This window comes from Microbulbifer taiwanensis, assembly GCF_014904815.1.
Taxonomy (GTDB): Bacteria; Pseudomonadota; Gammaproteobacteria; order Pseudomonadales; family Cellvibrionaceae; genus Microbulbifer; species Microbulbifer taiwanensis.
Window position 1 is genome coordinate 1 of sequence record NZ_JACZFR010000007.1, and the last position, 114,216, is coordinate 114,216.

Annotated in this window: 105 protein-coding genes (1 of these 105 only partly in view); 51 read left to right on the plus strand and 54 right to left on the minus strand. The window is 61.2% G+C overall.

Annotation, left to right across the window (positions count from 1 at the left end):
* Positions 1-66: 66 nt before the first annotated feature.
* Entirely contained in the window at positions 67-1,665 is a 1,599-nt protein-coding gene (locus IG627_RS01935) for an AbgT family transporter (RefSeq protein ID WP_193189455.1), read from the minus strand.
* Between the two features lie 237 nt (positions 1,666-1,902).
* Here IG627_RS01935 and IG627_RS01940 point away from each other — a divergent pair, with 237 nt between their 5' ends.
* A complete protein-coding gene (locus IG627_RS01940) occupies positions 1,903-3,780 on the plus strand; it encodes an AMP-binding protein (protein WP_193189456.1) in 1,878 nt (625 codons plus the stop codon).
* A gap of 10 nt (positions 3,781-3,790) precedes the next feature.
* The gene (locus tag IG627_RS01945) at positions 3,791-4,804 is read left to right on the plus strand and encodes an alpha/beta hydrolase (protein WP_193189457.1); all 1,014 of its coding nucleotides are present in this window, start codon (positions 3,791-3,793) and stop codon (positions 4,802-4,804) included.
* A gap of 4 nt (positions 4,805-4,808) precedes the next feature.
* Here the strand turns inward: IG627_RS01945 and IG627_RS01950 are convergent, their stop codons facing one another.
* Positions 4,809-5,543 carry an OmpW/AlkL family protein gene (locus IG627_RS01950; protein ID WP_193189458.1) on the minus strand — a complete coding sequence of 245 codons (735 nt, stop codon included), beginning with the start codon at positions 5,541-5,543 and terminating at the stop codon, positions 4,809-4,811.
* Between the two features lie 189 nt (positions 5,544-5,732).
* Here IG627_RS01950 and IG627_RS01955 point away from each other — a divergent pair, with 189 nt between their 5' ends.
* On the plus strand, positions 5,733-6,434 hold the full coding sequence (locus IG627_RS01955; RefSeq protein WP_193189459.1) for a glutamine amidotransferase-related protein: 702 nt from the start codon (positions 5,733-5,735) through the stop codon (positions 6,432-6,434).
* 33 nt (positions 6,435-6,467) lie between these two features.
* Here IG627_RS01955 and IG627_RS01960 read toward each other — a convergent pair whose 3' ends face one another.
* A complete protein-coding gene (locus tag IG627_RS01960) occupies positions 6,468-7,016 on the minus strand; it encodes a thioredoxin family protein (RefSeq protein WP_193189460.1) in 549 nt (182 codons plus the stop codon).
* A 15-nt stretch (positions 7,017-7,031) separates the two neighbouring features.
* Entirely contained in the window at positions 7,032-8,006 is a 975-nt protein-coding gene (locus tag IG627_RS01965; RefSeq protein WP_193189461.1) for a questin oxidase family protein, read from the minus strand.
* A 186-nt stretch (positions 8,007-8,192) separates the two neighbouring features.
* On the opposite strand from IG627_RS01965, the gene IG627_RS01970 reads away from it, so the two are divergent.
* Positions 8,193-9,341 carry a methyltransferase gene (locus IG627_RS01970; protein ID WP_226864620.1) on the plus strand — a complete coding sequence of 383 codons (1,149 nt, stop codon included), beginning with the start codon at positions 8,193-8,195 and terminating at the stop codon, positions 9,339-9,341.
* Between the two features lie 8 nt (positions 9,342-9,349).
* Here the strand turns inward: IG627_RS01970 and IG627_RS01975 are convergent, their stop codons facing one another.
* Both IG627_RS01975 and ettA read right to left on the minus strand, forming a co-directional pair.
* Positions 9,350-10,159: an MOSC domain-containing protein gene (locus tag IG627_RS01975; RefSeq protein ID WP_193189463.1), complete on the minus strand. Its 810-nt coding sequence runs from the start codon at positions 10,157-10,159 to the stop codon at positions 9,350-9,352.
* A 127-nt stretch (positions 10,160-10,286) separates the two neighbouring features.
* Positions 10,287-11,951 (minus strand): energy-dependent translational throttle protein EttA, encoded by a 1,665-nt coding sequence (ettA, locus tag IG627_RS01980; protein WP_193189464.1) that lies wholly within the window; start codon positions 11,949-11,951, stop codon positions 10,287-10,289.
* A 187-nt stretch (positions 11,952-12,138) separates the two neighbouring features.
* Here ettA and IG627_RS01985 point away from each other — a divergent pair, with 187 nt between their 5' ends.
* The 14 genes from IG627_RS01985 (at position 12,139) to ribA (ending at position 23,873) form a co-directional block, all read left to right on the plus strand.
* A complete protein-coding gene (locus tag IG627_RS01985; protein WP_193189465.1) occupies positions 12,139-13,254 on the plus strand; it encodes an enoyl-CoA hydratase/isomerase family protein in 1,116 nt (371 codons plus the stop codon).
* A gap of 104 nt (positions 13,255-13,358) precedes the next feature.
* On the plus strand, positions 13,359-14,363 hold the full coding sequence (gene mmsB / locus IG627_RS01990; protein WP_193189466.1) for a 3-hydroxyisobutyrate dehydrogenase: 1,005 nt from the start codon (positions 13,359-13,361) through the stop codon (positions 14,361-14,363).
* Between the two features lie 163 nt (positions 14,364-14,526).
* Positions 14,527-15,015: an outer membrane beta-barrel protein gene (locus IG627_RS01995; protein ID WP_193189467.1), complete on the plus strand. Its 489-nt coding sequence runs from the start codon at positions 14,527-14,529 to the stop codon at positions 15,013-15,015.
* Positions 15,016-15,147: 132 nt separating this feature from the next.
* Entirely contained in the window at positions 15,148-16,413 is a 1,266-nt protein-coding gene (gene glyA / locus IG627_RS02000) for a serine hydroxymethyltransferase (RefSeq protein ID WP_193189468.1), read from the plus strand.
* A gap of 128 nt (positions 16,414-16,541) precedes the next feature.
* Positions 16,542-17,009, plus strand: coding sequence for a transcriptional regulator NrdR (gene nrdR, locus IG627_RS02005; RefSeq protein ID WP_193189469.1), 468 nt, complete (start codon positions 16,542-16,544; stop codon positions 17,007-17,009).
* Positions 17,006-18,133, plus strand: a complete 1,128-nt coding sequence (ribD, locus tag IG627_RS02010) for a bifunctional diaminohydroxyphosphoribosylaminopyrimidine deaminase/5-amino-6-(5-phosphoribosylamino)uracil reductase RibD (protein ID WP_193189470.1) — start codon at positions 17,006-17,008, stop codon at positions 18,131-18,133. The genes nrdR and ribD overlap by 4 nt, the downstream gene beginning before the upstream one ends.
* Complete coding sequence (locus tag IG627_RS02015; RefSeq protein WP_193189471.1) at positions 18,133-18,795, plus strand: riboflavin synthase; 663 nt, start codon at positions 18,133-18,135, stop codon at positions 18,793-18,795. The genes ribD and IG627_RS02015 overlap by 1 nt, the downstream gene beginning before the upstream one ends.
* A gap of 189 nt (positions 18,796-18,984) precedes the next feature.
* Entirely contained in the window at positions 18,985-20,100 is a 1,116-nt protein-coding gene (gene ribBA, locus IG627_RS02020) for a bifunctional 3,4-dihydroxy-2-butanone-4-phosphate synthase/GTP cyclohydrolase II (protein ID WP_193189472.1), read from the plus strand.
* A 13-nt stretch (positions 20,101-20,113) separates the two neighbouring features.
* Positions 20,114-20,584 (plus strand): 6,7-dimethyl-8-ribityllumazine synthase, encoded by a 471-nt coding sequence (gene ribH, locus IG627_RS02025; protein WP_193189473.1) that lies wholly within the window; start codon positions 20,114-20,116, stop codon positions 20,582-20,584.
* A gap of 124 nt (positions 20,585-20,708) precedes the next feature.
* Entirely contained in the window at positions 20,709-21,152 is a 444-nt protein-coding gene (gene nusB / locus IG627_RS02030) for a transcription antitermination factor NusB (protein WP_193189474.1), read from the plus strand.
* A gap of 1 nt (position 21,153) precedes the next feature.
* Positions 21,154-22,119, plus strand: a complete 966-nt coding sequence (gene thiL / locus IG627_RS02035; RefSeq protein ID WP_193189475.1) for a thiamine-phosphate kinase — start codon at positions 21,154-21,156, stop codon at positions 22,117-22,119.
* A gap of 7 nt (positions 22,120-22,126) precedes the next feature.
* Positions 22,127-22,606 (plus strand): phosphatidylglycerophosphatase A family protein, encoded by a 480-nt coding sequence (locus IG627_RS02040; protein WP_193189476.1) that lies wholly within the window; start codon positions 22,127-22,129, stop codon positions 22,604-22,606.
* A gap of 9 nt (positions 22,607-22,615) precedes the next feature.
* Positions 22,616-23,248, plus strand: a complete 633-nt coding sequence (locus tag IG627_RS02045; protein ID WP_193189477.1) for a retropepsin-like aspartic protease family protein — start codon at positions 22,616-22,618, stop codon at positions 23,246-23,248.
* A 16-nt stretch (positions 23,249-23,264) separates the two neighbouring features.
* Complete coding sequence (ribA, locus tag IG627_RS02050; protein ID WP_193189478.1) at positions 23,265-23,873, plus strand: GTP cyclohydrolase II; 609 nt, start codon at positions 23,265-23,267, stop codon at positions 23,871-23,873.
* A gap of 166 nt (positions 23,874-24,039) precedes the next feature.
* Here ribA and pulA read toward each other — a convergent pair whose 3' ends face one another.
* Positions 24,040-27,381, minus strand: a complete 3,342-nt coding sequence (gene pulA / locus IG627_RS02055) for a pullulanase-type alpha-1,6-glucosidase (RefSeq protein ID WP_193189479.1) — start codon at positions 27,379-27,381, stop codon at positions 24,040-24,042.
* Between the two features lie 552 nt (positions 27,382-27,933).
* Here pulA and rsgA point away from each other — a divergent pair.
* Positions 27,934-29,064, plus strand: a complete 1,131-nt coding sequence (rsgA, locus tag IG627_RS02060; RefSeq protein WP_226864621.1) for a ribosome small subunit-dependent GTPase A — start codon at positions 27,934-27,936, stop codon at positions 29,062-29,064.
* 97 nt (positions 29,065-29,161) lie between these two features.
* A complete protein-coding gene (locus IG627_RS02065) occupies positions 29,162-29,632 on the plus strand; it encodes a peroxiredoxin family protein (protein WP_193189480.1) in 471 nt (156 codons plus the stop codon).
* Between the two features lie 28 nt (positions 29,633-29,660).
* Here the strand turns inward: IG627_RS02065 and IG627_RS02070 are convergent, their stop codons facing one another.
* The 5 genes from IG627_RS02070 to IG627_RS02090 form a co-directional block, all read right to left on the minus strand.
* A complete protein-coding gene (locus IG627_RS02070; protein WP_193189481.1) occupies positions 29,661-31,514 on the minus strand; it encodes a DUF885 domain-containing protein in 1,854 nt (617 codons plus the stop codon).
* A gap of 56 nt (positions 31,515-31,570) precedes the next feature.
* Positions 31,571-33,499 (minus strand): 1-deoxy-D-xylulose-5-phosphate synthase, encoded by a 1,929-nt coding sequence (gene dxs / locus IG627_RS02075; protein ID WP_193189482.1) that lies wholly within the window; start codon positions 33,497-33,499, stop codon positions 31,571-31,573.
* Positions 33,500-33,768: 269 nt separating this feature from the next.
* Positions 33,769-34,662, minus strand: a complete 894-nt coding sequence (locus IG627_RS02080) for a polyprenyl synthetase family protein (RefSeq protein ID WP_377483193.1) — start codon at positions 34,660-34,662, stop codon at positions 33,769-33,771.
* An 18-nt stretch (positions 34,663-34,680) separates the two neighbouring features.
* A complete protein-coding gene (xseB, locus tag IG627_RS02085; RefSeq protein WP_193189483.1) occupies positions 34,681-34,932 on the minus strand; it encodes an exodeoxyribonuclease VII small subunit in 252 nt (83 codons plus the stop codon).
* Positions 34,933-35,008: 76 nt separating this feature from the next.
* Positions 35,009-36,496: a PQQ-dependent sugar dehydrogenase gene (locus IG627_RS02090; RefSeq protein WP_193189689.1), complete on the minus strand. Its 1,488-nt coding sequence runs from the start codon at positions 36,494-36,496 to the stop codon at positions 35,009-35,011.
* A 708-nt stretch (positions 36,497-37,204) separates the two neighbouring features.
* On the opposite strand from IG627_RS02090, the gene IG627_RS02095 reads away from it, so the two are divergent.
* Positions 37,205-37,780: an HNH endonuclease gene (locus IG627_RS02095; RefSeq protein WP_193189484.1), complete on the plus strand. Its 576-nt coding sequence runs from the start codon at positions 37,205-37,207 to the stop codon at positions 37,778-37,780.
* A 120-nt stretch (positions 37,781-37,900) separates the two neighbouring features.
* Here the strand turns inward: IG627_RS02095 and IG627_RS02100 are convergent, their stop codons facing one another.
* The 7 genes from IG627_RS02100 to IG627_RS02130 all read right to left on the minus strand — a co-directional run bounded on the left by IG627_RS02100 (position 37,901) and on the right by IG627_RS02130 (position 45,700).
* The gene (locus tag IG627_RS02100) at positions 37,901-38,902 is read right to left on the minus strand and encodes a D-alanine--D-alanine ligase (protein ID WP_193189485.1); all 1,002 of its coding nucleotides are present in this window, start codon (positions 38,900-38,902) and stop codon (positions 37,901-37,903) included.
* A 27-nt stretch (positions 38,903-38,929) separates the two neighbouring features.
* Positions 38,930-39,778 (minus strand): penicillin-insensitive murein endopeptidase, encoded by an 849-nt coding sequence (gene mepA / locus IG627_RS02105; protein ID WP_193189486.1) that lies wholly within the window; start codon positions 39,776-39,778, stop codon positions 38,930-38,932.
* Between the two features lie 111 nt (positions 39,779-39,889).
* On the minus strand, positions 39,890-40,966 hold the full coding sequence (hisC, locus tag IG627_RS02110; RefSeq protein ID WP_193189487.1) for a histidinol-phosphate transaminase: 1,077 nt from the start codon (positions 40,964-40,966) through the stop codon (positions 39,890-39,892).
* Positions 40,963-42,015: an FHA domain-containing protein gene (locus IG627_RS02115; protein ID WP_193189488.1), complete on the minus strand. Its 1,053-nt coding sequence runs from the start codon at positions 42,013-42,015 to the stop codon at positions 40,963-40,965. The genes hisC and IG627_RS02115 overlap by 4 nt, the downstream gene beginning before the upstream one ends.
* Positions 42,006-43,319, minus strand: coding sequence for a S1C family serine protease (locus IG627_RS02120; RefSeq protein ID WP_193189489.1), 1,314 nt, complete (start codon positions 43,317-43,319; stop codon positions 42,006-42,008). The genes IG627_RS02115 and IG627_RS02120 overlap by 10 nt, the downstream gene beginning before the upstream one ends.
* A 139-nt stretch (positions 43,320-43,458) precedes the next feature.
* Positions 43,459-45,240, minus strand: a complete 1,782-nt coding sequence (locus IG627_RS02125) for a trans-sulfuration enzyme family protein (protein ID WP_193189490.1) — start codon at positions 45,238-45,240, stop codon at positions 43,459-43,461.
* Between the two features lie 139 nt (positions 45,241-45,379).
* Positions 45,380-45,700 (minus strand): hypothetical protein, encoded by a 321-nt coding sequence (locus IG627_RS02130; RefSeq protein ID WP_193189491.1) that lies wholly within the window; start codon positions 45,698-45,700, stop codon positions 45,380-45,382.
* Positions 45,701-45,942: 242 nt separating this feature from the next.
* On the opposite strand from IG627_RS02130, the gene IG627_RS02135 reads away from it, so the two are divergent.
* The gene (locus IG627_RS02135; protein WP_193189492.1) at positions 45,943-46,176 is read left to right on the plus strand and encodes a hypothetical protein; all 234 of its coding nucleotides are present in this window, start codon (positions 45,943-45,945) and stop codon (positions 46,174-46,176) included.
* Between the two features lie 147 nt (positions 46,177-46,323).
* Here IG627_RS02135 and IG627_RS02140 read toward each other — a convergent pair whose 3' ends face one another.
* From IG627_RS02140 to IG627_RS02155, 4 genes are read right to left on the minus strand one after another with little or no spacing between them, the layout of a single operon-like run.
* Complete coding sequence (locus tag IG627_RS02140) at positions 46,324-46,593, minus strand: hypothetical protein (RefSeq protein ID WP_193189493.1); 270 nt, start codon at positions 46,591-46,593, stop codon at positions 46,324-46,326.
* Positions 46,594-46,635: 42 nt separating this feature from the next.
* Positions 46,636-46,947 (minus strand): hypothetical protein, encoded by a 312-nt coding sequence (locus IG627_RS02145; RefSeq protein WP_193189494.1) that lies wholly within the window; start codon positions 46,945-46,947, stop codon positions 46,636-46,638.
* A gap of 51 nt (positions 46,948-46,998) precedes the next feature.
* On the minus strand, positions 46,999-47,364 hold the full coding sequence (locus tag IG627_RS02150; RefSeq protein WP_193189495.1) for a hypothetical protein: 366 nt from the start codon (positions 47,362-47,364) through the stop codon (positions 46,999-47,001).
* Positions 47,365-47,366: 2 nt separating this feature from the next.
* A complete protein-coding gene (locus IG627_RS02155) occupies positions 47,367-49,058 on the minus strand; it encodes a hypothetical protein (RefSeq protein ID WP_193189496.1) in 1,692 nt (563 codons plus the stop codon).
* Between the two features lie 642 nt (positions 49,059-49,700).
* Between IG627_RS02155 and IG627_RS02160 the strand changes: the two genes are divergently transcribed.
* Positions 49,701-50,180, plus strand: coding sequence for a hypothetical protein (locus IG627_RS02160; RefSeq protein ID WP_193189497.1), 480 nt, complete (start codon positions 49,701-49,703; stop codon positions 50,178-50,180).
* Here IG627_RS02160 and IG627_RS02165 read toward each other — a convergent pair whose 3' ends face one another.
* The 5 genes from IG627_RS02165 to IG627_RS02180 all read right to left on the minus strand — a co-directional run bounded on the left by IG627_RS02165 (position 50,181) and on the right by IG627_RS02180 (position 57,596).
* Positions 50,181-52,736 carry a serine/threonine-protein kinase gene (locus tag IG627_RS02165; protein ID WP_193189498.1) on the minus strand — a complete coding sequence of 852 codons (2,556 nt, stop codon included), beginning with the start codon at positions 52,734-52,736 and terminating at the stop codon, positions 50,181-50,183.
* Positions 52,737-52,854: 118 nt separating this feature from the next.
* Positions 52,855-55,449 carry a serine/threonine-protein kinase gene (locus tag IG627_RS02170; RefSeq protein WP_193189499.1) on the minus strand — a complete coding sequence of 865 codons (2,595 nt, stop codon included), beginning with the start codon at positions 55,447-55,449 and terminating at the stop codon, positions 52,855-52,857.
* Positions 55,450-55,611: 162 nt separating this feature from the next.
* A complete protein-coding gene (locus IG627_RS20795) occupies positions 55,612-55,986 on the minus strand; it encodes a hypothetical protein (protein WP_226864622.1) in 375 nt (124 codons plus the stop codon).
* A 48-nt stretch (positions 55,987-56,034) separates the two neighbouring features.
* Positions 56,035-56,604 (minus strand): FHA domain-containing protein, encoded by a 570-nt coding sequence (locus IG627_RS20800; RefSeq protein ID WP_226864623.1) that lies wholly within the window; start codon positions 56,602-56,604, stop codon positions 56,035-56,037.
* A 479-nt stretch (positions 56,605-57,083) separates the two neighbouring features.
* Complete coding sequence (locus tag IG627_RS02180; RefSeq protein WP_193189691.1) at positions 57,084-57,596, minus strand: MarR family winged helix-turn-helix transcriptional regulator; 513 nt, start codon at positions 57,594-57,596, stop codon at positions 57,084-57,086.
* 348 nt (positions 57,597-57,944) lie between these two features.
* Between IG627_RS02180 and ectA the strand changes: the two genes are divergently transcribed.
* The 5 genes from ectA (at position 57,945) to IG627_RS02205 (ending at position 63,548) form a co-directional block, all read left to right on the plus strand.
* Entirely contained in the window at positions 57,945-58,565 is a 621-nt protein-coding gene (gene ectA, locus IG627_RS02185; RefSeq protein ID WP_226864624.1) for a diaminobutyrate acetyltransferase, read from the plus strand.
* Positions 58,566-58,621: 56 nt separating this feature from the next.
* Positions 58,622-59,959, plus strand: coding sequence for a diaminobutyrate--2-oxoglutarate transaminase (gene ectB, locus IG627_RS02190; RefSeq protein WP_193189501.1), 1,338 nt, complete (start codon positions 58,622-58,624; stop codon positions 59,957-59,959).
* A 133-nt stretch (positions 59,960-60,092) separates the two neighbouring features.
* Complete coding sequence (locus IG627_RS02195; RefSeq protein ID WP_193189502.1) at positions 60,093-60,494, plus strand: ectoine synthase; 402 nt, start codon at positions 60,093-60,095, stop codon at positions 60,492-60,494.
* Positions 60,495-60,578: 84 nt separating this feature from the next.
* Positions 60,579-62,024 carry an aspartate kinase gene (locus IG627_RS02200; protein ID WP_193189503.1) on the plus strand — a complete coding sequence of 482 codons (1,446 nt, stop codon included), beginning with the start codon at positions 60,579-60,581 and terminating at the stop codon, positions 62,022-62,024.
* Positions 62,025-62,129: 105 nt separating this feature from the next.
* The gene (locus tag IG627_RS02205) at positions 62,130-63,548 is read left to right on the plus strand and encodes a sodium/proline symporter (RefSeq protein ID WP_193189504.1); all 1,419 of its coding nucleotides are present in this window, start codon (positions 62,130-62,132) and stop codon (positions 63,546-63,548) included.
* Between the two features lie 226 nt (positions 63,549-63,774).
* On the opposite strand, the gene IG627_RS02210 is transcribed toward IG627_RS02205, so the two are convergent.
* The 3 genes from IG627_RS02210 to IG627_RS02220 all read right to left on the minus strand — a co-directional run bounded on the left by IG627_RS02210 (position 63,775) and on the right by IG627_RS02220 (position 65,788).
* Positions 63,775-64,341, minus strand: coding sequence for a YceI family protein (locus IG627_RS02210; protein WP_193189505.1), 567 nt, complete (start codon positions 64,339-64,341; stop codon positions 63,775-63,777).
* 12 nt (positions 64,342-64,353) lie between these two features.
* Complete coding sequence (locus tag IG627_RS02215) at positions 64,354-64,962, minus strand: cytochrome b (protein WP_193189506.1); 609 nt, start codon at positions 64,960-64,962, stop codon at positions 64,354-64,356.
* Positions 64,963-65,122: 160 nt separating this feature from the next.
* On the minus strand, positions 65,123-65,788 hold the full coding sequence (locus tag IG627_RS02220; RefSeq protein WP_193189507.1) for a hypothetical protein: 666 nt from the start codon (positions 65,786-65,788) through the stop codon (positions 65,123-65,125).
* A 136-nt stretch (positions 65,789-65,924) separates the two neighbouring features.
* Between IG627_RS02220 and IG627_RS02225 the strand changes: the two genes are divergently transcribed.
* On the plus strand, positions 65,925-67,436 hold the full coding sequence (locus IG627_RS02225) for a dipeptidase (RefSeq protein ID WP_319024475.1): 1,512 nt from the start codon (positions 65,925-65,927) through the stop codon (positions 67,434-67,436).
* 289 nt (positions 67,437-67,725) lie between these two features.
* On the opposite strand, the gene corA is transcribed toward IG627_RS02225, so the two are convergent.
* Complete coding sequence (gene corA, locus IG627_RS02230) at positions 67,726-68,679, minus strand: magnesium/cobalt transporter CorA (RefSeq protein ID WP_193189509.1); 954 nt, start codon at positions 68,677-68,679, stop codon at positions 67,726-67,728.
* Between the two features lie 111 nt (positions 68,680-68,790).
* A complete protein-coding gene (locus IG627_RS02235; RefSeq protein ID WP_193189510.1) occupies positions 68,791-69,228 on the minus strand; it encodes a host attachment protein in 438 nt (145 codons plus the stop codon).
* Positions 69,229-69,485: 257 nt separating this feature from the next.
* On the opposite strand from IG627_RS02235, the gene IG627_RS02240 reads away from it, so the two are divergent.
* Both IG627_RS02240 and IG627_RS02245 read left to right on the plus strand, forming a co-directional pair.
* Positions 69,486-69,908: an Hsp20/alpha crystallin family protein gene (locus IG627_RS02240; RefSeq protein ID WP_193189511.1), complete on the plus strand. Its 423-nt coding sequence runs from the start codon at positions 69,486-69,488 to the stop codon at positions 69,906-69,908.
* Positions 69,909-70,000: 92 nt separating this feature from the next.
* The gene (locus IG627_RS02245) at positions 70,001-70,417 is read left to right on the plus strand and encodes a CBS domain-containing protein (protein ID WP_193189512.1); all 417 of its coding nucleotides are present in this window, start codon (positions 70,001-70,003) and stop codon (positions 70,415-70,417) included.
* A 188-nt stretch (positions 70,418-70,605) separates the two neighbouring features.
* On the opposite strand, the gene IG627_RS02250 is transcribed toward IG627_RS02245, so the two are convergent.
* A complete protein-coding gene (locus tag IG627_RS02250; RefSeq protein WP_193189513.1) occupies positions 70,606-72,147 on the minus strand; it encodes a phospholipase D-like domain-containing protein in 1,542 nt (513 codons plus the stop codon).
* 245 nt (positions 72,148-72,392) lie between these two features.
* On the opposite strand from IG627_RS02250, the gene IG627_RS02255 reads away from it, so the two are divergent.
* From IG627_RS02255 to IG627_RS02265, 3 genes are all read left to right on the plus strand, one after another.
* Entirely contained in the window at positions 72,393-72,797 is a 405-nt protein-coding gene (locus tag IG627_RS02255; RefSeq protein ID WP_193189514.1) for a GFA family protein, read from the plus strand.
* 454 nt (positions 72,798-73,251) lie between these two features.
* A complete protein-coding gene (locus IG627_RS02260) occupies positions 73,252-73,884 on the plus strand; it encodes a LysE family translocator (protein WP_193189515.1) in 633 nt (210 codons plus the stop codon).
* An 80-nt stretch (positions 73,885-73,964) separates the two neighbouring features.
* A complete protein-coding gene (locus tag IG627_RS02265; protein WP_193189516.1) occupies positions 73,965-74,537 on the plus strand; it encodes a PhnA domain-containing protein in 573 nt (190 codons plus the stop codon).
* Between the two features lie 559 nt (positions 74,538-75,096).
* Here IG627_RS02265 and IG627_RS02270 read toward each other — a convergent pair.
* Entirely contained in the window at positions 75,097-76,341 is a 1,245-nt protein-coding gene (locus tag IG627_RS02270; RefSeq protein WP_193189517.1) for an aminotransferase class V-fold PLP-dependent enzyme, read from the minus strand.
* A gap of 70 nt (positions 76,342-76,411) precedes the next feature.
* On the opposite strand from IG627_RS02270, the gene IG627_RS02275 reads away from it, so the two are divergent.
* The 4 genes from IG627_RS02275 to IG627_RS02290 all read left to right on the plus strand — a co-directional run bounded on the left by IG627_RS02275 (position 76,412) and on the right by IG627_RS02290 (position 79,286).
* Complete coding sequence (locus tag IG627_RS02275; protein WP_226864625.1) at positions 76,412-77,083, plus strand: TetR/AcrR family transcriptional regulator; 672 nt, start codon at positions 76,412-76,414, stop codon at positions 77,081-77,083.
* Between the two features lie 414 nt (positions 77,084-77,497).
* Complete coding sequence (locus IG627_RS02280; protein WP_226864636.1) at positions 77,498-78,112, plus strand: Type 1 glutamine amidotransferase-like domain-containing protein; 615 nt, start codon at positions 77,498-77,500, stop codon at positions 78,110-78,112.
* Between the two features lie 123 nt (positions 78,113-78,235).
* A complete protein-coding gene (locus tag IG627_RS02285) occupies positions 78,236-78,751 on the plus strand; it encodes a hypothetical protein (RefSeq protein WP_193189520.1) in 516 nt (171 codons plus the stop codon).
* 91 nt (positions 78,752-78,842) lie between these two features.
* Positions 78,843-79,286, plus strand: a complete 444-nt coding sequence (locus tag IG627_RS02290; protein ID WP_193189521.1) for a GNAT family N-acetyltransferase — start codon at positions 78,843-78,845, stop codon at positions 79,284-79,286.
* 23 nt (positions 79,287-79,309) lie between these two features.
* Here IG627_RS02290 and IG627_RS02295 read toward each other — a convergent pair whose 3' ends face one another.
* On the minus strand, positions 79,310-79,726 hold the full coding sequence (locus IG627_RS02295; RefSeq protein ID WP_193189522.1) for a hypothetical protein: 417 nt from the start codon (positions 79,724-79,726) through the stop codon (positions 79,310-79,312).
* A 235-nt stretch (positions 79,727-79,961) separates the two neighbouring features.
* On the opposite strand from IG627_RS02295, the gene IG627_RS02300 reads away from it, so the two are divergent.
* The 3 genes from IG627_RS02300 (at position 79,962) to fghA (ending at position 83,084) form a co-directional block, all read left to right on the plus strand.
* Entirely contained in the window at positions 79,962-80,966 is a 1,005-nt protein-coding gene (locus tag IG627_RS02300) for an AraC family transcriptional regulator (protein WP_193189523.1), read from the plus strand.
* 119 nt (positions 80,967-81,085) lie between these two features.
* On the plus strand, positions 81,086-82,231 hold the full coding sequence (locus IG627_RS02305; protein ID WP_193189524.1) for an S-(hydroxymethyl)glutathione dehydrogenase/class III alcohol dehydrogenase: 1,146 nt from the start codon (positions 81,086-81,088) through the stop codon (positions 82,229-82,231).
* 4 nt (positions 82,232-82,235) lie between these two features.
* Positions 82,236-83,084 (plus strand): S-formylglutathione hydrolase, encoded by an 849-nt coding sequence (gene fghA, locus IG627_RS02310; RefSeq protein ID WP_455429752.1) that lies wholly within the window; start codon positions 82,236-82,238, stop codon positions 83,082-83,084.
* Positions 83,085-83,120: 36 nt separating this feature from the next.
* Here fghA and IG627_RS02315 read toward each other — a convergent pair whose 3' ends face one another.
* The 3 genes from IG627_RS02315 to IG627_RS02325 all read right to left on the minus strand — a co-directional run bounded on the left by IG627_RS02315 (position 83,121) and on the right by IG627_RS02325 (position 85,029).
* On the minus strand, positions 83,121-83,570 hold the full coding sequence (locus IG627_RS02315) for a hypothetical protein (protein ID WP_193189525.1): 450 nt from the start codon (positions 83,568-83,570) through the stop codon (positions 83,121-83,123).
* A 135-nt stretch (positions 83,571-83,705) separates the two neighbouring features.
* A complete protein-coding gene (locus tag IG627_RS02320; RefSeq protein WP_226864626.1) occupies positions 83,706-84,320 on the minus strand; it encodes a hypothetical protein in 615 nt (204 codons plus the stop codon).
* A gap of 43 nt (positions 84,321-84,363) precedes the next feature.
* Complete coding sequence (locus IG627_RS02325; RefSeq protein WP_193189526.1) at positions 84,364-85,029, minus strand: DsbA family oxidoreductase; 666 nt, start codon at positions 85,027-85,029, stop codon at positions 84,364-84,366.
* 438 nt (positions 85,030-85,467) lie between these two features.
* Here IG627_RS02325 and IG627_RS02330 point away from each other — a divergent pair, with 438 nt between their 5' ends.
* Positions 85,468-87,870 carry a TonB-dependent receptor gene (locus IG627_RS02330; protein ID WP_193189527.1) on the plus strand — a complete coding sequence of 801 codons (2,403 nt, stop codon included), beginning with the start codon at positions 85,468-85,470 and terminating at the stop codon, positions 87,868-87,870.
* Between the two features lie 213 nt (positions 87,871-88,083).
* On the plus strand, positions 88,084-90,084 hold the full coding sequence (locus IG627_RS02335) for a tetratricopeptide repeat-containing sulfotransferase family protein (RefSeq protein WP_193189528.1): 2,001 nt from the start codon (positions 88,084-88,086) through the stop codon (positions 90,082-90,084).
* Between the two features lie 36 nt (positions 90,085-90,120).
* Here the strand turns inward: IG627_RS02335 and IG627_RS02340 are convergent, their stop codons facing one another.
* Both IG627_RS02340 and IG627_RS02345 read right to left on the minus strand, forming a co-directional pair.
* Complete coding sequence (locus IG627_RS02340) at positions 90,121-90,864, minus strand: sulfite exporter TauE/SafE family protein (RefSeq protein WP_193189529.1); 744 nt, start codon at positions 90,862-90,864, stop codon at positions 90,121-90,123.
* The gene (locus IG627_RS02345) at positions 90,864-91,559 is read right to left on the minus strand and encodes a pirin family protein (RefSeq protein WP_193189530.1); all 696 of its coding nucleotides are present in this window, start codon (positions 91,557-91,559) and stop codon (positions 90,864-90,866) included. Before IG627_RS02345 ends, IG627_RS02340 begins: the two co-directional genes overlap by 1 nt.
* A gap of 183 nt (positions 91,560-91,742) precedes the next feature.
* Here IG627_RS02345 and IG627_RS02350 point away from each other — a divergent pair, with 183 nt between their 5' ends.
* Positions 91,743-93,941: a S9 family peptidase gene (locus IG627_RS02350; RefSeq protein ID WP_193189531.1), complete on the plus strand. Its 2,199-nt coding sequence runs from the start codon at positions 91,743-91,745 to the stop codon at positions 93,939-93,941.
* 187 nt (positions 93,942-94,128) lie between these two features.
* A complete protein-coding gene (pelA, locus tag IG627_RS02355) occupies positions 94,129-95,313 on the plus strand; it encodes a pectate lyase (protein ID WP_193189532.1) in 1,185 nt (394 codons plus the stop codon).
* Positions 95,314-95,441: 128 nt separating this feature from the next.
* On the opposite strand, the gene IG627_RS02360 is transcribed toward pelA, so the two are convergent.
* The 5 genes from IG627_RS02360 to IG627_RS02380 all read right to left on the minus strand — a co-directional run bounded on the left by IG627_RS02360 (position 95,442) and on the right by IG627_RS02380 (position 101,380).
* Positions 95,442-97,889 carry a DNRLRE domain-containing protein gene (locus IG627_RS02360; RefSeq protein ID WP_193189533.1) on the minus strand — a complete coding sequence of 816 codons (2,448 nt, stop codon included), beginning with the start codon at positions 97,887-97,889 and terminating at the stop codon, positions 95,442-95,444.
* A gap of 107 nt (positions 97,890-97,996) precedes the next feature.
* Positions 97,997-98,638: an Lcl C-terminal domain-containing protein gene (locus tag IG627_RS02365; RefSeq protein WP_193189534.1), complete on the minus strand. Its 642-nt coding sequence runs from the start codon at positions 98,636-98,638 to the stop codon at positions 97,997-97,999.
* A complete protein-coding gene (locus IG627_RS21155) occupies positions 98,635-100,206 on the minus strand; it encodes an ethylbenzene dehydrogenase-related protein (RefSeq protein ID WP_319024476.1) in 1,572 nt (523 codons plus the stop codon). Before IG627_RS21155 ends, IG627_RS02365 begins: the two co-directional genes overlap by 4 nt.
* 102 nt (positions 100,207-100,308) lie before the next feature.
* Entirely contained in the window at positions 100,309-100,911 is a 603-nt protein-coding gene (locus IG627_RS02375; protein WP_193189535.1) for a glutathione S-transferase family protein, read from the minus strand.
* A 217-nt stretch (positions 100,912-101,128) separates the two neighbouring features.
* On the minus strand, positions 101,129-101,380 hold the full coding sequence (locus IG627_RS02380; protein WP_193189536.1) for a YdcH family protein: 252 nt from the start codon (positions 101,378-101,380) through the stop codon (positions 101,129-101,131).
* Positions 101,381-101,608: 228 nt separating this feature from the next.
* On the opposite strand from IG627_RS02380, the gene IG627_RS02385 reads away from it, so the two are divergent.
* Together IG627_RS02385 and IG627_RS02390 are read left to right on the plus strand one after the other, a co-directional pair.
* Positions 101,609-101,788, plus strand: a complete 180-nt coding sequence (locus IG627_RS02385) for a TonB-dependent receptor (RefSeq protein ID WP_193189715.1) — start codon at positions 101,609-101,611, stop codon at positions 101,786-101,788.
* A gap of 189 nt (positions 101,789-101,977) precedes the next feature.
* Positions 101,978-103,102: a PepSY-associated TM helix domain-containing protein gene (locus IG627_RS02390; protein WP_193189537.1), complete on the plus strand. Its 1,125-nt coding sequence runs from the start codon at positions 101,978-101,980 to the stop codon at positions 103,100-103,102.
* A gap of 5 nt (positions 103,103-103,107) precedes the next feature.
* Here the strand turns inward: IG627_RS02390 and IG627_RS02395 are convergent, their stop codons facing one another.
* The 5 genes from IG627_RS02395 to IG627_RS02415 all read right to left on the minus strand — a co-directional run bounded on the left by IG627_RS02395 (position 103,108) and on the right by IG627_RS02415 (position 108,147).
* A complete protein-coding gene (locus IG627_RS02395) occupies positions 103,108-103,800 on the minus strand; it encodes a TetR/AcrR family transcriptional regulator (RefSeq protein WP_193189538.1) in 693 nt (230 codons plus the stop codon).
* Between the two features lie 279 nt (positions 103,801-104,079).
* Entirely contained in the window at positions 104,080-105,099 is a 1,020-nt protein-coding gene (locus IG627_RS02400; RefSeq protein WP_193189540.1) for a cytochrome d ubiquinol oxidase subunit II, read from the minus strand.
* On the minus strand, positions 105,096-106,493 hold the full coding sequence (locus IG627_RS02405; protein ID WP_193189542.1) for a cytochrome ubiquinol oxidase subunit I: 1,398 nt from the start codon (positions 106,491-106,493) through the stop codon (positions 105,096-105,098). The genes IG627_RS02400 and IG627_RS02405 overlap by 4 nt, the downstream gene beginning before the upstream one ends.
* Before the next feature lie 72 nt (positions 106,494-106,565).
* Positions 106,566-107,123 (minus strand): GbsR/MarR family transcriptional regulator, encoded by a 558-nt coding sequence (locus IG627_RS02410; protein ID WP_193189544.1) that lies wholly within the window; start codon positions 107,121-107,123, stop codon positions 106,566-106,568.
* A 121-nt stretch (positions 107,124-107,244) separates the two neighbouring features.
* Entirely contained in the window at positions 107,245-108,147 is a 903-nt protein-coding gene (locus tag IG627_RS02415) for a DUF1853 family protein (RefSeq protein WP_193189546.1), read from the minus strand.
* 113 nt (positions 108,148-108,260) lie between these two features.
* Between IG627_RS02415 and IG627_RS02420 the strand changes: the two genes are divergently transcribed.
* Positions 108,261-109,172, plus strand: a complete 912-nt coding sequence (locus IG627_RS02420; RefSeq protein WP_193189549.1) for a bile acid:sodium symporter family protein — start codon at positions 108,261-108,263, stop codon at positions 109,170-109,172.
* A 34-nt stretch (positions 109,173-109,206) separates the two neighbouring features.
* Here the strand turns inward: IG627_RS02420 and IG627_RS02425 are convergent, their stop codons facing one another.
* Positions 109,207-109,899, minus strand: a complete 693-nt coding sequence (locus IG627_RS02425) for a Crp/Fnr family transcriptional regulator (RefSeq protein WP_193189551.1) — start codon at positions 109,897-109,899, stop codon at positions 109,207-109,209.
* An 85-nt stretch (positions 109,900-109,984) separates the two neighbouring features.
* Here IG627_RS02425 and IG627_RS02430 point away from each other — a divergent pair, with 85 nt between their 5' ends.
* The 3 genes from IG627_RS02430 (at position 109,985) to IG627_RS02440 (ending at position 112,571) form a co-directional block, all read left to right on the plus strand.
* Complete coding sequence (locus IG627_RS02430) at positions 109,985-110,758, plus strand: class II aldolase/adducin family protein (protein WP_226864627.1); 774 nt, start codon at positions 109,985-109,987, stop codon at positions 110,756-110,758.
* An 11-nt stretch (positions 110,759-110,769) separates the two neighbouring features.
* Complete coding sequence (locus IG627_RS02435) at positions 110,770-111,360, plus strand: HD domain-containing protein (protein ID WP_193189553.1); 591 nt, start codon at positions 110,770-110,772, stop codon at positions 111,358-111,360.
* A 314-nt stretch (positions 111,361-111,674) separates the two neighbouring features.
* Complete coding sequence (locus tag IG627_RS02440) at positions 111,675-112,571, plus strand: glycosyltransferase family 2 protein (protein ID WP_193189555.1); 897 nt, start codon at positions 111,675-111,677, stop codon at positions 112,569-112,571.
* Here IG627_RS02440 and IG627_RS02445 read toward each other — a convergent pair.
* Together IG627_RS02445 and IG627_RS02450 are read right to left on the minus strand one after the other, a co-directional pair.
* Positions 112,560-113,870 carry an MFS transporter gene (locus IG627_RS02445; protein ID WP_319024477.1) on the minus strand — a complete coding sequence of 437 codons (1,311 nt, stop codon included), beginning with the start codon at positions 113,868-113,870 and terminating at the stop codon, positions 112,560-112,562. The two genes, IG627_RS02440 and IG627_RS02445, sit on opposite strands and share 12 nt — an antisense overlap.
* A protein-coding gene (locus IG627_RS02450) for an HvfC/BufC N-terminal domain-containing protein (RefSeq protein WP_193189557.1) crosses the window boundary here: on the minus strand, positions 113,851-114,216 show its final stretch. The gene runs 420 nt beyond the window's last position; the window shows 366 of its 786 coding nt (coding positions 421-786); the start codon falls outside the window, past its right edge; it ends in the stop codon at positions 113,851-113,853. Before IG627_RS02450 ends, IG627_RS02445 begins: the two co-directional genes overlap by 20 nt.

The following is a 114,216-nucleotide window of genomic DNA, read 5'->3' on the forward strand; positions in this document are numbered from 1 at the left end:
GTCGTCCCGGCGCGCGTCCACCTCGCGAGTGGGCGCCCGCCTTGGGGGGGGCGGGGGTGCTTCCCATCAACTGCTGTAGTAGGTCGCCGCCCCCGGGCCCACAGGCAGTCCCAGGGCGAATACCCAGATAAAGAAGAGTGCCGTCCAGCAAATAAAGAAAAAGATGGAATAGGGGATCATGGTGGAGATCAGCGTGCCCATGCCCAGGTCTTTCTTGTAGCGGGTGGCGAAGGAAACGATCAGTCCGAAGTAACTCATCATCGGCGTGATGATATTGGTCACCGAGTCGCCGATGCGGTAAGCGGCCTGGATGACTTCCGGCGCATAGCCTAGCAGCATCAGCATGGGCACGAAGATTGGCGCGGTCACCGCCCACTGGGCCGAGGCGCTGCCCAGCATCAGGTTCACGAAGCCGCACATCACAATAAAGAACAGGAACAGCAGCGGGCCGGTGAGGCCGATACTCTGCAGCGCGTCCGCACCCAGCACCGCGAAGATGGTGCCCAGGTTGGTCACCTTGAAGAAGGCCACGAACTGCGCGGCGAAAAACACCAGCACGATATACATGCCCATGGTGCCCATGCTCTTGGACATCGCATTGATAACGTCGCGATCGTTGCGCATGGTACCGGTCACACGGCCGTAGACGAAGCCGGGAACCGCGAAGAAGACCACGATCAGCGTAACTATGCCCTTCAGGAAGGGGGAGCCGGCCACGGCGCCTGTTTCCGGATCCCGCAGCACACCCCACTCGGGAACGATGGACAGCGCCAGCAGCGCGCAGACTCCGACTACCGCCAGGCCGGCGAATTTCAGGCCGCGTTTCTCCTCCGCAGTCAGGGCTCCCATCTTGTCCTGGGACAGGTCGACGGCAGCCTCTTTCGGATCGTATTTGCCCAGTTTTGGCTCGACGATGGCGATGGTCACCCAGCTGCCGACGATGGTGATCAGGAAGGTGCTGGCGATCATAAAGAACCAGTTCACCTCCGGGCCCACGGTGTAGGTGGGATCGATCATATGGGCGGCGGATTCGGTGATGCCGGACAACAGCGGATCTACGGTGCCGATCAGCAGGTTGGCGCTGTAGCCGCCGGAGACACCGGCAAAGGCCGCCGCCAGGCCGGCCAGTGGATGGCGGCCGAGGGAGTGGAAGATCATGGCCGCCAGCGGAATCAGCACCACATAGCCCAGCTCAGACGCGGTATTGGACAGGATGCCGGCGAAGACCACGATAACGGTTACGGTGCGCTTTGACGCCTGCATTACCAGGCCGCGCACGGCGGCGCTGAGCAGCCCCGAGTGCTCGGCCACGCCGACACCCAGCAGCGCCACCAGCACTGTACCCAGCGGCGCGAAGCCGGTGAAATTGGTCACCAGGCTGGTGACGATGATCCGCAGCCCCTCGCCGCTGAAGAGGTTGAACACCTCGATGATGCCGTCGGGCGCGCGGCCTGCGGCGCCCACCGGGCGCGGGTCGGCGACGGCCAGGCCGAAGTAGGAGGCGATGCCGCTGATCACCACCACGCCGATGGCAAACAGCGCGAACAGGGTGATCGGGTGGGGCAGCAGGTTGCCCAGCCACTCCACGGTGTCGAGGAAGCGGGTGAAAGCGGTCCTGTTGGCGGGTGGAGCCTGCCGCTCGCTGGAGGATGTGGTTGTGGTCATCTTCTCTCCTCGATGTTCTCGTCCGTTCGCCAGCTCAATGTGGAATTGGCTGAAAAATGTGCTAAAAGCGGACGATCATACACAAAAGTCCGGTATTTCAGAATGGTTTTACGAGAATACGCCGCTTACTGCGGTCATTCATCCCGGGTCGGCTGACCGCTACCTCACAGGTAATGGCGTTGGGTCCGGCGCTGGGACATCGTCGTCGTATCAGGAAACACAATACCGGGAGCGATGATGAACGAGCTGCCGCCGCTCACACTGGAGGCCATCCGCCAGTACGAACAGCTGCCCCAGCAGGAGCGCTTCCCGCTGGACACCATTCCCGCGCTGCTGGCGCGGGCCGCGGAGCGCTTCGCCGGCGACACGGCCATAGAGATGTTGATGACCGGCGAGCGCGGCGAGAAGCCGCAGTCACTCAGCTACGGCGCCCTTTTTCGCGAAGTCCTGAAGGCCCGCCAGCTGTTGCTGCAGCAGGGCTTCCGCCGCGGCCAGGTGCTGTCACTGCTGTTGCCGACGCTGCCGGAGGCACAGATACTCGCCTTTGCCGCCCAGTGCGGCGGCATCGTCAACCCCCTGAATCCGCTGCTGGAGGTGGAGCATCTGGCGGGTATTCTGAATGCCACCGGCAGCCGCGTCCTGGCAGTGTGTGCGGCGACGCTGGCGCCGGAGATCTGGGTGGGGGTGCCGGCGCTGCTCGAGCGGTGCCCGGGGGTGGAGCAGCTGCTGGTGATAGGCCCGTCGGGGCGCTGCGTCGATATTCCCGAGCGAGTCCAGGTCCTGGACTACCGTGCGCGCATGGATGCCTGCCTGCCGGAAGCCTTGGTTGAACTGCCCGCGGCGGACGACGTCGCCGCCTACTTCCACACCGGTGGCACCACCGGCAGGCCCAAGATCGCCAAACTCACCCAGCGCAACTTCGCCTTTGTCGCCGAGCAGATGAGCGGTATCACCGGGCTGCCCAGGCACAGGCTGTTCAACGGCCTGCCGCTCTTCCATATCTACGGTGCCATGGTGGCCGGGCTGGCCAGCCTGGCGAACGGCAACTGCGTGCTGCACCTGACCCCCAGGGGCTTCCGCAACCCGCTGGTGCTGGAGAATTTCTGGCACCTGGTCGCCGCGCACCGCGCCAATACGGTGCCATTGGTACCGACCCTGTTCAACCTGCTGCTGGATGCCGATATCGACGGACTCGACCTGTCCTGCCTGGTTGAAATCGGCAGCGGTGCCGCGCCCCTGCCGGCGGGGCTGAAACGGCGCTTTGAGCGGCGCTTCGGCCTGCGTATCGTCGAGGGTTACGGCATGACCGAGAGCTGCTGCCTGATCTCCCGCTGCCCCGGTTCGTCGGCACCGGAATCGCATACCGCGCCGGTGGGCAGCGTCGGCCTGCGCCTGCCCTACACCGACCTGCAGGTGGCCAGCCTGGTGGATGGCGGCGTGTTTACGTCGCCGAATGGCGAGGTGGGCAGCATCCTGATCCGCGGACCCAATGTCTTTGCCGGCTATCTCGACGAAGCGGACAACCGCGGTGCCTGGCACACTGACGATAAGGGGCATCGCTGGTTCGATACCGGCGACTGCGGTTACCTGGACAGTGACGGCCGGCTCACTATCACCGGGCGCGCCAAGGACCTGATAATCCGCGGCGGCCACAATATCGACCCACAGTTGATCGAGGAACCATTGCGCCGTCACCGGGATATCGCCGAAGTGGTGGCGGTGGGTATGCCGGATGTGCGCGCCGGTGAGTTGCCGGTGGTGTTCGTGCAACCGCGCCCCGGCGCGGAGCCGGATGCCGAGGCGTTGCTGCAGTTCGCGGCGGAGGTTATCGGCGAACGCGCCGCCGTACCCAAGCGGGTCTTCCTGCTGGAGCAGATGCCGCTCACCGCGGTGGGCAAGATTTTCAAGCCGGAGCTGCGCCGCCTGGCGCTGCAGGCTGCCGCGCGCGAACGGCTGCGGGGTGCGCAGCTGGATGCCTGTGTCACTGCGATCGTGGAGGCGGGGCAGCTGCGACTGGAGGTGAAGGTCGACAGCTACTGGGCGGCGGAAGTCGAGACATTGCTGGGCCAGTTTGCGGTGTGCCTGAAAATGATTGAACAGACAGAAAATACCTGAGGAGAGTCCTATGTTGCGATGGCTGGTGCTTGCGGCCCTGGTGACCGCTATACCCGCGCTGGCGGCAGAGGGCGGACAGTCGCCAAAGACTTATCTGTCGGCGCAGTATCCGGTGGAGGTGCAGCGGGATCTGGTCTACGGAGAGGGGCTTGTGGAGGCCAGCGGCGCGGCGCGGCTTCGCGCGCTGCGCATGGATTACTACCACCCCGGCGGCAGCGCCGCACCGGCAAAACGCCCTGCACTGGTGCTGGCCTTCGGCGGCTCCTGGCACCGCGGCGGCAGGAATGCGCAAGCCATGCGGGACGCCGAGGGCAACCGCAATACCCCCATGTCCGGCTACTGTCGCGCCTTTGCCGCGCGCGGCTACAGCTGCTTTTCCATCGACTACCGCCTGACCCAGGAGGACCCGGGCCTCGCCGGCGTCGCTGACAAGAAACAGCTGATGGATGTGGCCCTGGCCCTGAAGCCGGAGTACACGGCACATATCGACAGGGTGCGCGCGGAGATGGGGCTGGCGCCGCTGACCGAAAAGACCCGTATGCATTTCTGGCGCAGTATTCTCGGTGCCACCGAGGATATGGGGCTGGCGGTGGAACATGTTCGCACCAATGCATCGAAGTACGGCGTGGACCCGGAGCGCCTCGCCATCGGCGGCTGGTCCGCCGGCGCCTTTACCGCCAACAATCTGGGGTTCGGCGCCGGCGCGCCGGTAAAGGCAGTGGTGTCCCTGTCCGGGGGCTTCTGGGGCTACGACCTCTACCGCACCCTGCAGGGCGGCGACCATCCGGCAACGCTGTTGGTGGTGGGTGAAAACGATTTCCCCGGCATACTCGCCACGGCGCCGCCGATACTGCAGGCCTTCCACCGCGCCGCGGTGGATGCCGAGCTGGCCTGGATGCCGGGGCGCGGTCACTTCTACTCCATGGAGGATCCCAGTCTCGCCGGCGACGGCAGCAAAAAGCCGCTGGAGCAGCGGCTGGCGGAATTTCTGTATCGGGGGCTCCAGCTGCAGGAGTTGCGATAACAGGTCAGAAGCGGTAGCCGATGCCAATCGAGTAGACGAAGGGATCTATATCCACATCTGTCTTGATCACGCTGGTTCCGCTCGCGGTCGGAAAGCGGATCTTCGCCTCGCTGTCCATATCCAGGTACCAGACGGCGGCGTTGATCAGCCACTGGCTATTGCGGCCCAGGGCTATGTCTATACCCAGCTCGCCGGCCAGCCCCCAGGAATCGTCCAGCTCCAGGTCGGCATCGGCCTGGGCGCCCAGTACCATCATGAAATAGTCGTTGGCGCTGCTGTTGATGTTCTCGTCCATAAAAGTGGTGTAGTTGATGCCTAGGCCGACATAGGGCTGCACCCAGGAATCCGTGCATACCGGGAACCACTGCACCGTCAGCGTCGGCGGCAGCTGTTCGACATCGCCCAGATTGACCTTGCCCAGCGGCGGCCCACCGGTTGGGTCCGGCAGCCCGGAGATTTTCAGATCGTGTTCGAAGGGGAAGGCCGCCAGCAGGCCCAGCCCCCAGTGATCGGCAAACAGCCAGGTGCCGGTAATGGTGGCGCTCTCGCCAGTATCCAGATAGAGGCGGCTCTCCGGTAGCTGGGTGCCGTCCAGCCGCAGCCAGTTGGAGTCGTCGTCAGGGTCCACCCAGCCGGCGCCGATCCGCAGGATGACGCTGCCCTGTTCGTAATCGGCCAGGGCCTGGCCGGCCCCGAGTGCCAGCGCCAGGGCGATGGCCAGAAGATTGGCGGCTTTCATGTGAGATGGCTCCGTGAAGGGCAAGGGACTTCCATTTGTCAGTTTAGACACAGGTTCACTTCGGCGACGCGCGACGGTGGATACAGGCGCCATCGGCGCGATGGCCACCGGGGCCAACTCGGCCGCGCGAATATGCCATAATCCGCACTCTCAACGACAACCGATAGCAGTCAAATCAGCGGTGAAATAATGAAAATTGGAGTTTTGAAAACCGACGACGTGCGCAAGGAGCTGGTGGGTGAATTCGGAGAGTACCCGGAGATGTTCGCCGAGCTGCTGCGCAGCCAGGATCCCAAGCTGGAATTCGTTACCTACGAGGTGCAGCGCGGCCACTACCCGGCGGATATCGACGAGGTGGACGCCTACCTGATTACCGGCAGCAAGACCGGCGTCTACGAGGACAAGGAGTGGATTCCGCCGCTGATGGAATTCGTACAGAAACTGCACGATGCCAGGAAGCCCACCATCGGCATCTGCTTCGGCCACCAGCTGATCGCCCACGCCCTCGGCGGCAAGACGCGCAAGTCTGGCAAGGGCTGGGGCATAGGTGTGCACAGCTATGAAATGCAGGAGACCCCGGCCTGGATGTCCGAGCCGATGCAGCAATTCAGCCTGCTGGTCAGCCACCAGGATCAGGTGGAGGAGCTGCCGCCGGGCGCCAAGGTGCTGGCCTCCAGCGACTTCTGCCCCATGGCCATGGTGCAGGTGGACGACCATATGCTCACCTTCCAGGCCCACCCGGAATTCACCAAGACCTATTCCAGGAGCCTGATGGAGTTGCGCAAGGAAGCCTTCGGTGAGGAAACGGTGGCGAAGGGCCAGGCCTCACTGCAGAATGATATCCACGAGAGCACTGTCGCCAGGTGGATGGTGGAGTTTTTGCGCAAGTAATTTCTCTGCATCGAGGCGGGCGTCGTGCCCGCCTCACTTCCACTTGATATTGCAGCCTATCGAGGGCAGCTGCTCCCCACCGGGTTTCCCCCCCGCCAACACCGCATCCACCGCCGCGCGCAGATCGCGCCCGTTCACCGGTTCGTTGTTCCCCGGCCGGCTGCTGTCGAACTGCCCCCGATAGGCGAGTTTGCGATGCTCGTCGAACAAAAAGAAATCCGGCGTGCAGGCCGCGCCGAAGGCTCGCGCCACTTCCTGGGATTCATCCACCAGGTAGGGGAATATATAACCGCGCGCGGCTATTTCCTCCTGCATTTTTTCCGGGCTGTCTTCGGGGTAGTTTTCGAAGTCATTGCTGTTGATGGCGATGATGGTCAGTCCTGCCTCACCGTATTGCCGGGCGAATTCAGACAGGGCCGGAGCCATGTGTTTTACAAAGGGGCAGTGGTTGCAGATAAAGGCGATCAGGATCGGTTGTTCTGGAAGATCGTTGCTGTCATGTAGGTTTCCCGCCGGATCCGGCAGGGAAAAACTCGGCATGGGACTGCCGAGGGGAGCCATACTGGATGGAGTCAGGGCCATTATTTTCTCCTGGATTTATTTTTTATAGAGACCTGTTGCGGCCTGCTGATAATCAGGCCAGCCATAAAAACTGTACTCTTGTGAGCAGCTGTAGGCGAGTTTGATCACATGGTCGTCGTCACTGTCGCAGGCACTTTTTCTTATTTCCCTCCAGGTTGCCCCCGATCCGTTGATTTCAGTGGCGACAATACTTTTGGGTCCGGTACTTAAAAAAGCCACAGTGAGACCGGTCCAGAAATAGCGCAGCGCAATTTCGGGCTCAGGACAGTAGGGCAGTAGCAATCTAAGCGCATGGCAGCCGGTTACCCCGTGCAACAGTGTGAAATCCCCTGTTCCTCGATAGGCATTGATAGCCACCTTCGCAATATCCTCCAGCCCCAGCTGCTCCGGTTGAATCGGAGTATCCATCCATCCGCGCTGCTGTGTCACCGACTGCATATGATCGGCGATATTGCCCGGCGCCAGTGAGATCAACGGAAAGCGTTCCGCCAGTTGCGGCAGTATCTCCGACGCGTGCGCACTGGTGCGCTTCTCGCTGGCGGGCAGCGTGTGGTATTCCAGGTTCCAATACGCCAGGCCGCAGGCGACTTCCTGCTGGTGGCGGGCATCTATGCCGTAGGCGGTGCGGATCAGGGGGTGGAAGGCGGCGCTGGCGATGGCTGGTAACAGGGGCGGCAGTTCGCGGCGCAGGCATTCGGCTATACCGTGTTGCTTGATCTGGGTCTCGTAGTAGCGCAGGGCGCTGGGGAAGAGTTCCTCGCGATTGCGGCAGGCGGCGATGGAGATATTGGGATCCGGCGGCTGCAGCCGGGGTCTCTCCAGGTGGGGGATAGAGCGGTCGAAGGCGTGGCGCATCTGTTCGTGGCTGGCCCCCATCTTGTCCAGTGCGATCAGCACCATCGGCAGGTGGTTGGCGAGGCGGTCGCCGTAGCGCACATGGTAGCGGCTGGCGGCCTCGAGCAGTTCTGCACAGTAACGGGTGATGCTCATAAGTGTCTCTCTACTTTCCCGCCTCATCCGCCGGGATGATTGTCTGTTCAAAAGTTGCCCACTATGAATATAGAATGCGCGCCCGGTCAGATCGGTTTGAGTATGGAGTGATATTGGCGGATGGCGCAGACAGTTGAGTCGTTTCGGGCGGGCTTTCTCCCGCAGTGGTTCCGGGCGCTGGATTGCATGCTTGCGGCCAATCGCCACTGGTGGCAGTTCCAACCCTTCCATCACCGCCAGCTGTGCTGGCGGCGGAGTTGCCCGGCACTCTGTGCGGCCCTCGAGGCCCTGGGCGATGGCGAGCTAGAGCAGCTGGAGCGGGACGGCGCCGCTGCGACCGAGTGGTTGCTCCCTTGGATTGCGGACGGCCGGCGCCTGCAGGAACTGACCCTCCTGCCCCGCTTATTGCCCCGGGAACTCGCCTTCGACACCCGGCTCGACCACGGCATTCCCGGTCGCAAATGGCAGCAGATACTCGCGTTTGCGGGCTGTCTGCCGCGGAGCGGCGAGCCGCTGCTGGAGTGGTGCGCGGGCAAGGGCCACCTGGGGCGGCTGCTGTCGACCTGCGATCGGCGATCGGTCACCAGCCTGGAGTGGCGGCGGGACCTCTGTCGCGAAGGTGAGAGGCTGGCGGCGCGCAGCGACGCACAGATGCGTTTCGTGTGCTGCGATGCCTTTGCGCCGGAGGCTGGCGATTGGGTTGGGCCCGGTGAGGATGCGGTGGCGCTGCACGCCTGTGGTGACCTGCACACGACGTTGATGCGCCACTGGGTGCGCAATCGCAGCGGCAGGCTGAGCCTGTCGCCCTGCTGCTATCACCTGGTGCGGGGCGAGACATTCACTCCCATTTCCGAAGCCGCGGCCCGTGCACAGGTCAAACTGTCCCGGGAGGACCTGCGTCTGCCGCTGCAGGAAACTGTCACCGCCGGGGCCGGTGTACGCCGCCTGCGGCAGACGGAACTGCACTGGCGACTGGCTTTCGACGAGTTGCAGCGCGCGCTGCGCGGCGAGGACAGCTACCTGCCGGTGCCCAATGTGAAGAAGAGCCTTCTCTCGGGCAGCTTTGGCGAATTTGCCCGCTGGGCGGCGGAGCGCAAGCAGTTAACTCTGCCCGCTGCGATGGACGGGGAGGAATGGCTGGCGCGAGGGATGCGGCGCCTGGATTCTGTGCGGCGCATGGAACTGGTGGCCCACCTGTTCCGCCGGCCGCTGGAGATATGGCTGGTGCTGGATCGAGCGCTGTTTCTGCTGGAGCAGGGTGCCGAGGTGCAGATCGGGGAGTTCTGCCCACATGACCTGACACCGCGCAATATCCTGTTACAGGCGCACTGGTAAAGGCCCGTCTACTCCACTTCTACCCTGTCGCCCACCTGGATCGCGAAATTGCTCGGTTCTGCGAGACGCGGCGCCAGGTTCTGGCCGAAATAGATCTTCCCTTTCTCCCCGCGCCGGTATTGGGCCAGGGTGCGCAGCGGCTCCTTGCCCGGCTCGCCGGTCAAGGGATCCAGCCCCGGTATCGCGCAGCGGGCGCAGGTGTGAGTGCACTCCAGCTCCAGCGTGCCGGTGGCAGTGTGGATACGAACCAGTTTCCAGTTGTCCTCGGCGAAAGGTGCCGCGCCGTCGATTACCAGATTGGGACGAAAGCGCAGCATGGATACCGGTTCCTCCAGCCGCGCGTTGAGGTCGTCCAGGGAGGCCTGGCCGATCAGCAGCAGCGGTGCGCCATCGGCGAAGCCGACCTGGCGATTCTCCCGCGGTGCCGTCAACGGGCGGGAGAACTCCTCCCCCATGGCCACCAGGCGCACAGGGGTCTGTAACTGCTCACTCAGCCATCGCGCGACACCGTCTCCGGCGTCGCGGGCGGTGACGGTGTCTCCCCAGACGATGACCCGGCGCAGCCCGGCGGACTGGCCCGGTTGCGCTATCTCCACCTGCTCACCAGAAGCGCTCTCGATACGCACGCCGCCATCGATATTGGTGGCCTTCAAGCGCGCCATGGCGCGCAGTCGACGCTGGGTGACGAACTGATCGTCGCTGTCCACCAGCATCCAGCGGCGGTCGCCGGCGGCACCGAACCTGTCCAGGGACAGGGATTCGCAGCTGTGGCCCTGCAGGGACTTGACCGGGAAGTGATAGAGGGCGGAGATGTACATGGAGAATCCTTACGGCAGATACAAAAAAGCCCGCGTGTGCGGGCAATTTTCATTCGGGCCATCCATGGCCCTCACCCTTCGGGCAGCCTGCGGCTGTGCAAAACGGCGCTCCTGCCGTTCTGTTATATCAGGTCTTGAGCTTCTTGTAGTGCACCCGGTGCGGCGCCGCGTCCTCGCCTTTGCGCTGGACGAAGTCCTCGTGGTACTCGGCGTAGTTACCCTCGAAGAAGACCGTCTCGCTCTCCCCCTCGTAGGCGAGGATGTGAGTGGCGACGCGGTCCAGGAACCAGCGGTCGTGGGAGATCACCAGGGCGCAGCCGGGGAAGTTCAGCAGCGCCTCTTCCAGGGCGCGCAGTGTCTCGATATCCAGGTCGTTGGAGGGTTCGTCGAGCAGCAGCACATTGGCGCCCTGCTTGAGGGTATAGGCCAGGTGCAGGCGGCCGCGCTCGCCGCCGGACAGTTCGCCGACGCGCTTCTGCTGGTCGCTGCCCTTGAAGTTGAAGCGGCCGACGTAGTTGCGCGAGCCCACTTCGTAGTTGTTGATCTTGAGCATATCGTGGCCGTCGGAGATGGCCTCCCAGACGGTCTTGTTGTCGTCCAGGTTTTCGCGGCCCTGTTCGACGTAGGCGACGTGTACCGTCTCGCCGATCTTGATCTCGCCGGCATCCGGCTGCTCCTGGCCCGAGATCATGCGGAACAGGGTGGACTTGCCCGCGCCGTTGCCGCCGACGATACCGACGATGGCGCCCTTGGGTACGCGGAAGGACAGGTCGTCGATCAGCAATCGGTCGGTGAAGCCCTTGCGCACATTGACGAACTCGATCACGTTGTCGCCCAGGCGCTCACCCGGCGGAATATAGATCTCGTTGGTCTCGTTGCGGGCCTGGAATTCCTGCGACTGCATCTCCTCCAGGCGGGCCAGGCGGGCCTTGCTCTTGGACTGGCGGCCCTTGGGGTTCTGGCGCGCCCACTCGAGTTCCTTCTGCATGGACTTCATGCGCGCCTGTTCGGATTTCTGCTCCTGCTCCAGGCGTTTTTCTTTCTGCTCCAGCCAGGTGGTGTAGTTGCCCTCCCAGGGGATACCGTGGCCGCGGTCCAGTTCGAGGATCCAGCCGGCCACATTGTCGAGGAAGTAGCGGTCGTGGGTGATGGCCACGACTGTGCCGTCGAAGTCGTGCAGGAAGCGCTCCAGCCAGAAGACCGATTCGGCGTCCAGGTGGTTGGTGGGTTCGTCCAGCAGCAGCATGTCCGGGCGCGACAGCAGCAGGCGGCACAGGGCCACGCGGCGCTTCTCACCACCGGACAGCAGGTTCACGTCGGCGTCCCAGGGCGGCAGGCGCAGGGCATCGGCGGCCACTTCCAGGCGATGCTCCAGGTTGTGGGCGTCCCAGGCCTGGATAATGTCCTCGTACTGCTGCTGCTTCTTGGCCAGCGCGTCGAAATCCGCATCCGGTTCGGCATAGTCGGCGTAGACCTGCTCCAGGCCGGCCAGGGCGTCGATGGCCTCGCGCACACCGTCCTCGACGTTGCCGCGCACCGTCTTGGCCGAATCCAGCTGCGGCTCCTGGGGCAGGTAGCCCACCTTGATACCGGGCATGGCGCGGGCCTCGCCATTAAAATCCTGGTCCACGCCGGCCATGATGCGCAGCAGGGTGGACTTGCCGGCGCCGTTCAGGCCCAGCACGCCGATCTTGGCGCCGGGGAAGAAGGACAGGGAGATATCCTTGAGGATCTCGCGCTTGGGTGGCACTACCTTGCCCACCCGGTTCATGGTGTATACGTATTCGGCCATTTAGGGTTCCACTAACGGAGTTGGAATAGGTCAGAAATTGCGCGCAACTTATCAGTTTGATGGAAAAGTGCAACCGCGCACCCTGGAGCAAAAGCCCGCCAACAGGCAACCGCCGCCAGCGCGGCTGACGGAGGCGGCCAACTGTGGTTAACTGCGGCCAAAGTCGTACAGAAACATAAGAAGAGAGATGGATCAGCTAAAAATGGGTGAAGGCCCCCTCCTGTTTTCCCGCCGCGGCGCTCTCGCGACCGCCACCCTCAATCTGCCCAAGGCGCTGAACGCGCTCAACCTGGAGATGATCGAGCAACTGTCGCTGAAGCTCGACGAGTGGGCGGAGGACGACAGTGTGGCTGTCGTGTGGATAGACGGCAGCGGCGACAAGGCGCTCTGCGCCGGCGGCGATGTGGTGGCGCTCTACCGCGAATCCGCGGCCTATGGTGAGACGCCGGATTACGCGTTTACGACCGGCTTCTTCTCCCGCGAATACCGCCTCGATTACAAGATCCACACCTATAGAAAGCCCATCGTGGTCTGGGGCGGCGGCATCGTGATGGGCGGCGGTATCGGCATCATGGCCGGCGCCAGTCACCGCATAGTCACCGAGACAACGCGCTTGGCGATGCCGGAAGTGACCATCGGTCTCTTCCCGGATGTGGGGGGCAGCTGGTTCCTGAACCGCATGCCGGGCAGGCTGGGCCTGTTCCTGGGGCTCACCGGGGCCCAGTTCAATGGCGCCGACGCGCTGTTTGCGGGTATGGCGGACCGGATGCTGCCCGGGGATCGGCGCGAAACCGTACTGGTAGCCCTGTCCGGGCTGGAGTTCTTTGCCGATAGCGAGCGCAATCACCGCCAGGTCAGCGACTGCCTGAAGCGGCTGCAGCTGCCTCCGGAGGAACAGCCGCAGTCAAACCTGCGTGCGCACTATGACCAGATTCAGCAGCTGACCGACTTTGCGACCCTGCCGGAAGTCTGTCGCGCCATCACCGCCTATAAAGGTGAGGACAAATGGCTGCAGAAAGCCGCCGCCACCCTGGCTGGCGGATCGCCGCTGACGCCCTGGATCGTCTGGGAGCAGCTGCGGCGCGGCCGCCACCTGTCCCTGGCCGAGGTATTCCGGATGGAGCTGGCGCTGGCGGTCAATCTCTGCGCAAGTGGCCATTTCAGGGAAGGTGTGCGCGCGCTGCTGATCGACAAGGACCGGCAGCCGCAGTGGCAGCCGGCGACTCTGGAAGAGATCTCCACCGAGGCTGTGGATTGCTGTTTCGAGGCGCCCTGGGCGGAGAATCCGCTGTCCGATTTGTAGGGCCAAGCCGCGAGCGTACAAAGCGCAGCTTTGTTCTCGGCTTGGCGACCCGCCAGGGATGGCGGGGCCGGGGCCAGATCGAACGCTCTTTTGCCTCGCCACGGATGGCAACGCTAAGCCCGTTGCCTCCAAATTTTGCCTGCAAGTCGGTCGTGTCGCGCGGGTGGCGGCAGGGAACAAATAATAATCAACAAGGAGTGAGCAATATGGAAAAAATCGCTTTTATCGGCCTCGGCAATATGGGCGGACCCATGGCCGCCAATCTGGCCAGGGCCGGTTACGATGTGACCGCCTTCGACCTGTCCGAAACGGCGCTGGCGCAGGCAGTTGCCAATGGCTGCGCGCGCGGCGAGAGTGCCCAGCAGTCAGTGCAGGGCGTCGACGTGGTGATCTCGATGCTGCCGAGCGGCGACGCGGTCAAGGGGCTCTACCTGGGCGCGCGCGGCCTGCTGCAGGCGCTGTCAGAAAACGCCCTGGTGATCGACTGCTCGACGATTTCCGCGGTCGACGCGCGCCAGCTGATCGCCGCCGCCAGTGAGCGGGGTATTCGCGCCGTGGACGCGCCGGTTTCCGGTGGTACCGCCGCGGCCGCCGCCGGCACCCTGTCGTTTATGTGCGGCGGCGACGCCGGAGCGGTGGACGCGGCGCGGCCTTTTCTGCAGGCGATGGGTGCCAGTATCTTCCACGCCGGCCCGGCGGGCTCCGGCCAGGTGGCCAAGATCTGCAACAACATGCTGCTCGCCATCCATATGATCGGCACCGCCGAGGCGCTGCAGCTGGGGGTGGATAACGGCCTGGACCCGACGGTGCTGTCGGACATCATGAAGGCCAGTTCCGGCGGCAACTGGTCGCTGGAGAAATACAATCCCTACCCGGGGGTGATGGACGGTGTACCCGCATCCAGCGGCTATGCCGGCGGCTTTGCGGTGGCGCTGATGCTGAAGGACCTGGGGCTGGCGATGGACACCGCCGCCGGCAGCGCCTCCTCCACGCCGCTGGGGGCGCTGGCGAAAAACCTCTACCAGCTGCACGGCGGCAGCGACGAGAACCGGCGCCTGGATTTTTCCAGTATCCAGAACCTGTTCCGCCGTCCGGCGGGGGAGGGGTAGTGGTGAGCGGTTGGTGGCCGGTGGAACAAACGTACAATTATCGCTGTCACAGGGACCCCTGCGGCGTTTACCTTCCACTTCTGTGACCCGGTAACTGTTCGGCGGGTAATAAGGCGGATAGAATCCGCGCAATTATTAACCAACAACAAATTGGGGAATTCCTATGCGTAAGATTGCAAAAGGTGTAGCTGCACTGGCGCTGGTTTGTTCTTCCGCCGCCTCCGCGGAGGGCGGTTACTGGGGCGCGACCGTGGGCCTGATGGACATAGACCAGAGAAACGTCGACAGCCCGCTCAATGTCGGCCTGCGCGGCGGCTATACGCTGCCGTCCGGCTGGGGCTTCGAGGCCGAGTACACCAACTCGCTGATCAGCGGCGAGGCGGATGTATTCGACGGTGACGTGGACGTGGATATCCAGACCCTGGCTGGCTACGGCACCTACCGCTCCTACGGCGACCTCTATTTCAAGGGCCGTCTGGGCCTGCTGTACGAAGACGTCTCCGTGGGCCGCTTCAGCGAGGACGATACCGGCATTTCCCTTGGCGCCGGTGTGGGCTTCAACTACAGCCCCAATACCAATGTCGAGCTGGAATACACCATGATCGAGGAAGATGTCGGCTTTTGGTCCGGCACCGTGACCCTGAATTTCTAACTATCCTCTCTCCAGGCGCGGTCGTCTGACCGCGCCGTCGACTCTGCGCAGTGCCGATTTCCTTGGTGTACAATGCGCGCCTTTCTATAGTTTCACCACTCTGTACTCAGCCCGCATTACCGAGGGAACACCATGTTTGATTCATCCGTCACACTTGCCTCCTACGACCCGGATATCTGGGAAGCCATCCAGGAGGAGGACCGTCGCCAGGAAGAGCATATCGAGCTGATCGCCTCCGAGAACTACACCAGTCCGCAGGTGATGGCGGCCCAGGGCAGCAGCCTGACCAACAAGTACGCCGAGGGCTACCCGGGCAAGCGCTACTACGGCGGCTGTGAATATGTCGACAAGGTGGAGACCCTGGCCATAGAGCGGGCCAAAAAGCTGTTCGGTGCCGACTACGCCAATGTGCAGCCGCACTCCGGCTCCCAGGCCAACTCCGCTGTCTATCAGGCGCTGTGCGCCCCGGGTGACACTGTGCTGGGCATGAGCCTGGCCCACGGCGGCCACCTGACCCACGGCGCGCGGGTGAACTTCTCCGGCAAGATCTACAACGCGGTGCAGTACGGCCTCAACCCCGAGACCGGCGAGGTGGATTACGAGGAAGTGGAGCGCCTGGCCCTGGAGCACAAGCCGAAGATGATCGTGGCCGGCTTCTCCGCCTACAGCCGCATCATGGACTGGGGCAGGTTCCGCGAGATCGCCGACAAGGTGGGTGCCTACCTGTTCGTGGACATGGCCCATGTGGCCGGCCTGGTGGCCGCCGGTGAATACCCGTCGCCGATACCCCACGCTGACGTGGTGACCTCCACCACCCACAAGACCCTGCGCGGCCCGCGCGGCGGTATCATCCTGGCCAAGGCCAACGAGGAGATCGAGAAGAAGCTCAACTCCGCCGTATTCCCCGGCGGCCAGGGCGGTCCGCTGATGCACGTGATCGCGGCCAAGGCGGTTTCCTTCAAGGAGGCCATGAGCCCCGAGTACAAGGCCTACCAGAAGAAGGTGGTTGAGAACGCCCGCGCCATGGCTGAAACTTTCCTGGATCGCGGTATCAATATCGTCTCCGGCGGTACCGACGACCACCTGATGCTGGTGGACCTGATCGGCAAGGAGTATACGGGCAAGGATGCGGACGAGGCCCTGGGCAATGCCAATATCACCGTAAACAAGAACGCGGTACCCAACGACCCGCGCTCGCCGTTTATTACCAGCGGCCTGCGCGTCGGCACCCCGGCGATCACCACCCGCGGTTTCGGCGTCAAGGAGACCCAGCAGCTGACCCACTGGATCTGCGATGTGCTGGACGCCCTGGAGAAGGGCGACGCCGAGGCGACCATCACCGAGGTGAAGCAGAAGGTGCTGGATATCTGCGCGCAGTACCCGGTGTACAAGGGCTGATAGCTGCAATATCCGGATTGTTCGATAGCGGCCCTGCGGGGCCGCTTTTTCGTGTTGGGCCGGTAGCGGGATGCCGCGCGCGCGGCTGTGGTAAACTGCGGCCCATTTTCAATCAGGGCCTATCCCCCATGCACTGTCCTTTCTGCAGCGCAGAAGAAACCAAAGTTGTCGATTCCCGCCTGGTGGCCGAGGGCGACCAGGTGCGTCGCCGGCGCGAGTGCCTGGAGTGCCACGAGCGCTTCACCACCTTCGAGACCGCCGAACTGCTGTTGCCCAGGGTGATCAAGCAGAACGGCCAGCGCGAGCCCTTCAACGAGGACAAGCTGCGCGCGGGTATCCAGCGTGCGGTCGAGAAGCGCCCGGTCAGCACCGAGCGGGTGGAATCTGCGGTATCGCAGATCAAGCACGCCCTGCAGGCCACCGGCGAGCGCGAGCTGCCGGCGCTCGCCATCGGTGAGCTGGTGATGGAGCAGTTGCGTGAAATGGACCAGGTGGCCTATGTACGCTTCGCCTCCGTGTACCGCCGTTTCGAGGATGTCAGCGATTTCAGCGAGGAGATAGAGCGCCTGACCAGCAAGCCTGTGGTGAAAGAATGAGCCAGTGCGAACTGATGGCGCGCGCGATACAGCTGGCGGAGCGCGGCCTCTACACCACCATGCCCAACCCCCGCGTCGGCTGTGTGATCGCCGATGACGGTGGTGAGATAGTCGGCGAGGGCTGGCACCGGCGCGCCGGCCTGCCCCATGCAGAGGTCGAAGCGCTGGACGATGCGGGCGAGCGCGCCCGCGGCGCCACTGTCTATGTGACCCTGGAACCCTGCAGCCATACCGGCCGCACCGGCCCCTGCGCCGACGCGCTGGTCGAGGCCGGCGTGGCCAGGGTGGTCTACGGCATGCAGGACCCAAACCCTACGGTCAGCGGCGAGGGGCTGCAGAAACTCAGGGATGCCGGAATCGAGGTAGAGGGGCCGTTGCTGGAGGAGCAGTGCCGCGCCCTCAACCCTGGCTTTATCAAGCGCATGACCCTGGGCCTGCCGCTGGTGCGCAGCAAGTCCGCCATGAGCCTGGACGGCCGCACCGCCATGGCCAGCGGCGAGTCCAAGTGGGTCACCGGCCCGGCCGCGCGCGCCGATGTGCAGCGGCTGCGCGCGCGCAGCTGCGCCATAGTCACCGGTGTGGAGACGGTGCGCTTCGACAATCCCAACCTGAATGTGCGCGCCGACGAGATGGCGCTGGAGCTGCTCGCCGCCGAGCAGGCAGCGGAAGTACAGCCACTCAGGGTCATCGTCGACAGTAAACTGCGCACGTCGCCCAAGGCCTTTATTTTGCAGGGCGACGCCCCCACATTGGTGGTCACCACCGAGGCGGCGGACCCGTCGCGCCGCGAACGCCTGGAACAGGCCGGCGCCGAGGTGCTGGTGCTGCCGGCGGGCAGCGACGGTCGTGTGGACCTGCTGGCACTGTTGCAGGAACTGGCGCGGCGCCAGTGCAACGAAGTGTTGGTAGAGAGCGGCGCCACCCTGTCCGGCGAATTCCTCTACCGCGGCCATGTGGACGAACTGATCGTCTATGTGGCGCCGAAGCTGCTCGGCAGCACGGCCAGGCCGCTGTTCGAGCTGCCCATCGAACGAATGGGCTCGGTGCTGCCGATTACCATTACCGATATGCGCGCGGTCGGACACGACTGGCGCATCACTGCGACAACCGATATAGAGCGCTGATGTTTACCGGAATTATCGAAGCCGTAGGCGAGATCGCAGAGCTGCAGCCGAAAGGCGGCGACCTGCGGGTTCGCGTCAAGACCGGCAAGCTGGACCTGTCCGATGTACAGCTGGGTGACAGCATCGCCACCAACGGCGTCTGCCTGACAGTGGTGGACCTGCCCGGCGACGGCTACTGGGCCGACGTTTCGGCGGAGACACTGAATGTGGCCAGCGTCGGCGAGTGGAAACTCGGAGACAGGGTCAACCTGGAAAAGGCGCTGACCCCGCAGACCCGCCTCGGTGGCCATATCGTCAGCGGCCACGTGGACGGTATCGGCGAGGTGGTTTGGCGCAAGTCCGAGGCCCGCGCCGAGCGCTTCCGCCTGCGCGCGCCGGATGGCCTGGCCAGGTACATCGCCCACAAGGGCTCCATCACCGTCGACGGCACCAGCCTCACGGTCAACGCCGTTGATGGCGCCGAGTTCGAACTCACCATAGTGCCGCACACGCTGCAGGAAACGGTGATGGACACCTATCGCGCGGGAACCCGGGTCAACCTGGAAGTGGACCTGATCGCGCGCTACCTGGAGCGGCTGCTGCTCGGCGACAAGGCCGCCGAGCCGGACAGCGGCGGGCTGACGGTGGAGTTTCTGGCACAGCACGGTTTTTACAAGGCGTGATCCGGCTTCGGGGTGGCCCTGCTACCGGGTGGCCCCTTGCGGGACAAGGGCTAGGCGCCCCCCTAAATACATCCCTGTAGGCTTGTCGGCGAGGTCCCTCTCGCCAACAGTCCCACAAGGGGCCACCCGGCATCAGGGCCTTTGCATCTAGCTGTGGGCCTGCCGACCGGCAACCAAAAAGAGAGATTTATGGAACTCAATACGGTTGAAGAACTGATCGACGATATCCGCCAGGGCAAAATGGTAATCCTGATGGATGACGAGGATCGCGAAAACGAGGGCGACCTGGTGATGGCCGCGGAGCAGGTGCGCGCCGAGGACATCAACTTTATGGCCACCCATGCCCGCGGCCTTATCTGCATGCCCATGTCCCGGGAGCGCTGCGAGCAGCTGGACCTGCCGCTGATGTCGCGGGACAACGGGGCCCAGTTCAGCACCAACTTTACCGTATCCATCGAGGCTGCCGAGGGTGTTACCACCGGTATCTCCGCCGCCGACCGCGCGCGCACCGTGCGCGCCGCAGTGGCCCGCAATGCCAAGCCGTCCGATATAGTCCAGCCCGGCCATATCTTCCCGATCATGGCCCAGCCCGGCGGCGTCCTGAGCCGCGCCGGTCACACCGAGGCCGGCTGCGACCTGGCGCGCCTGGCCGGTTTCGAACAGGCTGCGGTGATCGTCGAGATCATGAACGAAGACGGCACCATGGCGCGCCGCCCCGACCTGGAAAAGTTCGCCAAGGCCCACAGCCTGAAGATCGGCACCATCGCCGACCTGATCAATTATCGGGCCCTGAACGAGAAAACCGTCGAGTGTACCAACGAGCGCAAGGTGCACACCGAGTTCGGCGAGTTCAAGCTGCGTACCTACCTGGACAAGGCCCGTCGCGAGCGCCACTTCGCCTTTATCAAGGGGGAGCCGACGCCGGAGGAACCGACCCTGGTGCGCGTGCACGTGGCCAACACTACGCGCGATCTTTTCACACTGCGCCGCGGCGATGAGAAATTTGCGCCCTGGACTTTACACCGGGCGATGAAGAAAGTTGCCGAGGAGGGCAAGGGCGTAGTGGTTGTGATCTGTCACAACGAGACCACCGAGGAAATTGAAGAGGGCATCGACTGGCTGATCAGTGGCAAGCAGCAGCGCCCCAGCCAGGATCTCGTCTACAAACAGGTAGGCACCGGCTCGCAGATACTGCGCGACCTGAAAGTGCGCAAGATGCGTCTGATGAGCGCGCCGTTTAAATTCAGCGCCATCTCCGGTTTCGATCTGGAAGTGGAAGAGTATTTGAACGCTGACCAGGAATAATCAAGGAAAAATCATGAGCAATATTCAAGTGATCGAAGGCGATTTCGTCAACAGCCAGGGCAAGTACGCGCTGCTGGTCAGCCGCTGGAACAGTTTCGTCGTCGAGAGCCTGAAAGACGGCGCCCTCGATACCCTGCGTCGCAAGGGCATCAAGGATGAGGATATCACCATCTACTATGCGCCGGGCGCCTTCGAGTTTCCGCTGGCTGCACAGAAGCTGGCAGAGAGCAAAAAATTTGATGCAATCATCGCCCTGGGTGCGGTGATTCGCGGAGGCACTCCGCACTTCGAATATGTCGCCGGCGAGTGCACCAAGGGCCTGGCCCAGGTGTCCCTGAACAGCGGTATCCCGGTGACCTTCGGCGTGCTGACCGTAGACTCCATCGAGCAGGCCATAGAGCGCTCCGGCACCAAAGCCGGCAACAAGGGCTGCGAAGCGGCAGAAACCGCGCTGGAAATGGTTTCGCTGTTGGGCAAAATTTAATTTTCGGGACTCGGGACTCGGGACTCGGGACTCGGGACTCGGGACTCGCGTAGGGTGCGCCGTGCGCACCGAGAATTCCATGGTGCGCGCGGCGCACCCTACGGAAAACATATCGGATCTGAGAATGACAGTTACCGCATCCGCGCGCCGCAAAGCGCGTCACTTCGCCATGCAGGCCCTTTACCAGTGGCAGATGGCCGGCGCCAGCCTGAACTCTATCGAGGCCGAGTTCCGCGCCGACAACGATATGAGCAAGACAGACGTGGAGTACTTCCGCGATCTGTTCTACGGCGTGGCGAAAAACCTCGACGAGGTGGAGGGCGCTTTCACCCCGCACCTGGATCGCAATGTCGACGACCTGGACCCGGTATCGCGTGCGCTGCTGCGCATGTCCACCTACGAGCTGAAAAACCGTATCGACGTACCCTACAAGGTGGTGATCAACGAAGCGGTGGCACTGGCGAAAAAGTTCGGTCCCACCGACGCCTTCAAGTTTATCAACGGCATTCTGGACAAGACCGCGGCAGACCTGCGCGCTGCGGAAGTGGCTGCAGACAAGAACAGCTGAGATGCAGGCCACTCCGGGCGAGTTTGAAATCATCCGCGACTACTTCGCCGGCGCCCCCCGCGGCGAGGGTGTGGTGCTGGGCATCGGCGACGACTGCGCGCTGTTGCAGCCGCCGGCGGACGGCCTGCTCGCCACTTCGGTGGACACCCTGGTTGCCGGCAGGCACTTCCCCGCGGATGCAGACCCGGCGGCCATCGCCGCCCGTGCACTGCGGGTCAACCTGAGCGACCTGGCGGCGATGAACGCGCGCCCCCTTTGGTTCACCCTGGCACTGACCCTGCCGCACAGCGATGCGGAATGGCTACGCGGATTTGCCGACGGCCTACTACAGACTGCGCAGGCCTACGGCGTATCCCTGGTCGGCGGCGACACCACAAAGGGACCCCTGTCGATCACAATCCAGGTCACCGGCGGCAGCACTGCGCCGCTGCGCCGCGATGGCGCCAGTGTCGGCGATGCCGTCTATGTCAGTGGCCCGCTGGGTGCTGCGGCCGCGGCCCTGCCGCTGGTGCTGGGGCAGAAGCTGGCTGGCGACAGCGAGCGAAAAGAAGCGCAGCGGGCCTACTACTTCCCGGAACCGCAGCTGGCGACTGCCGCGGCCATAGCGCCGCTGGCCAGCAGTGCCCTGGATATCTCCGACGGCCTGCTGGCCGATCTCGGGCATATCTGCGAGCAGAGTCGCGTAAGCGCGGATATCGATTTACACGCATTGCCGGTGGCGGCAATAGCGCGGCAGCTCGCCGGTGAGGGCGCACTGGAACTGGCCGCTTGCGGTGGCGATGACTACCAGCTGTGTTTTACTGTCCCTCAGGAGCGTATTCCCGAGCTGGAGCAGCTCGGCCTCGAGGCGGTGCGTATAGGCACAGTGATCGAGGGCGCCGGCCTGAGTGACAACGGGGAAAGGGTGCGCGCCTGGCTCGATGGCGAGCGCTGGTTCCCCGAGTCCGCCGGCTACCAACATTTTTGAACGGAATATGAAAAATCCCAGCTTTGGCCAACTGCTGCGCGACCCGACCATGCTGCTGGCCTTCGGTTTCGGCTCCGGCCTGTCGCCCAGGGCGCCGGGCACTTTCGGCACTCTGGCCGCGATACCCTTCTGGTGGCTGCTCGCCGATCTCTCGCCGGGCTGGTACCTGGGCCTGGTAATAGTCTCCGCGCTGGTGGGTTGCTACCTGTGCGGCGCCGCCGCAGAAAAGCTCGGCGTGCACGATCATGGCGGTATCGTCTGGGACGAGTTCGTGGGTTACTGGCTCACCATGTTTATGGCCCCCGCCGGCTGGGGGTGGGCTCTGTACGGTTTTGTGCTCTTCCGGATATTCGATATCGCCAAGCCGCCGCCGATCCGCTGGGCGGACCAGAAGGTGCACGGTGGTGTCGGAATTATGCTGGACGATATACTGGCAGGCATATTTGCGGCGCTGGTATTGCAGCTGACCGCCCTGTTCATTGTCTAGGGAAGAACGATGCGCAATCTCCTCTTCACGCTGTGCCTGATCTTGCCGATGGTCGCGACTGCGCAGCAGGTGCAGCTGAAGGGGCTGTTCGGCAGCAGCGCCATGCTGGAAATCGACGGTCGCCAGCGGCTGCTGAAAGCGGGGCAGAAATCCCCGGAGGGCGTGCAGCTGGTCGAGGCCACTACCCGCTACGCACGGGTGAAAATTGACGGTCGCGAGCAGAAACTGACTCTGGATGCGCCGGTGGCCGCCAGCTACGAGAAGGCCAGCCGCGCCGAGGTGCGCCTGAAGCCAGACAGCCGCGGCCACTACAGCACCGGTGCCTGGGTCAACGGCCGCAGCGTGTCGATGATGGTGGATACCGGGGCCACCAGCATCGCGTTCAACTATCCCACCGCGCGCCGCCTGGGTTTGAATCTGGAGCGGGCGCAGCCGATTCGGGTGTCGACCGCCAATGGCATAGCCCGCGCCTATAAACTGAGTCTCGACAGCGTCACCATTGGCGGCATCAAACTGCACAATGTGGACGCCACTGTGCACGCGGACGATTTTCCCCAGGTCACCCTGCTGGGCAACAGCTTCCTGAGTCGGGTGGATATGGAGCAGCAGGGCGGCGTATTGATACTGCGCGCCCGCAATTGATTGAAGAGGTATTAAGTTGACCATTCGCTATGTGGAATCCTCCAAACTGCCCACGTCCTGGGGCATGTTTGAGATGCACGGCTTCGAAGATGTGGAAGCCGGCAAGGAGCATGTGGTGCTCACCATGGGGGATATAGACACGGACGAGCCGCTCCTGGCCCGCATCCACTCCGAGTGCCTGACCGGCGACGCCCTCTTTTCCCTGCGCTGCGACTGCGGCGCCCAGCTGCAGCACGCCATGCATCGCATCGCCATGGAAGGGCGTGGGGCCGTCTTCTACCTGCGCCAGGAGGGCCGCGGTATCGGCCTGCTGAACAAGATCCGCGCCTACCACCTGCAGGATTGCGGTGCCGATACGGTAGAAGCCAACGAGCAGCTGGGCTTCGGCGCCGATATGCGCGACTACTCCATCCTGAAGGCGATGGTGGACCACCTGGGAATCCAGTCCATTCGCCTGATGACCAACAACCCGCGCAAGGTGAAGGCGCTGGAGGAGCTGGGCATCAATGTGGTCGAGCGCCTGCCGCACCAATCGGGGCGCAATCCGCACAATGTGAAATACCTGTCCACCAAAAAGGGCAAGCTGGGGCATCTGTTCGACGAGAACGGCGAAGAGCAGGAGTGATTCGACGAATTACCTAATCCAGGGCGAACATAAGGTTCGCCCGAAGAGTGTTCCTTCGTCATTCCGGCGCAGGCCGGAACCCGGGGGCCACAGAACTGGATACCGGCCTGCGCCGGTATGACGAGCCAACAAATGCTTGATCAGCAACAGGGTTGCTGCTGGTTTTTTATCTCCGTTTGTTTTTTCCTTTGCGCCTTTCCACAAATACCGCGGTGCTTCGTCCGGGTAGGGTGAAGGTGCCCGTGTCGCGATCGAATTCCGCCTCGCGCAAGCGCGGATCGGCGGAGTGGCGCTGCAGCGGGTGCGGTTTCAGGCGCAGGCCGCGCAGGCCGTCGTGGCCGAACTGTACCGCCTCATCGTCGCCGTTGAACAGCACCAGTATCCGCTCGTAGCGATGATCCACTTCTCCGTCCGCATCCTGCAGCTGCATCGCGATCAGGCCGGGAACCTGTTCGGGTCCTGTATTGAGGAAGCTCAGGTGCCTCTCCACCGCCTCGGCAGTGGGCAGGCGGAACAGCGGTGAGCTGTTGCGGATAGCCAGCTGCTCGCGGAACAGGGCGATACTCCACAGGCGGTGCTTTTTCCCTGGTGCCAGCTCCGGATTGGCCAGCAGCGGCTGCATGATCCACCAGCTCTCCTCGTTCTTATCGGCAATCGGCAGGCCTTTGCCCCAGTTGCCATTCTCAAAGCTGAAGTCCAGCGCATTGAACCAGTCGCCGGAGTTGTAGCTGTCCCTGTCCATGGACTTGGAGCGCAGGAATTCCTGCCCGGCGTGGATAAACGGAATCCCCTGGGCGAAGAGCACCAGCGAGTTGCTGAAGGATTGCATGCGCACCCGCTCCTCCAGCGAAGCGGTACTGTTGGCCTTGATCTGCACGCCGTCGAACAGTGTTTCATTGTCGTGGGCGGCGATATAGTTGATCGACTCCTGCGGATCGGCGGTGTAACCGGTGGGCTGGCCGTTGTAAATCAGCTGTGCTCCAGTAATCGCATTGCCGTGTGAGTCGATCAGCGGGTAGTCCGCCAGGTTGCCGGCCAGGGAAATACGCACCTTGTCCGCCAGCGTCAGCAGGGTGGCGCGCTCGTCATCGCCGCCAAACTTCCCGTTGCTGTCGGTAAACAGCCCGGTGCCGAATCCCTGCTCCCCGTAGCCGCCGAACGGGTTGCCGCCGCGCACGCTGTCCCGCAAGCGGTCGTTGAAGGTGCCCACACCGGTGCCGGCCATATTGCCCTGGCGCGCCTGTACGAAGCGCGCATCGTCGGCCACCTCGCCGAAATTCCAGCCCTCGCCGTAGAGGTAGATGCTACGGCCGTCGACACCGTCATTTTCCGGTGTCAGCGACTGCAGGGCCGCCTGGGCCTTGAGGATATTGTCGCGACTGTGGTGACCCATCAGGTCGAAGCGGAAGCCGTCCATCTTATAGGCCTTGGCCCAGGTCAGCAGTGAGTCGAGCATCAGCTTTTCCATCATCGCGTGCTCACTGGCGGTGTTGGCGCAGCAGCTGCTCATCTCCACACCGCCGTCGCCGTTGCGGCGGTGGTAATAGCCGGGGACGATTTTATCGAGGATGGATTTGTCGTACTGGCCGTAGGAACTGGTGTGGTTGTAGACCACATCCATCACCACCCGCAGGCCGGCGCGGGACAGGCCCTGCACCATCTGGCGGAACTCGCGGATGCGCGCCACACCGTCGGGGTCCGTGCTGTAGCTGCCCTCGGGCACCGTGTAGTGCAGCGGGTCATAGCCCCAGTTGAAACCGTCGCTGTCGCGCACCGCGTTGACTGCCGCCTGCTGCTCTTCGCTGTCCGGCGCATAGACGGAAAGGTCCGGCGTCTGCACCTGTTGCGCCCGGTCCTCGTTGACGGTGGCGAAATCGAAAGCGGGCAGCAGGTGCACATGGGTCAGGCCGGCGCGGGCCAGGCGGGCCAGGTGACGCATGCCGTCGCTGCCGCGTTCGGCAAATGCCTTGAAGGTGCCGCGCGCATTTCCCGGCACCGTTTCATCCTCGATACTGAAATCGCGCACATGCAGCTCGTACACGGAGATGTCCTCCGCTTCCTGCAGCCGCGGCTTGCGCAACCGCTCCCAGCCGCGGGGTTTCAGGTCGCGGTCGTCCAGGTTGATCAGCTGGCTCTTGCCGCTGTTGATGGACAGGCTCAGGGAATAGGGGTCGGTGACCAGGTTGGTTTCCACCCGGCGGCTGAAATAGGAGTAGACCTCCACTTCGTAGAGATAGAAGCTGCGGTCCCACTGCTTGTCCACGGCCGCGGACCAGACGCCGGTATTTTCGTCGCGGCTCATGGGCACCACCATATCGGCCGTTTCGCTGGCTGCGTCGCCAAACAGGTGCAGCTTTACGCTGCGCGCCGTCGGAGCCCACAGCTTGAGGGCGATGGAGGCGTCGCCGACGACAGCACCCAGTTCGCCGTCGTAGTAGAAGCGGTCGTCAAGGGCACCGGCCAGCTGTACGCCGGTGGCGTCGCGGACCTGGCCGTCACTGCCGTAGACTGCCAGTGCCAGCTGCTGTGTCACCAGCTCACCGATCGCCGGTCCTCCGGTAGGCAGCTGCAGCGCGGTGAAGTCGGACAGGTGCGGGAATTTCTGTTGCGCCGCATCGGAGAGGACGGCTCTTTTCAGTGCTATTTCGCCATCGCCGCTGACGCCGTCGCTCTCCAGTTCCAGGTCGGCGTCGGCGCTGTAGTGCAGCTTGACGGTGTCGCCATCCTGCAGGGCGAAATTCCAGGCGAAGGTATCGCCGTCGACCCAGTGCGCCCTGTCCAGGCTCAGGTCGCCGCGGGGAATACCGCTGCTGCTGACGGTGACCTGCTTTGTTGCGGCATCGAAGGCAAAGTAGATTGCGTCGTTGTCCTCGGCCACGGTGAAGGCGACGTTGTTGCCCTGGCTGCCGTAGCTCTCATCCCAACGCTCGTCGATGGCCACCTTGAACTCGTAGTCGCCGGCGGCGATATCCGCGCTAACAAAGGTGTAGATACCGTCGCCGTCGGCGTCCTGCATCCAGCTCTGCAAACAGTCCGGCTGCCAGTTGCCGGGGCAGCCCAGCTGGTGTTGGAAATTGCCGGCCACTGTGGCGATGGTGCTGTTGAGGCTGTCGGCAATCCAGTGGCTCTCGTGGTCGTAGATAAACTTGATCTCGCGCCCGGCGGACAGGTTGAGCGGAATATTGGCGCCGTTGCGCCATCCGCCCTGGCCGTAGTTCTCGTCCCAGCTGCCGTTCAGCGCTGCCTTGTACTCCCAGTTGCCGGTGGCAACGAAGAAGCTGCCCTGCCATTTGTCGTCGCTGGCATCGTAGTCCAGCATGCTTGCGGCGCACTCCGGCTGCCAGTCTCCCGGGCAACCGAGCTGGCTCTGGATGGTGCCGGGAATATTGACCGCCGAGGGCGGTGGTGTATCGGAAGCCTGCGTCGGCAGGCAGGTGGCGCAGAGCAGGCCACAGAGCAGGAATCGCGCGCCTGGTCGACTCCGGTGATAGGGTTTTATCGATCGCATAGGTTTTGTCCCGGTTATTCTTATTTCTCCCGTGGCCAGAGCAGACTCTGCCACGCTGCCATTGAATCGCGGGGACAATAGCCTGGCATCCTACCCCGGGGAGGCGGAGCCGCCGGGTGACGGGGGAAGGGCGGGAAACGGGCGCCACGTCACAAAACTTTTATAAAAGTGTCACGGTGCGGCAACCGGGCTGGGACATTCTTGACCGCGAGTAGAAAGCGCGGTGGAACTTTGTACAGCGTCTATACTCAAACAATCAGGTTGAGGCGAGTCGAGAAAGGTGATGCACTCGTCGCAATCGGATGCGAAGGCCGGCTATAAGCCGGCTTTTCTTTTATGGGGCTATCGCTTGCACAGTGCTGACCCCCAGTGCTAAATTGCGCCCAAATATTCACCAGCGGAGGACGACTGATGATTGTATGCAGCCTTCGCCGGGCCCTTCAGCGCTAGAGCGCTTCCAGCCCGGCAATCAGGAACTATCCTAACCGTCGGGTTTCCCCTCGCCGGAAACCCTGTTGACCGCTCACGCGGTTGCTATTGAGGGTTTTTACCTTGAGTAAATCACTGATTTCCCGCCGCCCCCTGTTCGGGCGCGGCAGTTCCGCTGTGCCGACTCCCGGCGAACGTCGCCTTTCCGCATTGCAGCGCTTGGGCTGGAAGCCCTATTTCCAGCAGCAACTGACGCTGGAAGAGCTCAACGACTGTGAACCGCTGCGTGTAATGGCGGTGCACCGCAATCAGCTGGACCTGGCTGGCGAGAATGGCGAGCGGGCGCTGCCACTGACGCCTGCGCTGGTCTCTGACGATGTGCAGCGGAGGCCCACCATCGGCGACTGGCTCCTGCTGGAACGCGGTAGTGGCAAATTCCTGCGCCTGCTGGAACGCAGCAGCCAGTTCCAGCGCATGGCGCCCGGTGCCAGGCAGTTGCAGATGATCGCCGCCAACGTGGACAGCGTGCTGATCGTGTCTTCCTGTAACAAGGACTTCAATCTGTCGCGCCTTGAGCGCTACCTGGCACTGGTACGCGAAGCCGGCTGCCGCCCCTACCTGGTACTGACCAAGGCGGACCTGTGCGCCGAAACCGACACCTATACGGAAGCGTTGCACGGCTACCCGGATCTGCCGGTGGCGCTGGTCAACAGTCTGCTGCCGGACAGCGTGGCGCAACTGCGCCAGTGGTGCCTGCCCGGTGAGACCATTGCGTTATTGGGCTCTTCCGGTGTCGGCAAGTCGACCCTGCTGAACACCCTGTCCGGCGAACAGCTGGCCGCCACAGCCGGGATTCGTGAGGACGACAGCAAGGGCCGCCACACCACCCGCCACCGGGCCCTCTATCCGCTGGACTGGGGCGGCCTGCTGCTGGACAGCCCGGGCATGCGTGAGCTGGGGCTGGTCGACGTGGAGCAGGGCTTCGCCGCCACTTTCGGCGATATAGGCGCTCTGGCCGGCAACTGCCGCTTCGCCGACTGCCGCCACGATTCCGAGCCAGGCTGTGCGGTTCAGGGCGCGATAGAGTCCGGCGACCTGGACGAGCGGCGTCTGCGCAACTGGCGCAAGCTGGAGCGGGAGCTGGCGCGCAACAGCCGCACCCTGGCCGAGCAGCGCGCCGGCGACCGCGCCCTCGGGCAGTTTTACCGCGAGGTGCAGGGACACGCGCGGGAACGGAAGCTGCGCGGCGACTGATCCGACAGGCGGGGCGGCCATCCGCCGGTGGCCGCCCCGGCCGCTCCAGGCATTTGCGGCGCCTGCGGCCCTACACTGTGGTGATGGAGGTACGGCTATGTCCGAAACCTATATCGAAGCACCGGAAATCGTCGCGTCCAGCTGGCTGAATTCCGAGCGACCGCTGACATTGAGCGAATTGCGCGGCAAGGTGGTCTTGCTGCACGCCTTCCAGATGCTGTGCCCCGGCTGCCTGTTGCAGGGCACGCCCCAGGCCGCCGCGGCCGCGGAGTGTTTCGCTGACGAGCCCTTCCAGGCGATAGGCCTGCACACGGTGTTCGAGCACCACTCGGTGATGAACCCTGATGCGCTGAAGGTTTTCGCGCGTGAGTTCCGGCTGGCATTCCCGATTGCGGTGGACCAGCCGGCGGAGAACAGCGCGGTGCCGGTGACCATGCAGAAACTCGGCTTGCAGGGGACACCGTCGCTGGTGCTGATCGACAAGCGGGGGCTGATACGGTTTTCCCGCTTCGGGCAGGTGAGCGATATGCAGCTCGGTGGGATGATTGGGCAGTTGCTGGCCGAGTAGGGGCGAACACGAGGTTCGCCCCGGGGCATCAGCTTGAGGAGACTTGTCCCGCCGGCGCCGCCTTGGCCGGGGTGCCGGCGGCGCCGGCGCTCTGGGCTTTCATCCAATCGTCCATGCGCGCTTCCAGCAGGTTCAGTGGCAGGGCGCCGGCGCCCAGCAGCTGGTCGTGGAAGGCGCGGATATCGAAGTTGCTGCCCAGCTGCTGTTCGGCGCTGGCGCGCAGTTCCTTGATCTTCAGCTGGCCCAGCTTGTAGGCCAGGGCCTGGCCCGGCCATACCAGGTAGCGGTCGATTTCCACCGTGACGTCGTGCAGCGGCTTGGCACTGTTGTCCATGAAGTACTCAATCGCCTGTTCGCGGTTCCAGCCCAGCTGGTGCATGCCGGTATCCACCACCAGGCGCACGGCGCGCCACATATCGTAGGTCAGGGCGCCGAACTCGCTGTAGGGATCGGTGTATAGGCCCAGGTCGTAGCCGAGGCTCTCGGAGTAGAGGCCCCAGCCCTCGACGAAACCGGTGTAGAAGGTGAGCCGACGCAGCGGGTGAATGTCCTTCTGTTCCTGCGCCAGGGCTATCTGCAGGTGGTGTCCGGGCATGGCCTCATGCACCGTCAGTGCTTCCATCTCCCACTTGGGGCGGCTGGGCAGGTTGTAGGTATTGGCGAAGAAGACGCCGGCGCGACCGGCCTCGGCAGAGCCCGGCTGGTAGTAGGCGGTGGTCTGGGATTTTTCCGAATAGCCGGGGATGGGCTTAACGCCGTAGGGCAGCCGCGGCAGTGTGCCGAACAGGGCGGGCAGCTCGCCGTCGATGCGCTTGGCGATATCCCGGTAGCCCCGCATCAGTTCTTCCTTGTCGGAGTAATAGAAGCGCGGATCGGTGCGCAGGAACTCGGTGAATGCCTTGAAGTCGCCCTCGAAGCCGGTCTTCTGGATGATCCTGTCCATCTCGCCGCGGATGCGCTTCACCTCGGCCAGGCCGATGCGGTGTATCTCTTCAGGGCTCAGGGCTGTGGTGGTGTTGTCGCGCACCTTATGTGCGTACCAGCGCAGGCCGTCCGGCATGCTGGTAAAGGCGGTGTCGACCACGGCGCCGGGGATATAGTCGCGTTCGACGAACTCCGCCAAGGCGCGCCAGGCCGGTACCACTTCCTTGTGATATAGCGCGTAGGCGCGATTCTGCAGGCGGCGCTGCTGGCCGGCGGCGATAGAGCGTGGCATCTCGTTGAAGGCTTTCAGCAGCGGGCTCTGTTTGGGATCGCCGGGAATCAGTGCGCGTATCTGCCCCGGCAGGTCGCGCAGGGTGATCTGCGGCGGGGTTATCTTCTTCTCCAGGCCCTCCTGCATCAGCGCCCGGGTCTGCGTCACCAGTGCCGGCAGCTTTTCCAGCCGGGCCAGCAGGGTCTCGTAATCGGCTGCGCTGCGCTTGGGCATGCTGTTCAGCACACCGGGCACATTGCGCTGAATGCCGTCCATATGGCTGACCGGCAGCAGGTGGTCCGGGAACTGGAAGCCCTTCACCTCATTCAGCAGATCCTGGTACAGCAGCTGGTAGTCGAGCTGCTGGTTCTCGGGCAGCTTCTCGCTGTCGATATGGCGGCTGGCGGCCAGCATGCGGCGGGTCTGTTCGCGGCGGCGCTCTATGCCGTCCATGGAGGCGTCGGTCCAGCGGTCGTTGACGCCGGGGTAGCCCTCGTAGGTGGCCCAGCCCGGGAAGCTCTCCATGACCCAGCGGTAGCGCAGGTCCTGCAGCGCCTGCAGCTGTTCGCTGGCGCCCTTTTTCGGCAGGGCGTCGAAGACCTTCTCGAAGGCCTTCTCTTCCATCGCCGAGGCGCCGGTGGCGGCCAGGGTTGCGGAGAGCAGTAGGGTTTTGGCTAGTTTCGACATGGGTCCCCCTCGAATCGGATACAAGAAAAAGGCCCTGATCGGGCCTTTCAAATTATTCAGATAGCGGCCGCCTGGCCCTCGCAGTCCCCGCCGTTCAGCAGCTGCAGGCGCCGGCGGATCTGTTCCTCGATACCGGCGGCGTCGAGGCCTGCGGCGGCGAGCAGGTCCTTGTGTTTGCCGTGCTCGATGATGGCGTCCGGCAGGCCCAGCTGCAGTAGCGGGATCAGGGTGCCGTTGCTGTTCAGGTATTCCATCACGGCGCTGCCGGCGCCACCGGCGACGGTGTTTTCCTCGACGGTGACCAGCAGCTGGTGGTTCGCTGCCAGCTCATCGATCAGTGTCTCGTCCAGTGGCTTGACCCAGCGCATATCGACAACTGTCGCGCCGAGTTTTTCCGCGGCGGCCGTCGCCGGGGCCAGCAAGGTACCGAAATTCAGGATTGCGACCCGGGCCCCGTCCCGTACCGGTCGACCTTTGCCCAGCGGCAGTTCGGACATCTCTTGCTGGATTTCTGCGCCCGGGCCGGTGCCGCGCGGGTAGCGCACCGCGGCCGGGCCACTGTGCCGATAGGCGGTGTAGAGCAGCTGGCGGCACTCGTTCTCGTCGCTGGGTGCGGCTATGGCCATATTCGGCAGGCAGCGCATATAGGTCAGGTCGAAGCTGCCGGCGTGTGTCGGGCCGTCTTCGCCCACCAGGCCGGCCCTGTCGATGGCGAATGTGACATCCAGGTCCTGGATGGCCACATCGTGTACCAGCTGGTCGTAGCCGCGTTGCAGGAAGGTGGAGTAGATGGCCACCACGGGTTTCTGTCCCTCGCAGGCGAGACCGGCGGCGAGGGTCACCGCGTGCTGTTCGGCGATGGCAACATCGTGGAAGCGTTCCGGGAAGCGCCCGGCGAACTCCACCATGCCGGAGCCCTCGCACATGGCCGGGGTGATGGCGACCAGTTTGTCGTCGCGCTCGGCCGTATCGCACAGCCAGCGTCCGAAGATATCCTGGTATTTGGGCTTTTTCTTCTCGCCGCCACTCTCCCCCGGATATGGGGCGACCTGCACCTTGGGCTCAGGCTCCAGCTTGTTCAGCGCGTGATAACCGACCGGGTCTTCCTCGGCGGGGCCGAAGCCCTTGCCCTTGGTGGTGACGATATGCAGCAATTGCGGGCCGCGCTGGGCGCGCAGGTTGCGCAGCGTGTGCACCAGGTCGTGCATATTGTGGCCGTCCACCGGACCCACATAGTTGAAGCCCAGCTCCTCGAACAGGGTGCCGGGGGTGATCATGCCCTTGACGTGTTCCTCGGTGCGCCGCGCCAGCTGCCAGGCCTTGGGAATTTTCGACAGAATCCTGCGGCTGCCCTCGCGCATGCTCAGGTAGGTCTTGCTGGCGAGTATCCTGGCGAAGTAGGTGGCCAGACCACCGACGTTCTTGGAGATTGACATGCGGTTGTCATTCAGGACCACCAGCATGTCCTTGCCGGTGTGGGCGGCGTGGTTCAGGGCCTCGAAGGCCATGCCGGCGGTCATGGCGCCGTCGCCGATCACCGCCACTGCCTTGCGCTCGTCCGGGGAACCCAAGGCCATACCCAGGGCGGCGCTGATGGAGGTGCTGGAATGTCCCACCCCGAAGGTGTCGTAGGGGCTCTCGCTGCGCTTGGGGAAGCCGGACAGGCCGCCCTGTTGGCGCATGCTCAGCATCTGCTCGCGGCGGCCGGTCAGTATCTTGTGCGGATAGGTCTGGTGACCCACATCCCACACCAGCCGGTCTTCCGGGGTGTTGTAGATGTAGTGCAGGGCGATGGTCAGTTCCACCACGCCCAGCCCGGCACCGAAGTGGCCGCCGGTCTGGCCGACGCAGTACAGCAGGTATTCGCGCAGCTGACTGGCCAGTTCCGGCAGCTGGCGCTCGTCGAGAGTGCGCAGTTGGGCTGGTTCGTCGATGGAGTCGAGCAGCGGTGTCTGCGGCCTTGTGCGTGGGATTTCGTCGAACATCAAACGTATCAATTGCAACCGATGTATAAGAGGGGAGATTGTATGCCTGTGACGGGGATAAGCAAACCAGTGCGGAATGCGGAATGATGAATGCGGAATTCGCGATCCGGCCAGGTGCCGCGGAATTGGCCTTAGCCGCGGTTGGACTTTCGGCACCTACGAGGCTGGTTCGCGGCCGGTGTGCGTCCCGGCTGGCACGGTGTCAAGACGCGTATTCCGCATTCATCATTCCGCATTCATCATTCCGCATTCATCATTCCGCATTTAATTCAGTGACCGCGCTGGACTATGTAGTCGGCCAGTTGCTGCAGCAGGGAAGTGTCGCCATCCAGCTGCGCCAGTGCATCGACGGCCTGGTGGTGCAGTCCGTCCAGCTTCTCCCGCGCGCCGTCGAGGCCCAGTAGCGAAACATAGGTCGGCTTGTTGAGGGCGGCGTCGGCACCCTGGGTCTTGCCGAGGGTGGCGGTGTCGGCGGTGACGTCGAGGATATCGTCCTGGACCTGGAAGGCCAGCCCTATGGCTTCCGCGTAGCGGGTGATGGCCGACAGCTGCGTCTCGCTGGCGCCAGCGAGCAGGGCGCCGATTCGGGCGGAGGCGCGGATCAGGGCGCCGGTTTTGAGGCGGTGCATGTTTTCCAGCTCGGCGAGGCCCAGGGCCCGTCCGACCGAGCCGAGGTCTATGGCCTGGCCGGCAACCATGCCGCGGCCGCCTGCAGCCTCTGCCAGTTCCTCTATCAGGCGCAGTTTGGCTTCGGCGCCGGCATCGCTCGAGAGCAGCAGTTCGAACGCCAGTGTCTGCAGGGCATCGCCGGCCAGGATCGCGCTGGCTTCGTCGAATTCGATATGGCAGGTGGGGCGGCCGCGACGCAGGTCGTCGTCGTCCATTGCCGGCAGGTCGTCGTGCACCAGGGAGTAGGCGTGGATACACTCCAGTGCGGCGGCGGCCGCGTCGCAGCCGGCCGGGTCAAACTGCTGCCCTTGCAGTGTTTGTGTACAGGCGTAGACCAGGGCCGGGCGCAGGCGCTTGCCGGGGCCGAGGGCCGCGTAGCGCATGGCAGCGAACAGTTTGTCCGCGCCACAGGTGGGGTGGGCGAGCGCACTGTTCAATGTGGCTTCGACACGGGCCGAGGCCTGCCGCAGGAAGGTCTGCAACTCTGCAGACAGGGGTTCTGCTGCGCTCACTCAGGCGTCTTCCGCACCGTCGTCGGCGTCGAAGGGCAGCTCGCGAATAGTGCCGCTCTCTTCCATCAGTACCTTGACCTTCTGCTCGGCAGTGGCGAGTTTCTGCTGGCACTCGCGGGTGAGCTTTACGCCGCGTTCGAAGTCCGCCAGCGCCTCCTCTAAAGGCAGGTCGCCCGCCTCCAGGCGCTCGACCAGCTGCTCCAGTTCTCCCAGGGCCTCTTCGAAGGTTGCCGATTTCTTTTTTGCCGCCATTGCATCGCCTCATTCAATCGCCGGGCAACCTTAGCCGCTGGCGTCAGAAGGGTCAATTGGAACCCGTGTGCTGGGCTCAGTCCCCGTTGGATTGCGCCTGCACTTCGAGCGACATCAGGTAGTGCGCCAGGGCGCGTTTCTGTGTACCGCTGAAGCCGTAGCTGGGCATTGGCGGTGTGGGGGTGTCGAAGTAGTCCGCCAGTGACTGCAGATTGTATTTTTTCGCCAGGTCCCGTAGTGGCACCTGGGCCTTATGGCAGCGGGCGCAGCCGTGGCGGCGGTAGAGCTCCTCGCCGCGCTGGGAGGCGCCGGAATCGATAACCAGGGGTTTGTGCGGTGCCTGTATCCGCGGCTTTTTACCCGCGGTTGCCCGCGCAGAGCGCCTGTTTTCACTCGCCACCCGGTAGATGGCGCCGACGTAGTCGTCGGAGATATAGATATTACCGCTGTCGTCCTCGGCGATGGCGACGGGCCGGCCATGTACTTCCGACCTGTCCTCGCTGAGAAAACCCCAGAGGAAATCCCGCTGGCGGATATTGCCCCGCTCGTCCCAGTGCAGGGAGACCACCTTGTAGCCGTCTTTGGTGCTGCGGTTCCAGGATCCGTGCAGCGCCACCAGGGCGGCGTCGCGGTAACCCGGCGGCTGGGCCGGGCTGCGCAGGAAGGTGATGCCCAGCGGCGCATTGTGGGCGGGGAAGTCGTGCACCGGCGGGCGCGATGTGGCGATCTTCTCCTCGATCTCCACACTGGCGTCGACACCGAAGTCCGGGTCGGGCACCCGGTTGCCATTGGCGTAGGGCCAGCCGTAGAAGGCGCCTTTTTCCACCAGATTCAGTTCGCAGGGGGGGAAGTCATCGCCGAGCCAGTCGCGGCCGTTGTCGGTGGCGTAGAGGCCGCCGTCTTTCGGCGACCAGTCGAAACCGACGCTGTTGCGCAGACCGGTGGCGTAGATTTCCAGATCGCTGCCGTCGGGCTGGAAGCGCATTATGGTGGCGCGCCGGGGGTCTTCCTCTTCGCACACATTGCAGGTGGAGCCGCTGCTCAGGTAGATCCAGCCGTCCGGCCCCATGGCGATGGTCTTGGTCCAGTGGTTGCCCTCGTCGGCGAGACCGTCAACGATCTTCAGGTAGCTGCCGGCCAGGCGGCCGTCCGAGTGATCGAAGGGCACCCGGCCGACGCCATCGCTCTCGGCGATATACAGCCAGTCCTCGTGCAGGAAGAGTCCGTGCGGGCGGCGCAATCCGTCGATCAATACGCGCTGGCCGTCGGTGCGGCCGTCGCGGTCGTTGTCCGCCTGCAGCAGGGCCACACGACCGCGTTTGGGTTGCGAGACGATGACATCGCCGCGACGGGTTACGGCAAGCCAGCGGGCGTTTGGCACTGCGTCGGCGAAGAGTTCAACGTGGAATCCGTCGGCGACGTGAATTTGCTGCTCGACTGTTTCCTCGTCAGTTTCGGCGCCGCCGGTCAGCTGCTTCCAGGGCACGCTGACGCCGGGCGCGAACAGAACCAGGGTTGTGAGGGCTGTACCCAGGGCGAGTAGAAAAATTAGCGTGTATTTCAACAGGCTTTTCACGACAATGGTTGATCCTGTAACAAATGTGGCTATAGTGGCTGCTTCTTCTCAGGGCGCCAGTTGTACCACAGGGGCGCCTCCCAGTCTTCGGCGCAACCTGCGCGTGGGATATTTCACCGGCTTGTGAGATATCTCGCACACGAATTTCAGCCGTTTGCCTCTACTTTTTTCTCCCCCGCTGTCCATAATGTAATTGCAAGGATGCATAAGGGACTGCACTTCAGCGGCAAGGGATTAAGGGATTGCGCCGCTCGCTCAACGGATTTGGGCACCATCCTGTGAGACGCACCGCCCGGGCCGGATTGCCTGGGCGGTGTTTTATTGGGCCCGCGCAAAACCCCGGATTTCGATCGCTCTCTGTTTTCCCTCCTCTTCCCCACTGATTTCCTTGTCTGGAAATTGCAACAATTATCCGCTTTAATCAGTTCAGCCCGGCAATAAATTTACAGTGCCGGCGGAGGGTGATGCATTCAGTAAGTCAGTGCTAGCAGTGTCCGCTTCCCTACAGTCGCCAATGCGCTGGTGGCCGACACCCTTCTCACCTTTGAATTCCTACAAGAGCCCTGCCGGGAGACCGGCGGGGCTTTTTTGTCGTATCTCCTGGTGCCCTGCTTCCGGAAGAAGGTTGGGCGCGCCGGGGCGGCAGCTGCACCGAACAACCGGCTTTTTTCCATCCAACTGCGGGGAGGCGAGGTGATGCAAGCGAGAATTCTGCGCCTGAATCTGGCGGGGCAGCCACTGGAGTGGCTGAACTGGCAGGAAGCGGCCTGTCTGTATGTGCGCGAGCTGGTGACCTGGTCGCTGGGTGGGGTGGTGCAGCGGGTGCACGGCGGTATCAACCGCTACGGGGAGCGCTCTACCCTGGACCTGTCGGCGATCATCGCCTGCGGTGGAGAGCGCATGGCGCGCCCGCGCAGGCGGCCGCCACTGACCAATCGCGCGCTCTTCTACCGCGATGCCCACACCTGCCTCTACTGCGGCAACGAGTTTCGCACGGGCGAACTGACCCGCGACCATGTGCACCCGGTGTCCAAGGGCGGCAGGGATGTCTGGGAAAATGTGGTCACTGCCTGCCGCCGCTGCAACCAGCACAAGGGCAACTGGCTGCTGGAGGATATCGAGTTGGAACTGCTGGCACTGCCGTTCTGCCCCAACGCCGCCGAGTACCTGGCGCTGATCAACAGCGAGCGGATTCGCGGTGACCAGATGGAATTTCTGCGCAGTCAGTTCTCCCGCCGCAGGCAGGAGGGCTGGCTGGTATCGAGTGGTTAGTGATCAGTGGCGAGCGGTCAAAGGAACGACCACCAACCACTCAATTACAGCAACGACGGAGGGCGACCTTGATCATCAAAAGCGGATCCCGGTTCAAAGTATTGCCGCAGCGGGCAAACTTCAGGTTTCCCGGCTCACTGCCGCACGAATCAGGCTGGCCAAATAGTGGGAGAAATCGTGGCCGGCGTTTTCCAGCATCTTGGGGAACATCGAGATGGACGTCATACCGGGAAAGGTATTGACCTCATTGAGGTAGATTTCGCCATCGTCGGTCAGGAAGAAGTCGATACGCGACAGGTCTTTCAGCTGTAGGCCGACAAAGGCGCGGCGCGACGCCTCCTTGATCCAGCCCAGTTGGGCATCGCTGAGACCCCGGGCCTCGACGTGGGTCACAGCGCGGCTGCCCTCGGCGTACTTTTCCTCGTAGCTGTAGAAGGTGTCTGCCGGCGCACACACCTCTCCCGGCGGGGTGATCACCAGCTCGCCCTCGTAGTTGTAGGCGGCCACCTCCAGCTCCCGCACCGTCAGGCTCTTTTCCACCAGTACGTAAGGGGAGAGGGCGAACGCCTGCGCCAGTGCCGCGTCCAGTTCCTCCGCTGAGCTGACCTTGTAACAGCCCACAGAGGACCCCTGGTTGGAGGCCTTGACGAATACCTGCCCCCATTCCTGCAGGGCCATGCTGGCCTTGCCGATCTCTTCCGCCTCATTGCTGCACAGGAATTGGTAGGGGGTGTTGTCGATACCCAGTGCGCTGAGCCAAAGTTTGGTGGTGATCTTGTTGAAGCAGTTCTTGCTGGCCTCGGGGCCGCAGCCATAGTAGGGAATACCGTAGAGCTCCAGCAGTGACTGCAGGTCGCCGGTTTCCCCCGGGTAGCCGTGAATCGACGGAATGACGTACTGGACCTCCCAGGCCTCACCATTCTCATCGCGCAGCATGCGGTCCTGAGACAGCTGGCGCACGCCGCCGTTGCGGTCGGTCAGGCGGCCGTTGCCGTCCATCTCCACGCGCACCAGGGCGATATCTTCTGCCTGGCGCAGCTGGCGCTCGATAAAGTCCGCCGTGCGCAGCGACACTTCGTGTTCGCTGCCACCGCCACCGCAGATAAGCAGGGTACTGATCATTGTCTTGTTCCTGTACTTGGCTGGCGCTCAGGGCGCCGTCAAAACCTGTTCGCACTGCCTGGGCATCGGTTTGGGCTTCTTCTTCGGCTTGTCCGGCTTGGGCGCGGTGCCGCTCAGCATTGCGTAGAATTCATCGCTAAACCACCAGTCCAGGTCGCTGCCGCAGGGATCATTGCGCACCGGGTGCTGGGGTTTGCAGTTTTTCTCGCCTTGTGGGCAGGCGAGGCGCACATGGAAATGATAGTTGTGTCCCCACCAGGGGCGGATCTTGCGCAGCCACTGGTTGTCGTCCCCTGAAATATTGCACAGCTTCCGCTTGATGGTGGGGTGTACGAAGATACGCGCGACCCGGTCATCCTCAGAGGCCAGGCGCAGTATCCGCGGGACCTGGTCGTTCCAGTTTTTTTCTATCAGGCGGTGATCCCGCTCATCGGCGAGCGGCACCGCGGAGATGTTGTCCCGCTCCCAGGCGGTCAGCGGGCGCTCGGCCGCGCGCCAGTCCTGGGAATACCAGATATCGATATCCAGCCCCGTCTGATGGCTGCGGTGGCCGTATCGGAAGGGGCCACCGCGGGCCATGGACATGTCGCCAATCTGCAGCCGGCCCAGGTTGTTGCGGGCGACACTGCTGGAAAAGTCCTTCAGGAACTCGATGGTGGCCGGATGTGCATAGCGGCGGCCGCGCCCGGTGCGCACCAGCTGGAATCCCTCACCGCGCAGCGGCATGGCCTCGGCGCCGCTGAGACAGCCGTTGGTGTAGGTGCCGATACTGGCGGACGCCTGGGACGAAGGGGTCTCCACGGATTCCCAGGGGTTGGCGGAGGCGCTGGTGGCCAGGACGGCGCCCAACAGGACAGCGGCGAGGGATAGATACATTGGCTATTGAACTGCTACTTCGAAGGGTGCGCCGTGCGCACCGTTGGATTTGGCGGTGCGCAAGGCGCACCCTAAGCGTTTCCGGGATCCCGATAATTATAGAGGGGCGGATTACTCAGTCTGTGAGCCGATTATCTCCTCGCAGTTCCGCAGCAGCGCGTCCATTTCCTCATCCGTGCCGATGGAGATACGTAAGTACTCACTGATGCGCGGCTTGTTGAAATAGCGCACCAGTATGCCCCGCTCGCGCAGGGCCAGGTACAGAGCCTCAGCGCCAGGCCCGGGCGGCCGCGCCAGTACGAAATTGGCCTTCGACGGCACCACGTCGAAGTCCAGCTCCCGCAGTGCCTGCACGGTGCTCTCGCGGGTGGCGATCACCTTGCCGCAACAGTCCGCCAGGTGGGCGCTGTCATCGATGGCGGCAGCGGCCAGGCGTTGGGCTATGGCGTCGATGGGGTAGGAGTTGAAGGAGTTTTTGGTGCGGTTGAGGCCATCGATCAGCGGCTGCTGACCCATGGCGAAGCCCAGGCGCAGGCCGGCCAGCGCATAGGACTTGGACAGCGTGTGTGTCACCAACAGGTTGGGGTAGCGGTCGATCAGCGGCACCGCACTCTCACCGCCAAAGTCGATATAGGCCTCGTCGATCACCACCACCCGCTCGGGCTGAAGTTGCAGCAGCTTTTCGATTTCTTCCAACGGCAGATAGCGCCCGCTGGGTGCATTGGGATTGGGGAGTATCACGCCGGCGGCGGGGCCGCTGTAGTCCTCTACCGCCAGGCTGAAATCGTCGCGCAGCGGGGGCGTGCGGTACTCGATGCCGTACAGCTGGCAGTAGACGGGATAAAAGCTGTAGGTGATATCCGGGAACAGCAGTGGCGCGTTATGGCGGAAGAAACTGTAGAAACTGTGCGCCAGCACTTCGTCGGAACCGTTGCCGACAAACACCTGTTCCGGCTGCAGGTCAAAGCGCTCGGCAATGACCGCGCGCAGCTCGCAGGACTCGGGGTCCGGGTAGCGGCGCAGGGCATCGGCCAGCTGTGCGTCGCCGAGGATTTCCAGGGCGCGCGGTGACGGCGGGTAGGGGCTTTCGTTGGTATTGAGCTTGATCAACTTGCGCCCGCGCGGCTGCTCGCCCGGCACATAGGGTTCCAGCTTTTCGAGCCCGGGGCTCCAGAATGGACTGCTCATGATTCTGCCTCCGCTGTGTCACCTTCCCCGTTGTCGGGAGCGACTGTCTCCTCATCGGTTTCTTTCGATTCTTCGTTCTTTTTTTCGATCGGGATATCAAACAGCGTCGGTGAGCTGGCGATGAACTGCTTCATCGGCACCGGCTTGCGCAGCAGCAGGTCGTCGTACTTGAGTTCGGTGGAAATCTCCGGAATTTCACTGAAGTCATTCAGGCTGCCGATTTCCTCTGCCAGGCCCAGGCCGAGAAATCCCCAGGGCAGAACCAGGGCAGCGGCCCAGCGCCAGCCGCGGGAAAGGTTGGTCGCCAGGTAGCAGGCGCACCAGAGCATGGCCGGCAGCAGTATGGCCAGCACCAGGAAATCGAGCATTGACGTGGTGTTGGCCATGGCGAAATTGTAATTCAGCAGGCTGCTGAGCCACTCCCAGCCGGTAAAGACCAATGCGCCCAGGGCGGCGATCGACAGGTGAGTGAAGAAGTGCGTCTCGTGGCGCACCACCCGGCCGATAAAAGCCCAGGCACCGGCGTACACCAGCAGACCGATCACGCTACCGGACAGCAGATTGACCGCGATGGTCCACTCGTAGTTGCGCGCATAGCCGAGGTAGCTGACCAGCAGCGTGCACAGGGCCACGGCCAGCAACAGGCCGATGGCCCCGGCCGGGTGTGACAGCCCCGCGAAAAAACTCTCCAGTGAGTGCAGGGGCACGGCTTCCGGCAGCGCAGCCTCGCTGTGGCTGAGGCGCAGGTGGGTCTTGCCGAACTGCACCAGGTCGCCGGACTCGATCATGCGCTCGGAAACAGCGCCGGGCTTGATCGACTTGTCATGCAGGTTTCCCAATAGTTGGGTGCCGTTGACGCTGTTCAGGTCGTGCAGGTAATAGCAGCCGTCCTCGCCGAGGCGGATTTCCGCGTGGTGGGCGTCCGCGTGTACATCCTCGAGGATAATATCGTTGTCGTAGCCGCGGCCGACGGTGAGCCTGTCGTCCTCCATGCGATAGCGGGCATGCACCCGGTGGGAGCGGTTGATCTCTTCGATAATCAGTGCCATTGGATCTCGCTTGTGAACTTCTCGGTAAAGGCCGCGGCGGATTCCCGGGTAAATCCGGACAGGGTGAAATGGCTGACCAGGGCGCGGTTCTTCCGATCCACACTCAGGCTCAGGAAGAAGATGTCGTACAGATCCGGGAAGTCCTTGTAGCGGCGCACGCAATAGCTGGTGCGCGCGACTATCGGCTCCCGGTTCTGTTGCGGCTTGGAGACGGGTTCCTCACCGTCGCGCTTCTCTCCAACGCGCTCCTGGGCGGTAAAGGACTGGCGGCACCGGAAATTGGTCACATCTTCCTCACCGGCCGCATTGCCGGGGTAAAAGCTGCTCATCTGCTGCTCGTACTCGGCGTAGAAGCGCGACGGCAGCAGGTCTTCTGCCTCCAGCCAGAAGAACTCATATTCCACCCGACCGGAGTTGAAATCATCGGCGAGAAAGACCACGTCCTGGCCGGTGCAGCCCTTGTCAATGCGCTTGACCGGATTGTCGTCATCTTCCTGGGTATTACCCCAGCACTGGATGGCCGGCACTATTTCCCCGACCACCTTGGCCTCGCCCAGGGCGCGCCGCTGCCAGTCCGCCTGCAAGATGGATTCGATAATGCGCTGCTGGTTGTCGAGCAGTTGCCGGTGCGTCACTTCTTTCAGGTCCAGGGAGTTGCCCTCCTGGCGGAAATGCTTCTGCAGCGCAGCGAGCTTATCCACCGGCACCAGGAAGCTGACCTGGTTGCCGGCGGTGGCCACGTTGATGCCCACCACATGGCCGCGGGTGTTGATCGCCGGGCCGCCACTCATGCCCGGGTTGATGGAGCCGGCGAAGTGGATGCGATCGTAGAAGCTGCCGCTGGCAATGCCGTTGTAGGTGCCGGGGATCAATGTCATGCCCAGGTCCAGCGGATTGCCGAGGGACACGATGGTCTCGCCCTTTTTCGGGGTGTCCGTGGCCAGCTGAATATGTTCCGCGCCGGGCTTGTCCTGGCGCAGCAGCGCCAGGTCGTTGATCACGTCTATATCCAGCAGCTCGAGATTGCCCTTGGCACCGTCCACCGACAGGTACTCCAGCTGGTACTTGTCCGGATCACTCACGGCCTCGGCCACCACGTGGTAATTGGTGGCAATCAGGCCGTCGGGGGAGATCTGGAAACCGGAGCCGAGCCCGGCCTTGGAGTTGGAGGATTTTTCAATCAGGCGAATCTGGTAGAGGCTGCCGCGATATTCACTGTAGAGCTGTTCGTAGCTCTGCGCTGAGGCGAATGCGGAACAACAACAAAACAACAGGGCCAGCAGGCGCGCGCAAAGGTTTGGCATCTTGTTTGATTAAATTATGGGCAGAAGAGGATTGATATTACGGGATATAGAGTAGTGCAACAAGCGTGCAGGAGAGTGTTCGTCATACCGGCGCAGGCCGGTATCCAGTCAGTAGGGGGCGCCGTACGCACCAAAACAGTCAGAGATAATCTGCCACCCGTGGAAAAGCCTCCGCCACCTTGCCGTGCGACTCCAAGTAAAAACGCGTAAACAGCGCATCCGCCTCGTCCGCGGCCATAAACCCGTCACTGAAGCCGGGACTCACCGGATCCAGGTGCAGGCGCGCACAGCTGATCACATGGGCCACCAGCTGCGCCATATTCTCGTCGCCGACGGATATGCGAATGGTGGTGGGGAAAATATCCGCCGCCTCCATGGCTTCCGGCGACAGCTCCGAGTGGGAAGTGAGCGCAGGGCAGAGCACCATGGTGTTGGTCTGCCCCAGGCTGACCATCTGCCCGAATGCCGGCTCCAGCGCATCGAAGAAGCGCTTGAAGGCCTCGGTGGGAATTCCCGCCGCTTCCATATCGATGCTGAACAGCGGCGTGGGCAACTGGTAGCGCAGCAGCTGCACGCGCAGGTCGCTGTTGGGGTGCTGTGCCAGCGCATGGCAGTTGACGCGGATCTTCGGGTGGCTGGCGAAGAAGTGGCTCAGGCATCGGGTATTGATGCACTTGGTCAGCATACGCATCTCCAGGGTGCGCATGCCGCAGTGCACCTCCCAGGCCTTGTCCGCATCCAGGAAGGCGCCCTTTATATAGTACACATCCCAGAAGAGACACTGGTTCCAGTTGAGCCCCCTGGCGCTGTCACCCTTGGGGATAAACATGCGGTGATTCTCGCCGATCACCACCCCGGCGGTGGCCGCGCCGGTGCCGCCGATATCCTTGGTGTAGGAGTGCACCACAAAATCCGGTCGCTCGGCGCGCTCTTCGCGGCGCAGTGGCTGGTAGAGGAAGGGCGTGGCCAGGGTCGAATCCAGGCTCACCAGCAGCTTCTCCCGGTGTGCGGCGCGGCAGATGGCCGGCACATCGAGCATAGTGCCGTGGGGGTTGCAGGGGGATTCGATATACACATGAATCCGCGCACCGCCTTTTATCGCCTCGGCATGATTGGCCTGCGTATCCCACAGCAGCTTCTCGAATTCATCGCCGCGGGTGCCGTCGAACCAGACCAGCTTGATCGCCATCTTGTCCCGGCGGGCGTAAAAATCCTGTAACAGCTGGTGCACGCCGCCGTAGATATGTCGCGAGACGATCAGGATATCGCCGCGGGCCAGCTGATTGGAGAGCAGCGCATCAATCGCCGCCATACCCGAGTTGAAGTTCCACGCCATATACTCGCTGGCCGCGGAACCACACTCCAGGTCCACAATCGCATTGGCCAAGGAAATGGAGGTGGGGTTCAGCAGTCGCGAGTAGATATCGTGGCTCGGCTCGCGGCCGCGGAAGGCGTCATCCACCCACTCGGTGCAGGCATAGATATAGGTGGCAGTGCGCGCAATTACCGGCGTCGCCGAGAAAATCGCCGGAATATTGTCGAACAGCGGGTAGCCGCCGCGGGTGGTGATATTGAAGTCGTCCCCCTGCAGGCTCTGGAAGCTGGCGCGCAGCGGGTTCTGCAGCGTGTCCAGCAGCTTTGCCAGCTGGAAGCTCATAAAGCGCTTGGCGTTGAAATAGGCGATCTTGTCCGATCTGTCCAGTTTGGCCAGCGTGGCCCTGGCCTGCGCCCACAACTGGCTCAGGTTGCCCTGGGCGCGGTACAGCAGTTCCGCGGTTTCCAGCAGCAGGCGCCCGTGCTCGGTATCCCCGTCGATGGAGAAATGCTGCAACTGCTCCCGCGCCAGCTCGTCGATGCTGGTGGCTTCGGTGCTGTTGCGGCGGGGGGAGAGGATTTTTGCGTCGGAAAGATTGGTGTCCATATTGCCCTCATCGCTTGCTGCTTATTGTTATAGCCCGATTGCAGTAGGCTGTGGGTGATGAGGATATGGGTGCCTTTAGGGGATTTGCATCAATTCGATGTTGGAGGTGCTTGTTATTAGCGTAAATCTTTAAAAGTGTTTAAAGTTTTCCATCTTTTCCAACACGCTTTAAAAATTCCTTTACCCCCTCTGATCTTCCCCCTGATAAAGCTTGTTTTAACTCAAAATATGAGTTCCTGATTTCATCAGGCCACCCCATTCCAGAATTCTTCCACTGATATACGCCTGGCACCTCATCTTCATTCATTTTAGATGTGGGTTTTCCCGATCTTATCTGACTTAAAAGATCTTCTAATGAACTTTTTAGCTCATATATAGATTTGTCATTTCCACTGTAACTGGCCAGTTCAGAATGAAGTCGATCGGCAACTTTTACTAAATTGTAGTATTTGTTAAACATTATCCTACTGCTTTTCCTGCCGGAGTAAAGTCATCTTTATTTGGCGCTAAGTTTTGTTTAAGTCCGGATTTATCCAGATGACTCTTCCGTTGGTGCGATAGTAGAGGTATATCCATTTGCCCCTTCACTGGTTCCAGATTTGGTAAGTCCTCCTGGTACCCATTCGCCTTTATAGGCGCCTCCTTCATTACCGGTTGGCATTTTGTAGCTAAACCTTTTATCGCCAGGAGGTAACTTCACATATGAAAATCTTGAGCCGCTCAAATCGGTATTTTTGCCCAGGTTCAATTCATCTCGCAAAATCTTCCTGCTGGAGCGGAAAATTCGGTGACCCCTATGAGGTGCTGGACTTTGACTTGGCCCTTGGGGAAGCGCCGGACGTCGGCCTGCAGAGCCGGGTCTTCCCAGATGAGGTCGGCCAGTTCCATGGCGCGGTAGAGTTGTTCTCAGGCAATGGTGGTGCAGTTGAAGTCTAGTATTTTTACCGGTCCGCGCTAGCCCCAACATGTGCTTCTGCGCTAAGTAATAGCTGGTGGACTGGAGCGTGCACATTCTACCTGAAAGTAAGTTGGGCGTCACTGTCATAAACTATAACGTCCCACGCGCGGTTCCTCGATTAAATTTTAGTGTCTTTTGTAAAATTCTTTCAATTTTAATGCGGAAAGATAGGCGTTGTTGTAGGCGCCAATAAAATCTTGCTGGCATCCAGACCCGCTTATTCGCCTTGTTTGCAATTCGAGCTTAGATTTGAATTTTTCAATGAGTTGCTCAATCGCAACTTCTGCTTCGCTTGAGTTGGTGTCAGCCAAATATTCCATAGCTTTCTTAACCCTTTCCTCAATCGGAGGAATCCAGCCGGAATCTAAAAGTAATTCGAGTTTATTAACATCCATTGTTTGGCACTTTTACTTGTAATTTATTTCATCTGAATAGAGCTAAAGCTCGCCATGGCGGTACTTGTGGCCTAGGCCTTTGATCAGGTTCAGTAGGCCGTATTTGTAGAGGAAGTTGTCGGCGAAGGTAATCTCCTGCGGCGAAAAGTGCTCTTCTCTAGACCCTAGGCGGCTTCTTCTAGACCAGTTAACGATGGCATAGCCGCCCACACAAGGGCCCGCATTCATGGCTCGTTCAATACAGATCATCTCGCTCTCCACATCTTCGTCTGCGCTGGTCATGGCGCCGGCGTGCAGGCCGCCCTCTACCGGTGGTTTGCGGAACTCGGTGAGTGCATCGGCAAACCAGGGCAAAACACCTAGGGGAAGTCAGTTTGCGCGCACCTGAAATAGGGAGTGCTACCTTTACTCTACCTCAATATAAGCATGAGGAACGCCATCAATATCTTGTGTTGTGATTTGTTCAAGAGGAGTTCCGCTTACAGTGACGCAAAATCTTGCCAATAATTTATTTAGTTTTTCATCAAAAATCCGCTCTCTTCGCTGATATTCAAGAGGTAAATCATCTGGAGGTATAGCTTCTTTGATTTTCCCATTTATTGCATCGTTGCATAAAGAAGAAAATGCCGCTTTTACTCCATGAGTGTCATATTGTGGGTCAAGATCTAGATTTAAATAATCCAAAAGTTCTTTGGCTATTCTTTTTAGTTTTTCTTGGTCGATATCTATAATTCTCCCAGTATTGGGGTCAATTCTTACTAATTTTTTCATGGTTACGGTCGCTTTATTCCTGTTGTTTTTGGAGCAGAGAATGCATTCCTATTTGTGATAAGCGTCTGTGTGGCTCCTCCAGGTTGAGAATATCCGCACTGAGTTGTCGGCGCAATCTTAGATTGGAAGACATCAATATCTTGCAGCGCTTCAACTTCAACAATGTCAAATTTATCTGTTTGTTGGCTTTCCAGTGGGATTCCCAATTGATCGCTGATCTCGTCGTAGCTTAGCCCTTCCAGAAGATCAATATCCTTTTGGGTGGCAAAATATGCGGAGTGATCTCCGGGCATGGTGCCTTCAGGCACAATTTTATATAATTTTTGACCTTTTCGAATCGTTATTTTTTCAGGCAGGGTGCTTCCGCTTTTAATTAGCTGCTCGGCGTAACCCACTGCAGTTTCCAAATCTGTTCCCTGAGATCTATATGATTCGACGACCGCTCTTCCTTGAGGGGTTTGCATGGGAAGATTATTAATGCCGTGAGTCTTATAGGTTTTCCAGCTGTCAGGCTCTGGCCGTTCTCTTTTCGGAATTTCAGTTCTGCTAGTTGGTTTTGACGATTCTGGTTTGGATGACGGCTTAGCATGGTTTGTCCTGCCTGGATTGACTTCTTTTACATCCGTAACGTCCTCGACGGTGAAATCGCCAAATGAACGACTAGGTCCATTCCCCTTGGCCGAACTCCGACGTAATCGCTGTCTGACTTTCCTGATCTGTTCTGCGAACTCGACCAGTAGATCGCCGACTTTGCGGAACTTGGCCAGGTGCCGCGCCTGGCTTGCTGCGCCGACCGCCAGGCCGGCGCCGGCGGTGACGGCGGCCAGCACCAGAGTGAACAGCACTTCGAAAGCGGCGCCGCCGGAGACTTCGGTGAGCTCTATGGCGTGTTGGGCGCTGACATAGTCTTTGGCAAAGCGGGTGATATCGGCGCGCAGGGTCGGGTCATCCCAGATGAGGTCGGCCACTTCCATGGCCTGATCCAGCTGTTCTGTGGTGATGGCGGTGGGGTCGAAGCCCAGGGCCTGCACCAGTTCGCGCTTCTCTCCCTTCAGCTGTTCATCGGCATAGGCGGCGAAGACATTCTCGTCGTTTTCCCGGTTGCGCTGCAGGGCTCGGTGGCTGGCTTGCAGGCTGCGCAGCAGGCGCTGGGTGGGGCTGATGACGTCGCTGACCTCTTTGGCCCACTGGGCGAGGTCGACGCCGGCGTTCCAGAGGCCGTTGAAAAAGGCGCCGGTGTAGATCAGGGCACGATTGAACTGGGTTTCCCCGGCCAGCATTTGTGTGTGTTGGGCGGCCTCGACCTTTTCCTGGGCGATGATGGCGGCAAGTGCCTGGCGGATCCTGATCCGCAGTATGGCCCGTCTGTCCTCTTCTTCGCCCTGCTGTTCGCCGCTGCCGAGACTTACGAGGATCAACTCGTGGTTACAGAGGGCCTGGGCCAGCTCTTCGCGGGGGCAGAGGGGCGCCACTCCGCCGTCGAGCCGCTCCTGTCGCCAACTGTCCAGCAGGGGGAATTGACCCAGGTGATAGAAGTGCGCGCGGGCCTGCCCCAACTGGAAGCTGTCCACCCGGGAAAGGAGCCAGTCTGCCTGGGCGTGGTGCGTGGCGATGCTGTCAGTGAGGGGGATTCGGCTACCGCGATCGAGGCGGTAGCGGTTGCCCTGGGGGTCCGTCAGGTCGAAGTGCGACATATCCGTGTCTGTAGTTGTTCTGTGTGCGTCGATTCTAGGGGCAGTTGAGATGCGGAATCAATCGAACCAGTCGTAATTCCTGCACTTCAGAGAGGGAAAGCCCTTGTGGCTGATCAGTAAGTGACCTGCCGTGTAATGCTGTGTAATGGGGTGTGATCGACCTGTAATCGGCGAGTCCGTAAAGTAGCGCACAGAGTTGAGGGGCTGAGCACGCCACAGTGGATTGAGGCGCTCCGCCTAGGGAAAGGCAGGCCCCGCAACATCGAATCCGAAGGATCGGATTTCTGTGCCCCAGTGGCACAGTGTGGAAAGGAGACCCATTCAGCGCAAGCTGAACTGTCAAGCCGGGCTCGGCAAACACAGAGCCTACGTCTGCCGAGATTTGGGGAAGGGCTTGACCGGGGCACGGATGCCTCATTTCGCTCTTGATAGTGTTGTTGTAACCGTCGATGGCTGGGACCATCAATTCGGGCCGGTAGTAACGCAGTTACTACCGGCTTTTTTTATGGAATTTTCATTGAATTGTAGTCGGGCTAATATTTCTCACCCGGTTTTATTCGAGTATGCTTCAGAGTGTGCGGTAATTCACAAAACTGATTTAACCTTAATAAAAAACACACTGACCATTTATAGGGGTGGACCATGAGTGTATGTAACGATTTGCCGGTACTGGAATGCGATGTGCCGAGGGAGGGGATTGAGCTGGATCTCGTGCTGCAGCCGAGGGAACCGGTCAACGGCGAGCCGCAGTACTGGCCGCTGTACAACGCCGAAAACCCGGGGGAGCACTTCGGCAATATGCGCTTCCGCTTCGGCGGCAACCGCGGCCTGGTCAAGCTGACCATTACGCTGGACCTGTCGGCAGTGCCGGGGCGGGAGCTGGAGTTCTCCAACTGCGGTCGCGGGCGGTTGGACGGCATTATCGCCCTGAGCCCGGATTTCCGTCACCAGTTCTGGTCCCGGGCCAGGCGGGTGCGTGGTGAATACACCAAGCTGGTGATCTGGATCAGGGACCGGGAGGATATTCCGGATAACTTCGCATTCTTGTGGCTGTGTGAGGATGTGGATACTGGTATGCACTTCGTGTCCGGTGACCCTATGGTGCGGTACGAGCCGGAGTGATCAGTAGCAGATAGCGGTCTTCACGTCGGTGGAAACCTGGGGCTGGGTGCAGAGCTGCTGGAAGGCCGGCAGGTTGAACCACTCTGTGCTCATGCCCTGTTGTAGCAGCTTTTCTATATGATAATTGGCAGATCTCGGTTCCTGGGCCAGAGCGTATACTTGTGCAGCCATGTAACTTGCATAGGTATAGTCGGGAGCTTGCTGAAGTAGTTCGTTTACCATTGAAATGGCGGTTGAAAACTGGTCTAAGTTGGCAAGTGCGATAGCTTGATACCAGCGTTTTTCTAACGTATCGGCGTTGCTGGTAATTTCTAATAGCTGTTGGAAGCTGGCTTTTGCATTTTGGACGTCGCCTAGCACCAGATAAGTCTCTGCTATTTGACCCATCGTTGGGATGTCACTGGGTGCCGTTTCTAGTATTTGCTGGAAGGTTTGCAGGGCAAGGTCATACTTTTCTTGTAAAAAGTAAGCGACGCCGAGGTTGGACTTTGTCCGCCAGCCGCGCAGCTCCTCGGGGATTGAGATGAAAGCCACTTCAGCAGCTGACAGGTTACCGCTTTCCAGTTCTATGCCTCCTAGCGTGGAATAGGATGACCAATGCTCCGGAAAAGTTTCTATGATTCTTTCCAATACAGTGTGTGCCCGGGCGTAATCCCCGCTTACAGCATGATTCAGAGCAATCAGGTATAGGTTGTCGGCCGAAGGGTTAAGCGCGGCCGCCTCCTGCGCATAGCGCAATCCGGCCTCGTAGTCTCCCTGTGTAAACTGAAAACGCGCATACTTGGCCAGCAGAGCCGCGGACGGCGCCTCCTGCTCATGGATTTTTTCTAGCAATAAATCGAACTGACTCTTGTCAGTACTATAGGTGCGCAACCAGATTTCCTGCTCCAGCAGTTGCTGCTCATCTATATTGCGGTGCTTTGCTCGCTCAAGCATCGCCAGTCCGCGAGATAGATATGGTGCGCTATCCGTCTGAACAAACAGCTTGGCAGAGACACTTGTATAAACTGCGTAGAGATTGGCATTGTTCGGATACTGCTCAATCATTGTTTCTATTAGCGTCAGGTCCTCCTCTTTGAGGTCTTTTTGCTCCAAGCGACTGAGAATGTCCAGATACTGGTTGTAGCTTGCATCCGGCATCAATTCCTGTTCGCCGGAGTCTTTTACATAGTTACGAGGAAACAAGGCTGCCGCGCTATTGGCAATACGGTATTCCGCCTCCTGCCGCTTATCTGTCAGGAAAGCAAAACTCGCCTGCTGCCTGATCCGGCTGTCCACGGGTCCAATCCGCTGCAATTCAACCTCACACCGCACCCGCGCACACTCCAGCCGCGCAAACAGCGCATCGGTCACTCCTTTGTCCCGCAGCGCGTGCAGCTGTGCATCCAGATCCTGCCCCTCCTTGGGCGTAAAGCTGACCAGCGCGGAGGCCTTCAGCTGCGAAGCGGCATTCATCAGCGCCTGGCGCACCATGGTCGCGGTCAGCTGTTTGGCATTCTCCTCACCGCGCACCTCGCCGTTGATCTCCACCGGTAGCACGGCGATATATTGCGGCTCCAGGCGGGTGGCGTATTCCCAGCCGAAATAGCCGGCCACGCAGACGGCGGCGGTGCCGGCTGCGCCGATAAGCGCATTGAGCGCGCGGCGGTGCCGGCCCGGTGGCTTGCGCAGCAATTGGGTAACCGTGGCGGAAAGCTCCTGGGTGTCGGTATCGTCCGACTGGTGCTGGTAGAGGAAATGGATCGCTTCGTAGACCTGCTGCGCCGATTCCGGCCGCTTTTCGGCGCGCTTGCTCAGCAATTTGTCCAGCAGCGCGGCCAGCGGGTCCGGCAGCCTGGCGTAGACCTGCTGCGGCGGTATATGGGGTTCGTTGATAATGCGCTGCGCCAGGGCCAGGGAGCCGCCCTGGCCTTTCTCGAACGGCCTGGCGCCGCACAGGAGTTCGTAGGCGATGGCGCCGAGGCCGAACAGGTCGCTGCGGGTGCACAGCGGGTAGCCCTGCAGCTGCTCCGGCGACATGGCCTCGATGGTGCCGGCCACATGGTCCTCACGGGTAATACTATCGGCGTCGGGCTGCTGGGATTTGGCGATGCCGAAGTCGGTGATCTTGGCGATGCCGGTGAAGGTGATCAGGATATTGTCGGGCTTGAGGTCGCGGTGGATGATGCCGAGGGAATGGGCTTCGCCCAGGCCCTGGCAGATCTGCATCAGCAGGCCGAGTTTTTCCCGCAGCGGCGCGCTGTGTTCGCGCATCCACTCCTTGAGGGTGGTGCCCTCGACGTATTCCATCACCAGGGCTATGCCGCCGTCCTCTTCGAGCACGTCGTAGAGCTGGACGATATTCGGGTGGTTGAGTTTGGCCAGCAGCTGGGCTTCGCTGTGGATGCGGGCACTGGCGGATTCACCGGCGGCGTCCCTGCGCAGTTTCTTGATCGCGACCTGGCGCTGCAGGCGGGTGTCTTCAGCCAGGTAGACGACGCCCATGCCGCCCGCGCCGAGAGTGCGCTCTATGCGGTAGCGGCCCAGTTGTGCCTGTTCCGGTTCGGCGACTTCCATAGCCTTTTATTCTTGTTGGTGGTTGTAAATTCCGTTACATCCGTTTCCCTGCCAGGTCCCGATCGAGTCTCTGGGAAGGTGGGGCGCAGCCTAGTTTACCGATTTACAGGCAAGCGTACTATTTCTGTGCGACCTGGGTGTTTTCCTTTCTCTTGCTGCAGAGTTCCGGGAAGTCGCCGCGCAGGCCGGCGAAGTCGGTGCGCTTGCATACCGGCGCGAAGCGCTCGGTGTTGAGCCAGATGGGCGACATGCCCAGTTCCAGGGTCTTGCGGATATGCGCCATGGCGGAGTTGAGGTCGCCGCCGGTGATATAGATCTGGGCGCGGGCGTAGTTGACGTAGAGGTCGTCCGGGGCCTGGCGGCGGATCTTCAACAGGGCGTCCACGGCGCGGTCGGCCTGGCCGAGTTCGGCATGGGCGCGGGCGCGCATCAGTATGCCCTCCCAGTCCTCGCGCCCATCGGTCAGCGCCAGGGCGCGCTCGGCCAGTGCCTGTGCCTTCTGTGGCAGCTGCTGGGCCCGCGCTATCTCTGCCTTGTAGAGCAGCGGATCGGCATCTTTCGGTGCGCTCTCCACCACGCGGTCAAAGCAGTTCTGTGCGCGCTCGAACTGGCGCTCTATGTAGTGGGCGAGGCACAGGTTGTAGGTATCCATGGCGCCGAGCTTGTCCAGGCCGAGGCTGTTGAGTAGTCGAATGGCTTCCCCCGGGTTGCCGCTGTCCAGCTCTATGGCGGCGAGCAGGGATAGGGTATCGCTATCGTTATCGCTCAGCTGCAGTGACTGCAGCAGGTAGTCTTTGGCCTCGTCCAGGTCGCCGCGGGCGCTCAGGGCCAGGGCCTTCTGGCGCAGATAGGTTGCGCTGGTGCGCAGGGCCAGCGCCCTGTCCATGGCTTGCAGCGCCTTATCGTATTCACTGCGTGTCTGGTGGTAGATGGCGCGCAGGTGGTAGTAACTGGCCTGGTCGGGGATCGTCAGTTGCAGCTGCGAAAGCAGCGCCTGTGCGCGGCTTACTTCGTTATTGATGGCGGCCAGGCGCAGTTCGGCGGCGAGCAGGGCCGGGTGATCAGCAATTTCCCGCGGCGCGCGCCGCAGTGCCCGCTCAAATCGCTTGGTGGACTCGGCACTGCGGGTGTTGAACTGATGATCGATCACCAGCTCGCTGAGCAGTTCGTAATAGGGCGGGAAGCCAGGATTTTTTTCCAGCAACGCTTCCAGGGCGGATACCGATTGCTCCAGGCTGGTTTCATCGTGGCGCCGTTCGTACAGCTCCAGGTAGCGCTGGTAGTCGTCGGTGCTGATATTGAAGCGCGCTTCACTTTCCTGCGTCGGGTGGCCGGGCAGCAGGTAATTGAGCTGTTGCAGGGTGCGCGCGCGGCTCCCCAGGCTCTCCTGGATTTCCAGTGTGGTATTGCGGCTGGCGGCGACGGAAAAGTTTGCCGTGTCGATCAGCTCCAGCGAGGCCTCGCAGTGGACTCTTTCACAGGAGATCGTCGGCTGCAGCAGCAGCTGGGCATTCAGGGCCCGGGCCTGTTCCTGCAGCGGCTGCCCGCGCAGGCGTTCGGACTCGGAGTAGGGCACCAGGAAGAGGCCCTCGCGGTTCGAGAGGCCCTGCTTGATGGCGCTCAGCACATTGCTGACGAGGAGCCGGGCTTCGCGGCTGCCCGAGGCACTCTCCGCAGGTGCGACTATGGCGATGTATTTGCCTTTAGTCTCGCGCTGCGATTCCGGCAGCAGGACGGCGGCTGCCGCAACCAGCAATGTCATGCAGCCTGCGAGGGCGGCGCCCGCCAGGATTCTGCGGTGCCGGACCCTGCGCCGCTGGTTGCGGTGGAAGCCCTCGGCGGTGATGGTCACGGTGCGGCTGATGGTACCCGCGGTATTGGCATCCAGGTCCATCTGTACTGCGTCCAGCTCCGCCGCCACTGCGGTGGCGTTCAGCGGGCGCTTGTCCGGGTTTTTTGTCAGCAACCTGTCGAGCAGCTGGCACAGTGCCGGGGGCAGGTCCGGATTCATTTTCGCCGCCGGTGGATGCTGGCTGTTGACGATGCGATCGACGATGATGAATGGACTTTCGTGATCGCCAAACGGGCTCTGCCCGCACAGCAGCTTGTAGGCCAGTACGCCCAGGGCGAAGAGATCGCAGCGGTTGTCGAGGTCCTTGCCCAGGGCCTGTTCCGGTGACATGGCACCCCAGGTACCGGCGACATGCTGCTCGCGGGTCAGGTCGCTGTTCTCGCGCCAGTTTTTGGCGATGCCGAAATCCGTAATCTTGGCGGTGTTGTTCTCGTCGATGAGGATATTGTCGGATTTCAGGTCGCGGTGGATGATGCCGACCGTGTGGGCGCGGGCGAGACCGTAGCAGATCTGCCTCAGTAGCTGGATTTTCTGCTGCAGGTTGGGGTTGCGCTCGCGCTGCCAGTGCTCGAGGGTGCTGCCCTCCACATACTCCATCACCAGGGCGACGTCGTCCCGCTCTTCCACCACATCGTAGATCTGCACTATGTTGCTGTGGTTGAGCTGGGCTAAGAGTAGTGCCTCCTTGCGGATGCGCAGGTGTGCCGTGCTGCTGGTGGGGTTCTTGACCAATCGCTTGATGGCGACGCGGCGGTGCAGGCGTTCGTCGGTGGCCAGGTAGACCACACCCATGCCGCCAGAGCCGAGTTGCCCGGTTACCTTGTATCGCCCGATATAAAACGGTAATTGCTCTGACGTCATGAATCTGGCTGAGTGGCCCTGTTGTTGCTCTCCGCCGTCCCTGGCAATTTATCATTGTTTAATTCTGAAACCCGACGTCCGGTTCCCCGAGTCGGGCGACGGACCTGCATATTACCGCACTGGCCGCTCTCCCGCTCAATCTTCGCGGTTTGGCGTGCGCATTCAGTCCACCTGCGCCTCTTCGGCCTGTACCGCGAGGGATTCCAGTTGCGACCCCTTGTAGATTTCAAAACGGCTGCAGCCGAGGCGGATTTCCCAGGAGCGGCGCTCCACCAGGCCCGAGGTGTCGATCGCATCCGGCAGGGTTTCTGCAATCTGCTTGCGCGCGCGGAAAATCTGCGTGTTCAGGTGGTTGACCGTAATTCCGAGTTCGCGGGTGGCCACCTGGATGGAGACCCAGCCCTGGGCGTCGGCATCCGCACCCTGCTGTATATCGCGGATGCGGGCCCGCGCCAGGTAGAGCAGCAGGTAGTTGTGGATGCGCGCGGGCAGGGCCACCTTCATATCGTCTTCTTCGCGGCGCATCTGCAGCTGCACGTGCTCCTCGTGGTGGCTGACGGAAAAGCGCAGGTCGAAATCGGTGATCTACAGCTGTTGCAGCGAGAGTTCCTTGGTGGCGCCCTGGTTGTCGGCGATAAACAGCTGCCAGCTGTGCAGGCCGCAGTCGATGCGCTCCCCGTGCTTGATGGCGGTGGCGTTTTCGCTGCCGTTGGAATTGCCGGTCAGTTCGTACAGCCACTGGCCGGTGACAGGGCTGAAATGCAGGCTGGCGAGAGGATCGCGCTCGTCTGGCAGAAGGTGGTACTGCTCCAGGGGCTGCGCCTCGCCGGATTGAAGGTCGATCAGCAGGTTTTCCGGGGCGTCCAGGTTCTCGACAATCCAGAGGGGATTGCCGACGCGGCCGAAGGCGATCTGGTCGCCCTGCTGCAGGGGGTAATTCTTCGCCGGCACCAGCTGCTGGCCATTGACCCAGGTGCCGTTGCGACTGAGATCGCGAATATTCCAGTGGCTGCCCGTCCACTGGATGGCGGCGTGAATGCCGGAAATTTCCGCGCTGGTGATGCGCGTATCCACAGCGCCCTGCCGGCGACCGATCGTGTGGTGGGCCATCAGGTATACAGGCTGATCCCTGTCTGGATGCTGCAAGCAGGCCATGGTTTAGTCCCTTTCCCCTTTCTTGGTGTTCTTGGGGGCTGTGCCGCTAACGCAACGGCAGAAATTGAATCAGGACAGGTGGCGCGCGTCCGACATGGCCCGCAAGCGGAAAACCGGAGGGGTCGAGAGGAGGTTTTCTTTCGCCAGGCGCCGCCTAGCTACCGCTAATAAAGAATGCCATAGAAACTGCCGGCCGAGCCCCCTGGCCAGTGACAAAGCATTGTTAGCGGCGCTGGTTGGAGTTGTTATTGCGCCCTGTCTTGAGTAAGCAAGCGCTAACCAGCGGGTTGGCGACTGCTTTAGTGTTGTCGGTTCATTTATACCCATCTGCGGTGCGAATGCAACGATTGAATGCACATGCGGGCATTTTCGCTATTCATTTGCACTGGCGCGGTAATCGTTGAGCGATCTTTGATCGGTTCGGACGCCGGTTGCGCGGGATTTGCAATCGTCCCCGATGGATATCTGCCGGCGGTGGGTCAGTTCCCGTCCTTTTCCGATGGCGGCAGCTGGCGGCTGTCCTTGCGATCCAGGTCCCCGACATCCAGTACCGGCGATGCATCTATATGCTCCGCGTCCATCATCAGTGCCACCCGCTGCAGCGAGGAGATGATCATCGACTGTTCCCAGTCGCGCAGATCGCGAAACTGGCGCACGAAATGTTCCTGTAAGGGGGTCGGCGCGTCCCTGAGAATCTCCATGCCTTTGTCGGTCAGGTAGGCGTGCACCTTGCGCTTGTCCTCGGAGGAGCGCTCGCGGTAGACCAGGCCGCGTTTCTCCAGCCGGTCGAGAATGGTGGTCACCGTGGCCTGGCTGAGGCTGATTTCCTTTGCCAGGGCGCCGATGGTCACCTGGCCCTTCTCGCGTATCGCCTGCAGCAACAGCAGTTGCGGCGCGGTCAGTCCGGCGGTCTTTACCAGCTGTTTGGAGTGCAGGTCGGTGGCGCGGATCAGGCGGCGCAGGGTAATCAGTACTTCTTCAATCTTGTCCATCAATAGCAGGCTCTGCAGGTCTCGGCGGGAAAGTCGTTTGCCGCCGACTTTAGGCCCTGCCTGCATTTTGTCAATCGCTCGCTGCGACGCCCCGGTCCCGGGCTCAGGCCCGCCTGCGGCGCTGTCGCCCTCAGGCTCTGAAGGGTGTGATCTGGTTAACTCTTGATCAGTTTGCATCGGGTATGGCCTTGCGATCTCGCATTTGTTTAGAGTACTATGCAAAAAATTATTTAGAGTAGTAAATAATTTTGATTTTAAAAGGTCAAATTTGACCTGAATAGTCCAAAATACGGCGCCAAAGCCAATTTCTGGACGCGAAATGAAAATTTGATGACTAAAGGTATTGATTTGAGCGCCACAAGCGTTACGACACCGCAGAGCGGAGGCTCGGAGAGCAAAACTGAAGAGCCCCCGGAAGAAAAGGTTCAAGCGCGGCAGGAATCCGCCAAAAGGGAAGTCCTGCTGCGCCGCCCGGTCAGTGAAGACGGTGCCGATGTGCACCGCTTGATCAGTCGCTGCCCGCCACTGGATGAAAACTCCCTCTACTGCAATCTGCTGCACAGCAGCCATTTCGCCGCTACCAGTGTCGCCGCCCAATGGGAGGGTGCAGGTGAAGAGAAAGGTGAACTGGCCGGCTTTGTCTCCGGCTACCTGGTACCGGAGCGCCCCGACACCCTGTTTGTCTGGCAGGTGGCGGTGGCCGAAGAGGCCCGCGGCCTGGGGCTGGCCGGGCGCATGATCCGCGACATACTGGGCCGCCCCTCCTGTGCGCAGGTCCGCTACCTGGAAACCACCATCACTCCCGGCAATGAAGCCTCCTGGGCGCTTTTCCGCGGCCTGGCGCGCAAGCTGGATACCGGCTGTGCCGAGTCGGTGATGTTCGACCGCGAGCGCCATTTCCGCGGTCGCCACGACAGTGAAATGCTGTTGCGTATAGGCCCGTTTTCCGGTTCGGCGATCAGGGGCTGATTGCCGCCTTTTCCAATTTCTGCGAACTGACAACTAATCAATCAAAGGTTGCCATCATGAAAGTTTTTGACGAAATCGAATCTGAAGTAATGAGTTATGCCCGCGCCTTCCCGCGGGTTTTCAACAAGGCCCAGGGTGAATACCTCTACGATGAGGACGGCACCCAGTACCTGGACTTCCTCGCCGGTGCCGGCACGTTGAACTACGGCCACAACAACCCGGTATTCAAGCAGGCACTACTCGATTACATCCAGGCCGATGGCATCACCCACGGCCTGGACCTGCACACCAAAGCCAAGCGCGAATTCCTCGAGACCTTCTACGAGAAGATCCTCAAGCCGCGCAACTACAACTACGTCATGCAGTTTACCGGTCCCACCGGCACCAATGCCGTGGAAGCGGCGATGAAAATCGCGCGCAAGTACAAGGGGCGCGAGAACATCATCTCCTTCACCAACGGCTTCCACGGCTGCAGCATGGGCGCACTGTCCGCCACCGGTAATTCCCACCATCGCGGCGGCGCCGGCGTGAGTATGAACGGTGTCACCCGCATGCCCTACGAGGGTTACCTGGGCGATGACATAGACACCACCGCCTACCTGGACAAGGTACTGTCCGACTCCTCCAGCGGCGTGGACCATCCGGCTGCGGTACTGGTGGAAACCGTACAGGGCGAGGGCGGCATCAACGCGGCCAGCGCCGAGTGGCTGCGCAACCTGCAGTCCGTGTGCAAAAAGCACGACGTGCTGCTGATCGTCGACGACATCCAGGCGGGCTGCGGCCGCACCGGCAGCTACTTCAGTTTCGAAGAGTTCGACATCCAGCCGGATATCGTCACCCTGTCCAAGTCCCTGAGCGGTTACGGCCTACCGTTTGCGGTAGTGCTGATGCGCCCGGAACTGGACCAGTGGAAGCCCGGCGAGCACAACGGCACCTTCCGCGGCAACAACCTGGCCTTCGTCACCGCCAGGGCGGCCATCGAGCACTACTGGAGCGACGACAAGTTCGCGAAAGAAGTGCTGCGCAAGGGGGACTATATCGGCGAACGCCTGGAGAAAATCGTCGAGAAATACGGCGATGGCAACATGACCACTCGCGGTCGCGGCATGTTCCGCGGCCTCAACTGTGTCAGCGGCGACCTGGCCGGACAGATTACCCGCGAGGCCTTCAAGAACGGCCTGGTGATCGAGACCAGCGGTGCCGATGATCATGTGGTGAAGACCCTGTGCCCGCTGACCATCAGCGACGAAAACCTGAAGCGCGCGCTGGATATCGTCGAAGCGGCGGTGGAAAAAGTGTTGAAGGGTACCGAAGTGCCGGAAGAGCGCGACTTCTTTGCCGATGACAGCGGCGAGACCGGGGACAAAAAGGCTGAGCTGGCCGGCGCCGCCTGAAAGTTTTTCCAGCCGTAGGGTGCGTCGCGCGCACCATCCTCATGTTGCTAATGGCACAGGGGCGGTGCGCACGGCGCATCCTACAGTTGTATGTTTACCTACCTGAAGAATTGTTTGGTTAAAGGAATCAGAAATGATCGTAAGAAGTCTGCAAGAAGCTGAAAAAACCGATCGCCGCGTGGTGTCCGAGGGCTGGGAGAGCACCCGCCTGCTGTTGAAGAGCGACAATATGGGCTTCTCCTTCCACATCACCACCATCTACAAGGATGCGGACCTGCACCTGCACTACCAGAACCACCTGGAGTCTGTGTACTGTATGTCCGGTGAAGGCGAAGTGGAAACCGTGGAGGATGGCAAGGTCTACCCGATCCAGCCGGGCACCATCTATATCCTCGACAAGAACGACAAGCATATCCTGCGCGCCAAGTCCGAAATGAAGATGGCCTGCGTGTTCAACCCGCCGCTGCACGGCAAGGAAGTGCACAACGCCGAAGGTGCTTACGAGCTGGATGCAGAAGAGGTTTCCGGTAAATAAATAGATGTTGTGGCGCCGAACCGGCGGCTCCTGCGCGGGGGTGTCGGTTCATTGAAAAGCTCAAAACACATCTACAGGAAAACCATGAAATCACATACGGTGGAAAAAATTGGCGGCACGTCCATGAGCGACTATGCCGCAGTTCGCGACAACATCATTCTCAAAAACGGCAGGCTTGCCGCAGGGGAGGTCTACCAGCGCATCTTCGTGGTTTCCGCCTATGGTGGTATCACCGATCTGCTGTTGGAGCACAAGAAGTCCGGTCGCCCGGGCATTTTTGCGCTCTTCGCCAGCGCCGATGAGGAGCAGAGCTGGAGCGAGGCGGTAGAGTGCCTGCGCAAACGGGTCGAGGAAATCAACGCGAGCCTGTTTGACGACGCGGAACTGCTCGCCCGGGCCAATGCCTTTATCGGTGAGCGCCTCGCAGACACCGAGCGCTGCCTGGGAGATCTGGAGCGGGTATGCCGGCACGGCCACTTCGAACTGGAAGGCCACCTGGATACCGTCAGCGAAATGCTCGCCAGCCTCGGCGAGGCGCACAGTGCCTGGAACACAGCGCAGCTGTTGCGCAAGGAGGGTATAGAGGCGCGCTTTGTCGACCTGACCGGCTGGCGCGACGGTGAGCACCTGAATCTGGACGACCGTATTCGCCGCGCTTTTGCCGATATCGACCTGAGCAGAGAGTTGCCGATCGTCACCGGCTACGCCCACACCCGCGACGGACTGATGAAAACCTTTGCGCGCGGCTACAGCGAGATGACCTTCAGCCGTATTGCGGTAATCACCGAGGCCTGCGAGGCAATCATCCACAAGGAGTACCACCTGAGCAGTGCCGACCCGCGCCTTGTCGGAGAGATGCAGGCGGTGCCGATCGGCCGCACCAACTACGACGTGGCGGACCAGCTGGCCAACCTCGGCATGGAGGCGATTCACCCGCGCGCGGCCAAGGGCCTGCGCCAGCAGGAGATACCGCTGCGTGTGATGAACACCTTCGAGCCGGAGCACGCCGGCACCCTGGTGACCGGCGACTACGTCAGTGAGAACGCCTGTGTGGAAATCATTGCCGGGCGCAAGAATATCTATGCGCTGGAGTGTTTCGACCAGGACATGATGGGCTGCATGACCAATTACGACCGCACCATCAATGACATCATCGCGCGCTTCAAGGGCAATGTGGTCACCAAGGACATCAACGCCAATACCATCACCCATTTTGTGGCCAACAACCTGAAAACCGTCAAGCGCATCCGCAGCGCCATCGGTGAGCAGTACCCGGATTGTGATATCCAGGTGCGCAAGGTCGCCGTGGTCTCCGCTATCGGCAGCGATATGAAGGTGCCGGGCATGCTGTCCCGCGCCGTGGCGGCACTGGCCCAGTCAGGCATCAGCGTGCTGGCGGTACACCAGTCGATGCGCCAGGTGGACATGCAGTTTGTGGTCAACGAAAACGACTACGAGAGCGCCGTCAAAAGCCTGCACCAGGCGCTGGTGGAGGTCTATGAGCACGGTGAGGCAATTTGCGCGGCGTGAAGATTGTGCGTTCGTAGGGTGTGTTGTACGCGCCGCCGGGATTGGCGGTGCGCACGGCGCACCCGAAAAGATTAGAAAAATAAATCGATAAAAAGGGTGACCGCCGTGCTGGCCAGCTTTCTGTTTTTCCTCGCCATCTTTGCCGCCATCGGCTTGAGTTCCTACCTGAAAAGCCGCGGCACCAAGAAAGACTACTACCTCGCCAGCCAGGATGTGCCTCCCTTCCTGGTGGGCCTCTCCGCCGTGGCCACCAACAACAGCGGCTATATGTTTATCGGCGTGATCGGCTACACCTACGCCACCGGCCTCGCCTCTATCTGGTTGATGGTCGGCTGGATACTGGGGGATCTGCTCGGCTCCCTGTGGGTGCACAAGTCCCTGTGCCGGGCGACGCGGGAAACCGGTGAATCCAGTTACGCCGGAGTGATCAGCCACTGGGGTGGATCGCGTTCTACCGCCTGGCAGCGCCTGGCGGGATTGCTCTCCCTCCTCTTCCTGCTCGCCTATGCCAGCGCCCAGCTGGTGGCCGGCAGCAAGGCGCTCTATGTATTACTGGACCTGCCGATCTGGAGCGGCGCCGCAATCGGCGGCCTGATCGTCGCTGCCTACTGCCTCGCCGGCGGTATCCGCGCCTCCATCTGGACGGATGCGGCCCAGTCATTCGTGATGATCGGGGCCATGGGCACGCTGCTGTTCGTGGCCACCCAATCGGTCGGCGGCATAGGCGCGGCGATCGAATCCATGGGCCAGGTGGAAGGATTTCTCAACTGGTATCCCCAGGACCTGCTGTTGCCCGGCGCCGCCGGTGGTGTCATCTTCGCCCTGAGTTGGCTGTTTGCCGGCCTGTCGGTGATAGGCCAGCCGCACGTGATGGTGCGCTTTATGGCGCTGAAGTCCGAAAACCGAATGGTGCAGGCGCGCTGCTGGTACTACCTGTGGTTCACTGCCTTCTACGCCATGGCCACCGGCGTGGGCATGCTGGCGCGTATCATCCTGAGCGATCCCGGCAGTTTCGATGCCGAGCTGGCGCTGCCGATGATGGCCATGGACCTGCTGTCGCCGGTGTTCGTGGGCCTGATACTGGCCGGCGTCTTCGCCGCGACCATGTCCACTGCGGACTCCCTGGTACTCAGCTGTTCCTGCTCCCTGACCCACGACCTGCTGCCGCAGCGCATCGAGAAAACCTGGATGCTGAAAGTGGCTACCCTGCTGATTACCGCGGTCGCCGTCATCTGGGCGCTGGTGAACAAGCAGAGCGTGTTCAGCCTGGTGGTCCTGTCCTGGTCTTCCCTGGCCTCGGCTTTTGCACCGCTGCTGATAGTACTGGCCCTGGGCGGGCGGCCAACGCAGAAGGTGTGTATCGCCATGAGCCTGATCGGACTGGGCACGGCGCTGCTGTGGCGCTGGCTGGGCTGGCACGGGCACATTTACGAGGGTATGCCGGGCATTATTGCTGGTCTTGCGGTATTCGGTGTGGCCAGGTGGCTGGTGCGGGAGCCGCTGCCGAGTGGCGCCAACGCCTGAGTCCTTTTATAGGTCGATCGCGGCCATGGGCCTCTCCTGCTGAGGGTCGAAACACAATTTGCAGGAGAGGCGGGGCGGCCATCCGCCCGTGGTCGCGATCAATGCACAAAAAAGCCCGGTAGCCTTGCGGCTACCGGGGGGGGCGCCCCCCCCCCGGGGCCCGCAACCAACCCAAAAAAACCCCGGGTCCCCTGGCGCCCCCCGGGCTTTTTATTTGGTTGTCGGCTCAGATCTTGACGCCCTCGATATCCAGGATCATCTCCACCTTCTGGGAGGCCGGGCCCAGGTTGTAGTCGATGCCGAAATCCTTCAGGGCAAACTCGGTGGTGCCGGTAAAGCCCTGGCGATAGCCGCCCCAGGGGTCCTTGCCGCCGCCGATCTCGGTCACGTCGATGGTGATCGGCTTGGTGACGCCGCGCAGGGTCAGTTCGCCGCTGAGTTTGGCCTTGCCTTCACCCAGGGATTCGAAAGCGGTGCTCTTGAAGGTGGCGGTGGGGAACTTGGCCACGTCGAGGAAATCGGAACCGCGCAGGTGCTTGTCGCGCTCGGCGTGGTTGCTGTTCAGGCTGGTCACATCAATATTGACGTTGACAGTGGATTTCTCCGGGGCCTTGTCATCGTAGAAAAAGGAACCGTCGAAATCGTCGAAGCGGCCATAGAGCCAGCTGTAGCCCAGGTGCTTGATGCGGAACTGGATAAAGGCGTGGGCGCCCTTGGTGTCGATCTTGTACTCCGCTGCCTGGGCGGTGGCGCCGACCAGGGCGGCGAACAGGAAAATGGCGAGTTGCTTCATGGGTTGCTCCCTCTATTTTGTGGTGGTGAGACTTTCTTGGGGTTGTGAAAGTGGTTTGTCCGATACCGGTTTCGCGCCTAGCCCCAGTATTTTGCGCAGGGTGGCGTCGCGGTCGATAAAGTGGTGCTTGAGTGCCGCCAGCGCGTGCAGTACAACCAGCGCCATCAGGCACCAGGCCAGTACTTCGTGAACCTGACCGGCGATGTCCTCCTGGTTGGGGATTCCCTGGATGGTGGCGGCCAGGCTGAACCAGCCGAACACCTCGATGGCGCGGCCATCGGCGGTGGAGATCAGGTAACCGGAGCACATGATGGCCAGCAGCAGCAGGTAGATGGCTCCGTGGGCCATCCGCGCCGCCAGCGACTGCCAGCGCGGCGTTTTCGGCTCCGCCGCCGGGCTGGGGTTGATCAGTTTCCACAACAGCCTGAACAGCAGCAGACCCAGCAGCAGTATGCCGACGCTCTTGTGCAGTTCCGGGCCCTGGCGGTACCAGGGGTCATAATAGGATAACTGGCGCATCCACCAGCCGAGCGCAAACAGGCCGATAATGGCCGGCGCCATCAGCCAGTGCAGGACAATAGCGACCCAGCCGTATTGATTGTCGCTGTTTCTGGCGGACATCCGGATACTCCCGAGCTCTCGAATCGTGTTGTGCGGAAACAGGTTACCCGCTTTGGGACAGGCTACCAATTATAAAAATTCCGCACAGACGGAAAAGCACAAAAAGCTGAAGAAACCTATCGAAAAAGTTGACGGGCGGTTTTTTGGGCGATCGGGAGGATTAATGGGGTGTGCCGCGCACGCCCGCGCGCTCGGCTGCCGCCAGCACCCGCTCCAGCGCGGCGCGGTCCAGGGAGCCGGAGCGGCGCGCAAGCTGCTCGGCGAGCCAGGTGGGGGTGTGGTGATTGCCGTCCAGGGCCAGCTTTTCCAGCTGCCAGATGACGTTGAGCAGCAGCTGCGGTTCCAGCTCGCTGTCCGCTTCCGTACTGGAGAAGAGCTGTGGCTCCAGCTGCTCCAGGTCGCTGCGTTTCAGTACCAGTTCCGCCAGGGTCGGGTACCAGCGGCTGCTGAAGGGTTCCGGGCGCTGGCGGCGCTCGAAGGTGATGCGCAGGCGATTGCCCTCGGCGTCTTCCAGCAGTGGCGTGTCCTGCTCGTAGGCGGGCAGGGCGGGGCGCTGGCGCAGGATACCCGCGATCGCACTCCAGTCGCTGTGGTTTTCCGCGCAGAGGCGCAATGGTTCGGTGAGCTCACGGGTCTCGGGTCTGCCCAGGTAGGCGAGTTGCTGGCCCGGGCGGTACCAGTAGAGATCCAGCAGGTGCTGTTCGGCCAGGTCCGCCAGGTCGGCGCTGGTCACGGGCTCCTCGGCCACGGCGCTCAGGTGATCGACGGCCTGCTGTACGCTCAGCCACTGTCTGCGGTGGAAGGGTTTGGCGATTGCAGTGCCCATTGACGGCTCCCAGCGCCCGATGCGCCGGCATTCATTTATTGCTAGTGAGACATAATCTTAGCAGCTGGGTCTTCCATTCACCGGCAGCCGGGCCGGCGGTTACAATGGCGCTTTTGCACAGCCAATGGAGTCGCCTGTGAAGTTGAAATCTGTACTCGTGTCCCTTTTCCTGCCGTTGCTGTCGTCGGCGCCACTGGTCAGTGCTGAGGTGTCGCCGGTGGCGCAGGATACCGCGGCCTATGCGGTGGAAAACTACGAGGGGGCCATGACCGACACCCTGGCCGAACTGGTGCGCTTCGAAACCGTGGCCCGTGAGGGGGTGGCGCTGGAGAAGAACCGGGAGTTCACCGGTTTCAAGCGCGCCCTGCGCAACAAGGCGCGGGAACTGGGGCTGGAGTACCAGGACCATGGCCACGTGGTGATTATCGCCCTGGGACAGGGGCAGGAAAAGCTGGGCATTGTCACCCACGGCGATGTGCAGCCCGCCAACCCGGCCAAGTGGAACAAGAGCCCCTTCGAACTGGACCGGGAGAGCGAACCCGGCAAGCTGATCGCCCGAGGCAGCGAGGATGACAAGGGGCCCATTGCCACCGCGCTCTACGCGATGAAGGCGATCAAGGACAGGGGTGTGCCGATGAAGCGGCGCGTGGAGCTGATGGTCTACCTGGCAGAGGAGTCCGACTGGGAGCCACTCAAGGCCTTCCTGAAAACCTACGCGATTCCGGCATACAACATCACCATCGATGCCAACTACCCGGTGGTCACGGCGGAAAAGGGCTGGAGCGAAGTGCGCGTAACCGCCGCGGCGACGCCGATCGAAGTGGAGGGCAAGCCCTACCTGAGCGAGTTTTACGGCGGCTACTTCCGGAGCCAGGTGCCCGACGAGGCCCACGCGATCGTGACCAACCCGACGCCGGCACTGGTCGAGGCCATCCGCGCGCGGGCCGGCAGGCAGAAAGGGGTGGATTACGAGTTTGTTGAAGGCGACGACAAGCTGGAGATCATCGCACGCGGCAAGGCGACCCACAGTTCCGAGCCGGAGCACGGCGTCAATGCCATCGCCTTTCTCGCCGACGCTTTGAAGGTGCACGACTGGCCGGCGAACCCGGCCGGCAGTACGGTGCGCTACCTGAACGAACTGGTGGGTACCGGCATACTGGCGGAGCAGTTTGGTGATATCGCCTACAGTGACGACTTTATGGGGCCGATGACCGCCGCAGTTACCATGGTCAAGGCGGATGCGAAGGGGCTGACCAGCTACCTGAACCTGCGCCGCCCCACCGGCAAGAGCGCGACCCAGCTGGACGGTGAGATCCGCAGCGCCCTGGCGGGCTGGCAGAAAAGCAGTGGTATCGAGTTCGCCACTATCGAGGTGGAGTTGGGCGATCCCTACCGGGTGGACAATGCCCCCCACGTGGAGCCGCTGCTGGAGGTATTCCGCCACTTTACCGGCATGGAGGACGCCGGCCCGGTTGCCATCGGCGGTTCCACCAACGCCAAGCTGCTGCCGAACGCGGTCAGCTTCGGCCCCTCGATGCCGGGCGCGGCCTACACCGGCCACTCGGAGCACGAATTCATCACCGCAGAGCAGTTTCGCCTGAACCTGAAGATGTATACGGCGATGATGATCGAGATTGGCAATTTATAAACCGCGGGTAATCGCAGGACCTGCAATATCCAGATTTGTAGGGGCGAACCTTGTGTTCGCCCTAATTGAGGTTGGATAGACAAAGATCTTGATGCGAAGGCCCTGATGCCGGTGACTCTTTGCGGGACCGTATGAGACAGGGATGTCGATTACGAGCGTACAGGGATGTATTTACAGCGTGTCCCGCAAAGAGTCACCGGTAGCAGGGCCGCTACCGAACCTGCTACATAGCCCATGCTCCTATTCTAGGGCGAACACAAGGTTCGCCCCTATTAAGCCGCGGCCTGTGCTACAGCCAGCCTTTCTTCTTAAAATAAAGATAGGGCGCAATCCCCGACAGCACTATCAGCAGCAGTGCAAAGGGGTAGCCCGCCAGCCATTTCAGCTCCGGCATAAACTCGAAATTCATCCCGTAAATACTCGCCACCGTCGTCGGCGGCAGGAATACTACGGCGGCGATGGAAAACATCTTGATGATGTTCGTCTGGCGGATATTGATAAACCCCTGGGTGGAATCCATCAGGAAGTTGATCTTGTTGAACAGGAAACCGGTGTGGGCTGTCAGTGTGTCGATATCGCGGGTGATATCGCGAAAGCTCTCCTGGAACTCGGCGTCCCCGTGAATATGACGCTGCAGGAAGGTAATGGAGCGCCGGGTGTCCATCAGGCACAGCAGCACCTTGCCGTTGCTGTCCTCCAGCTTGGCGAGCTGGTCTATGGCGTTTTCCAGGTCCGTGTCGTCCTCTTCCAAGACCAGGTAACTGGCCTCGCCCAGCTTCACGTGGATATCCTCAAGTGCATCCGCCAGGTTTTCCACCTTCTGCTCAAATAGCTGTACCGACAGCTCCTGGGCGCTGCGTGCCTCCACCTGGCGACGGCGGGCGCGCATGCGCAGCAGACGGAAGTCCGCCAGCTCACTGTCGCGCACGGTGATCAGCCGCTGGGGTTGCAGGATAAAGGCCACCGTCGAGGTGTCGTGGCGGCCCTCGCTCTGGGTCAGGAACAGGGAGTGGATATGCACGCCGGCGTCGTCGACAAAGTAGCGCGCCGAGGCCTCGATCTCCTCGACGTCTTCCGATTCGGGAAGCTCGGTGCGCAGCAGCGTCTGCAGCAGCTCGCGCTCGTTCTCCTGTGGCTCCTGCAGGTCGACCCAGGCCACTTCGCTGAGCCGCTGCTCACTGACGTCGGCGCCGTCGGGCAGCTCGACGAGCTTGCCCCGCCTGATTTCGAAGAGTCTCAACATTGCCGTCAGTGGCCCTTATGTCTGCATCGCCACATGGTTGCAATCTGCGCGGCGCAAATCAATGCTCGCGGAAATTTCCCGCGCGCATTGATTCGCCTAAGCAGGCGTGGCCTATAACCAGGTCGGCAGCTGGGCGCGGATTTCCTCCGCTTCGCAGTTGACCAAGTTCTTGCCCGTCTCGCCGGCGATGGTGGCGCGGGTGGGCGCCTTCAATGCATCGCGCAGGCTGCCCACCATCTGCGGTTCGGCCACTATGTAGAGCTTTTCGTAGCGCCCCTCCACGCGACCGCGCTCCAGGGCGTGGGCGATTTCGCGGGCGAATTTCTGGCCGTTGCGGCGGTGCAGCTGGCTGACATTGCCCATCGCGTGGCGCCCCTGGCCGCCGCTGTCGAAGGTGCGCCCCGGCGCGTCACTCTCCAGGTCGCGACCGTTGAGGCGCGATTCGGGGTGGATCAGGGCTTCCAGCTCGTGGAGTTCGCCGGCGCGCTTCTCCGCCTCGAACACCCGCGCTTGTGATTGGTTGGCCACAAGGACCCATGCTAGTGCCATGAGAGTATCCTCGCCGTTTCTGTCTCTCTATGCTAGTTGAAACAGGCGTCGGCGACGCGGGCCAAATGGTATAAGCAGCCGCTTTCCATCTCCATTTGTTTATATAAAACAGTCTCTTATAACCCGCCCGGTTTTTGTGACTCGAAAGCCTTTGCAAGCGCCAATTCCGTAGCGGAAGCTGGCCTAGACTTGGTGGAAGGTGTACGGGGCGCCACTGTCAGTCCCCATTTAAACCGCGCGAGTGAGGAGGTTTGGCCATGAGCCTGATTCCGAGAGGATCCCTGTTGGACCTGGACAATATGTTCGAGCAGATGCTGTCCCCGGCGCGCACCGGCGGCAAGGAGGGTTTTTTCTCTCCGCGAATCGACGTCAGCGAAAACAAGGACAGCTACGAGATCAGCGCCGAACTGCCGGGTGTGAGCAGGGACGATATCAATGTCACCCTGGAAAACGGCGTGCTGACGCTGGAGGCGGAAGTACACCGGGAGGAAAAGGAGGAGAGGGAAGGCCGCGTGATTCGCCAGGAGCGCCGCTACGGCAAGTTTATGCGCAGCTTTAACCTGGGCGAGGATGTCAGCGAGGAGGAGATAGATGCGAGTTTCAAGGACGGCGTCCTGAAATTGAAGGTGCCGAAGCACGAGGAACGGCAACCGCAGAGAAAGCGCATCGAAATTCACTAAGGTATCGGCGCGGTCTTATGCGCTGCGCCCGATGTTATCGAAATAGTCCCACCCTAGACTGCACGCAGTAGGGCAACAGTTGGAGATGAACCATGAAAGTGAAACAGGCAATGCACGAGGGCTGTACCTGGTGTACACCGGATACGCCGCTGTTGGAAGTGGCAAAGATCCTGCGCGACGAAGATATCGGCGCTGTGCCAGTGGGTGAGAACGACAGGTTGATCGGCATGGTCACCGACCGCGATATCGCCTGCCGCGGCGTGACCCAGGGCCGGGATTTGAATTCGCTGACCGCCCGCGATGTGATGACCGAAGGCATACAGTGGTGCTGGGAAGACGACGATATGAATACCGCCATTCAGAAAATGGAGGAGCAGCAGTTGCGCCGTATGCCGGTGATGAATACGGAGAAGCGCATGGTGGGTATCCTGAGCCTGGGGGACATTTCCCACGCGGTGGCCCGCAAGCAGATAGGGGAGTTTGCCTCGGCGGTATCCGCGCATCACTAGTGGGCCATGCAGGAAGTTCGGTAACAAAGGAGCATAGCCAAAGCGTTCAGATCAAGGCGAGAAAGCGCAGGAATAGCCGCGTTATTTCAAGCTTTCTCAACGCAGAGCTGGGCGCTTTGGCGACGCGAACTGTTACACAACTTTCCGCATGGCCCACTAGCGATTCATGCGGGAATTTTGGGGTTACCTCACAGCAACTGCTCTATCGGCAGCCAGCTGCTGAGCAGGGACCCGATCCGCTGTAACAGGCTGGCGCCGGGGTCGCGGCCCAACATACTGCCGTCGCCCCGGCGCCATAATATTTTGTCTCCATGTAGCTCCAGTGTGTAGGCGTTGCTGCGTACATTGGCGCTGAAGTTTTCCGCGATCGCCGTCGCCAGTTGTGGCGAGTGAATCACCAGCCCCAGCTCCGTATTCAGCAGGATAGAGCGGTGGTCCAGGTTGAAGGAGCCCACGTAGAGCCACTGCCCGTCCACGATATACGCCTTGGCGTGCAGCAGCGACTTGGATTCGCCGCTCCAGTTGTCCAGCTTGTACTTTAAATCGCTGGACATTTCGTACAGTTGAATGCCGGCCTCCAGCAGCGGCTTGCGGTACTTGCGATAGGCGCCGTGCACCAGCACCACATCGGTGGATGCCAGGGAATTGGTCAGTATCTGCACCTCAACCCCGCGCCTGGCCGCGGCAATCAGCCGTTGCAGATAGTCATCGCCGGGCAGCAGGTAGGGGGAGATGATGATCAATTGTCGCCTGGCACCGGTAATCCGTTCCATCAGTTCGCCGCCGGCAAACTGGCCGCTATTTTCAGGCGTATAGGCTACCTTTTGTGGTGGGTCGAACAGGGCGCGAGTCTGCCCCCAGTACCAGAGGTCGGCGTCCCGGCTCAGGGTTTCTATCACCGGGGAGTCCTGCAGGCTCCTGCCGTAATCACTGAGTAACAGATGCTCGCCATTGCGCTCCAGTTCCTCTGCAAAGCGCCGCTGTCCGTCGCCGTCGGGGCGCTGCTCGAAAACTGCCTGCACCGGAAAACTGAAGGGACTGTTCCAGTAGAGGTCGAACTGGCGGGTGATATGCGGCACCACTTCGCCGATGGCGACCAGCTCCAGGTCGCCGAAGTGCACCTTGTTGTCGATACCGAAATATTTATTGCTGAGATTGCGCCCGCCGATAAAGGTGACCCGGTTGTCGACAGTAAAGGACTTGTTGTGCATGCGTCGCTGCAACCGGTGGAAATCGGCAAAAAACTCCAGCGCGCGCGGGCCCCTGTGGGGAAAGGGGTTGAACAGCCGTATCTCCACATTCGGGTGCTGTTGCAGGGCCACCAGTATCTCGCCTGCGTCGCCGGTGGTGAAATCGTCCAGCAGGAAGCGCACGCGCACACCGCGATCGGCGGCGCGCAGCAGTTCCCGGGTCAGCAGCAGCCCCGTCTCGTCGCGACGGAAAATGAAGTACTGGATATCGATGGAGCTCTGCGCCGCGCGGATGGTCGCGAGGCGCACCGCCAGCGCATTGTGTGCCGAGGTCACCGGGTAGACCCCGCTCTGGTCCCGGTGGCCCGCGGTCAGGCGCCCGGTAATCTGTACCAGCGGCGCATCAGCCGGTGGCTCCCGGTGGAAACTGGCGGTTCTCTGCGGTGGCTCGGGAAAGACCGGTTGGGCGGAACAGGCGCAGAGGCAGAACAGCAGTAGCAGTGGCGGCAGAAACGGAAACTGGCGCAAGGTGGCTTCCATGCGGGCGGCCGGTTGGACGCTTCCAGTATAGATGGCCCTGCCGGCGGCGCATTTTTCCTCCCGCCTGGCATATCAGTGAACCTTCAGGTGTTTCGGTAATATTTTCCATGTTTTTAATAAATATTGGTAAAAAATACTAACATCTGTTTATATGTCCAACTTTTCTTTAGGGGCCGGTATTTGCCCGGGTGTGGATCTGCGCCGCCCGGCACCGGCCCGTCTGTATTTTTAGACCGGAGTATTCAGTGAGACAAACTTACAAAGGGAGTTGCCACTGCGGAGGGATTCGCTTCGAGGCGGACCTGGACATGAGCGCCGGTACTGGCAAGTGCAACTGTTCCATTTGCAGCAAAGCGCGCTACTGGGGCGCTATAGTGCCTCCGCAGGATTTCCGCCTGATCCAGGGTGAAGAGTTTCTCGGCGATTACCAGTTCGGCAACCGGGTGAACCACCACTATTTCTGTAAGCGGTGCGGTACCAGGACCTTCGGCAGGGGGTTCGTGGAGGAGATCGGTGGCGATTATGTTTCCGTCAATGTTGCCGCGTTGGACGATGTGGATCTGCAGCAATTGATTGAGGCGCCGGTGCGCTATTTCGACGGGCGCAACAACAATTGGCAGTCCGAGCCGGAGGAAACCCGGCACCTTTAAGCCGGATGGCAAGAACTGGCCCTCGGGGTTCAGGGCGGCTTGTGCACCACTGATTCAGACTGCCATTGAATCCAAAAAAGAGGTGCGTCCGTGCACATCAATACGAGAAACGGCGGGCGTAGAGACGCCGGTCCTGCCCCTATCCAGAGATGCCAACCGGTTTCGGGGCCGACTCTTCCATGAGCCGCGTTCAGCAGTTTTTTGGATTGACGAGACGTATCGTAATGCTAATTGTTATCATTTGCAATGATGCCCGACTGTGCGGCCGCCTAGAAAATGAATTCGCCCGAATTGCACTGATGATAGTGATAAGTCAGCGCTTATTTTGCGAGAGCAGGCCGAATGGCGCAGCCAGGGCGGCGCTTTTGCCGGACTTGATTGGTGCCGTGCAAGTTCGCGAGTGATCGACTCTACCCCCGTATAATGATGCAAACCTTTCGCGTGGAGACTGGATATGTCTGTTGAGCTGTGGCTCGCCTTTTCCCTGGCATCGGTGGTATTGCTGATGATTCCGGGACCGACCATCCTCACCGTAATCAGCTACTCCGCCACCCAGGGCAGTCGCGCCCGCTGGCCGCTGGTCGCCGCAGTGGCCCTGGGGGATGCGGTCGCCCTGACGATGTCGCTGTTGGGATTGGGGGCACTGCTGGCGGCCTCGGCAGCGTGGTTTGTCGCCGTAAAATGGGTGGGCGGGCTCTACCTTCTTTACCTGGGGGTAAGGCTGCTGCGCGCCGGGGTCGAACCCCTGGCCGGCAACCCGGAGCCGGCAGCCCTGCCGCGGCGCAGGCTGTTTGCCGATACCTTCCTGGTGACGGCGTTGAACCCCAAGGGCATCGTCTTCTTTGTGGCCTTCCTGCCGCAGTTTGTCGATACCGAAGCGGCACTGTTGCCACAGTTTGCACTGCTGGGAATGACCTTCGTGCTGCTGGCCGGATTGAATACCGCGCTCTACTCGCTGTTTGCCGCCTCTGCGCGCGGAGCCCTGGGTTCGCCGCGCGCGCTGCGACGTTTCAACCTGGCGGGTGGGTCGCTGATGTCCCTGGCCGGTATCTGGACGCTGCTGGCGCGACGGCCTGTCGCGTCTTAGCGCAGGCTGGCATTGGCCGGATGGAAGTGCATCGGCATTGAAGTGCGTATACTGCGCGCTTTTTCCACGAGGACAGATTGGTGAGCAGTGAACAGGAATTGATGGCGCGCAGCGATGGCCGGTGTGAGCTGTGCAGTGCAGAAAGCGGGCTCGAGTCCTGCAGTGTGCCGGCCTCCGAGGGGCGCGGCGACGCGGATATCCTGCTGTGCCAGACCTGCCGCACACAGCTGGAAAACCCGGCGCAGCTGGACGCCGGCCACTGGCGCTGCCTCGGCGACAGCATGTGGAGCCAGGTGCCGGCGGTGCAGGTGACGGCATGGCGCCTGCTCAAGCGCCTCTCCGGTGAGACCTGGGCTCAGGACCTGCTCGACATGCTCTACCTGGACGAAGACCAGCTGGCCTGGGCCCAGGCCGGCGCCCTGCCGGGGGAGGGTGAGACAGTCGTGCACCGCGATTGCAACGGCGTGCAGCTACAGGCCGGCGACACCGTTACCATCATCAAGGACCTGGATGTGAAGGGCTCCAGTATCGTCGCCAAGCGCGGCACTGCGGTGCGCGGCATCAGCCTGACCGACAATCCGGAGCATATCGAGGGCCGGGTCGATGGACAGCGCATCGTGATACTGACCAAGTTTGTGAAGAAATCCGGCTGAGACCCTGTGCCCGGCCTGTCACTTGTCCCTGGCGACAGGGGCGGGCAATCGGTTTGGGCAAGCCGCACATGGACTACGGGAGAAGGGGGAAGCGCGGTGGTGCCTTAGTCGCTGCATTTGCATTGCGGACTTGAATTGGTCCTTCCCCCCCCTTCCACTACAGTCGATTGGCCAGCCAGCCAAACCACAGGAACAGGGTGAAGTCGCCGTCGACCGTGAGTTTTTTCTCTCGGAGGGCCGCGAGCATCACCGCATCATCCCTGCTGGCATGTGTGAGTAGCCTGATTGCCTCGCGCGCCGAAACGAACTCAAAAATCGCTATGCGTTCGCCAAACCGGCCCCTCGATCGCCCCAGTTGCGACCGTCGGTGCCATCCCGGGCGGGACCGAAAAGTGCCTTTGTCGAATTCGAACGAGCGCAGTCCACGCCCCCCGCAAAGGGCAAACTGGAGTACCAGTTGCTTGCTCCGAACGGCGTGTGCAAAGACTCCGTTTCGCCGCATCAACCAGGCAATGCGTTGGCCCAGAAGCCATAGAATAATCTTGAATAACATGACAGGTCAGGCGTAGCGGGCCAGGGCCGTGGATGTGACAGTGCCCTCGCGAACGCCGGAAGCCACTTCCTTCAATGCGGCGAGATAGGTGTCGATCATCTCATCCGGTACCGGTTCAGGAATCAGCTGCAGCATCATCGGGTTGAAGACGCCGAAGGGAAAATAGCCTTTTTCAACCATCCCGCCGATCAGTGTGGGCATGTCGAGTGTTTCCGAGCGGAAGTAGATCATTGTCGAGTCGTTCTGCAGGCATTTGAGATCTTCTATATTTTCGATGCCCTCCACCAGCTTCTGCCTGACCTCCATGCACTCACGGGTCAGTGCGACATACCCGGATTCACCGAGATATTTCATCACCGACCAGGCCGTGGCCACCGAGGCGGCGGGTCGGCTGCCGACAAAGCCCGCGGTCTTGTAAGGGCCATCGGGCCAGTCATCTACCTCCACGAAATGGTAGGGCTCCACCGCGCGGGAGCGGTACAACACGGTCGAGCAGGGTTTCGACGCATAGCCGTGTTTGTGCAGATCGGCCGACATGGACATGACGCCGGGCACGCGAAAATCGAACAGCGGAATGTCGTAACCAAGGCGCTCGAGCCATGGATTGATAAAGCCGCCGACGCAGGCATCGACGTGCATCCACAGATGGTGCCGCTGTGCCACGGCGGCGATATCCGCGATGGGGTCTATGGTGCCATAGGGCCAGTTTGGCGCAGACCCGACGATGGCGATGGTATTCGGCGTAATGGCCGCTTCCATCGCTGCGACATCGGCGCGGTAGTCGTCTCGCACCGGGATGCGAACTATGTCCATTTCCAGAAACTGACAGGCCTTGTCGAATGCCACGTGTCCGGAGTACGGCAGCATCACCTGTGGGCGGCCGGGCACCGGTCGCTCGACCTTTGCCCACTCTCGCGCGGTGTGCATCGCACAGAAAATGCTCTCGGTACCCCCGGTGGTGATGAACGCACAGCTTTCCACGGGGCCATTGAGAATCTCCAGTGCCATCTGCAGCACCTCGGCCTGCATGGTACCCATGCCGTCCATGTAGCCGGCCAGGAAGGCATTGGAGTGCGCGAATATCCCGTAAGCGTCCCGGCGCAGCTGATCCAGCTCTTCCGAGCCCTTGTGACAGTAAACGTTCAGGCGACCAAGCGCTTCGCTGATATCGCGGCCCTTGAACTCAAGCAGGCGCTCGCGGACCGACTCCCGGTCACTCCCCCGCTGGGGAAAGAGGCGTTCGTTTGACAAGGTGGTTTCTCCGGCTGAAGTTAAAACATGAGGAGTTCTCATATTTGAGGTTCAAATATGAGTTATCATCATGTTTATGTCAAATCGAGCTATCCCGCCCCTTCTCGCCCCGCGCGAATCCGAACCACTGTGGATCGAACCCAGCCAGGCCCGTAGTCGGGCGCGCGTCGAGCGGATACTGGCCGCTGCCCGCGAGCTGCTCGGCGAGCATGGGCTCGTCGGTTTAACCATGGACGCCGTCGCCAGGCGGGCCGACATTCCGATCGGCTCCCTGTACCAGTTCTTTCCCGACCGCAATGCGCTGATTGCACGCCTGTTTCACGCGCAGCTGATGGCAACGGATGCGTTGGTGATGGAAGCACTCAGCGGCGCCCGGTCGATGGCGGAGTTGCGAAAAAATATTGCGACCCTTCCCCGGGCGCTATACCGGTACATCGCGGACGCTCCGGCGTTGGTGGAAATCTGGCGGGCGGTTCAGTCCATCCGGGCACTCCGCCACCTCGATACCGACGACTCACGCCGTATGGGGCTGGCCCTGTTCGAGGCCATTCGGGGGCAGAAGGGGGTATCTGTCGACGAGGCGCGACTCGCCAGAGCCTGTTTCCTGGTCTGTGACCTTCTCGGTGCGGTGGTGCAGGCAGCGCTGGAGCAGGACCCTGCCGAGGGGTGGGAATTGGTGGAGGAGTGGGTACTGATGGCCGAGAGTTACTTCGACCGCATACTGGCCAATCGCGATTCCTAGTGGGTCGTGCGGAAGGTTTGGTAACAAAGGAGCACAGCCAAAGCGTTCAGATCAAGGCGAGAAAGCGCAGGAATAGCAGCGTTATTTCAAGCTTTCTCAACGCAGAGCTGGGGGCTTTGGTGACGCGAACTGGTACACAACTTTCCGCATGGCCCACTAGCAACACTGTGCGAGGGGTAGGTTTTCCGTCGTCCGGCTCCTCGCTATAACCCAAACTTTTCCCCTGATATCGGACGTCCAGTCTGGTGTTGGTATTTGCCGTTCCGGCATGCAGAATAGGTGATTGTCGCAGCGGGCTGTGCTTAAATTGCGAGCGATAAGTTGATAATTTTTGTGGTTGCGAACCTGCTTTTCTGCATTCTGGCGGTTTCCGGATTGACAGGGGTTGGGGGATAAGGAAGTTTAGTGAAAAAAATGTTTCTGGCTTCATCTTTTGCGGATGTAGAAACCCTATTTGATAAGTTTGTCGGCGGTAGTGTCACCGGTAAAACAGTTACATTCATTCCAACGGCCAGCCTTACGGAAACGGTGAATTTTTATGTGGCCGCTGGCAGGGAAGCCCTGGAAAAGAGGGGGCTGATTGTTGATGAGCTCGATGTATCAACAGCGGGAAAAGAAGAAATAGAAAGCAAGCTTCAAAAGAACGACTACATCTATGTTACCGGCGGTAATACCTTCTTTTTACTGCAGGAGCTGAAAAGATCAGGGGCGGATAGCCTTATAGTCGAGCAAATTAGTATGGGGAAAACATATATAGGAGAGTCGGCCGGTTCCATTGTGCTTTCGGGCAATATTGAATATGTGAAAGCTATGGACGATTACACGGTTGCGCCGAAGATAGTGACTTTTTCATCACTGGGGGTGGTTGACTTCTATCCGGTTCCTCACTATACAAACTTCCCATTCAAAGAATCTGTTGAAAGCATCATCTCTGAATATGAAGGTGAATTGAATCTTTGCCCGATTAGTAATTCGCAGGCAATTGTCGTAAATGGAAGCGGTTTTGAAGTGTGGGGTATGGAGTCCTAGCAGGCTGCGGTAGCGCCGGATACTTCCATGATCCGGATGGCCATCTGTGGGGGATTGCCTGGAGCCCGGGGGCTTTCCGAGTGAAATGACTGGCAACGCACGGCGTAAGGGTGGTGGAGTGATATGGAAGAAATAGTCAGTTGGATTAGGCCGGTGCTCAGCGGGTTGGTGGCATGTCTGATTGTATGGGCAATGGTGGCTTATGCAAAAAGCGAGTGCAGGCGCGAAGGTGATATCAGGCATCTGCGTTATGGAGTACCTTTCAAGATATTTGCAGCGCTAATAATTCCATTTTCCGCTTTTGTGGTTTATGGCGTTTCACAATCCTATAAAGGTCAGGAAATACCGGCATTTCTTGTCGCGGCTGGCTTTGCTGCAGGTTCGGTCTTCTTTCCATACCAGGCCTTTCTGGTAAGGTTTAGCTACGATGACAGGTTTATTTATTATCGAAGTCCATTGGTGGGTTCTAAAAAAGTACCTTGGGACAAGCTGCTGGAGGTGGGCTACTCCAGGATACTCCAGGCTGATTATATAATCGTCGATGGTATCGGGAAGATTTGGTGTTCAAGTATGCTTGACGGCTACGGGGAGCTAGGTGCCTTTCTGGAAGAGAAGGTCCGGGAGCTACATGCCGAATAGAATTAGTGAGCACGGCCGTCCACTCTGGCTGGAAGTGGACAGCTTCTGCGTTACTCCTCAGTTTCTGCACTGAAAATAAATCGAGTATCAAATGTCTAAGAGCATAAGAATCGCCAATCTATCCGATCTTGATGGTGTGCTGGCCCTTTACCGGGAGCTGAGGCCAGCCGATCCAGAGCTTGAAGGTCAACTGGCGAGGGAGAAATGGAGCGAGATCATTGACAGCGCCCAGATGGAGTTGATTGTGGCTGATGTTGAGGGCGACTTGGCTTCAACCTGCGCTCTGGGCATTAACTTATCCATTGCGAGCGGTGCCCGGCCGTTTGGCATCATCGAACATGTCGTTACCGCGGAGCGGCACAGAAGAAAAGGGCTGAGCAGGGAAGTACTCGAGTATGCCATCGACCTGGCCTGGGATAGGGGTTGTTACAAGGTGATGCTGCTTTCCGGTGAGCAACTTCGCGGCGCACACCAGCTGTATAAGTCCGTCGGCTTCAGGGATGGAATAGAGAAAGGCTTTGTGATCAAGCCATAGCTGGCCGAGATTGCTTTTTCCCGCTACTCGCCGCTGCTGTCAGTCGCTCCGGGGAGGTCGCGCAGCACCGGCTGACCGCGGTAGACCCGCGAATGCTCGACTTTGTGGCGGCGTGCGGCATCGTGGTGCGCCAGTTCCGCCCCGTATATAAGTTCGTAGATATTCCGTGTCTCGGGTTCCTGCAGCACGGGATTGCCGCGGTACAGGCGCTGTGGTATTTCCTCGCCAGTAGAGAATGCGCGTCCCTTGCGCTCTTCCAGTTCCGCAATCATCCTGCGGGTCTCGCTGTCGATGCTTCTGTCGCGGGCGCGGGCCAGTTGCTGCTCCAGGTTGGCGTCAGAGAAACGCAGACAAATATCGAATTCCGCCTGCAGGCGCTTGCGCAGTTTGCGCAATATAGTCAGCACCTCAGAATTCATTAACCACTGCTGATTGTTCACACTGTCTTCTCCCCGGTTCCCGGCCATTGCGAAAAGTCCAACAGCTATCCAGCAAGTATCGGGCCAGTTTGATTATCCGATTCTCCTTTTATAGGTTCCGCGGCGGTGCTCTCGGGAAGGCGGTGCAAATTTTGTGCGAGTAGGAGTATGATCGCGCTCCATTGTGAAAGCGCTCCGCCCGCCGGCGGCAATCTCTCGCATTGGCCATGGTAGTGATTCCAGGTACGAGTATTGAATGAAGCCGATTTATGAAATCCGCAGCGGTTCCCTGGCCGGTTTCAACCTGCTGGTGCCGCAGCTCGGAGGCGATCCGTCGGCATTGCTGGCCCGCGTGGGGCTGCCGGCGGACTGTATGCGCCGCCCGGACATACTGGTGCCCATCGCCACTCTGACAGAACTGCTGAATCTCTGTGCACGCGAGCTGCACTGCAGCGACTTCGGTCTGCGTCTGGCCAGCATGCAGGGGGTGCGAATGCTCGGCGCGCTGGGCAAGCTGTTGCTGCACAGCGGTGACCTGGGCTCGGCACTGGCGGTGACCCAGCGCTACATGGTGTTGCACAACCAGGCGGATCACTGGCGCATTCGCACAGAGGGCGGCGAGCTGGTGGCTCAGCGCTTCGATCACTTCGAGACGCCGCTATTGGCACAGCAGTACCGCGAGTTGGCCGTGGGTGCGGGTTACCGCCTGATTCAGGATCTGGCGGGGGCGGATATACGTCCCCGTCGGGTCTGTTTTCGCGAGGGGCCGCTGTCGTCGCCGGAGCGCTACCGTGAATTTTTCAAAGGCGAGGTGCAATTCGGGCAGGAGCGCGACTGCCTGGTCTTCGATGCCGACACCCTTCAGCGACCGTTGTGCAAGCCGGGCGCCAGTCTCAATCTGTATTTCGATGAGTTCACCCGCCAGCTGCTGGGCGAACACGAGGGTGATATCGCACAACAGGTGCGCATACTGATCCTGCAGACCCTGGGTGCCCAACAGCACGGGCTGTCGCAGATTGCCGAGCTGATACATATTCCAGCGCGCACCCTGCAAAGGCGCCTGCGCGAGGCCGGCACCTCCTTCAAGCAACTGCTGCAGGACGCGCGCATGGAGACGGCGCGCTGGCACCTGCGCGCCTCGAGTATCGATATCAACCTGCTCTCGGCGAGCCTCGGCTATACGGATATCAGCGCCTTCTCCAAGGCGTTTCGCGCCGTGCACGGCAGCTCGCCGCTGCAGTGGCGAAAACAGCAGCGCTAACCCGATTATTGTCGCGCTGTCCGGGTGGATAATCCGGACAAGCTCCCCTTTGCACCCGCGTGGAAAGCCGGGCTATTCTGGGCCCGGTATTTCAATGATTCAGTAACAGGAAGTGCACAATGACCGCAGAAACCATCCGTTGCAAAGCCGCAGTTGCCTGGGCGGCGGGTCAGCCGCTCTCCATCGAGGACGTCGATGTCATGCCGCCGCAGAAAGGCGAAGTGCGTATCAGGCTGGTGGCCACCGGTGTCTGCCACACCGATGCCTTCACCCTGTCCGGTGACGATCCGGAGGGTGTATTCCCGGCCATCCTCGGCCACGAGGGCGGCGGTATCGTCGAGTCGGTGGGCGAGGGGGTGACCAGTGTGGCGGTGGGGGACCATGTGATCCCGCTCTACACGCCCGAGTGCGGCGAGTGCAAGTTCTGTAAATCCGGCAAGACCAACCTGTGTCAGAAAATCCGCGAAACCCAGGGTAAAGGATTGATGCCGGATGGCACCACCCGCTTCTCGGTGGACGGTAAACCGATCTACCACTATATGGGTACCTCGACTTTTTCCGAATACACGGTGTTGCCGGAGATCTCCCTGGCCAAGGTCAACCCCGAGGCGCCGCTGGAGGAGGTGTGCCTGCTCGGCTGCGGTGTCACTACCGGTATGGGTGCGGTGATGAACACCGCCAAGGTGGAGGCGGGCGCGACGGTCGCCATATTCGGTCTCGGCGGTATAGGCCTGTCGGCGGTGATCGGTGCACGCATGGCTGGCGCCGGGCGTATTATCGGGATCGATATCAACACGTCGAAATACGAGCTGGCGAAGAAGCTCGGCGCCACCGACTGCATCAACCCCAAGGATTACGACAAGCCGATACAGGAAGTCATCGTCGAGCTGACCGATGGCGGTGTGGATTATTCTTTCGAGTGCATCGGCAACGTCAATGTCATGCGCGCGGCGCTGGAGTGCTGCCACAAGGGTTGGGGTGAGTCGGTGATTATCGGCGTGGCCGGCGCCGGCCAGGAAATCAGTACGCGCCCCTTCCAGCTGGTGACCGGGCGCGTCTGGCGCGGCACCGCCTTTGGCGGGGTCAAGGGGCGCTCGGAGCTGCCCGACTATGTCGAGCGCTACCTGGCCGGGGAGTTCCAGCTGGACGATTTCATTACGCACACCATGCCGCTGGAAAAGATCAACGATGCCTTCGAACTGATGCACCAGGGTAAGAGCATTCGCAGCGTGATCCACTACCCGTCCACCGGCAGGGAGGGCTGAGCACATGAAGCTGGAACTGGTCAGCAGTACCAAGTGTTTCGACGGCCTGCAGCGGCAGTACCGTCACGATTCGGACGTCCTGAACTGCCCGATGCGTTTCGCCGTCTATCTGCCGCAGGAGGCCGAAGAGGAAAAGGGGCACAAGTACCCGGTCCTCTATTGGCTGTCCGGCCTCACCTGCACCGACGAGAATTTCAGCCAGAAAGCCGGGGCGCAGCGGGTGGCGGCGGAGCTGGGCATAGCGCTGGTGATACCGGACACCAGCCCGCGCGGCGAGGATGTTGCGGACGATCCGGGCTACGACCTGGGGCAGGGGGCGGGCTTCTACCTGAACGCGACCCAGGAGCCCTGGAAGCAGCACTACCGGATGTACGACTATGTCGTGCGCGAACTGCCGCAACTGGTCGAACAGAATTTCCCGGTCAGTGAGCGGCGCGCTATAGCCGGCCATTCCATGGGAGGCCACGGCGCACTGGTGATCGGGCTGCGCAATCCCGAGCGCTATACATCGATTTCCGCTTTTAGTCCCATCTGTAACCCGATCGCCTGCCCCTGGGGCGAGAAGGCGTTCAGCGCCTATCTGGGGGCGGATAAATCCAGCTGGGAAGACTACGACGCGGCAACCCTGGTGAGCCGCGCCAGTGAACAGTTGCCGCTACTGGTTTCCCAGGGCGAGGAGGACCAGTTCCTGGAGGAGCAGCTGAAACCCCACGCGCTGGAAACCGCCGCCGAAGCCAGCGGTTACCCGCTGAAGTTGGAGCACCACGCGGGCTACGATCACAGCTACTACTTTATTGCCAGCTTTATCGAGCAGCATCTGTGCTTTCACGCCGACTATCTGTTAAAGCACTGACAAGGTCGCCGCCCGCTTAAGGGCTTATCCAGGTCCTTAAGCGGAAGCCGTGCGACACTCGCCGCGGATTTCTGCGGCGCCGCGGTCGAAGGTTTTCTCGATCACGAACCAGCCGTTGGGGCAGTAACCGGTTTCCGCCAGGATCTCTTCCAGGCGCTCCATGGCAGCCTCTTGCGGGTTGTCGCGCATCCTGGCCTGCATACCGCCACCGGGAGCGCCCATTCCGCCGCCCATACCGCCGCCGGGACCGCCGCCCATGCCTCCGCCGGGGCCACCCCTGCCGCCGCCTTTGCCGCCAACACCCGGGCCGCGAGCGGGTGCCGCGCCGCCCTCCTGCATGCTCAGGTTAGCCCTGTAGGTGAAGAAGTGATTGCCCTGTTCGGTGATGTTGGTAATCAGGGATTCGGAAAACACCGGCGGCATTTTGGCGACGGAGCTGCAGCCGGCGGCCGCGGCTGTCGCAAGCAGCAGGAGGAGGCGTTTCATTATCTGGGTCTCACTGTTCAATGGGTTCGCAGATGAGACCGCGGGTGCGGCGGGGTGTTGGATTAAGATGGGTAAACAATTGTTAATCTGTCGCGCGGGGCGCAGCGCCCCGGCGCGGCAATGTATTTATTGCGACTAGTCGTGCCCCCAGGGCGCGGGCGGCGCCGCTACCGGTTCACTCAGGTCGAAGTCGACGCGGAAATTGCGGCCGCTGGGGCGGGTCAGTTGGTAGCTGAATCTTTCGCCCGGCACTATTTCCATAATCCAGGTATTGTCGATCGAAGCATCCAGCCCCTCCCGCGCAAACAGCGCTTTGGTCTCGGCATCGGTGGGAAACGCCTGCCGCCCGGCGCTGCCCGGTGCGCGGCTGTCGCCGCCATACATGGTCAGTGTGTCCTCGCTGCCATCCTCGTGGCGGTGGTCGTGCTTCAGCCGCAGACCCGTATCGGTGCGGGTCAGAATCCAGGTTCTGGATCTGTCCTCGCCGACGTGAAAGGGAATGCGCAGCTCGCGGGTCGGCTGTTCGCAGCCGCGCACATGCATCACCAGTGTCTTGCCCTCGAAGGGATCCGGTTGCGCGGTTTTCGGTTCGTTGACGGTTATTCGGCCGGCAAAGGCCTTGCCGCAGTAGTCGGCAATACTGGACAGGAAGGCGTCTGCGGGGGCCTGTGTCCCGGCCTTCGGGCCGCAGCCACCCAGTGTCGCGGCGACGGCTGCCAATATGCCGAGTAGATTTTTTCCGGATTGCATCGAAATCGATTTCCCCTATTTATTGTTAGAAGCCGTGTGGCAATCAATTGTCAGTGTTCTCATCCAGTACTTGCTGCAACTGCTGCTCGAAGGTGGCCACTTCCTGGGCGCCGCTGATGGCGTACTCGCGGTTGAAGACAAACAAGGGTACACCACTGACGCCCTGGCTGGTGATCAACTTTTCCAGTTCGCGCACGGCGCCGGCGTATGTCTGGTTCTGCAGCACTTCCCGGGCCTCGTTTTCATCCAGCCCCACCGCCGCGGCGGCCTCTACGAGCACGCCTAAATCGTCGATATTTTTTCGCTCGCGAAAAAAGTCGTCGAAGAGGCGCAGGCTCAATTCGGTCTCCCGGTCGTATCCCCTGGCCCACTGCAGCAACTGGTGCGCATTGAAGGTGTTGTACATACGCATATCGTCGCTGTAGTTGAAGGCGAAGCCGAGGTCCGCGCCCAGGTCCGTCAGCCGCCGGCGCGCCTCTATGCTCTGCTGCGGTGTGGTGCCGTATTTCTTCGCCAGGTGCTCACGCAGGTTTTCACCGCTCGCAGGCATTTGCGGGTTCAGTTCGAACGGCAGCCAGTGAATCTCCGCCTGCAACTGCTGCGCGTACTTTTCCAGTGCCCGCTGCAGGCGCAAATAGCCGATAGCGCACCAGGGGCAGACCACATCGGAGACGATATCGATCCGCAGGGGCAGTTTTTGCTGGGTCATGGATGCCCACTCTCTGTTACCTGTTGCCACTGTAGCCTGTTTGTCGGCGGGTGGCGAAAGCGTCTTTTTTATTGTCATCAAAAAATTACAGTTCGAATCATATTGCCGAGAACCAAATTCACGTGGGTGGTGATTGAAATCTGTGCAGCCTGATGACTTTTTGTCTCAGACTTTATCTTTTACGGTCATTTCTATAGAATTTCGCCGCAATTCAGCGCCCGGGCAGCGGGATTATGTCTGCGGCTCTGCCCTCAGCAGCACTGCGATAAGTCGCTATTTGGCGATCTTTTCGACAGCTATCACTCATCACAATAATTACACCACTAAATTTCAGTGAGATGCAGGCATCCAGGTGGATGGCGCCTCGATGCTATTTGCGGCCCGCTGCCCCCTATTTGCGGCGCACAAAACAAACCCTTTAAGAGCAAGGAGATCTCTGTGTTCGAGAAAAGCAAATTGCACAGCGCCATTCTGGCGGCTGGTGCGGCGGTACTGGGCAGCCAGCCGGTACTTGCCGAGCCGCGGCAAATCGAGGAGGTGACGGTCACCGCCACCAAGCGCGCCGCCAGCGCCCAGGATATCCCGGTCACCGTGCAGGCCCTGGGGGAGGAGAGCCTGGAGAACCTGAACGTCTCCAATTTCGACGACTATATCCGCCATATGCCCAACGTGACCTCCGGCGGCCGCGGCCCGGGCCAGTCGTCCATCTATATCCGCGGTATGGCCACCGAGACCATCGCTACCCAGCTGTCCCAGGCCAACGGCACGGCGCCAAATGTGGCGCTCTACCTGGACGAGGCGCCGGTCAGTATCGGCGGGCGCAACCTGGACGTGTATGTGACCGATATTGAGCGGGTCGAGGTGTTGAAAGGCCCGCAGGGTACGCTGTTCGGCGCCAGCTCCCAGGCGGGCACGGTGCGCCTGATCACCAACAAGCCGCAGCTGGATGAATTCCAGCTGGGGATCGAGGCGGGCGTCGCTACCACCAAGGGCGGCGAACTTTCCGATACCCTGGAGTCCGTCATCAACCTGCCGCTGATCGAGGGCAGGCTGGCCGCGCGGGTCGCCGCCTACCAGTCCAATGAGGGCGGCTATATCGACAATGTGGCCGGCACCTATACACCCGATGCGGATGTGAACCTGGCCTGGGCCGGCCTGCCGGTGCAGAGCGCGAGTAACGAGGACCTGGTGGAAGAGGACTTCAACGACGCCAGCTATCGCGGCGCCCGCGTCGGTCTCAAATACGCGATCAACGACGACTGGGAGGCGCTGCTGCAGCACACCCACCAGGACCTGGATGCGGACGGTGTCTTCGATCACGACCCGGAAAATGTCGGCGACCTGGAAGTGCGCCGCTACTTCGAGGATTCCCTCGAGGACAGCTTCGACCTGACCAGCTGGACCCTGGAGGGCCGCCTGGCGGCGCTGGATATCGTCTACACCGGCGCCTACCTGGACCGCGAGGTGGAGCAGTCCATGGACTACACCGGCTACAACGACGTGGGCGGCTATGTGGCCTACTACACCTGCGACTATGTGGACAGTTGCTACGACCCCACCAAGGGCTATGTGGGCCTGGTGGAAAACACCCGCACCAGCCACGAGCTGCGCCTCTCCACGCCGGAGGAGTACGCCCTGCGCCTGACCGCCGGTGCCTTCTACGAGGACGTGGAGATACTCGACCGCGGCAACTTCGTCTACGGCTCCATCGTCGACCTGGGCTTCCCGCAGAATTACCCGCGCGGCTGGTCCCCGGACAGCTCCGACCCGAACAGGGCCACCGCGATAGATCCGGGCGCGCGCCCCGCCGGTGTGGCCTTCTTCAACGATATCACCCGCACCGAGGAGCAGCTGGCCTTCTTCGGCGAGCTGTCCTATGACGTGACTGAAAAGCTTACCGCTACCGTCGGTCTGCGCCACTACGATATCGACGTGAAGCTGCTGGGCTCCGCCAACTCCTCCTTCGGCAATGCCGGCGGTATCGACACCGACCAGTACGGTGACAACCTGGATTCCAAGTGGGCCGGGGCCGGTATAGACGTGCCGCTGAATGAGAGCGATGTCATCACCAAATTCACCCTCAGCTACACGCCCGGCGACGATACGCTGCTCTACGCCACCTACTCCGAGGGTTTCCGCCCGCCGGCTTACAACCGCGGCGGCGGCAACGGCAACGACACCACCACAGTGCCCTACACGGTGACCACCGATACCGTGGACAATTACGAGGCCGGCTGGAAAACCACACTGCTGGATCACAGCCTGCAGTTCAACGGCAGCGTCTACCTGGTGCAGTGGTCCGATATCCAGACCGCGGTCTTCGATCCCAGTGTCTACTTCCTCTTCTACCTGGATAACGCCCTGGATGCGGAGATCCGCGGTATCGAGGCGGACGTGACCTGGCTGCCGACGGACAATCTGCAGATGATCGGTGCCCTTTCCTACAACGACACGGAGATCACCCGGGTGCCGGGCAGCGCCGTCAACGTGGCTCCCGAGGGCAGCGAGCTGGCCCTGTCGCCGCCGCTGCAGTTCAACCTGCGCGCGCGCTACGACTGGACCCTGGCCGGTTACGATGCCTTTTGGCAGGCGGGCCTGCAGTACAGCGACGAGGCCTGGAGTTCCATCGTGGTACAGCCCAACGACCGCTTTGAGCAGGATGCCTATACGACTGTCGATGCGTCTTTCGGCCTGCGCGAAATGCACTGGGGTGCCGAGCTCTACGCGGAAAACCTGACCGACGAGCGCGCCGAGCTGTTTATCAACACGCTGGATAACACCAAGCGCATCACCACCAACCGCCCGCGCACCTTTGGTGTCAAGGTGACCTACGACTTCTGATTACGGAATCGGAGGTAACACCCAAACCCGAAAGGATAGCTCCCCTCTCCCGCTTGCGGGACAAATTTGTCGGGAGCAAATTTGGACGCCGCAGGCGCCCGCGAAGCGGGCGAGCGCCAGGGATGGCGCGAGTCAGTGGGCCGGGGGAGGGGGAACCGGGCGAGCCAAGTGTTCGCCCGGCCTAATTCAAAAAAATGTAACGAGATATTTACCGTGTCTTCCGAACCCTCTCCCGCCAGCCGCGAGGCCACCGCAGAGATCCGCACCGCGCTGAAAAAACGCGATTTTTCCCGCGCCCGCGAATTGGCCGAGAAGCTCGCGGAGGACCATCCCGATGACGCGGAAAGTTTTTACCTGCTCGCCGTCAGCCAGCGCTACCTGGGCGAGAGCGCCGCGGCGCTGGATACACTGGATAAGCTGCTGCAACTCGACAGCCAGCACGCCCGCGCCTTTCAAGAGCGCGGCCACAACTTTGCCCGGCTGGGTAAAACTAACTCCGCCGTAGATACCTTCCGCCGCGCGGCGGAGCTGAACCCGGCCCTGCACGCCAGCTGGAAAGGCCTGGCGCTGGGCCTGCGCGCTCTGGGCAAAAACGACGAGGCGGAGCAGGCACTGGGCCAGTTCCAGCACTTACACAAGCTGCCGCCGGAACTGCTCGGCGCCGCCAGCCTGATGTACGAGAAAAAACTGCTCAAGGCCGAGCAGCTGTGCCGAAATTTCCTGCAGTGCCACAGGCACCACCCGGAGGCCATGCGCCTGTTGGCACTGATCGGCGCCGAACTGGGCATACTCGACGACGCCGACTTTTTATTGGAGAGCTGCCTGGCGCTCTACCCGGATTTCCACCAGGCGCGCTTTGACTATATCGGCGTGCTGCGCAAACGGCAGAAATTCGCCGCCGCGCTGGCACAGGCAAAAATCCTGCGCGAACGGCAGGGGAACCGCCAGGCGGACATCCTCTTCGCCACCCAGAGTGCGATGGTGGGCGACTACGAGACCGCACTGCGGATCTACGACCACATCGCCGCCGGGGCACCGCAGTTGCACGGCATTCACCTGCAGCGCGGCCACACGCTGAAAACCATCGGCGATGCGGAGGGGGCCATCCGCGCCTACCGCGGTGCCTACGAAGCCAAGCCGGATTTTGGCGATGCCTGGTGGAGCCTCGCCAATATGAAGACCTACCGTTTCGAGGACGCGGAGATAGCGCGGATGCGCGAGCTGGAGGCGGCGCCGGCCACCGCGCGCGAGGACCGCTACCACCTCTGCTTCGCGCTGGGCAAGGCGCTGGAGGACCGCCGGCAATACGACGAGGCTTTCGCCCAATACGAAAAGGGCAACGGGCTGAAACAGCAGGAGTGCCGCTACAGTATCGAGCAGAACCGCCGCGATACCGATCTGCAGATTGCCCACTGCACCCGCGAGCTGTTTGAAAAAAATGCGGGCAGCGGCTGCGATGCGCCGGATCCGATCTTTATCGTCGGCCTGCCGCGCGCCGGTTCCACCCTGCTGGAGCAGATACTCGCCTCCCATTCCCAGGTGGACGGCACACTGGAACTGCACAATGTCATGGCAATGGCCAGGCGCCTCGACGGCCGCCGCCGCGCCAGCGACGAGCCGCGCTATCCGGCGCTGCTACAGCAGCTGGAGACGGAAAAGCTCGAACAGTTGGGCCGCCAGTATATCGACGAGACGCGTATTCACCGCGCCGGCGCGCCGCTGTTTATCGACAAGATGCCGAACAACTTCCGCCATATCGGTCTGATTCAGCTGATACTGCCGAATGCGAAGATTATCGACGCCCGCCGCCACCCGCTGTCCTGCTGTTTCAGCGGCTTCAAACAGTTGTTCGCCGACGGGCAGGAGTTTACTTACGGGCTGGAGCTGATCGGTGAATACTATAAGGATTACGTGCGCCTGATGGATCACTGGGACAGGGTGCTGCCAGGCAGGGTGCTGCGGGTGCACTATGAATCGGTGGTGGCGGACCTGGAGGGACAGGTGCGGCGCATCCTCGACTACTGCGGCCTGCCGTTCGAGAAATCCTGTATCGATTTCCACAAGACCGAGCGCGCGGTGCGCACGCCCAGTGCCGAGCAGGTGCGCCGGCCTATCTACCGCAGCGGCACCGAGCAGTGGAAAAATTTCGACGCCCAGCTGGCGCCGCTCAAGAAGATCCTCGCCGCGGAGCTGGAGACTTACCCCTACGGGTGACCGCGGCAATGGCCAGGCGCGCGTTGCGACTATTCTCTAGGGCCAGAATACCTGAGCCAGCAACAGGATTCCGGAGGCCAGCAGCAGCGCGCGGCAGCAGAGTGCAAACTGCCGTTCGGAAATCCTTCCCTGTATCTGCCTGCCCAGCCAGACACCCGCCAGGGCTACCGGCAGTAACAACAGCGACATCAGGAACAGGTCCCGGGTCCAGTCACCGGTCAGTAGGTAGGGGATCACCTTGACCGCATTCATGATGCCGAAAAATATGCCCGCCGTGGCCAGCCAATCCAGCTTGGGCAGCTGTCGCGCTATCAGGTAGATATTGATCGGCGGCCCGCCGGCGTGAATCAGGGTACTGGTCAGCCCGCTGATGCCACCCCAGAGCCAGGCGGCGCCCTTCATGGCACCGAGTAGTGGTGCCAGTCGCTGCCAGAGGGCAAAGACAATCGAGAGAATTCCGAGCAGCAGTTTAAGCCAATCCTCCGGCAATCTGCCCAGCAGCAGGCCACCGACGGTGATACCGGCGACGGCGGCGGGGACGATACTTTTCAACTGCACCCAGTCGGCGTGCCGCCAGTAGTACTGGACCGTCTTGATATCCATCGCCAGCAGCAGTGGCAGCATCAGGAACACCGCCAGCGGCACCGGCATCACCAGCGCCAGCAGAGGTACCGCCACCACCCCGGCGCCGCCGGCAAATCCGGATTTGGAGATGCCGGTCAGGGTGACGCCGGCGATTGCCAGTAGCCAGAATAGGGGCGAGAGGACGAGTGTTTCCATCATTCGCGCGGCAGATCGAACCAGAGTGCTTCGAGGCCGTCGGTGCCTGCGGCGATTTCCTGTTCGCGGGTCCGGGTAAATCCAATTCCGTCGCCGGCAGAGAAACGGGTGCTTCCAGCGTCCAGAGAACCTTCGATGATATGCAGGTAGCCGGCGCGGCCGCCGGTACCCAGGGTGTATCGCTCCCCGGGCGACAGGCGCAAGCGTGAGAGGCTGGCATCCTGTTGCATGCTCAGTGAACCATCTCTCCCGTCGGATGTAACCAGCGGTGTCATCTTGTCGCGCTGGGGAATGTTGGCCTGCTCATAGCCGGGCACTATGCCCGTCACATCGGGTTCTATCCATATCTGTAACAACTTCAGTCGCTCGCTGCGCGATGCGTTGAATTCCGAGTGCTGGATACCGGTGCCGGCACTCATGCGCTGCACCTCACCGGCGGGCACGACAAAGCGGTTGCCGATGCTGTCGCTGTGTTTGATTTCACCCTCCAGCACGTAGGTGATGATCTCCATATCCCTGTGGCCGTGGGCACCGAAGCCGGTGCCAGCTTTCACCGTGTCATCGTTGATGACCCGCAGTGCCGAAAAGCCCATATGCGCCGGGTCGTAATAGCGGCCGAATGAGAAGCTGTGGCGGCTGTGGAGCCAGCCGAGATTGACCTGCCCGCGGCTGTCGGATTTACGGATGTAGTCCATGTCTCTGATCCTCCACTGGATTGATGGCGGCATCTTAGGTTCACTGTTCGCGGGAGAAAATCGCATAATTTGCAACGGTTTATTCCATGGAATCGAACATGCCTGGTTGGGGCAGGGAGCGCCAAACCATTGTAGAATCCTGCGTACTGCTACAAATACGCTGTTAGAAAAAAGAGATGCTGTATGAAAAGAGAATTGCTTCTTCTGCTCGGCTGTACATTTACCGGCATTTGTTCTGCTGAACAGCTGACTATCGAGAGAATCTTCTCCGATCCCGCGCTGAGCGGCACCTCGCCGCGTGCGCTGGAGTACTCCCCGGACGGCAGTCGTGTGACCTTCCTGAAGGGGCGCGAGGAGGACTACGACCGCTACGACCTGTGGGAATACAATATCGGCGACGGCAAAAGCCGCGTGCTGGTGAACTCGGATTCCCTGCATAAAGGGAAGGAAGTACTATCCGACGAGGAAAAAGCGCGGCGCGAGCGTCAGCGCATCTACGGCAGCGGCATCATGGAGTACACCTGGTCGGACGACGGCAGGTCCCTGCTGTTCCCGCTGGCCGGCGACGTCTACTACTACGACCTCGACAAGAAATCCGCGCGGCGCCTGACCGAAACCGAGGCTTTCGAAACCGATGTGCGCGTATCGCCGAAGGGCCGCTACGTATCCTTTATCCGTGACCAGGATATTTTTATCGTCGACCTGCAAACCGGCAAGGAGCGCCAGCTAACCAGGGACGGCGAGGGCCCGATCAAGAACGGCATGGCCGAATTCGTGGCCCAGGAAGAGATGGACCGCATGACCGGTTACTGGTGGTCGCCGGACGATCGCCATATCGCCTACCTGCAGGTGGATGAGTCGCCGGTGGATGAAGTGATCCGCAGCGAAATCTATGCCGACCGCATCGACATGATCCAGCAGCGCTATCCGGCTGCCGGTCGACCCAATGTGAAAATCAAACTGGGTGTTCTCGATATCGAGTCCGGCAAGACCCGCTGGATAGACCTGGGCAAGGACGAGGATATCTATATTCCGCGGGTGGACTGGGCGCGGGACAGCCTGCTCAGCTACCAGTGGCAGAATCGCAACCAGCAGAAGCTGGAGCTGCGCCTGTATGACCTGGACAACGGCAAGTCGAAAAAACTGCTTGCGGAAAGCAGCGATACCTGGATCAACCTGCACGACGACCTGTATTTCCTAGAGGACAGCGAGCGCTTTATCTGGTCCTCAGAGCGCGACGGCTTCAAACACCTGTATCTGTACGACCTGGGCGGAAAGCCGGTAAGGCAGTTGACCAGCGGTGATTGGGTCATTGACGAACTGGAGGCCGTGGATGAGAAAAACGGTGTGGTCTATTTTACCGGCCGGAAAGACACCCCGCTGGAGCGCCACCTGTACGCGGCCAAACTGGGTGGCGATGGAGCCGTGCGCAAGATTTCAGGGCGCGCCGGTATGCACAGCATAGAGTTTGCCGAAGACGGCTCGGGCTATATCGACAAATTCTCCAACGTCAGTACACCGACACAGGTCAGCCTGCACCGGGCCGACGGCGAACAGGTCACCTGGCTGGAAGCAAACGCGGTCGTCAAAGGCCATCCGCTCTATCCCTACAGCAAAAACTGGGTAGTGCCGGAGTTCGGTTCCTTCGCGGCGCCGCAGGGCCACACTCTGCATTATCGCCTGTACAAACCGGCGAATTTCGACGAATCGAAAAAATACCCGGTCATGGTCTATCTCTACGGTGGCCCCCATGCACAACTGGTGACCAACAGCTGGGACAAGGAATTCAACCAGTTTATGGCGCAACAGGGCTATGTGGTGTTCACACTGGACAACCGTGGTTCCGCCAATCGCGGCACCGCATTTGAAAACCCGATCTTCAAGCGCATGGGCCAGCCGGAAGTGGAAGACCAGGTGGCGGGGGTAAAATTCCTGCGCTCCCTGCCCTATGTGGATGGCGACAATATCGGTGTCTATGGCCACAGCTACGGCGGCTATATGGCGCTGATGAATATGTTCAAGGCCGGCGATTACTTCAAGGCGGGGGTTTCCGGTGCACCGGTTACCGACTGGGCCCTGTACGACACCCACTACACAGAGCGCTATATGGGCAACCCCAACGGCGACGGCGAGGCCTATGAGGCCTCTTCGGTATTCCCCTATGCGGAGGGGCTCGAGGGCGCACTGCTGATCTATCACGGTATGGCGGACGACAATGTGCTGTTTACCAACACCACCAGGCTGATCAAGGAAATGCAGGACAAGGGACTGCAGTTCGAGCTGATGACCTACCCGGGCAAGAAGCACAGCCTGCGCGGCAAGCAGACCCGCATCCACATGTACACCATGATCGAGGAGTTCTTTGACCGGCACCTGAAGTAGCGACAGCGCACTTCGGTGCACTCGAGGCAGGGAAGCGCCACCGGACAACCGGTGGCGCTTTTTTTGTGTTTGGCATTTCGGGGCTGTGGCATTACTGGCCTGACCAATGCAATAATTCTGCCTGACAGGGCGGTACTTGTGCCGCACTGCTGTACAACAATAAGTGCGCCGCAAAGAGTTCCTTACAATGAGATTCTGCCGTTTTTTTCTCGCTGTGCTGTTATTTCCGACAGGCGCGGTCTCAGATGCAGAGCCCCCCAATGAATTGAAGCTGGCGGAGGCGGTGGTCGAATACCGCGAGCTCTCCCGCAAATTACATCAGCAGGACTTGCAGCAAATGGCTGCGGAATTGAAGCGGGCCGGGTTGGAAGAGACGCTGCCCGCGACCTATACCAAGCGTTTTGGCTTCAATCCTGCGCAGTCGGTGGATTTCTACCGCACTGCAGAGGGAAGGCGCATCGCGGATACCGTGCTCAGCTACCAGACGCCCTCCGGTGGCTGGTCCAAGCGCACGGATATGGGAGCGGCGCCGCGCGAGATCGGCCAGGCTTTCGGCGTGGAGAAAAATTACGTTCCCACTTTTGACAATGGGGCTACCAGCACCCAGTTCTGGGTGATGGCAAAGGCCTACCGGGCCACGGCAGACAGGCGCTACGCGGAGGCTGCGGAGCGTGCGCTGGACCTGGTACTGCTGGCCCAGTATCCCAGTGGCGGCTGGCCGCAGTCCTTCCCGCTGCGCGGTAAATACCACGACCTGATCACCTTCAACGACGATGTGACCAGCGACCTGCTGCGCATTGTCCGCGCTGCAGCGCGGGACGACGAGGGATTGGGTTTTTTACCCGAACCGCAACGCCGGCGCGCCGCGGACAGCCTGCAGCGCGGGCTGCAGATGCTGGTGGCAAGCCAGGTGATTACCGGTGGTACTGCCACCATCTGGGGTGCCCAGCACGACCCGCAGTCACTGGCGCCGGCGGCGGCGCGGGCCTTCGAACCCGCGGCACTGGCCACCAGCGAGAGTGCGGACCTGGTGCTGTTTTTGATGGAGCTGGAGCAGCCAACGGAAGCCATCAAGCTGGCCATTGTGCGCGCGCACGGCTGGTTTGCCGAAAACCAGATCCGCGGTTATCGCTGGGAAAAAGCCGGCGGGGATTATCGCGAGCTGCTACCGGACAAGAATGCCGGGCCCCTGTGGGCGCGTTTTTATGAAGTCGGCAGTGACAGGCCGGTATTCGGCGATAGAGACGGCAGTGTTTACTACGATATCCGCAAGCTGTCGCGAGAGCGGATTCGCGGTTACGGCTGGTACACGGAGCAGCCGCACAAGGTGCTGAAACAATTTGCCCACTGGCGGCAGCGGCACGGCCTTTGAGTTTTTTTGGGATGCCCCATTTGGATGCCCCATGTAGGAGCGGCCGGTGGCCGCGATCAATGCCGGGGAGCTGCCAGAGATCGATCGCGGTCATGGGCCGCTCCTACATGGGTCGAGCCCCTTTTTATTTAATTGCAGGTGAGACTCAATAGCGGACCCTGTCCCGTCTCCCTGGACGTCATATCCACGCCGTCGCTGCCGCCCTCGGAAGCGATTACCAGCCCGGTGTTAACCCCGGACAGCCAGCTGTCGACGATGCCGGAAGCCTGCAGGTCTATCTGCCAGTTGCCGGTGGAAGAAGGAGTGAAGGTCGCGGCCTGGCTGCCGAGAATATTCGAACCGCCGATGCTGTTCCAGGTGGCCGAGTCCTCCTGCCAGTCACTCGCTGCCCGGTAGACGCCGTAGCTGCTGAAGGAGTAGTTGGTGACATTCAGCTCCAGGGTGGCGTCGTCGATGCCGGAGCAGCTGTCGAGGTCGGCCAGGTCGAACTTGATCAGGGTGTACATCTGGCCGTAGGCGGAGTCGCTGCCGTCCGCCAGCAGTCCGTCGCCGTGGTCGTCGAAATTGCTGCTGCCCTGGGACGAGGACACGAATGCATCGTCCGACGCCGCCCTGGATAGCGACTGGCCGCCGCCGGAACCCGAACCGGAGGAGCCGCCTGAACTGCTGCTGGAACTGCTGCTGCCGGAGCCGCAGCTGGTCTGCACCTTGATCACCGGGCCCAGGCCGGTTTCCTTGGAAGTCATATCGACGCCGTTGCTGCCGCCCTCGGAGGCGATCACCAGGCCGGTGTTGTTGCCGCCGAGCCAGCTGTCGATGATGCCGGAAGCGAGCAGGTCTATCTGTGCTATGCCGGTGGAGGAGGGCACGAAAGTCGCGGCCCGGCTGCCGAGTACCGAGGCGCCGCCGACGGAATTCCAGCTGGCGGATTCCTCCTGCCAGCCGCTGTCGGCCAGGTAGATACCGTAGGTATTGCCGGATCTGTCGGTGACATTCAGTTCCAGGGTCGCGGCGCTGTAGCTGGTGCACTCGGCGAGTTCGGACAGGTCGAACCTGATCAGTGTGTAGATCTCGCCGAGAGTCCTGTCGCTGCCATCCGCCAACAGGCCGTCATCGTGGCCGTCGTAATTGCCGGAACTCTGCCGGGACGATATGAACACATCGTCGGTCGCCACCAGGGAGACCAGCTCACCCGAACCGCCACCGGAGCTGCTGCCCCCTGAACTGCTGCCGCCGGAGCTGCTGCCACCGGAGCTGCTGCCGATCACGCTGCGGCCCGCCGCGTTGCGGGTCAGGGTCATGGCCTCGCCGATACCATTCGCGGACCACCAGTTGACATTGGCGGGCAGCAGCAGCGGATCATTCTCGCGCTCTTCGCGGGACAGGGTGGCCGCAGAACTGTCGAACTGCGCCGTGCGCACTACCAATTCGTCGGCGCTGACCTGGATTACCTTGAACTGCTGGATGCTGGCCAGGTCGATGGTCCAGGATTTCGGGTCGTTGGCGGAGCGCGCCGGCGCGCCCCAGCTGCCCTCGCCCACATAGATGGTGCCGCCGGCGGTGGTTGCGGCAAAGTTATTGCCGCTCGGGAGCAGCGCCTCGGTGAGCTTGGTCAGGTGGGTGTCGGACTCCACCACCAGGTTCATCGAGTAGTCGTAAAACGGCTGTGCCCACCAGCCGAACAGGGTGGGGTTGTCGGACTTGCCGCTGTAGTGGGGAAACATCGGTTTGTGGTACTGGGCGAAGCGCCAGCTGGCGGCGCTGCCGGAAGCGGACAGGTCGCTCTCCAGCCAGTTGTTCATCGACGAGGCGTAGGCGGACCAGCCGCTGCTCTGGAACTGGCTGTTCAGTGTGTAGACGCGCAGCAGCGGCGATACCTGCACGGCACCATAGGTGTCGCTGGGGTTGCAGTTGCCATCGCCATTGAAATCCACACCGAAGACCTGGCACACGGTGGAATAGTTGTCGTCCTCGTGGTTGCCGTGGGTCGGAATCAGCGGGTAGATGCGCTGGTAGCTGAGGCCGTCTATCTGGTCGCTGGAGTAAGTCAGTGTCCAGTCGTCGAGAAACTCACGCATTTCCGAGGCGCTGTTGGCATTGGTGAAGTCACCGCCGTGCATCACTGCCAGCGGGCGCACCTTGGCCAGCAGCTGGTTGCCCTGGCGGCGGGTGGTGTGGCCGGTGCGGGTGTCGCCGCCGGCGATGACCACGAAGGGATCGTTGTTGGCCGGGGCAGTCCTGAACCAGAAGCGCTCACCGCAGCCGTCCTGGTCGCACACGCGGAAGTAAACCGCAGAGTCCGGACTCAGGTCTTCCAGGCGCACAAAATGGCTGCTGATGGAACCGTCGAAGGTCTCGGTGGCATCCACCTGTGCCGCAGTCCAGCTGCCCTCATCGGTGGAATAGCCGTAATTGACGTAGGGATTGTTGCTGCTGCCGTCCGGGGAAAAGCCGATCACGGCGCTGCTGGAGCCGTCGCTGTCCCAGGCCAGGCGGTAGTGTTTGGTGGCCGCGGTGGCGTCGGCCGCGATCAGTACCGCGGGTAATAGGAGTGCACTGCCTAGATATCGTCTCATTGTGGAGACTCCTTGCGGAAAGGTGAATTTATTGTTGTGCGAATTTGGGCTCGCCGGAGGTGGTCACCCCTCACTTCCGTTGTGCCAGAGAGGAAATCGCGCGGGAATTATTGACGGGCCTTGTGACAGGCATTTGAATTATCGGCAACCAGGCGCACAAATGCAGCATTGCGATAGGGAATTGTGACGGCGTCGCCGTTTATAAAGTTAATCGCGCGGCTGCCGCGCTTCAAGTATTGGTAAACTCCCTGTAACGGCTGGTTGCCATCGCTGGTCCAGTAGTCCCCGCGTTTTGTTCTGGGGAAATAGTCGGTATCCACGGCCGGGTGGCCCGGAATCGGGTCGGCAATCACCAGAGACTGCAGTTCGTCTGTCGTCGGCAGGCGCCAGTTTTCCGCTCCGCACAACTTCTGCCGGTTGGTGTGGCGGATCAGGTCTTCAGTATCACAGCGCGCCTTTTCGAAATAGCAGTCGCCACTGTTGGCAACTCCCTGTTCATACTGGTACCAGGAATAGGTCCAGTAGCCATCGTGAATGCCCTCGTCATCGGTCTTCACCTCCCACAGCAACTGGGTGCGGTCATCGCACACGCAGGACCAGGGGCCGGACCAGGCGCTCAGCGCTTTTCCACTTCCGTCTATTTTTGTCAGGTGATGGGGCTGCGGTACCTGTTGCGGGGCTGAGTAGAGGGCAGCCGCGACAAGGATCACAGCGGGCAGCACAAATACCAACAGTGCGCGGAATTTCATTTGGTTGTCTCCAGCGCGAGACGGATAGCCCGGGTGTGGCGGGTGTGGGCCACCTGGGCGCGATCGAATGCGGAGACCCAGAGGCAGACGCCGCTGTCGATGGCAATATCCAGGGGTGAACCGGTATCCAGCCTGCGCACCATTTCCATCGACCAGTAGCCGTCCTGCCATTGCGCGCGGGCGCGCACATCCGCCCTGTCGCCCTCGAATCGATTGGAGCTGTAGATTACCGAGGGCATCAGGGTGCCGGGCGGGTAACTATCTTCTTCGACGGAATAGGGCTGGTAGTCGAACCAGGGAATCACCCAGTCGGCATCACTGCGGAGATTCCGATAGGGCGTCAGCATATCGGGGCTCCCGGGGATCCGCTTCGGCACAACAGCACCGGGTTTGTACCAGTGCCAGTTCATCACATAGGAGCCCGATTCTTTGCCGTCCTGCAGGTAACCGGCGGTATAGCGGCGACTGCCCGGGCGCACTCTGTAGGGCGCGCCGATATGGTTGTCGTCGGCGAGGTACATATCGTTGGTGCGCACCGCCTTCCAGTGCCACAGGTCGTGAACCTGCCCAGTATCGCTGTAATGATATCCCTTGCCGTGCCAGTTGGCCGGTTTGCCCTCGAGCGGTTTGCGCCCCAGGTGGGCCGTACCGGCGGCGCCGAATGTGCAGGAATCTGACAGCAGCAGGGCAAACTTGTCCTCGTAGTAGCGGGTCTCGTCGAAATGGTGGAAACCCTGCTGCTGTACCTGCCAGCCGGATGCGGTTTTTTTCAGGGGCAGGTGTACCAGGCTCTCGGTCGGGTCCTGCCAGGTGATATGGAAATAGATCTCTTCGCCGTTGTGCAGGGCGCGCAGCGATACCCGGGTCTGGCCGTCGATAAAGTTTGCACCGCCGTCGGTATTGACGGCCAGTGCTGTGCTTTCGGTCCAGGCCTTTTCGTCGGCGATACCGTCGATATGGATGGGCGTCGCCAGCGGCATGGCGGCGACCAGCAATTGGTAGGGGGATCTCGCGGTGAGCGCCTGCCAGCCGAACAGGATGATGGTGGAGAGGAGGGCGACGACAAAAAATGATCGCGCCAGCGGGCTCGCGGCCGGGAGCAGAATACGTGTCAGGGCGCGGCGGCCGGACCGTACGAAATAGACACCGCCGTGCAGAAAAATATAGGCACCCAGCGCCAGAGCGCAGGTGAAATGCCAGGTGCGCAGCTGGGCGCTCTGTCCCCATCCGGAAAACAGCAGCCAGCCGCTGCCCAGGGAAATCAGCAGCACCAGGCTGCCGAGCCAGATAATGGCTTTCTGGTAATGCATGCGGGTGAAATCCGGCAAGCGGCCACACAGCAGTTGCCCCGCGTGGCGGGAACAATAGAGGATGGCGACCAGGGTCAGGATGGCTGCACTGAAAAAATGTGCGCTGTGCACCTGTCCCTGGGGCAGGAGTTCCTCAATGGCTGCGACAGGGGCGCTGCTCAGGGTGGCGATGCGCAGCCCGGTAAGCAGGCTCAGGGTGGCGGTCGCGATGGCTGCGCCGTGCAGTAGTATCCAGCTAAAGCTTTTATTTTTGGCCACGGGTGCGCCTCAAATAGTCCGCAGGCTAGCGGGTGCATATGGCAATCACATGAAATTCCGCTAGAGCAGATCTGCAGTGCCATTTGCAGAATGCCCGCCGGGTTATTCGTGCAGCCCCGTGGCGCTGAAGCTGTCGCGGGACTCCAGCGATTCTGCCAGCGCCGTCAAGCGCGGATGCCCGTTGCGCCAGTCGATGTCCGGGTGGCGGAAATCCAGGTAGGCGAGGGCGCAGGCGAGGTTGATATGCACCAGGTTCAGGGATTCCGGGAACTGATCGGCGCGCGCCTCCAGGTAGTCCAGGGTGCGCCCAATCGCGCCAGTGTAGCGCTGCCACCAGAAATCCGAGCGCAGCCCCTCCTGTTCGCGCCCCTTTTCTACCCGCAGCAGCACCAGGATGTCGATCAGGCCGGAGCAGACGCTGTACAGCGTCTTCAATGACCAGTCGGCGTCCAGCGGCCGGCCCAGGCGGCCGTCGCCCAGCTCCCGGTCCAGGTAGGCGCAGATCACCTCGCTGTCCATGATCGCCTCACCATTCGGCAGGATCAGGGCGGGAACCTTGCCCAGCGGGTTGGCTTTGACAAAATCCTCGGCGTTGTTGAACGGGTGGGATGCCACCTCGCCGAGCAGTGTTTCGAGACGCTGTTCGCGCACCACGATGCGGGCGCTGCGGGCGTAGGGAGAGGCGTGGGTAAAGAAGAGTTTCATGGCGCCCTGGCACTCCTTGTGAAAGAAGCAGTGTGCGAAATGGCGCCCGGGCTGTCCAGGGTCTGTTCACACTAAATTAGATAGCCGCGTTCTGGGGCGCAACCCGAAGGGGCGGGGCCGTTTTTTCCGCAATGTGGCGTTGCAGCTCGCTTATATGGCGGGCCACACGGCATTCGCTGCGCGAAAAAGCGGCCTCCGTCGCGGCCACCGAATTTAGCTAGTGCGGCAGCTCGCTATTCGTTATGCGGTTGTACAGGTGTTGTTTGAGATAGGCGCGCTGTTTCTTCAGGTGGGAGTAGTGCTCGTCGTCGGTGGCTATGCCGCTTTCCTGTAACCCTCGGATCTGTTTGTCCAGCTTGTGGTAGGTGTCACTTTCGACTTTGAACTCGAGGTCTTCGTTCTGTAGTCGTTTGATGGTGTCTGCGTATTCGGGAAAATCCAACTCCAGGTCGTGAGGGGCTATGGGCATAGGGGGAGCCTCCGGATTGTTTGAATGGGATGCCACCCCTAAGTGTAGTTGTTGCGGGCCAGAGTCATTGCAGGTTTAAATCTAAATGATAATCTGTTGCATTTGACTGGGGGTGGGCTTATGATGGCGACAAGTTAATCGGGAGAAGTTGACTATGAGCAGCGGCAAGCGTATTCCGGCGCAGCCCACTCTGCTGGCGATGGGCCCGTGCCTGACGCAGGCGGTCACATGGGTGGAAAGCAGCTGAAAGTCGCTGGAGGCCTCAACCGGCAGGACGGCGTCCAGCGCACACACAGCGCCGGACCCCTGATCGATCAGGAGGCCTATGCGACGCTGTCGTTATTTGCCGGCTACCGGGTGAACGAGCAGTTGAGTTTCTCCGTCAATGGCAAGAACTTCACCGATTAGAAATACATCAATAGTCTCTACTGGGATCAGGGCTTCTATGCCGCACTGCGCAACTTCAGTGCTTCGGTGAACAGGCGCTACTGATTCGCGAGCTAATGCGCACCTTTTGGATGGCGGGATTGATAGGTCCCGCCATCCTTTTTTGCGTTTAAGATAAGGCCAATTTCCCATTGGCAAAGCTTGGATTGTATGAATAAAACCCTGTTCAAACTGCACAGCTGGATGGCGCTGGCCGCCTTTGTGCCGCTACTGGTGATCTGTGTCACCGGCAGTATCCTGGTGTTCAAGCACGAAATTGACACACTGCTGATGGAAGACAAGGTGCGCGTGCAGGCCGAAGGGCGCCAGCGACAGTCGCTGGATGCGCTGCTCGCCGATGTGAACGGCAGTTTTCCCGATTACGAAGTGGTGGGCTGGCATCTGTTCCAGGATCCTGGTCGCGCAGATCAGGTCTATCTGATGCAGAGGGGCGGCAGCGACTGGTCCTATACCCTGTTGAACCAGTATTCCGGTGAAATGCTGGCGAGCCCCCAGGGCCTGACCCACTATCTCACCGACTGGCTGCTCGACCTGCACTATACCCTGTTGCTGGATGATCCGGGGCTGGCAATTACCAGTGTTTTTTCGGTGCTGCTGTGCCTGCTGGGTATCAGCGGCCTGGTTCTGTACCGCAGATTCTGGAAGAACTTTTTCACCCTGCGCTGGAAGGCGCGGCTGATCGTTTACTTCAGTGACCTGCACAAGATGACCGGGGTGATCGCCTCACCGGTGCTTTTGATCGTCGGCTTTACCGGTGCCTGGTGGAATATCTCCCACTTTGCTCACGAACTGGAAGAGCACGCGGACGGTGCCGAACACCATGTGATGCAGGAGCGCCTGTACGGCAGTGCACTTTCGCTGCAGGCACTGCACGACGACTCCGTGCGGAGATTAAACGGATTCGAGCCGACCTATATCTCCCTGCCCTGGGAGCCGGGTGTGAATATTACTTTCTGGGGCGACGTGCACAGCGGTAATCCTCTGCTCAGCCAGTACGCGAGCAATGTCAGCTACGATGCCGGCTCTGGAGACTATATCACCGCATTTGATATTCGCGAGGCCGGCGCGGGCGCCAAGATAGTAGACAGCTATCGGCGCCTGCACTTCGGGGATTTTGCCGGCCTGGCAAGCCGGATGCTCTGGTGTGTGGTGGGGTTGAGCCCGCTGCTGCTCTCGGTCACTGGGCTTTATATCTGGTACCGGCGTAGGGAGAAGCGCCGCAATGCGCGTATCAAGCGGCGCAACCTGCGATTCAGCCCGGGCGGTGCCTTATAACGGCATTAAAAGGGACTGGTTTCCGACTGGGTGCTGGGGCGGCGGCGCTCGAGCAGTTCGCCCAGATACATTTTCAGGTAGGCGGCTGCGGCACGCTTGCCTTCCGCGGCAATCTCCTCGGTGATACGGCCGAAGCGGGAGTAGGACTGGGACCAGAAGGCGTCGTTGATGGTGATGGCGAGCAGGAGCCGCTCCCGCCATTCCTGAGACGGCGGCAGCTCGAATTCGCGCGATAGATTTTTCAGCAGGGTGTCGGCGAGGCGCCAGTTGTTTTCCATCTGCAGGTGGCGCAGGGCCCAGCTGGACTGGGGACCGAAATGCACTTTCAGCGCTGCCACATTGATCTCATAGTAGGAGCGCCCCAGATCGCAGAGCTCGAACAGCAGATCCTGCCAGCCACCCTGGGGTGGAATATCCGGGAGGTGGAGCAGGGCTTCGCTAAAGCTCTTGTAGTGGCGCTCTGCCAGCGCGGTCAGGCTGGCATCCACACTGGGAAAGAAGTGGTACACAGATGCGGCGGGGACGCCGGCCACCTGGCTCAGGTTGGCAAGCGTGATCTCGCTGGAATCCTGCTCGATGATCAGGGCTTCCAGTGAATCGAGAAGCTTTTCGTACTTCTCGCGGCCATTTTTGCGTTGCGGCTTGCGCGGACTTGCACTGTCGCGCCGGCTGACGGTTCGTCGATCGACTTGATTCAAATTACCACCCTGACTAACGCGAGCGGCAATGCCGACTACGCGTTTTACTTCCGTGTAAAAACGTTGTCTTTTGGTGACGGCAATTATTAACGGAGTGCCATTGTGGGGCAAGGATATATTGCCGGAATTGTGGCTTAGTTCCGCGTTACTGGGCAAAAAAAATCGAACAGTGATCTGGTCGAAAAAATGAATAAAAATTCGGAATGGAGTCCCGGTGCCGGGAGGTCCCGGCACCTTGGAGTCTGTGTATCTGGACTGGATGCCTGGCCAGCGCTCGCGCTAATGATAGTGCAGCTCGGTCGCCTTGCCGTGAAACACCCTGTAGGAGAAAGCGGTGTAAGCCAGTATCACCGGAACCACGATAATCGCTCCGACCAGGATAAAGCGCAGGGATTCGGGGGCGCTGGCCGCCTGCCAGATGGTCAGTTTGCCCGGCACTATATCCGGATAAAAACTGAATGCCAGGCCGGTAAAGCAGAGAATAAACACCAGCAGCACATTGACGAAGGGAATCCAGCAGTGGCGGTCGTCCACTTTCGGCAGGCGCCGCAGCAAAACCTCATTGGCGGCGAAGGCGAAGAAGCACAGCATCGGAATCAGTAGTACAAACATTACCAGCGGAAAGGTGAACCAGCGATCGAATACGCCCGGGTTGACCAGCGGGTTGACGGCGGAAACTGCCACCACGCCGATGAAGGCCGCTCGTCCGGCGCGGCGCGTCCAGCGGATGGCGCGGCTCTGCAAGCTGCCCTCGGTCTTCATGATCAGCCAGGCCGCGCCGATATAGCTGTAGGCCGCAGTCACGCCAATGGCGCTCAGACCGGAAAAGAGTTGTGCCTCCCAGCCGGCGTCAAAGCCCATCACATACTGGCCGAGCATATACCCCTGGGTCAGGCTGGTGAGCAGAGAGCCGGCCTTGAAAGTCCTGTCCCAGGCCAGCTTGTGCGCCACTGCCGCCTTGGCGCGGAAGTCGAAGGCGACCCCGCGCATGATCAGGCCGACCAGCATGATGGCGGTGGGAATATACAGGTTCATCAGTACCAGGCTGTGAGCCGATGGAAAGGCGATCAGAAGCAACCCGATCGCCAGCACCAGCCAGGTTTCATTGGCATCCCAGAAGGGGCCGATGGACGCGATCATGGTGTCCCGCTGCCGTTCGTCCTGTTTGCTCATCGGCAACAGTATGCCGACGCCCAGGTCGTAGCCATCGAGCACCGCATAGGCGAGTACCGCCAGGCCCATCAGGCCGATGAAAATCACCGGCAGCCAGTCTGTTGCCATTATTGCGTTGTCGATCATGGGTTACCTCCGTGGGCGGACTGCGGGGCCGAGTGAGATTGGGGCAGGTTGGTGAGGCTGCCGTCGGCGGCGGGTTCGGCGGTTTCGAACTCCTCCACTTCTACCGACTTCAGTGCCATGACTTTCAGTGTGTGGATATAGGCCCACAACAGGATGGTGTAGACCACCAGGTAGAGCACCAGGGAAAATCCAACATTGGCGCTGGCTACCGGAGTGACTGCCTCTGCGGTCTTCAGTACGCCGGTCACCAGCCACGGCTGGCGTCCCACCTCGGTCACATACCAGCCCGCCAGCGTCGCCACCCAGCCGGAAAAGGTCATGGCCACCGTTATCTTCAGCAGCCAGTCGGGTAATTCTCCATGCCGGTACAGCTGGTAGCAGCCGGTCCAGGCCACCAGCAGCATCAGCATGCCGACGCCGACCATAATGCGAAAACCGAAGAAGAGCGGCTTAACCGGCGGGTGATTGTTTTCGAATTCGTTCAGCCCCTTTATTTCGCCGTCGAGTTCGTGAGTCAGTATCAGACTGGCCATTTTCGGCAGGGCGATTTCCAGGTGATTGGTGCGCGCCTTTTCATCGGGAACTGCAAACAGCAGCAGTGGCGCGCCCTTTTCCGTTTCCCAGATCCCCTCCATGGCGGCGATTTTCTGCGGCTGGTGCTCGAAGGTGTTGAGGCCGTGCAGGTCGCCGACAAATATCTGCACCGGGATCAGTATCGCGGCCAGCACCAGACCGGTTTTCAATGCCAGGCGCGGCGCCTGCTTCTTGTCGCCTCTCAGGATTCGATAGGCGGACAGGCCGGCGACAAAGAAGGCTGCGGTCAGGCCCGAGGCCAGCAGCATATGGGTGAGCCGGTAGGGAAAAGACGGGTTGAAAATCACCTCCATCCAGTCGGTGGCGTGGACCACACCATCGCGTATTTCATAGCCCGTGGGTGTCTGCATCCAGGAGTTGAGCGCAAGGATCCAGAAGGCGGAGAGGGTGGTGCCTATAGCCACCATCAGCGCCGAGAAGGTGTGCACCCTGCTCGGCACCCGCTTGATGCCAAACAGCATAATGCCGAGAAAAGTCGCCTCGAGGAAAAACGCGGTCAGTACTTCATAGCCCAGCAGGGGGCCGGCAATATTGCCGACTTTTTCCATGAAGCCGGGCCAGTTGGTGCCAAACTGGAACGACATGGTGATACCGCTGACCACGCCCAGGGCGAAGGTCAGTGCGAATACCTTGACCCAGAAACGATAGGCGCGCATCCACACCGGGTTACTGGTCTGGTCATAGCGCAACTTGAAGAAAAACAGAATCCATCCGAGGGCGATGGTAATGGTGGGAAAGAGGATGTGAAAACTGATGTTGGCAGCAAACTGCATCCTCGACAGGACCAGGGTATCTAGCATGGGGACCTCTGCAGATAAAGAGTAAAGTCTGTCCTTGCGGTGTATCCGGTGCGCGCGGCGCACCCTCACGGTTTATGTGGGTTTGGTACTGCCTCCCTTCGCCCTGGCCTTGAGTTCCAGTAATTTGCTGATCCCGGAGCCCAGTTTCATCAGCTTGAGCAGGTCTTTCTGCTCCAGCCTGCTCAGGGTATTGGCGAACTGGTCCAGCAGCTCCAGCAGGTCGTAGACTTCCTGCATCTTCTGCTGCGCCAGGGTTTCCTGCTCATCCTGGGGCTCGTTCAATAGTAGTTGGCGCAGCAGGGTCAGGGTCGGATCCAGCTCGCGTTTGCGCCGCTCCTCGAACACGGTGCGCGCTAGGTCCCAGATGGAACCGGCGGCGGTGAAGTAATCCTTGCGGTCGCCGGGCAGGTGATGCAGTTCCACCAGGCGCCAGGCCTGCAATTCCTTCAGTCCCATGCTGACGTTGCCGCGGCTGATCTTCAGCGCCTGTGCCAGCTGGTCCGCATTCAGTGGCTCGGACTGGATCGTCAGCAGCGCAAACATCTGCCCCACGGTGCGGTTGAATCCCCAGCGGCTGCCCATCTCGCCGAAGTGCAGCACGAATGCCTGGGCCTGACTGGATAGTTTCATTGCGTATTGTATTTTCAGAAATTTCTGAAAATTGTAAATATAATTCGCTCCATGTCAATCGGAGATTCTGTTTTCGGGAGGATGTCCGGGGCAGGCTCCAAATGGGCGTTCTGTCGCAGCCCTATACCGTTGCAGCCAGCGCCGACTCGTACCAGTCCCCCGGCACTATAAAGCCGCGGCTTACTTCCCTGTCGTCGTCCAGGGCGGCGACGCAGACCGGATTGTGTATTCCCTCGTCGATAATCTTCCCTGCCAACGACGCACAGCTGTCTCTGTGTGGCGCCTTGTAACCGCTGTCCGCCAGCCAGGTGCGCTTCGGCAGCTGCACCCAGCGCCAGGGCTTCCCGGCAAAGCGGTGCTGGAACTCGTCCGGCGGCGCCCACCAGAAATTGCAGCAGGCGGGGTTGAGGTCCCTGTGCAGCGGCGACACTTCGCCGCCGAGGGGGCGGAAGAGTCGCCCTGGCACCAGTGCCCACTGGCGGTGGATATGGATATCGAGTCGCTGCAGCAATTCCCGTGCGGCGGGCTGGTGGACCAGCGGCAGCTGGTGTTCGCGCATTCGCGCCAGCTTGATATCGAGCCGGTCGTGCAGGCCCGGCCCCACCCAGAATTCACCCGCCACCTGCAGGTAGAACTTGACCGCGATTTCCCAGTGCTCGGTGGCACCGCTCGGCTGATGCCGCACGACGAAATCCAGCTCGCCCAGGGTGCGCCCTGCGCTGCGCAGTGGCAGGTTGCGGTGCAGCAGCTGGTAGTGGGGATGCTGTGCGAAGGCGAAGGCCCAGAGATTTTCGAAGTAGACGCCGAGTCTCGCGGTTCTTTTCTGCTCGTCGATCCGCTGCAGCTCTGAATCCAGTTGCGGGGCCAGTCTCTCGCGGACCTGCGGCAGGGTAAAGTGATCGAGCAGTTCGGTTCGGCGTGAGGATGGCAGCCACGGCAGGCCGCCGCCGCGAAGGATATTTTCCGCTCCCAGAGCCCAGAGCAGGTTGGCCCAGTGATCCGGTTCAGGTATGGATTCGCGCATTGGTTGATTCGCTGTCTCGGTACAGGGTAACGGCTCAAAAGTGGCGGCGAGCGTCGAAGACCTGTGCTAGGGTTCGTCGGGTCACGGCTTCATAATAATTAAAGGTGATCCCTATGGAATCAGGTCCAATGATCTCGATCGGCCTGCCGATCTCCCTGTTCATCATCATGATTGGTATTGGGATGACCCTGACCGCGCGGGATTTCCAGCGGGTCACGGTGAAACCCGCCGGCCTGATTATCGGCACCATAGCGCAGATCCTGGTCATGCCGCTGGTCGCCCTGGCACTCTGCTGGGCACTGGGGCTGCCGCCGGCGATCGCGGTCGGCCTGGTGATTATCGCCGCCTGCCCCGGCGGCACCACCTCCAACCTTTTTACCCTGCTGGCGCGCGGCAATGTGGCGCTGTCGATAGTGCTGACGGTGTTTGCGAGCCTGATCACCATCATGTCCCTGCCGCTTTTCACCAACTATGCACTGCAGACCTATTTCGGTACCCAGCAGGAAATCGTGCTGCCTTTCGGCAAGACGGTGGCCATGCTGTCGGCAATCGTACTCTTGCCGGTGGTGATCGGCATGGCGGTGCGGGCCTGGCGACCGCAACTGGCCAGCCGCGCGGAGGGCGTGGTGAGTATTTTTGGCGGCCTGGTGCTGGCGGTGCTGGTGATCAGCCTGGTGTGGGGGATTCGCGATCGCATCGGTGAGCTGATGGTGCAGGCGGGTCCCTCGGCGCTGTTGCTCAACCTGCTGGGCGTAGCGCTGGGCCTGTTGGTCAGCCGCGCGACCGGCCTGCCCCAACGCGAAGCGCTGGCGGTGGCCATGGAACTGGGCATCAAGAACGGCACCCTCGGCCTGATGGTGACGCTGACACTGCTGCATTCCAGCGAGATGTCGATTCCGTCGGCCATCTACGGTGTATTGATGTTCCCGCTCGGCTTCCTGCTGGCCGCCTACGGCCGCCGCGTGATCCCGGTCGGAAAGGGCGAGGGCGCGGACAGTCCGATAGAGGCCACAGAAGCCGGTTGAACGCCCCGGGCACCGTGCGGATTCGCGCGGTGCCTTATTCCAGCCCCTCGATATAAGCCTGCAGGCGCGCCGTATCGGGAATGGTCACTCGACCGTAGGAAAATTCGATCAGGCCCTGCGCCTCGATACTCTTCAGCACCCGGTGCAGGCCCTGCCGGGTCATGCCCATCATATTGGCGAGCTGTTCGCGAGTCAGGTGAAAACTGGCAGCACTGCCGCCGTCGCCGGTCGGATTGTGCATCTGCACCAGGAACAGCAGTCGCCGGCCGATGCGTGCTTCGGTGCCTCTCAGCACATCGTCCTGAATAATCGACATCGCCGCCCACAGCCGGCGGCTCACCAGGTCCAGGGCTACCGGATAGGCCTCGGGATACTGGCTCATCAGTTTGCGCAGTGCCTCGCCGGGCACGTCGACAACCAGGCCGTCGTCCAGCGCGGAAGCCCCGAAAACCCGCGGCATATCCGGGGAGAAAACCGTATCGCCGAACCAGGCGCCGGTGTCCAGGATCGCCAGTGTGGCCTCGCGGCCCGCAGCATTGGTGGAGCAGATACGCACGCGACCCGCGGCCACGATGGACAGCCGGCTCTGCATGGAGCCGGGCAAATAGATCACTTCGCCGGCCGAGTAGCGCTGGGGGCGCGCCAGTTGTGCCAGCTCGACGATGGCCTGCTCCGGCAGCCCGCGCAACAGCGGGCAGGTATTGAGAATGGAGGCTGAATCGCTCATCCGCCAAGTGTAAACAAGTTGACAGTCTCGCGGGCAGACCTGTTTCTAGAATGTGGCCGTTGCATAACCACAAGAGAGAAGAGCGATGCAAGCGCAACTGGATTCAATGCCGTCCCTCAGGGGCAGCGTCAGCGACGCGGAGTGGCAGCTGCGTGTCGACCTGGCGGCCGCCTACCGTCTGATCGCCCACTACGGCTGGGACGATATTATTTTCACCCATCTGTCGGTGCGCGTCCCCGGACCCGAGCACCACTTCCTGATCAACCCCTTCGGTGCGCTGTTCGAGGAAATCACCGCGTCCAGCCTGGTGAAAATAGATCTGCACGGCGAGAAGGTGGGTGACAGCCCCTTCCCGGTAAACCCGGCCGGTTTCACGATCCACGGCGCGATTCACCAGGCCCGCGAGGATGCCCAGTGCGTGATGCACACGCACACGGTCGAGGGCGTCGCGGTGTCGGCCCACAGCGAGGGGCTGCTGCCGATCTCGCAGCAGTCGCTCTTCCCGCTGTCGGGTCTCGCCTACCACGACTATGAGGGAATCGCCGTGCGCGAGGACGAGAAGGCCCGCCTGGTGGCCGATCTCGGCTCGGCCAATTACATGATCCTGCGCAATCACGGCCTGCTCACCTGCGCACCGACTGTGGCCGACGCCTTTCTGGCCATGTACATACTGCAGCGTTCCTGCGAGATACAGGTGGCCGCGCTGGCCGGCGATCGCCCGCTGACGCCGGTACCGCAGCCGATTCTCGACAAGATCTGCGGCGAGGGCGACAGGGTCACCAGCAGCCAGGGTGGCCTGCTCGCCTGGCCCGGCCTGCTGCGCAAGCTCGACCGCCTGGATCCGAGCTATCGCGACTGAGGAGCACAGCAATGGAAGACATCATCGAGAATCAGGCCAGGTTCACACACATGGCGCAGGGCACTCCGGAGGACTGGCAGATTATCGCCGGGGCCTTCGGCCCCTTCGCACAACAGTTGCCGGACCGCATCCTCGCCCACCTGCAACTGCTGCAGGGCGATTGCGGCGGCTTCCCAGTGGACCGCCTGACGCACTGCCTGCAGACCGCCACCCTGGCCTACCGCGACGGCAAAGACGAGGAGTACGTGGTCTGCGCCCTGTTGCACGACATCGGCGATACCCTGGGCAGCTACAATCACGCCGATGTAGCGGCGGTGCTGCTGGAGCCCTTCGTCAGCGAGGAAAACCACTGGATGGTCAAGCACCACGCCATCTTCCAGGGCTACTACTTCTTCCAGTACCTGGGCATGGATCGCAATCTGCGCGAGCAGTTTCGCGATCATCCCTGCTACGGGCGCACACTCGAATTCGTTGAGAGGTACGATGCGCCGGCGTTCGATGCCGGGGGCGAGGTGCTGCCGCTGGCTTTCTTCGAGCCGATGCTGCGGCGGGTCTTTGCGCAGCCGCGCAAGTCGCTGTACCAGCAGGCGGTCGATCCTTAGACGGGCCCGCGTGTCGGGGCTGTCGCTGCGCAGAACGCGGCGGTGGCCCTGCTTTGGGCCCGGATTCGGCCTTCCTTGCCCCTCCCACAAGCCCGCCTCATCACTGTCAGAGATAGAAATCGTTCACCAGCCCCTAGCCGAAAGGGGGTAACTACAGGCACTATAGCGCTGGCTCAGCAGCTGGCTGCGCCCGCATACCCCCACCGTTGACGCGGCTGGCCCCATGGGCCTCCTGGCGGGGATTGGGTTGCTGGCATCAAGGCAGCCGTACAATTAGAAATAAAATTCTTTAGAACGTTGTTACACGACACGGTATGTTCCACTACTTCCTGAAAAAGCGCCTGCGCAAGCACGATGCCAATAACAATCTGAAGCTCGAATCCATGGTGCGCGGGCAGATGCTGATACAGCAGGCACTGGGGAGTAGCGAGCCGGGCGTCGGCAACGACAAGGAAGACCATATAGTCGTCTCCCTGACGTCATTCGACCAGCGCATCGACGACGTCTACCTGTGTATCGAAAGCCTGTTCCAGCAGTCCGTCAAAGCCGATGCGATAGTGCTGTGGCTGTCGACGGAGAATTTCCCCAACCGGGAGCTGCCAGAGTTCCTGAGAAAGCAGCAGCAGCGGGGCCTTGAAGTTGTCTTCGTGGAAGAGGACCTGGGCCCCTACAAGAAGTATGTCTATGCGTTCGAACGCTTCCCGGAAAGCCTGATCATCACCGTCGACGACGACATCCTCTACCCCCCGGATATGATCGATATGCTGTACCGGGCGCACCGGCGCGACCCGGCGCATATCTACTGCCACCGCGGACACCGGATGCGACTGGACGAGCAGGGTGCACTGCGGCCGTACGACGAGTGGCAATCCGGCGTCTTCGACAGCGCGGCCTCGCCGCTGGTGTTTCCCACCGGTATGGGCGGGGTGCTCTACTTCCCCGGTTCCCTGCACCAGGACGCCTTCGACAAGGACAAGTTTATGGCGCTCTGCCCCAATGCGGACGACGTGTGGCTGAAGGCCATGAGTCTGAAGCAGGGTACCCTGTGCGCGCGGATAGACGATTCGCGCCACTGGAAAACCCGCTTTCTCGGCGTCGGCGGGTCCCAGTCGCACTCGCTGAAGCGGGAGAACTGGGACAGGCGCTGCGGCAACGACAGCAAGATCCAGGCCGTGTTTTCCGAGTACGGGCTTTTTGACTTATTGCGTTGATTCGTCGGTGCGGGCGTTCAGCGCCGAGCCCGGCACCCGCGACAATATCAGCCCCCCGCCCACAAACAGCAGTATCAGCGCCAGCATCGAATAGCGCACATCCCCGAACCAGCTGCCGAAGAGCCCGAATAGCGGCGGGCCTATCAGGGCGGCGAACTTTCCCATCAGGTTGTAGAAACCGAAGAACTCGCCGCTCCTGGCGGCGGGAATCAGGCGCGCATAGCAGGAGCGGCTCAGGGCCTGTACGCCCCCCTGTACCAGCCCGATCAGCACCGCGATGGCGAAGAATTCCCAGGGCGAGCGGATAAAAGCGCCCCAGATACACACGACTATGTAGACCGCGAGCCCCAGGTAGATACCCCGCTGGGGCCCTATGCGCTCGCCCAGGTGGGCAAAGGCTATCGCCGCTGGGAAACCGACGAACTGCACCAGCAGCAGGGCGAGAATCAGGTGCGAGCGCTCGAATCCCAGGGCGCGGCCGTAGGCCACCGCCATGCGGATCACGGTGCCGACGCCATCGATATAGAGCCAGTAGGCGAGCAGGAACAGCGCCGCAGTGCGATAGCGGTACAGGTGACCGATGGTGCTGCGCAGTTGCCGGAAGGTCCTGCCAACCAGGGCGCCACTGCCACTGGCTGCCGCGGCTGGCGGCTCGCGCACCCACAGGATCAGTGGCAGCGAGAAGAGGGCCCACCAGAGCCCGGTCAGCACAAAGGCCGCCAGCGCGGCCCCGGTGCTGTCGGCAAAGCCGAACGTGTCGGGATTGAGGGCGGCGAGGACACAGGCGAGGTACAGCAGGCCGCCGCCCAGGTAACCGAGACCAAAGCCGAGTCCGGATACCGCGTGCCAGCGCTCCGGCGGCGCGATACTGGTCAGCAGCGCGTCGTACAGCAGGTTGGCGCCGAGAAAGCCGATGGTGGCGCAGACAAACAGCAGCGCTGCGGACAGCCAGGCACCGCCGGGTACGGCGGCGAGCAGAGCGGTGGCCAGTATGCCGGCCGCGGCGAACAGCAACAGCAGGCGCTTGCGCACTGCGGCAGCATCGGCGAAGGCGCCGATCAGCGGCGCGGACAGGGCAATCAGCAGCGATGCGGCGGCGTTGGCCCAACCGAGGCGCAGGTTGGACGTTTCGGCGTTGACTCCGGCGTTCCAGAAATCCTGGAACAACAGCGGAAAGAATCCGGCCAGCACCACGGTGGCGAAGGCGGAGTTGGCCCAGTCGTAGAAGGCCCAGCCCCAGATGGCGCGCCGCCCGGACGCGCCCGGTGCCGGGGCGGAACTAGCGGGTGGTGTCGACACCACTCAGCCAGCCGCGCCGGATCCAGGTCTGCAGCAACTGTACCAGGGTGCCGGCGGCCAGGTCCGGGGAAATGATTTCCAGCAGGCGCTCGCACACTTCGCTGAAGTCTGCGCCGTCGAGCGCCGCGCGCACTGCAATCAGCTCGACGTCGGCGAGCGAGGTGAATTCGGTCAGCCGCTCGCGGTTGCGCCACAGCAGCCAGGGGTACTCACCTTCAGTCGCAGGCGGTGGCGCCTCTTCCGCGCGTAGCGCCTGCCATACCTGGACGCAGTTCCAGCCGCAGCGGAATAGCCTGACACTCGGGTGAAAGCTCAGGCGCATTGGCGGCCAGGCCTCGGCGGGCAG

Coding starts and splice junctions, on each gene's coding strand:
- IG627_RS01935 (WP_193189455.1), bottom strand. CDS start 1,665: ATGACCACAACCACATCCTCCAGCGAGCGGCAGGCTCCACCCGCCAAC.
- IG627_RS01940 (WP_193189456.1), top strand. CDS start 1,903: ATGAACGAGCTGCCGCCGCTCACACTGGAGGCCATCCGCCAGTACGAA.
- IG627_RS01945 (WP_193189457.1), top strand. CDS start 3,791: ATGTTGCGATGGCTGGTGCTTGCGGCCCTGGTGACCGCTATACCCGCG.
- IG627_RS01950 (WP_193189458.1), bottom strand. CDS start 5,543: ATGAAAGCCGCCAATCTTCTGGCCATCGCCCTGGCGCTGGCACTCGGG.
- IG627_RS01955 (WP_193189459.1), top strand. CDS start 5,733: ATGAAAATTGGAGTTTTGAAAACCGACGACGTGCGCAAGGAGCTGGTG.
- IG627_RS01960 (WP_193189460.1), bottom strand. CDS start 7,016: ATGGCCCTGACTCCATCCAGTATGGCTCCCCTCGGCAGTCCCATGCCG.
- IG627_RS01965 (WP_193189461.1), bottom strand. CDS start 8,006: ATGAGCATCACCCGTTACTGTGCAGAACTGCTCGAGGCCGCCAGCCGC.
- IG627_RS01970 (WP_226864620.1), top strand. CDS start 8,193: ATGCTTGCGGCCAATCGCCACTGGTGGCAGTTCCAACCCTTCCATCAC.
- IG627_RS01975 (WP_193189463.1), bottom strand. CDS start 10,159: ATGTACATCTCCGCCCTCTATCACTTCCCGGTCAAGTCCCTGCAGGGC.
- ettA (WP_193189464.1), bottom strand. CDS start 11,951: ATGGCCGAATACGTATACACCATGAACCGGGTGGGCAAGGTAGTGCCA.
- IG627_RS01985 (WP_193189465.1), top strand. CDS start 12,139: ATGGATCAGCTAAAAATGGGTGAAGGCCCCCTCCTGTTTTCCCGCCGC.
- mmsB (WP_193189466.1), top strand. CDS start 13,359: ATGGCAACGCTAAGCCCGTTGCCTCCAAATTTTGCCTGCAAGTCGGTC.
- IG627_RS01995 (WP_193189467.1), top strand. CDS start 14,527: ATGCGTAAGATTGCAAAAGGTGTAGCTGCACTGGCGCTGGTTTGTTCT.
- glyA (WP_193189468.1), top strand. CDS start 15,148: ATGTTTGATTCATCCGTCACACTTGCCTCCTACGACCCGGATATCTGG.
- nrdR (WP_193189469.1), top strand. CDS start 16,542: ATGCACTGTCCTTTCTGCAGCGCAGAAGAAACCAAAGTTGTCGATTCC.
- ribD (WP_193189470.1), top strand. CDS start 17,006: ATGAGCCAGTGCGAACTGATGGCGCGCGCGATACAGCTGGCGGAGCGC.
- IG627_RS02015 (WP_193189471.1), top strand. CDS start 18,133: ATGTTTACCGGAATTATCGAAGCCGTAGGCGAGATCGCAGAGCTGCAG.
- ribBA (WP_193189472.1), top strand. CDS start 18,985: ATGGAACTCAATACGGTTGAAGAACTGATCGACGATATCCGCCAGGGC.
- ribH (WP_193189473.1), top strand. CDS start 20,114: ATGAGCAATATTCAAGTGATCGAAGGCGATTTCGTCAACAGCCAGGGC.
- nusB (WP_193189474.1), top strand. CDS start 20,709: ATGACAGTTACCGCATCCGCGCGCCGCAAAGCGCGTCACTTCGCCATG.
- thiL (WP_193189475.1), top strand. CDS start 21,154: ATGCAGGCCACTCCGGGCGAGTTTGAAATCATCCGCGACTACTTCGCC.
- IG627_RS02040 (WP_193189476.1), top strand. CDS start 22,127: ATGAAAAATCCCAGCTTTGGCCAACTGCTGCGCGACCCGACCATGCTG.
- IG627_RS02045 (WP_193189477.1), top strand. CDS start 22,616: ATGCGCAATCTCCTCTTCACGCTGTGCCTGATCTTGCCGATGGTCGCG.
- pulA (WP_193189479.1), bottom strand. CDS start 27,381: ATGCGATCGATAAAACCCTATCACCGGAGTCGACCAGGCGCGCGATTC.
- IG627_RS02065 (WP_193189480.1), top strand. CDS start 29,162: ATGTCCGAAACCTATATCGAAGCACCGGAAATCGTCGCGTCCAGCTGG.
- IG627_RS02070 (WP_193189481.1), bottom strand. CDS start 31,514: ATGTCGAAACTAGCCAAAACCCTACTGCTCTCCGCAACCCTGGCCGCC.
- dxs (WP_193189482.1), bottom strand. CDS start 33,499: ATGTTCGACGAAATCCCACGCACAAGGCCGCAGACACCGCTGCTCGAC.
- xseB (WP_193189483.1), bottom strand. CDS start 34,932: ATGGCGGCAAAAAAGAAATCGGCAACCTTCGAAGAGGCCCTGGGAGAA.
- IG627_RS02095 (WP_193189484.1), top strand. CDS start 37,205: ATGCAAGCGAGAATTCTGCGCCTGAATCTGGCGGGGCAGCCACTGGAG.
- IG627_RS02100 (WP_193189485.1), bottom strand. CDS start 38,902: ATGATCAGTACCCTGCTTATCTGCGGTGGCGGTGGCAGCGAACACGAA.
- mepA (WP_193189486.1), bottom strand. CDS start 39,778: ATGTATCTATCCCTCGCCGCTGTCCTGTTGGGCGCCGTCCTGGCCACC.
- hisC (WP_193189487.1), bottom strand. CDS start 40,966: ATGAGCAGTCCATTCTGGAGCCCCGGGCTCGAAAAGCTGGAACCCTAT.
- IG627_RS02115 (WP_193189488.1), bottom strand. CDS start 42,015: ATGGCACTGATTATCGAAGAGATCAACCGCTCCCACCGGGTGCATGCC.
- IG627_RS02120 (WP_193189489.1), bottom strand. CDS start 43,319: ATGCCAAACCTTTGCGCGCGCCTGCTGGCCCTGTTGTTTTGTTGTTGT.
- IG627_RS02125 (WP_193189490.1), bottom strand. CDS start 45,240: ATGGACACCAATCTTTCCGACGCAAAAATCCTCTCCCCCCGCCGCAAC.
- IG627_RS02130 (WP_193189491.1), bottom strand. CDS start 45,700: ATGTTTAACAAATACTACAATTTAGTAAAAGTTGCCGATCGACTTCAT.
- IG627_RS02135 (WP_193189492.1), top strand. CDS start 45,943: ATGAAAATCTTGAGCCGCTCAAATCGGTATTTTTGCCCAGGTTCAATT.
- IG627_RS02140 (WP_193189493.1), bottom strand. CDS start 46,593: ATGGATGTTAATAAACTCGAATTACTTTTAGATTCCGGCTGGATTCCT.
- IG627_RS02150 (WP_193189495.1), bottom strand. CDS start 47,364: ATGAAAAAATTAGTAAGAATTGACCCCAATACTGGGAGAATTATAGAT.
- IG627_RS02155 (WP_193189496.1), bottom strand. CDS start 49,058: ATGTCGCACTTCGACCTGACGGACCCCCAGGGCAACCGCTACCGCCTC.
- IG627_RS02160 (WP_193189497.1), top strand. CDS start 49,701: ATGAGTGTATGTAACGATTTGCCGGTACTGGAATGCGATGTGCCGAGG.
- IG627_RS02165 (WP_193189498.1), bottom strand. CDS start 52,736: ATGGAAGTCGCCGAACCGGAACAGGCACAACTGGGCCGCTACCGCATA.
- IG627_RS02170 (WP_193189499.1), bottom strand. CDS start 55,449: ATGACGTCAGAGCAATTACCGTTTTATATCGGGCGATACAAGGTAACC.
- IG627_RS20800 (WP_226864623.1), bottom strand. CDS start 56,604: ATGGCCTGCTTGCAGCATCCAGACAGGGATCAGCCTGTATACCTGATG.
- IG627_RS02180 (WP_193189691.1), bottom strand. CDS start 57,596: ATGGACAAGATTGAAGAAGTACTGATTACCCTGCGCCGCCTGATCCGC.
- ectB (WP_193189501.1), top strand. CDS start 58,622: ATGAAAGTTTTTGACGAAATCGAATCTGAAGTAATGAGTTATGCCCGC.
- IG627_RS02195 (WP_193189502.1), top strand. CDS start 60,093: ATGATCGTAAGAAGTCTGCAAGAAGCTGAAAAAACCGATCGCCGCGTG.
- IG627_RS02200 (WP_193189503.1), top strand. CDS start 60,579: ATGAAATCACATACGGTGGAAAAAATTGGCGGCACGTCCATGAGCGAC.
- IG627_RS02210 (WP_193189505.1), bottom strand. CDS start 64,341: ATGAAGCAACTCGCCATTTTCCTGTTCGCCGCCCTGGTCGGCGCCACC.
- IG627_RS02215 (WP_193189506.1), bottom strand. CDS start 64,962: ATGTCCGCCAGAAACAGCGACAATCAATACGGCTGGGTCGCTATTGTC.
- IG627_RS02220 (WP_193189507.1), bottom strand. CDS start 65,788: ATGGGCACTGCAATCGCCAAACCCTTCCACCGCAGACAGTGGCTGAGC.
- corA (WP_193189509.1), bottom strand. CDS start 68,679: ATGTTGAGACTCTTCGAAATCAGGCGGGGCAAGCTCGTCGAGCTGCCC.
- IG627_RS02235 (WP_193189510.1), bottom strand. CDS start 69,228: ATGGCACTAGCATGGGTCCTTGTGGCCAACCAATCACAAGCGCGGGTG.
- IG627_RS02240 (WP_193189511.1), top strand. CDS start 69,486: ATGAGCCTGATTCCGAGAGGATCCCTGTTGGACCTGGACAATATGTTC.
- IG627_RS02245 (WP_193189512.1), top strand. CDS start 70,001: ATGAAAGTGAAACAGGCAATGCACGAGGGCTGTACCTGGTGTACACCG.
- IG627_RS02250 (WP_193189513.1), bottom strand. CDS start 72,147: ATGGAAGCCACCTTGCGCCAGTTTCCGTTTCTGCCGCCACTGCTACTG.
- IG627_RS02260 (WP_193189515.1), top strand. CDS start 73,252: ATGTCTGTTGAGCTGTGGCTCGCCTTTTCCCTGGCATCGGTGGTATTG.
- IG627_RS02275 (WP_226864625.1), top strand. CDS start 76,412: ATGTTTATGTCAAATCGAGCTATCCCGCCCCTTCTCGCCCCGCGCGAA.
- IG627_RS02280 (WP_226864636.1), top strand. CDS start 77,498: ATGTTTCTGGCTTCATCTTTTGCGGATGTAGAAACCCTATTTGATAAG.
- IG627_RS02285 (WP_193189520.1), top strand. CDS start 78,236: ATGGAAGAAATAGTCAGTTGGATTAGGCCGGTGCTCAGCGGGTTGGTG.
- IG627_RS02290 (WP_193189521.1), top strand. CDS start 78,843: ATGTCTAAGAGCATAAGAATCGCCAATCTATCCGATCTTGATGGTGTG.
- IG627_RS02300 (WP_193189523.1), top strand. CDS start 79,962: ATGAAGCCGATTTATGAAATCCGCAGCGGTTCCCTGGCCGGTTTCAAC.
- IG627_RS02305 (WP_193189524.1), top strand. CDS start 81,086: ATGACCGCAGAAACCATCCGTTGCAAAGCCGCAGTTGCCTGGGCGGCG.
- fghA (WP_455429752.1), top strand. CDS start 82,236: ATGAAGCTGGAACTGGTCAGCAGTACCAAGTGTTTCGACGGCCTGCAG.
- IG627_RS02315 (WP_193189525.1), bottom strand. CDS start 83,570: ATGAAACGCCTCCTCCTGCTGCTTGCGACAGCCGCGGCCGCCGGCTGC.
- IG627_RS02320 (WP_226864626.1), bottom strand. CDS start 84,320: ATGCAATCCGGAAAAAATCTACTCGGCATATTGGCAGCCGTCGCCGCG.
- IG627_RS02325 (WP_193189526.1), bottom strand. CDS start 85,029: ATGACCCAGCAAAAACTGCCCCTGCGGATCGATATCGTCTCCGATGTG.
- IG627_RS02340 (WP_193189529.1), bottom strand. CDS start 90,864: ATGGAAACACTCGTCCTCTCGCCCCTATTCTGGCTACTGGCAATCGCC.
- IG627_RS02345 (WP_193189530.1), bottom strand. CDS start 91,559: ATGGACTACATCCGTAAATCCGACAGCCGCGGGCAGGTCAATCTCGGC.
- IG627_RS02350 (WP_193189531.1), top strand. CDS start 91,743: ATGAAAAGAGAATTGCTTCTTCTGCTCGGCTGTACATTTACCGGCATT.
- pelA (WP_193189532.1), top strand. CDS start 94,129: ATGAGATTCTGCCGTTTTTTTCTCGCTGTGCTGTTATTTCCGACAGGC.
- IG627_RS02360 (WP_193189533.1), bottom strand. CDS start 97,889: ATGAGACGATATCTAGGCAGTGCACTCCTATTACCCGCGGTACTGATC.
- IG627_RS02365 (WP_193189534.1), bottom strand. CDS start 98,638: ATGAAATTCCGCGCACTGTTGGTATTTGTGCTGCCCGCTGTGATCCTT.
- IG627_RS02375 (WP_193189535.1), bottom strand. CDS start 100,911: ATGAAACTCTTCTTTACCCACGCCTCTCCCTACGCCCGCAGCGCCCGC.
- IG627_RS02380 (WP_193189536.1), bottom strand. CDS start 101,380: ATGCCCATAGCCCCTCACGACCTGGAGTTGGATTTTCCCGAATACGCA.
- IG627_RS02385 (WP_193189715.1), top strand. CDS start 101,609: ATGGGTGGAAAGCAGCTGAAAGTCGCTGGAGGCCTCAACCGGCAGGAC.
- IG627_RS02390 (WP_193189537.1), top strand. CDS start 101,978: ATGAATAAAACCCTGTTCAAACTGCACAGCTGGATGGCGCTGGCCGCC.
- IG627_RS02400 (WP_193189540.1), bottom strand. CDS start 105,099: ATGATCGACAACGCAATAATGGCAACAGACTGGCTGCCGGTGATTTTC.
- IG627_RS02405 (WP_193189542.1), bottom strand. CDS start 106,493: ATGCTAGATACCCTGGTCCTGTCGAGGATGCAGTTTGCTGCCAACATC.
- IG627_RS02410 (WP_193189544.1), bottom strand. CDS start 107,123: ATGAAACTATCCAGTCAGGCCCAGGCATTCGTGCTGCACTTCGGCGAG.
- IG627_RS02415 (WP_193189546.1), bottom strand. CDS start 108,147: ATGCGCGAATCCATACCTGAACCGGATCACTGGGCCAACCTGCTCTGG.
- IG627_RS02420 (WP_193189549.1), top strand. CDS start 108,261: ATGGAATCAGGTCCAATGATCTCGATCGGCCTGCCGATCTCCCTGTTC.
- IG627_RS02425 (WP_193189551.1), bottom strand. CDS start 109,899: ATGAGCGATTCAGCCTCCATTCTCAATACCTGCCCGCTGTTGCGCGGG.
- IG627_RS02430 (WP_226864627.1), top strand. CDS start 109,985: ATGCAAGCGCAACTGGATTCAATGCCGTCCCTCAGGGGCAGCGTCAGC.
- IG627_RS02435 (WP_193189553.1), top strand. CDS start 110,770: ATGGAAGACATCATCGAGAATCAGGCCAGGTTCACACACATGGCGCAG.
- IG627_RS02440 (WP_193189555.1), top strand. CDS start 111,675: ATGTTCCACTACTTCCTGAAAAAGCGCCTGCGCAAGCACGATGCCAAT.